The 113,615-nt window shown below is 73.2% G+C and carries 105 protein-coding genes (2 of these 105 running past the window's edge); 65 read left to right on the top strand and 40 right to left on the bottom strand.

Going from position 1 to position 113,615, the window contains the following annotated elements:
* Window positions 1–464, top strand: the 3' portion of a protein-coding gene (locus tag J4557_RS13235; RefSeq protein WP_208266791.1) for a helix-turn-helix transcriptional regulator. 379 nt of this gene lie to the left of the window's left edge; only the last 464 of its 843 coding nucleotides appear in the window; its start codon lies off the left edge, out of view; the stop codon is at window positions 462–464.
* A gap of 65 nt (window positions 465–529) precedes the next feature.
* On the opposite strand, the gene J4557_RS13230 is transcribed toward J4557_RS13235, so the two are convergent.
* Window positions 530–2,074 carry a long-chain-fatty-acid--CoA ligase gene (locus J4557_RS13230; protein WP_208266790.1) on the bottom strand — a complete coding sequence of 515 codons (1,545 nt, stop codon included), beginning with the start codon at window positions 2,072–2,074 and terminating at the stop codon, window positions 530–532.
* A 179-nt stretch (window positions 2,075–2,253) separates the two neighbouring features.
* Window positions 2,254–2,859, bottom strand: a complete 606-nt coding sequence (locus J4557_RS13225; RefSeq protein ID WP_208266789.1) for a lytic polysaccharide monooxygenase auxiliary activity family 9 protein — start codon at window positions 2,857–2,859, stop codon at window positions 2,254–2,256.
* Between the two features lie 364 nt (window positions 2,860–3,223).
* Here J4557_RS13225 and leuS point away from each other — a divergent pair, with 364 nt between their 5' ends.
* Window positions 3,224–5,692, top strand: a complete 2,469-nt coding sequence (gene leuS, locus J4557_RS13220) for a leucine--tRNA ligase (protein WP_208266788.1) — start codon at window positions 3,224–3,226, stop codon at window positions 5,690–5,692.
* A 110-nt stretch (window positions 5,693–5,802) separates the two neighbouring features.
* On the opposite strand, the gene lexA is transcribed toward leuS, so the two are convergent.
* Window positions 5,803–6,501, bottom strand: coding sequence for a transcriptional repressor LexA (lexA, locus tag J4557_RS13215; RefSeq protein ID WP_208266787.1), 699 nt, complete (start codon window positions 6,499–6,501; stop codon window positions 5,803–5,805).
* Between the two features lie 175 nt (window positions 6,502–6,676).
* Here lexA and J4557_RS13210 point away from each other — a divergent pair, with 175 nt between their 5' ends.
* The 3 genes from J4557_RS13210 to J4557_RS13200 all read left to right on the top strand — a co-directional run bounded on the left by J4557_RS13210 (window position 6,677) and on the right by J4557_RS13200 (window position 10,670).
* Window positions 6,677–7,009 carry a LysM peptidoglycan-binding domain-containing protein gene (locus J4557_RS13210; RefSeq protein ID WP_208266786.1) on the top strand — a complete coding sequence of 111 codons (333 nt, stop codon included), beginning with the start codon at window positions 6,677–6,679 and terminating at the stop codon, window positions 7,007–7,009.
* A 248-nt stretch (window positions 7,010–7,257) separates the two neighbouring features.
* Window positions 7,258–7,731 (top strand): transcriptional regulator NrdR, encoded by a 474-nt coding sequence (nrdR, locus tag J4557_RS13205; RefSeq protein ID WP_208266785.1) that lies wholly within the window; start codon window positions 7,258–7,260, stop codon window positions 7,729–7,731.
* A 119-nt stretch (window positions 7,732–7,850) separates the two neighbouring features.
* A complete protein-coding gene (locus J4557_RS13200; protein WP_208266784.1) occupies window positions 7,851–10,670 on the top strand; it encodes a vitamin B12-dependent ribonucleotide reductase in 2,820 nt (939 codons plus the stop codon).
* Between the two features lie 124 nt (window positions 10,671–10,794).
* Here the strand turns inward: J4557_RS13200 and J4557_RS13195 are convergent, their stop codons facing one another.
* Entirely contained in the window at window positions 10,795–12,114 is a 1,320-nt protein-coding gene (locus J4557_RS13195; protein ID WP_208266783.1) for a cation:proton antiporter, read from the bottom strand.
* A gap of 196 nt (window positions 12,115–12,310) precedes the next feature.
* Entirely contained in the window at window positions 12,311–12,799 is a 489-nt protein-coding gene (locus tag J4557_RS13190) for a MarR family winged helix-turn-helix transcriptional regulator (protein WP_208266782.1), read from the bottom strand.
* Between the two features lie 80 nt (window positions 12,800–12,879).
* Between J4557_RS13190 and J4557_RS13185 the strand changes: the two genes are divergently transcribed.
* On the top strand, window positions 12,880–13,590 hold the full coding sequence (locus J4557_RS13185; protein WP_208266781.1) for a PIN domain-containing protein: 711 nt from the start codon (window positions 12,880–12,882) through the stop codon (window positions 13,588–13,590).
* A gap of 83 nt (window positions 13,591–13,673) precedes the next feature.
* Here the strand turns inward: J4557_RS13185 and J4557_RS13180 are convergent, their stop codons facing one another.
* Window positions 13,674–14,036: a hypothetical protein gene (locus J4557_RS13180; protein WP_208266780.1), complete on the bottom strand. Its 363-nt coding sequence runs from the start codon at window positions 14,034–14,036 to the stop codon at window positions 13,674–13,676.
* Between the two features lie 296 nt (window positions 14,037–14,332).
* Here J4557_RS13180 and J4557_RS13175 point away from each other — a divergent pair, with 296 nt between their 5' ends.
* The 21 genes from J4557_RS13175 (at window position 14,333) to J4557_RS13075 (ending at window position 36,536) form a co-directional block, all read left to right on the top strand.
* A complete protein-coding gene (locus tag J4557_RS13175) occupies window positions 14,333–15,337 on the top strand; it encodes a Gfo/Idh/MocA family oxidoreductase (protein ID WP_243775653.1) in 1,005 nt (334 codons plus the stop codon).
* Complete coding sequence (locus tag J4557_RS13170) at window positions 15,318–16,196, top strand: sugar phosphate isomerase/epimerase family protein (protein ID WP_208266778.1); 879 nt, start codon at window positions 15,318–15,320, stop codon at window positions 16,194–16,196. The genes J4557_RS13175 and J4557_RS13170 overlap by 20 nt, the downstream gene beginning before the upstream one ends.
* The gene (locus J4557_RS13165; RefSeq protein ID WP_208266777.1) at window positions 16,193–17,491 is read left to right on the top strand and encodes a M20/M25/M40 family metallo-hydrolase; all 1,299 of its coding nucleotides are present in this window, start codon (window positions 16,193–16,195) and stop codon (window positions 17,489–17,491) included. Before J4557_RS13170 ends, J4557_RS13165 begins: the two co-directional genes overlap by 4 nt.
* A complete protein-coding gene (locus J4557_RS13160) occupies window positions 17,488–18,663 on the top strand; it encodes an Ldh family oxidoreductase (protein ID WP_208266776.1) in 1,176 nt (391 codons plus the stop codon). The genes J4557_RS13165 and J4557_RS13160 overlap by 4 nt, the downstream gene beginning before the upstream one ends.
* Entirely contained in the window at window positions 18,660–19,658 is a 999-nt protein-coding gene (locus J4557_RS13155) for a Gfo/Idh/MocA family protein (protein ID WP_208266775.1), read from the top strand. Before J4557_RS13160 ends, J4557_RS13155 begins: the two co-directional genes overlap by 4 nt.
* Window positions 19,655–20,071, top strand: coding sequence for a DUF6917 domain-containing protein (locus J4557_RS13150; RefSeq protein ID WP_208266774.1), 417 nt, complete (start codon window positions 19,655–19,657; stop codon window positions 20,069–20,071). The genes J4557_RS13155 and J4557_RS13150 overlap by 4 nt, the downstream gene beginning before the upstream one ends.
* 249 nt (window positions 20,072–20,320) lie before the next feature.
* Window positions 20,321–20,848 carry an EF-hand domain-containing protein gene (locus J4557_RS13145; RefSeq protein ID WP_208266773.1) on the top strand — a complete coding sequence of 176 codons (528 nt, stop codon included), beginning with the start codon at window positions 20,321–20,323 and terminating at the stop codon, window positions 20,846–20,848.
* A gap of 125 nt (window positions 20,849–20,973) precedes the next feature.
* Window positions 20,974–22,170: a DegT/DnrJ/EryC1/StrS family aminotransferase gene (locus J4557_RS13140; protein WP_307799725.1), complete on the top strand. Its 1,197-nt coding sequence runs from the start codon at window positions 20,974–20,976 to the stop codon at window positions 22,168–22,170.
* Complete coding sequence (locus J4557_RS13135; RefSeq protein ID WP_208266772.1) at window positions 22,167–23,318, top strand: DegT/DnrJ/EryC1/StrS family aminotransferase; 1,152 nt, start codon at window positions 22,167–22,169, stop codon at window positions 23,316–23,318. Before J4557_RS13140 ends, J4557_RS13135 begins: the two co-directional genes overlap by 4 nt.
* On the top strand, window positions 23,315–24,289 hold the full coding sequence (locus J4557_RS13130) for a UbiA family prenyltransferase (protein WP_208266771.1): 975 nt from the start codon (window positions 23,315–23,317) through the stop codon (window positions 24,287–24,289). Before J4557_RS13135 ends, J4557_RS13130 begins: the two co-directional genes overlap by 4 nt.
* Window positions 24,286–25,761, top strand: coding sequence for a protoporphyrinogen/coproporphyrinogen oxidase (locus J4557_RS13125; protein WP_208266770.1), 1,476 nt, complete (start codon window positions 24,286–24,288; stop codon window positions 25,759–25,761). Before J4557_RS13130 ends, J4557_RS13125 begins: the two co-directional genes overlap by 4 nt.
* A 4-nt stretch (window positions 25,762–25,765) precedes the next feature.
* Window positions 25,766–27,391: a class I adenylate-forming enzyme family protein gene (locus J4557_RS13120; protein ID WP_208266769.1), complete on the top strand. Its 1,626-nt coding sequence runs from the start codon at window positions 25,766–25,768 to the stop codon at window positions 27,389–27,391.
* Window positions 27,382–29,103 (top strand): CoA transferase, encoded by a 1,722-nt coding sequence (locus J4557_RS13115; protein WP_208266768.1) that lies wholly within the window; start codon window positions 27,382–27,384, stop codon window positions 29,101–29,103. The genes J4557_RS13120 and J4557_RS13115 overlap by 10 nt, the downstream gene beginning before the upstream one ends.
* The gene (locus J4557_RS13110; RefSeq protein WP_208266767.1) at window positions 29,100–30,776 is read left to right on the top strand and encodes a class I adenylate-forming enzyme family protein; all 1,677 of its coding nucleotides are present in this window, start codon (window positions 29,100–29,102) and stop codon (window positions 30,774–30,776) included. The genes J4557_RS13115 and J4557_RS13110 overlap by 4 nt, the downstream gene beginning before the upstream one ends.
* The gene (locus J4557_RS13105) at window positions 30,773–31,585 is read left to right on the top strand and encodes a class I SAM-dependent methyltransferase (protein WP_208266766.1); all 813 of its coding nucleotides are present in this window, start codon (window positions 30,773–30,775) and stop codon (window positions 31,583–31,585) included. Before J4557_RS13110 ends, J4557_RS13105 begins: the two co-directional genes overlap by 4 nt.
* Window positions 31,582–32,016, top strand: coding sequence for a carboxymuconolactone decarboxylase family protein (locus J4557_RS13100; protein ID WP_208266765.1), 435 nt, complete (start codon window positions 31,582–31,584; stop codon window positions 32,014–32,016). Before J4557_RS13105 ends, J4557_RS13100 begins: the two co-directional genes overlap by 4 nt.
* 54 nt (window positions 32,017–32,070) lie before the next feature.
* Complete coding sequence (locus tag J4557_RS13095; protein WP_208266764.1) at window positions 32,071–32,700, top strand: GntR family transcriptional regulator; 630 nt, start codon at window positions 32,071–32,073, stop codon at window positions 32,698–32,700.
* A gap of 45 nt (window positions 32,701–32,745) precedes the next feature.
* A complete protein-coding gene (locus J4557_RS13090; RefSeq protein ID WP_208266763.1) occupies window positions 32,746–33,216 on the top strand; it encodes an OsmC family protein in 471 nt (156 codons plus the stop codon).
* A 28-nt stretch (window positions 33,217–33,244) separates the two neighbouring features.
* Window positions 33,245–34,147 (top strand): LysR family transcriptional regulator, encoded by a 903-nt coding sequence (locus J4557_RS13085; RefSeq protein WP_208266762.1) that lies wholly within the window; start codon window positions 33,245–33,247, stop codon window positions 34,145–34,147.
* A 112-nt stretch (window positions 34,148–34,259) separates the two neighbouring features.
* Window positions 34,260–35,423: an alpha/beta hydrolase gene (locus J4557_RS13080; protein WP_208266761.1), complete on the top strand. Its 1,164-nt coding sequence runs from the start codon at window positions 34,260–34,262 to the stop codon at window positions 35,421–35,423.
* Window positions 35,424–35,564: 141 nt separating this feature from the next.
* On the top strand, window positions 35,565–36,536 hold the full coding sequence (locus J4557_RS13075; RefSeq protein WP_208266760.1) for a hypothetical protein: 972 nt from the start codon (window positions 35,565–35,567) through the stop codon (window positions 36,534–36,536).
* Between the two features lie 257 nt (window positions 36,537–36,793).
* Here the strand turns inward: J4557_RS13075 and J4557_RS13070 are convergent, their stop codons facing one another.
* Both J4557_RS13070 and J4557_RS13065 read right to left on the bottom strand, forming a co-directional pair.
* The gene (locus J4557_RS13070; RefSeq protein ID WP_208266759.1) at window positions 36,794–37,375 is read right to left on the bottom strand and encodes a TetR/AcrR family transcriptional regulator; all 582 of its coding nucleotides are present in this window, start codon (window positions 37,373–37,375) and stop codon (window positions 36,794–36,796) included.
* An 84-nt stretch (window positions 37,376–37,459) separates the two neighbouring features.
* Window positions 37,460–38,425: a pirin family protein gene (locus tag J4557_RS13065; protein WP_208266758.1), complete on the bottom strand. Its 966-nt coding sequence runs from the start codon at window positions 38,423–38,425 to the stop codon at window positions 37,460–37,462.
* A 237-nt stretch (window positions 38,426–38,662) separates the two neighbouring features.
* Between J4557_RS13065 and lplAB the strand changes: the two genes are divergently transcribed.
* Window positions 38,663–39,712, top strand: coding sequence for a lipoate-protein ligase LplAB (lplAB, locus tag J4557_RS13060; RefSeq protein WP_208266757.1), 1,050 nt, complete (start codon window positions 38,663–38,665; stop codon window positions 39,710–39,712).
* 62 nt (window positions 39,713–39,774) lie between these two features.
* On the opposite strand, the gene J4557_RS13055 is transcribed toward lplAB, so the two are convergent.
* Window positions 39,775–40,902, bottom strand: a complete 1,128-nt coding sequence (locus J4557_RS13055; protein ID WP_208266756.1) for a Gfo/Idh/MocA family protein — start codon at window positions 40,900–40,902, stop codon at window positions 39,775–39,777.
* A gap of 232 nt (window positions 40,903–41,134) precedes the next feature.
* Between J4557_RS13055 and J4557_RS49550 the strand changes: the two genes are divergently transcribed.
* Window positions 41,135–42,643 (top strand): TerD family protein, encoded by a 1,509-nt coding sequence (locus tag J4557_RS49550; protein ID WP_243775652.1) that lies wholly within the window; start codon window positions 41,135–41,137, stop codon window positions 42,641–42,643.
* Window positions 42,644–42,743: 100 nt separating this feature from the next.
* Here the strand turns inward: J4557_RS49550 and J4557_RS13045 are convergent, their stop codons facing one another.
* The 6 genes from J4557_RS13045 to J4557_RS13020 form a co-directional block, all read right to left on the bottom strand.
* Window positions 42,744–43,373 (bottom strand): HhH-GDP family DNA glycosylase, encoded by a 630-nt coding sequence (locus J4557_RS13045; protein ID WP_208266755.1) that lies wholly within the window; start codon window positions 43,371–43,373, stop codon window positions 42,744–42,746.
* Window positions 43,374–43,444: 71 nt separating this feature from the next.
* On the bottom strand, window positions 43,445–44,203 hold the full coding sequence (gene rnhB / locus J4557_RS13040; protein WP_208266845.1) for a ribonuclease HII: 759 nt from the start codon (window positions 44,201–44,203) through the stop codon (window positions 43,445–43,447).
* Window positions 44,204–44,253: 50 nt separating this feature from the next.
* Entirely contained in the window at window positions 44,254–44,859 is a 606-nt protein-coding gene (locus J4557_RS13035) for a response regulator (RefSeq protein ID WP_190858039.1), read from the bottom strand.
* A 96-nt stretch (window positions 44,860–44,955) separates the two neighbouring features.
* Window positions 44,956–46,215, bottom strand: a complete 1,260-nt coding sequence (locus J4557_RS51640) for a sensor histidine kinase (protein ID WP_208266754.1) — start codon at window positions 46,213–46,215, stop codon at window positions 44,956–44,958.
* A gap of 47 nt (window positions 46,216–46,262) precedes the next feature.
* Entirely contained in the window at window positions 46,263–46,991 is a 729-nt protein-coding gene (locus J4557_RS13025; protein WP_208266753.1) for an ABC transporter permease, read from the bottom strand.
* Window positions 46,988–47,944: an ABC transporter ATP-binding protein gene (locus J4557_RS13020; RefSeq protein WP_208266752.1), complete on the bottom strand. Its 957-nt coding sequence runs from the start codon at window positions 47,942–47,944 to the stop codon at window positions 46,988–46,990. Before J4557_RS13020 ends, J4557_RS13025 begins: the two co-directional genes overlap by 4 nt.
* A 185-nt stretch (window positions 47,945–48,129) precedes the next feature.
* Here J4557_RS13020 and J4557_RS13015 point away from each other — a divergent pair, with 185 nt between their 5' ends.
* The 3 genes from J4557_RS13015 (at window position 48,130) to J4557_RS13005 (ending at window position 52,636) form a co-directional block, all read left to right on the top strand.
* Complete coding sequence (locus J4557_RS13015) at window positions 48,130–50,724, top strand: AAA family ATPase (RefSeq protein ID WP_208266751.1); 2,595 nt, start codon at window positions 48,130–48,132, stop codon at window positions 50,722–50,724.
* Between the two features lie 45 nt (window positions 50,725–50,769).
* Window positions 50,770–51,858 (top strand): winged helix DNA-binding domain-containing protein, encoded by a 1,089-nt coding sequence (locus J4557_RS13010; RefSeq protein WP_208266750.1) that lies wholly within the window; start codon window positions 50,770–50,772, stop codon window positions 51,856–51,858.
* 82 nt (window positions 51,859–51,940) lie between these two features.
* On the top strand, window positions 51,941–52,636 hold the full coding sequence (locus tag J4557_RS13005; RefSeq protein WP_208266749.1) for a histidine phosphatase family protein: 696 nt from the start codon (window positions 51,941–51,943) through the stop codon (window positions 52,634–52,636).
* 46 nt (window positions 52,637–52,682) lie between these two features.
* On the opposite strand, the gene J4557_RS13000 is transcribed toward J4557_RS13005, so the two are convergent.
* The 10 genes from J4557_RS13000 to J4557_RS12955 all read right to left on the bottom strand — a co-directional run bounded on the left by J4557_RS13000 (window position 52,683) and on the right by J4557_RS12955 (window position 63,081).
* Entirely contained in the window at window positions 52,683–53,531 is an 849-nt protein-coding gene (locus J4557_RS13000; protein WP_208266748.1) for a 5-oxoprolinase subunit C family protein, read from the bottom strand.
* The gene (pxpB, locus tag J4557_RS12995; protein ID WP_208266747.1) at window positions 53,528–54,142 is read right to left on the bottom strand and encodes a 5-oxoprolinase subunit PxpB; all 615 of its coding nucleotides are present in this window, start codon (window positions 54,140–54,142) and stop codon (window positions 53,528–53,530) included. The genes J4557_RS13000 and pxpB overlap by 4 nt, the downstream gene beginning before the upstream one ends.
* Complete coding sequence (locus tag J4557_RS12990) at window positions 54,139–54,891, bottom strand: LamB/YcsF family protein (protein WP_208266746.1); 753 nt, start codon at window positions 54,889–54,891, stop codon at window positions 54,139–54,141. The genes pxpB and J4557_RS12990 overlap by 4 nt, the downstream gene beginning before the upstream one ends.
* Before the next feature lie 48 nt (window positions 54,892–54,939).
* Entirely contained in the window at window positions 54,940–55,308 is a 369-nt protein-coding gene (locus tag J4557_RS12985) for a UCP033725 family protein (protein WP_208266745.1), read from the bottom strand.
* Entirely contained in the window at window positions 55,305–57,488 is a 2,184-nt protein-coding gene (locus tag J4557_RS12980) for a TY-Chap domain-containing protein (protein WP_208266744.1), read from the bottom strand. Before J4557_RS12980 ends, J4557_RS12985 begins: the two co-directional genes overlap by 4 nt.
* Window positions 57,489–57,551: 63 nt before the next feature.
* The gene (locus J4557_RS12975; protein ID WP_208266743.1) at window positions 57,552–59,528 is read right to left on the bottom strand and encodes a TY-Chap domain-containing protein; all 1,977 of its coding nucleotides are present in this window, start codon (window positions 59,526–59,528) and stop codon (window positions 57,552–57,554) included.
* Window positions 59,529–59,625: 97 nt separating this feature from the next.
* Window positions 59,626–61,176 carry a hypothetical protein gene (locus J4557_RS12970; RefSeq protein ID WP_208266844.1) on the bottom strand — a complete coding sequence of 517 codons (1,551 nt, stop codon included), beginning with the start codon at window positions 61,174–61,176 and terminating at the stop codon, window positions 59,626–59,628.
* Window positions 61,177–61,377: 201 nt separating this feature from the next.
* Window positions 61,378–61,626, bottom strand: a complete 249-nt coding sequence (locus J4557_RS12965; protein WP_208266742.1) for a hypothetical protein — start codon at window positions 61,624–61,626, stop codon at window positions 61,378–61,380.
* Window positions 61,627–61,760: 134 nt separating this feature from the next.
* Entirely contained in the window at window positions 61,761–62,522 is a 762-nt protein-coding gene (locus J4557_RS12960) for a cytochrome b/b6 domain-containing protein (RefSeq protein ID WP_208266741.1), read from the bottom strand.
* Window positions 62,509–63,081 (bottom strand): molybdopterin-dependent oxidoreductase, encoded by a 573-nt coding sequence (locus tag J4557_RS12955; protein WP_307799738.1) that lies wholly within the window; start codon window positions 63,079–63,081, stop codon window positions 62,509–62,511. The genes J4557_RS12960 and J4557_RS12955 overlap by 14 nt, the downstream gene beginning before the upstream one ends.
* A gap of 280 nt (window positions 63,082–63,361) precedes the next feature.
* On the opposite strand from J4557_RS12955, the gene J4557_RS12950 reads away from it, so the two are divergent.
* The 3 genes from J4557_RS12950 to J4557_RS12940 all read left to right on the top strand — a co-directional run bounded on the left by J4557_RS12950 (window position 63,362) and on the right by J4557_RS12940 (window position 68,393).
* Window positions 63,362–63,943, top strand: a complete 582-nt coding sequence (locus tag J4557_RS12950) for an HhH-GPD-type base excision DNA repair protein (protein WP_208266739.1) — start codon at window positions 63,362–63,364, stop codon at window positions 63,941–63,943.
* Window positions 63,944–64,401: 458 nt separating this feature from the next.
* The gene (locus tag J4557_RS12945; RefSeq protein ID WP_372442469.1) at window positions 64,402–66,480 is read left to right on the top strand and encodes a SpoIIE family protein phosphatase; all 2,079 of its coding nucleotides are present in this window, start codon (window positions 64,402–64,404) and stop codon (window positions 66,478–66,480) included.
* A gap of 260 nt (window positions 66,481–66,740) precedes the next feature.
* Complete coding sequence (locus tag J4557_RS12940) at window positions 66,741–68,393, top strand: RNA polymerase sigma factor (protein WP_208266737.1); 1,653 nt, start codon at window positions 66,741–66,743, stop codon at window positions 68,391–68,393.
* Window positions 68,394–68,477: 84 nt separating this feature from the next.
* Here the strand turns inward: J4557_RS12940 and J4557_RS12935 are convergent, their stop codons facing one another.
* Window positions 68,478–69,218: a YaaA family protein gene (locus J4557_RS12935; protein ID WP_208266843.1), complete on the bottom strand. Its 741-nt coding sequence runs from the start codon at window positions 69,216–69,218 to the stop codon at window positions 68,478–68,480.
* 38 nt (window positions 69,219–69,256) lie between these two features.
* On the opposite strand from J4557_RS12935, the gene J4557_RS12930 reads away from it, so the two are divergent.
* Complete coding sequence (locus J4557_RS12930; RefSeq protein WP_307799721.1) at window positions 69,257–69,988, top strand: GNAT family N-acetyltransferase; 732 nt, start codon at window positions 69,257–69,259, stop codon at window positions 69,986–69,988.
* A 188-nt stretch (window positions 69,989–70,176) separates the two neighbouring features.
* Here the strand turns inward: J4557_RS12930 and J4557_RS49540 are convergent, their stop codons facing one another.
* The 3 genes from J4557_RS49540 to J4557_RS12920 all read right to left on the bottom strand — a co-directional run bounded on the left by J4557_RS49540 (window position 70,177) and on the right by J4557_RS12920 (window position 72,520).
* Window positions 70,177–70,407: a DUF7455 domain-containing protein gene (locus tag J4557_RS49540; protein WP_307799718.1), complete on the bottom strand. Its 231-nt coding sequence runs from the start codon at window positions 70,405–70,407 to the stop codon at window positions 70,177–70,179.
* 140 nt (window positions 70,408–70,547) lie between these two features.
* Window positions 70,548–71,621: an ABC transporter permease gene (locus J4557_RS12925; RefSeq protein WP_208266735.1), complete on the bottom strand. Its 1,074-nt coding sequence runs from the start codon at window positions 71,619–71,621 to the stop codon at window positions 70,548–70,550.
* Entirely contained in the window at window positions 71,618–72,520 is a 903-nt protein-coding gene (locus tag J4557_RS12920) for an ABC transporter ATP-binding protein (RefSeq protein WP_208266734.1), read from the bottom strand. The genes J4557_RS12925 and J4557_RS12920 overlap by 4 nt, the downstream gene beginning before the upstream one ends.
* A gap of 226 nt (window positions 72,521–72,746) precedes the next feature.
* Here J4557_RS12920 and J4557_RS12915 point away from each other — a divergent pair, with 226 nt between their 5' ends.
* The gene (locus J4557_RS12915; RefSeq protein WP_372442468.1) at window positions 72,747–74,837 is read left to right on the top strand and encodes a DNA gyrase/topoisomerase IV subunit B; all 2,091 of its coding nucleotides are present in this window, start codon (window positions 72,747–72,749) and stop codon (window positions 74,835–74,837) included.
* 109 nt (window positions 74,838–74,946) lie between these two features.
* On the opposite strand, the gene J4557_RS12910 is transcribed toward J4557_RS12915, so the two are convergent.
* A complete protein-coding gene (locus tag J4557_RS12910; protein WP_208266733.1) occupies window positions 74,947–75,819 on the bottom strand; it encodes a hypothetical protein in 873 nt (290 codons plus the stop codon).
* A gap of 254 nt (window positions 75,820–76,073) precedes the next feature.
* On the opposite strand from J4557_RS12910, the gene J4557_RS12905 reads away from it, so the two are divergent.
* The 9 genes from J4557_RS12905 to J4557_RS12865 all read left to right on the top strand — a co-directional run bounded on the left by J4557_RS12905 (window position 76,074) and on the right by J4557_RS12865 (window position 83,007).
* Window positions 76,074–76,556, top strand: a complete 483-nt coding sequence (locus tag J4557_RS12905; RefSeq protein ID WP_208266732.1) for a hypothetical protein — start codon at window positions 76,074–76,076, stop codon at window positions 76,554–76,556.
* Entirely contained in the window at window positions 76,553–77,689 is a 1,137-nt protein-coding gene (locus J4557_RS12900; protein WP_208266731.1) for a sensor histidine kinase, read from the top strand. The genes J4557_RS12905 and J4557_RS12900 overlap by 4 nt, the downstream gene beginning before the upstream one ends.
* 27 nt (window positions 77,690–77,716) lie before the next feature.
* Window positions 77,717–78,379, top strand: coding sequence for a response regulator (locus tag J4557_RS12895; protein WP_208266730.1), 663 nt, complete (start codon window positions 77,717–77,719; stop codon window positions 78,377–78,379).
* Between the two features lie 121 nt (window positions 78,380–78,500).
* A complete protein-coding gene (locus tag J4557_RS12890) occupies window positions 78,501–78,860 on the top strand; it encodes a hypothetical protein (protein WP_208266729.1) in 360 nt (119 codons plus the stop codon).
* A gap of 150 nt (window positions 78,861–79,010) precedes the next feature.
* Window positions 79,011–79,373 carry a nuclear transport factor 2 family protein gene (locus tag J4557_RS12885; RefSeq protein ID WP_208266728.1) on the top strand — a complete coding sequence of 121 codons (363 nt, stop codon included), beginning with the start codon at window positions 79,011–79,013 and terminating at the stop codon, window positions 79,371–79,373.
* An 86-nt stretch (window positions 79,374–79,459) separates the two neighbouring features.
* The gene (locus tag J4557_RS12880; protein WP_208266727.1) at window positions 79,460–79,855 is read left to right on the top strand and encodes a hypothetical protein; all 396 of its coding nucleotides are present in this window, start codon (window positions 79,460–79,462) and stop codon (window positions 79,853–79,855) included.
* Between the two features lie 132 nt (window positions 79,856–79,987).
* A complete protein-coding gene (locus J4557_RS12875) occupies window positions 79,988–80,539 on the top strand; it encodes a flavoprotein (RefSeq protein ID WP_208266726.1) in 552 nt (183 codons plus the stop codon).
* A 195-nt stretch (window positions 80,540–80,734) separates the two neighbouring features.
* On the top strand, window positions 80,735–82,414 hold the full coding sequence (locus tag J4557_RS12870; RefSeq protein ID WP_208266725.1) for a purine-cytosine permease family protein: 1,680 nt from the start codon (window positions 80,735–80,737) through the stop codon (window positions 82,412–82,414).
* Entirely contained in the window at window positions 82,411–83,007 is a 597-nt protein-coding gene (locus tag J4557_RS12865) for a cysteine hydrolase family protein (RefSeq protein WP_208266724.1), read from the top strand. The genes J4557_RS12870 and J4557_RS12865 overlap by 4 nt, the downstream gene beginning before the upstream one ends.
* 52 nt (window positions 83,008–83,059) lie before the next feature.
* Here J4557_RS12865 and J4557_RS12860 read toward each other — a convergent pair whose 3' ends face one another.
* On the bottom strand, window positions 83,060–85,585 hold the full coding sequence (locus tag J4557_RS12860; protein WP_208266723.1) for a DNA gyrase/topoisomerase IV subunit A: 2,526 nt from the start codon (window positions 85,583–85,585) through the stop codon (window positions 83,060–83,062).
* Window positions 85,586–85,760: 175 nt separating this feature from the next.
* On the opposite strand from J4557_RS12860, the gene J4557_RS12855 reads away from it, so the two are divergent.
* Window positions 85,761–86,927, top strand: a complete 1,167-nt coding sequence (locus tag J4557_RS12855; protein WP_208266722.1) for a lactate 2-monooxygenase — start codon at window positions 85,761–85,763, stop codon at window positions 86,925–86,927.
* On the opposite strand, the gene J4557_RS12850 is transcribed toward J4557_RS12855, so the two are convergent.
* The gene (locus J4557_RS12850) at window positions 86,881–88,344 is read right to left on the bottom strand and encodes an FUSC family protein (RefSeq protein ID WP_208266721.1); all 1,464 of its coding nucleotides are present in this window, start codon (window positions 88,342–88,344) and stop codon (window positions 86,881–86,883) included. The two genes, J4557_RS12855 and J4557_RS12850, sit on opposite strands and share 47 nt — an antisense overlap.
* 40 nt (window positions 88,345–88,384) lie before the next feature.
* On the opposite strand from J4557_RS12850, the gene J4557_RS12845 reads away from it, so the two are divergent.
* The 5 genes from J4557_RS12845 (at window position 88,385) to J4557_RS12825 (ending at window position 92,789) form a co-directional block, all read left to right on the top strand.
* Window positions 88,385–88,819, top strand: coding sequence for a MarR family winged helix-turn-helix transcriptional regulator (locus tag J4557_RS12845; protein WP_208266720.1), 435 nt, complete (start codon window positions 88,385–88,387; stop codon window positions 88,817–88,819).
* A gap of 53 nt (window positions 88,820–88,872) precedes the next feature.
* On the top strand, window positions 88,873–90,165 hold the full coding sequence (locus J4557_RS12840; protein ID WP_208266719.1) for an alpha-amylase family protein: 1,293 nt from the start codon (window positions 88,873–88,875) through the stop codon (window positions 90,163–90,165).
* A 91-nt stretch (window positions 90,166–90,256) separates the two neighbouring features.
* On the top strand, window positions 90,257–90,928 hold the full coding sequence (locus J4557_RS12835; RefSeq protein WP_208266718.1) for an ATP-binding cassette domain-containing protein: 672 nt from the start codon (window positions 90,257–90,259) through the stop codon (window positions 90,926–90,928).
* A 122-nt stretch (window positions 90,929–91,050) separates the two neighbouring features.
* Window positions 91,051–92,187 carry a sensor histidine kinase gene (locus J4557_RS12830; protein ID WP_208266717.1) on the top strand — a complete coding sequence of 379 codons (1,137 nt, stop codon included), beginning with the start codon at window positions 91,051–91,053 and terminating at the stop codon, window positions 92,185–92,187.
* Window positions 92,184–92,789 (top strand): response regulator, encoded by a 606-nt coding sequence (locus tag J4557_RS12825; RefSeq protein ID WP_208266716.1) that lies wholly within the window; start codon window positions 92,184–92,186, stop codon window positions 92,787–92,789. The genes J4557_RS12830 and J4557_RS12825 overlap by 4 nt, the downstream gene beginning before the upstream one ends.
* A 126-nt stretch (window positions 92,790–92,915) precedes the next feature.
* Here the strand turns inward: J4557_RS12825 and J4557_RS12820 are convergent, their stop codons facing one another.
* The 5 genes from J4557_RS12820 to J4557_RS12800 all read right to left on the bottom strand — a co-directional run bounded on the left by J4557_RS12820 (window position 92,916) and on the right by J4557_RS12800 (window position 97,383).
* On the bottom strand, window positions 92,916–93,605 hold the full coding sequence (locus J4557_RS12820; RefSeq protein ID WP_208266715.1) for a class I SAM-dependent methyltransferase: 690 nt from the start codon (window positions 93,603–93,605) through the stop codon (window positions 92,916–92,918).
* Window positions 93,606–93,643: 38 nt separating this feature from the next.
* Window positions 93,644–94,405, bottom strand: a complete 762-nt coding sequence (locus J4557_RS12815; RefSeq protein WP_208266714.1) for an SDR family NAD(P)-dependent oxidoreductase — start codon at window positions 94,403–94,405, stop codon at window positions 93,644–93,646.
* Between the two features lie 178 nt (window positions 94,406–94,583).
* Complete coding sequence (locus J4557_RS12810; RefSeq protein ID WP_208266713.1) at window positions 94,584–95,165, bottom strand: TetR/AcrR family transcriptional regulator; 582 nt, start codon at window positions 95,163–95,165, stop codon at window positions 94,584–94,586.
* Between the two features lie 39 nt (window positions 95,166–95,204).
* Window positions 95,205–95,777: a hypothetical protein gene (locus tag J4557_RS12805; protein WP_208266712.1), complete on the bottom strand. Its 573-nt coding sequence runs from the start codon at window positions 95,775–95,777 to the stop codon at window positions 95,205–95,207.
* Window positions 95,778–96,204: 427 nt separating this feature from the next.
* Window positions 96,205–97,383: a hypothetical protein gene (locus J4557_RS12800; RefSeq protein WP_208266711.1), complete on the bottom strand. Its 1,179-nt coding sequence runs from the start codon at window positions 97,381–97,383 to the stop codon at window positions 96,205–96,207.
* Window positions 97,384–97,556: 173 nt separating this feature from the next.
* Here J4557_RS12800 and J4557_RS12795 point away from each other — a divergent pair, with 173 nt between their 5' ends.
* The 12 genes from J4557_RS12795 to J4557_RS12740 all read left to right on the top strand — a co-directional run bounded on the left by J4557_RS12795 (window position 97,557) and on the right by J4557_RS12740 (window position 109,351).
* A complete protein-coding gene (locus J4557_RS12795; protein ID WP_208266710.1) occupies window positions 97,557–98,828 on the top strand; it encodes a sensor histidine kinase in 1,272 nt (423 codons plus the stop codon).
* On the top strand, window positions 98,816–99,463 hold the full coding sequence (locus tag J4557_RS12790; RefSeq protein ID WP_208266709.1) for a response regulator: 648 nt from the start codon (window positions 98,816–98,818) through the stop codon (window positions 99,461–99,463). The genes J4557_RS12795 and J4557_RS12790 overlap by 13 nt, the downstream gene beginning before the upstream one ends.
* A complete protein-coding gene (locus J4557_RS12785) occupies window positions 99,460–100,320 on the top strand; it encodes a DUF4097 family beta strand repeat-containing protein (protein ID WP_208266708.1) in 861 nt (286 codons plus the stop codon). Before J4557_RS12790 ends, J4557_RS12785 begins: the two co-directional genes overlap by 4 nt.
* A gap of 668 nt (window positions 100,321–100,988) precedes the next feature.
* Window positions 100,989–102,077: a methionine ABC transporter ATP-binding protein gene (locus tag J4557_RS12780; protein ID WP_208266707.1), complete on the top strand. Its 1,089-nt coding sequence runs from the start codon at window positions 100,989–100,991 to the stop codon at window positions 102,075–102,077.
* Complete coding sequence (locus J4557_RS12775; protein WP_208266706.1) at window positions 102,074–102,730, top strand: methionine ABC transporter permease; 657 nt, start codon at window positions 102,074–102,076, stop codon at window positions 102,728–102,730. The genes J4557_RS12780 and J4557_RS12775 overlap by 4 nt, the downstream gene beginning before the upstream one ends.
* Window positions 102,731–102,762: 32 nt before the next feature.
* Window positions 102,763–103,578 carry a MetQ/NlpA family ABC transporter substrate-binding protein gene (locus J4557_RS12770; RefSeq protein ID WP_208266705.1) on the top strand — a complete coding sequence of 272 codons (816 nt, stop codon included), beginning with the start codon at window positions 102,763–102,765 and terminating at the stop codon, window positions 103,576–103,578.
* Between the two features lie 102 nt (window positions 103,579–103,680).
* Window positions 103,681–104,655, top strand: a complete 975-nt coding sequence (locus J4557_RS12765) for an STM4015 family protein (protein WP_208266704.1) — start codon at window positions 103,681–103,683, stop codon at window positions 104,653–104,655.
* Between the two features lie 22 nt (window positions 104,656–104,677).
* Window positions 104,678–105,763, top strand: coding sequence for an STM4014 family protein (locus J4557_RS12760; protein WP_208266703.1), 1,086 nt, complete (start codon window positions 104,678–104,680; stop codon window positions 105,761–105,763).
* Complete coding sequence (locus tag J4557_RS12755; RefSeq protein WP_208266702.1) at window positions 105,751–106,551, top strand: STM4013/SEN3800 family hydrolase; 801 nt, start codon at window positions 105,751–105,753, stop codon at window positions 106,549–106,551. The genes J4557_RS12760 and J4557_RS12755 overlap by 13 nt, the downstream gene beginning before the upstream one ends.
* Window positions 106,548–107,840, top strand: coding sequence for an STM4012 family radical SAM protein (locus J4557_RS12750; RefSeq protein ID WP_307799716.1), 1,293 nt, complete (start codon window positions 106,548–106,550; stop codon window positions 107,838–107,840). The genes J4557_RS12755 and J4557_RS12750 overlap by 4 nt, the downstream gene beginning before the upstream one ends.
* Complete coding sequence (locus J4557_RS12745) at window positions 107,840–108,694, top strand: STM4011 family radical SAM protein (RefSeq protein WP_208266700.1); 855 nt, start codon at window positions 107,840–107,842, stop codon at window positions 108,692–108,694. The genes J4557_RS12750 and J4557_RS12745 overlap by 1 nt, the downstream gene beginning before the upstream one ends.
* 270 nt (window positions 108,695–108,964) lie before the next feature.
* Window positions 108,965–109,351 (top strand): ATP-binding protein, encoded by a 387-nt coding sequence (locus tag J4557_RS12740; protein WP_208266699.1) that lies wholly within the window; start codon window positions 108,965–108,967, stop codon window positions 109,349–109,351.
* 120 nt (window positions 109,352–109,471) lie between these two features.
* Here J4557_RS12740 and J4557_RS12735 read toward each other — a convergent pair whose 3' ends face one another.
* The 3 genes from J4557_RS12735 to J4557_RS12725 are packed head-to-tail and all read right to left on the bottom strand — an operon-like array spanning window position 109,472 to window position 112,412.
* Complete coding sequence (locus J4557_RS12735) at window positions 109,472–110,623, bottom strand: DUF6745 domain-containing protein (RefSeq protein ID WP_208266698.1); 1,152 nt, start codon at window positions 110,621–110,623, stop codon at window positions 109,472–109,474.
* 12 nt (window positions 110,624–110,635) lie between these two features.
* Window positions 110,636–110,962 carry a DUF8820 family protein gene (locus tag J4557_RS12730; protein ID WP_208266697.1) on the bottom strand — a complete coding sequence of 109 codons (327 nt, stop codon included), beginning with the start codon at window positions 110,960–110,962 and terminating at the stop codon, window positions 110,636–110,638.
* 55 nt (window positions 110,963–111,017) lie between these two features.
* The gene (locus J4557_RS12725; RefSeq protein WP_243775648.1) at window positions 111,018–112,412 is read right to left on the bottom strand and encodes a threonine/serine exporter family protein; all 1,395 of its coding nucleotides are present in this window, start codon (window positions 112,410–112,412) and stop codon (window positions 111,018–111,020) included.
* Window positions 112,413–112,536: 124 nt separating this feature from the next.
* Between J4557_RS12725 and J4557_RS12720 the strand changes: the two genes are divergently transcribed.
* A protein-coding gene (locus tag J4557_RS12720; protein ID WP_208266696.1) for a RecQ family ATP-dependent DNA helicase crosses the window boundary here: on the top strand, window positions 112,537–113,615 show its 5' portion. The gene runs 1,015 nt beyond the window's last position; only the first 1,079 of its 2,094 coding nucleotides appear in the window; the start codon lies at window positions 112,537–112,539; the stop codon falls past the right edge of the window.

Below are 113,615 nucleotides of genomic sequence, written 5' to 3'. Positions count from 1 at the left end.
TCCTCGCCTGGAACGACATGGCGGCGGCGCTCATCGTCGACTTCTCGAAGATCGCGCCGGGCGAACGCAACCTCGTGCGGGCGTTCTTCCTCCACCCCGACGCCTGCCTCATCGAGGACGACGGCGAATACGGGAGGTTCGCCCAGCAGAGCGTCGCCGATCTGCGGGCGGCGTCCGGGCGCTATCCGCACAACCCAGGGATCAAGGCGCTCGTCGGCGAGCTGATGGACGAGAGCGAACTGTTCCGCCGGCTATGGGACCGGCACCAGATCGAGGTGCGGCGCGGCAGCACGAAACGCATGCGGCACCCGGTCGTCGGCGACCTCGAAGTGTTCTGCGACGTCCTCGTCGTCCCGGACCGGGACCAGAAGGTCGTCCTCTACACCGCCGCGCCCGGCACCCCGTCGCACGAGGCGCTGAAACTGCTCCGCGTCATCGGCACCCAGGACCTCACCCCCCGCTGACGTGCGGCGAGTCGCGGTCATGAGCCGCCTCATGACCGCGGCCCGCCGCACGCCGGCGCGTCCGGCTAGCGGAGCTCGCGCTTGAGGATCTTGCCGGTGGCGGTCATCGGGAGCTCGTCGCGGAACTCCACGATCCGGGGGTACTTGTAGTTGGCGAACTGCTCCCTGCCCCACGCGACCAGCTCGTCCTCGGTGACCGTGGCGCCCGGCTTGCGGATCACGTACGCCTTGACCTCCTCGCCGTGGCTCGGGTGCGGGACGCCCACCACGGCGGCCAGCGAGACGTCCGGATGGGCCATCAGGACCTCCTCCAGCTCCCGCGGGTACACGTTGTAACCGCCCCGGATGATCATGTCCTTGGAGCGGTCGATGATGTAGTAGTAGCCGTCCTCGTCGCGGCGGGCGACGTCACCGGTGCGGAACCAGCCGTCCCTGATCGCCTCGGCGGTCGCGTCGGGCCGGTTGTAGTAGCCCTTCATGATGTTGTGGCCGCGCACGGCGATCTCGCCCGGCCCCTCGCCCTCGACGTCCTTCCACTCGTCGTTGACGAGCTTCATCTCCACGCCCCAGACCGGCAGCCCGATCGAGCCCGGCCTGGTCGGCCGGTCCGGCCGGTTGAACGAGCAGACCGGGGAGGTCTCCGACAGCCCGTAGCCCTCCAGGACGTTCATCCCGAACTTCTCCCGGACGCCCTTGATGACCTCCATGGGCAGCGCCGCGCCGCCCGACACCGCGACCCGCAGGTTCTCCCGGATCGTCGCGATGTCCTCGGCGGAGGTGTCGTCGCTCAGCAGCGCCCAGTACATGGTCGGGACGCCGGCGAAGATGTTCACCTTCTCCTTCACCATCAGCGCGACCGCCTCCTTGGCGTCGAACCGCGGCTGCATGACGAGCGTCCCGCGCCGGTAGAGCCCGACGTTCATCACGCACGTCTGCCCGAAGATGTGGAACAGCGGCAGCGTCACCAGCGACGTGTCGTGCAGCGTCCGCGCGAACAGCGTGTCGTCGACCATCGCGTTCATCAGCAGGTTGCCGTGCGTGAGCTCGGCGCCCTTCGGCTGCCCGGTCGTCCCGCTGGTGTAGATGATCACCGCGGTGTCGGTGCCCTCGGTCCGCTCGGTGTCGAACGCGTCCGGCTGCCCGGCGAGCGCCGCCCAGAACAGCTCGGCGCCCTCGATCGGCGACTCGGTCGCGGCGGGGTTCGCCGGCAGCAGGAAGAAGTGCTCGCAGCCCTCGGCCTGCTCGAACCCGGCGTGGCCGGTCTCGCCGAGCGGCAGCTGCGGCGTCCCCTCGAAGCAGAAGAACGCCTTCGCCTCGGAGTCGGTCAGGTGGTAGGCGATCTCGCGCGGCTTGAGCAGCACGTTCAGCGGGACGACCACCGCGCCGGCCTTGAGCGCCCCGAAGTACACCATCGGGAAGTACGGCAGGTTCGGGCTGGACAGCGCCACCTTGTCGCCGGGGCGGACGCCGCGCGACCGCAGCAGGTTCGCGACCTGGTTCGCGACCGCGTCGACGAAGGAGTACGAGAGCCGCAGGTCGCCGAAGACCACGGCGTCGCGGTCGGGGGTCTCCCTGGCGGCGTCCTCCAGCAGCACGGACAGGTTGAGCATGGCACTCCTCGCGCGGAACGGTGACCGGCCGGTTGGTTACCGAGGAGTCTATGACCAGGTGGCCAGGTGGCCAGGTGGGGCGCGGGGGTCTCCCCACCCGGCCGCCTGGGGCGGGCGCCTGGAGCGGGGGCGGCCCGCCGGGGGGGTGGTCGGTCACGGCCGTCCGGCCGCCGCAGAGATCAGCCGAAGTCCACGTCCGAGCACTGATAGAAGGCGTTGCCGGTGTCGGCGATGTCCCACACGGCGAGGATCATGTGCCGGCCGCGCTTGGCGGGCAGCGTGCCGCTGTGGGCGACGTCGTACGGCGGCCGCGTCCCGCCGTAGTCCACCTGGAGGAAGGGCGCCGGGTCGAGCTGCGCCCGGGTGAGCGGCCGGGCGGGGTCCCAGCCGTCCCTGGTGATGAAGTAGCGGAACGAGGTGGTGGCGTGGGCGGCGGTCAGGTGCCAGGTGAAGGTGTACGGCCCGCTGGACACCCTCGTGGCGGGCCAGGTGCCGCCGCGCGGGTCGTCGAGCGGGGCCCAGCGGCTGTCGCCGGCCGCGCAGATCGTCCCGTCGGCGGGACCGGACTGGGGGAAGCCCTTGGGGCCCTCCGTGCTCTGCGGCTCCCACTGGATGGGGCCGCAGTTCGTCACCGCGCCCTGCTTGCACAGCAGCGCCCGGCTGGGCGGGTCGCTGGTGTAGCCGTGGGCGAGCGCGGGGGCCGCGACCAGGACCGAGGCGCCGACGCCCGCGGCGGCGGCGACGGCGAGGCTGGTCCTGCGGGGCGTGCGGAATCGGCGGGGCATACGCGATCCTCCTTGGCGGGGGCGGGTCGGAGTCGGCAGCCGCTCACGAGGCGGGCGGGTGGGAGCGCCCGTCCGTCTTCTAATAGGAAACTTTCCTTTTTGGAGGATCGGTGATCCCGCGCCGCGCGTCAAGCCCCTCCCGCGCGCCGGATCCGGGCCCGCCGCCCGGCCGCCCGCGCCCGCCGACCCCCCGCGTGAAGGCTTGCGGTTGCGCTACTCTTGATGTATGTCGGCCAGGCTGCTCCTTCAACGACCACGTTGACGCATCGACGTCGACGTGGCGGCCCCTCCTTCGCGAGGGGTCGTTTCATGTGACGGACGGCCCGTTGGCCCTGTGACCCCAGATGGAGACCGGAGCGGAAGCGTGAGCAGCGACGAGCAGTACGACCCACGGGCGGTTCAGGACAAGTGGCAGGCCCGCTGGGCGGAGCTCGACCCCTTCACGGCCGAGGACAAGGACGACGGCCGCGAGCGGCGCTACGCGCTGGACATGTTCCCCTACCCCAGCGGTGACCTGCACATGGGCCACGCCGAGGCGTTCGCCATCGGCGACGTCGTGGCCCGTTACTGGTTCCAGCGCGGCCACAACGTCCTGCACCCCATCGGCTGGGACTCCTTCGGCCTGCCCGCCGAGAACGCCGCGATCAAGCGCGACTCGCACCCCGCCGAGTGGACCTACGCCAACATCGAGACGCAGGCCGCCTCGTTCCACCGGTACGCACCGTCCTTCGACTGGACGCGCCGCCTGCACACCTCCGACCCCGAGTACTACAAGTGGACGCAGTGGCTGTTCCTGCGCTTCTACGAGCGGGGCCTGGCCTACCGCAAGGGCGGCCACGTCAACTGGTGCCCGAAGGACCAGACCGTCCTGGCCAACGAGCAGGTCGTCGGCGGGCACTGCGAGCGGTGCGGCGCGCTGGTCGAGAAGCGCGTGCTGACCCAGTGGTACTTCAAGATCACCGACTACGCGGACCGGCTGCTGGACGACATGGCGCAGCTGGAGGGCAAGTGGCCCGAGCGCGTCCTGCTGATGCAGCGCAACTGGATCGGCCGCTCGACCGGCGCCGACGTCGACTTCGTGATCGAGGGCCGGGACGAGCCCGTCACCGTCTACACCACCCGTCCCGACACCCTGTTCGGCGCCACCTTCATGGTCGTCGCCGCCGACGCCGCGCTGGCCGAGGAGATCTGCCACCCCGACCAGCGGGCCGCGTTCGAGGCCTACCGCGAGGAGGTCTCCCGGGAGAGCGAGATCGAGCGGCTGTCCACCGAGCGCGAGAAGACCGGCGTGTTCCTGGGCCGCTACGCGGTCAACCCGGTCAACGGCGAGCGGCTGCCGGTCTGGGCGTCGGACTACGTGCTGGCCGAGTACGGGCACGGCGCGATCATGGCGGTCCCCGCGCACGACCAGCGCGACCTGGACTTCGCGCTGAAGTTCGGGCTGCCCGTCCGCGTCGTCGTGGAGACCGGGCTGCCCGACCCCGCCGAGACCGGCATGGCCACCCCCGGCGACGGCCGGCTGGTCAACTCCGGCCCGATCGACGGGCTGGCCAAGGGCGACGCCATCCCCCGCATCATCGAGGTGCTGGACGAGCGCGGAACCGGACGCGCCTCCGTCAACTTCCGGCTGCGCGACTGGCTGGTGTCCCGGCAGCGGTTCTGGGGCTGCCCGATCCCGATCGTGCACTGCGCGGCGTGCGGCGAGGTCCCCGTCCCCGACGAGCAGCTGCCCGTCCGGCTGCCGGACAACCTGCGCGGCGCCGACCTGGCGCCCAAGGGCACCTCGCCGCTGGCAGCCGCGTCCGACTGGGTCAACGTCGAGTGCCCCAAGTGCGGCGGCGCGGCCAAGCGCGACACCGACACCATGGACACCTTCGTCGACTCGTCCTGGTACTACTTCCGGTACTGCTCGCCGGGCTACGAGGGCGGCCCGTTCGACGTCGAGCAGGTCCGCCGGTGGATGCCGGTCGACCAGTACACCGGCGGCGTCGAGCACGCCATCCTGCACCTGCTGTACAGCCGGTTCTTCACCAAGGTCCTGTACGACATGGGCATGGTCGACTTCACCGAGCCGTTCACCCGGCTGCTGAACCAGGGCCAGGTGATCCTGAACGGCAGCGGGATGTCGAAGTCGACCGGCAACCTGGTCGACCTGGGCGACCAGATCGCCGAGTTCGGCGTGGACGTCGTCCGGCTGGCGATGCTGTTCTCCGGCCCGCCCGAGGACGACATCGACTGGGCCGACGTGTCCCCGCACGGCATGTCGAAGTTCCTGACCCGGGTGCACCGCATCGCCGCCGAGGTCTCCTCCGCGCCCGGCGCGGACCCGGCGTCCGGCGACACCGAGTTGCGCCGCGCCACCGCCCGCACCGTCGACGAGGCCACGAAGATGGTCGAGACGCAGCGGTTCAACGTGGCGATCGCGCGGATCATGGAGCTGGTCACCGCGACCCGCCGGGCGATCGACTCCGGACCCGGCGCCGCCGACCCGGCCGTCCGCGAGGCCGCCGAGGCGATCGCGGTCCTGCTGTCGCTGTTCGCCCCCTACACCGCCGACGAGGCGTGGGAGCTGCTGGGACGCACCGCGCCGGTGATCCGCGCGGGCTGGCCGCAGGCCGACCCGGCGCTGCTGGTGGAGGAGTCGGTGACCTGCGTCGTGCAGATCGCCGGCAAGGTCCGCGACCGGCTGGAGGTGCCGCCCGGCATCGCCGGCGAGGAGCTGGAGCGGCTGGCGCTGGCCTCCGCCAAGGTCCAGGACGCGCTGGGCGGCGCGGAGATCGCCAAGATCATCGTCCGCGCCCCCAAGATCGTGAACATCGTCCCGAAGCGCTAGCGGACGGGGCGGCACGCAGAGGCGGCCGCGGGGATCGTCTCCCGCGGCCGCCTCTCAGCGTCGCCACCGCGCCCGCGCGGGGCCGCGTTCGCCCCCGTGGGGGCGGCGCGCTACATCTTGCGCAGGACCGCCACGACGCGCCCGAGGACGGACGCCTCGTCGCCGGGGATCGGCTCGTAGGCGGAGTTCTGCGGCATCAGCCAGATGTGGCCGTCCTTGCGCTTGAACGTCTTCACCGTCGCCTCGCCGTCGATCATGGCGGCGACGATGTCGCCCTGCTCGGCGACCGGCTGCTGGCGGACCACGACCCAGTCACCGTCCGCGATCGCCGCCTCGATCATCGAGTCGCCGGTGACCTTCAGCAGGAAGTGGGTGCCCTCGCCGACGAGCTGCTTGGGCAGCGTGAAGACGTCCTCCACGGCCTCCTCGGCCAGGATCGGGCCGCCGGCGGCGATCCGGCCGACGAGCGGGACGTAGGCCGGCGCGGGCCGCGTCGCGGTCTGCTGGCCGCCCACCGCCTCGTAGGAGTCGGGCTCGGTGCGGACCGGCGTCGCGCCGGGGACCCGCACCTCGACCGCGCGCGGGCGGTTCGGGTCGCGCCGCAGGTACCCCTTGCGCTGCAGGGCCCGGAGCTGGTGCGACACGCTGGAGGTGCTGGTCAGGCCGACCGCCTCGCCGATCTCGCGCATCGAGGGCGGGTACCCCCGGCGCTGGACGGAGTCGCGGATCACCTCCAGCACCATGCGCTGCCGCTGGGTCAGGCCCGTCTCGTCCTTGGGCCCGTCGGGCAGCTCCCGGACCTTGCTCATCGCTCGTCGCCTCCCGGGCGCCTCGATCCGTCACTCCTTGTCATGAACGCTATCGCGTCCGGACGAAATGATCAAACAATTGTTCGAAGATGTGCTCGCGTTTCGCCGGTGTGCTGCGATACAACATCGTACAGGCGTTCGATCGAAAATTCATTCGAAGTCGAGGAGGGTGGAGATGCCCGATTCGCCGTCCGGTGAACGCGTCCCGCTGCGACTCACCCGCCGCGGGCGCGCGGTGCTGGTCGCCTTCGCCGCCGCCGTCACGCTCGCCGCCCTCTGGCTGGACGGCGGCACCGGCGCCTTCGCGGGCGGCCGCGCCGACCACCACGGGCGTTCCGGGCGCGTCCGGACCGCCGTCGTCGAGCCCGGCGACACCCTCTGGGGCATCGCCGCCGCCGCCGACCCCGGTGCCGACCCGCGCGTGACCGTGCAGCGGATCATCGACCTCAACGGGATGGGCGGCGACCCCACCGTACAGCCGGGCCAGCGGCTCGTCCTGCCCGGCTGACCCCTTCCGGCCGGCCTCCCCGGACGCTCCGCGGCGACACGCCCGGGGCCGGAATCCGATCGTCCGACGTGAGCTGGATCTACGCGGCGGATGTGACGCGGGTCTACTCCCGAGGCCCCGGATCAGGTTGCGTAGCCCTGCGCCGAGCCGTACGGTTGACCACAACATCTAGTAGTCACACCGATGTAAGTCACCTATATATGGCGGGTCGTCGGTGTGACTCGTTTCCGTCAGGGGAGGGATAGCGCGTGCACTGCCCGTTCTGCCGCAACCCTGACACCAAAGTGATCGACAGCCGCGCCACCGATGACGGCAGCGCCATTCGGCGCCGCCGCGCGTGTGCGGAATGCGGCAAGCGATTCACCACGCAGGAGAATGTGCTCGTGATGGTGGCCAAGCGCAGCGGGGTCACCGAGCCGTTCTCCCGGGAAAAGATCATCGCCGGGGTGCGCAGGGCCTGCCAGGGCCGCCCGGTGGACGAGGATGCGCTCGCGAAGCTGGGGCAGCGGGTCGAAGAGGCGATCAGATCGTCCGGATCCGCGGAAATCCCCTCGCACGAGGTCGGCCTCGCGATCCTGGGGCCCCTTCGTGAACTCGACGAGGTCGCCTATCTGCGATTCGCCTCGGTCTACCGGAGCTTCGAGTCGCTGGACGACTTCGCCAAGGAGATCGAGGCACTGCGGAAGGCCGGTTCCTCGGGGGAGCCCGGCCCGCCCCGGTAGGGGCGGTTCCGGATATACGAGAAGCACATTGTTAAGGAGCCTCCGCACGGGCATGGCCCGGGCGGCGGCGGAGTTGTTCCTGTACAGGGCCCGGCGGGAGGGCCCGGGAGGGGGAAGGCATGACGGAGACGGTCAGCGGCCCGGCACGGCGCGGCAAGGGGGGCCGCAAGGGGCTGAAGGTGGAGCGGATCTTCACCACGCCCGGCGTCCACCCCTACGACGAGCTGCGCTGGGAACGCCGCGACGTCGTCATGACCAACTGGCGCGACGGCTCGGTCAACTTCGAGCAGCGCGGTGTGGAGTTCCCCGACTTCTGGTCGCTGAACGCGGTCAACATCGTCACGTCCAAGTACTTCCGCGGCGCCGTCGGCACCCCGCAGCGCGAGTGGAGCCTCAAGCAGCTCGTCGACCGCGTCGTCGGCGTGTACGTCCGGACCGGCCTCGAGAACGGCTACTTCGCCTCCGAGCAGGACGCCGAGGTCTTCGAGCACGAGCTGAAGTACGCGCTGGTCCACCAGCTGTTCAGCTTCAACTCGCCGGTCTGGTTCAACGTCGGCACGAGGTCGCCGCAGCAGGTGTCGGCCTGCTTCATCCTGTCCGTGGACGACACGATGGAGTCGATCCTGGACTGGTACAAGGAAGAGGGCGTGATCTTCAAGGGCGGCTCGGGGGCCGGCCTGAACCTGTCCCGCATCCGCTCCAGCAAGGAGCTGCTGTCCTCCGGCGGCACCGCCAGCGGCCCCGTGTCGTTCATGCGCGGCGCCGACGCGTCCGCCGGGACGATCAAGTCGGGCGGCGCCACCCGCCGCGCCGCCAAGATGGTCGTGCTGGACGTCGACCACCCCGACGTCGCCGAGTTCATCGAGACCAAGGCGCGCGAGGAGAACAAGATCCGCGCGCTGCGGGACGCCGGGTTCGACATGGACCTCGGCGGCAAGGACATCGGCAGCGTCCAGTACCAGAACGCCAACAACTCCGTCCGCGTCTCCGACGAGTTCATGCACGCCGTCGAGTCCGACGGCGAGTTCGGGCTGCGCGCCCGGATGACCGGCGAGATCGTCGAGACGGTCAAGGCCAAGGAGCTGTTCCGGCTCATGGCCCAGGCCGCCTGGGAGTGCGCCGACCCCGGCATCCAGTACGACGACACGATCAACGACTGGCACACCAACCCCGAGTCGGGCCGGATCACCGCGTCCAACCCGTGCTCGGAGTACATGTCGCTGGACAACTCGTCCTGCAACCTCGCCAGCATCAACCTGCTGAAGTTCCTCACCGACGAGGGGACCTTCGACGTCGCGAAGTTCGTCAAGCTCACCGAGCTGATCATCACGGCGATGGACATCTCCATCACCTTCGCCGACTTCCCGACCGAGAAGATCGCGCAGACCACCCGCGACTACCGGCAGCTCGGCATCGGCTACGCCAACCTGGGCGCGCTGCTGATGGCGACCGGCCACGCCTACGACTCCGAGGGCGGCCGGTCCCTCGCCGCGGCCATCACCTCGCTGATGACCGGCGTCGCCTACCGCCGCTCCGCCGAGATCGCCGGCGTCGTCGGCCCGTACGAGGGCTACGCCCGCAACGCCGAGGGCCACAAGCGGGTCATGCGCAAGCACGCCGCCGCCAACGACGACATCCGCACCCTCGACGACATGGACAAGGCGATCCACGCCGCCGCCGCCAAGCAGTGGCAGGAGTGCCTGAAGGCGGGCGAGAAGCACGGCTACCGCAACGCGCAGGCGTCGCTGCTGGCCCCGACCGGCACCATCGGCCTGATGATGGACTGCGACACCACCGGCATCGAGCCGGACCTCGCGCTGATGAAGTTCAAGAAGCTCGTCGGCGGCGGCTCGATGCAGATCGTCAACCAGACGGTGCCGCGCGCCCTGCGCAAGCTCGGCTACCAGCAGGAGCAGATCGAGGCGATCGTCGAGTACATCGGCGAGAACGGCCACGTCGTGGACGCGCCCGGCCTGCGCCCCGAGCACTACGAGGTGTTCGACTGCGCGATGGGCGAGCGGGCGATCAGCCCGATGGGGCACGTCCGGATGATGGCGGCGACGCAGCCGTTCCTGTCCGGGGCGATCTCCAAGACCGTCAACATGCCGGAGCAGGCCACCGTCGAGGACATCGAGAAGGTGTACTTCGAGGGCTGGCGGCTCGGCCTGAAGGCCCTGGCGATCTACCGCGACAACTGCAAGGTCGGCCAGCCGCTGTCGGCCGCCGGCAAGAAGGAGGAGCCCAAGGCCGAGGGCGCCCCGGTCGACGCCGGGTCGGCGGCGCCGCGCCCCGTCCGCAAGCGGCTGCCGAAGCAGCGGCCCGCCACCGTCACCCGCTTCTCCGTCGCGGGCGCCGAGGGCTACATGACGGCCTCGTCCTACCCGGACGACGGTCTCGGCGAGGTGTTCCTCAAGCTCGGCAAGCAGGGCTCCACCCTCGCCGGCGTGATGGACGCGTTCTCCATGGCGATCTCCATCAGCCTCCAGTACGGCGTGCCGCTGGAGACCTGGGTGGAGAAGTTCACCAACATGCGGTTCGAGCCCGCCGGGATGACCGACGACCCCGACATCCGCATGGCCACCTCGGTGATGGACTACATCTTCCGCCGCCTGGCGCTGGACCACCTGCCCTACGAGGAGCGCGCGGGCCTCGGCATCTTCACCGCCGAGGAGCGCGCGATGCAGGCCAACGGCGAGGACCCGGCCACCCTCCACGCCGAGGACGAGATCGAGCACGAGACGCTCGCCCAGTCGGCGGAGATCACCCGTCCGGCGGCCCCGGCGCCCGCGCCCGAGGCGCGCTCGTCGATGGAGGTCATCGAAAGCCGGCAGGGCCGCACCGCCGACGCGCCGCTCTGCCTCACCTGCGGCACGAAGATGCGCCCGGCGGGCAGCTGCTACGTCTGCGAAGGCTGCGGCTCCACCAGCGGCTGCAGCTGATCCGGGATAGAGCCGCAGGGCACGCGGCGTCCGGCGCTCGGATGCCTTAGGCGCTGGTCACGGGCGGTGGCGGGACATGTCGTCCCGCCACCGCCCGACCTGTGTGCCCGGACCGCCCGGCGGCTCAGCCCGTGGCCCGGACCCGGCGGACGTCGTCGTCCGGGCGGTCCCCGTCGAGCCGCGCCACGAGCCGCAGCTCCTCCTCGGCGGTGCTCTCGATGTGCCGCATCGCCACCCGCAGCAGCCACGGGGCCATGACCGAGGTCACGATCGCGATGAGCACCACCACGGTGTACGCGGCGGTGTTGAGCACGCCGAGCCGGAGCCCGACCATCGCGACGATGACCTCGACGACCCCGCGCGCGTTCATCCCCGCGCCGAGGGCGAGCGCCTCCCAGCGGTTCAGCCGGCCCATCCGGGCGCCCAGGTAGGCCCCGGCGAACTTGCCGAAGACCGCGATGAGGAGCAGCGCCGCCGCCGACCCCAGGACCACCGGGCGGGCGAGCGCCCCCAGGTCGATCCGCAGGCCGGCCGTCGCGAAGTAGACCGGTGCCAGGAACGCCAGCGTGAACGTGCGCAGCGGGGCGATCCGCCGCAGGTCGACGGCCCCGCTGGAGCCGATGACGATGCCCGCGACGAAGGCACCGAAGACCGACTCCAGGCCCATGGCCTGCGTTGCCGCCGCCCCGAGCAGGACCAGCACCGCCGTCCCGGCGATGACCGGCATGGGGTCGGAGAGCCGGGCGAGCGGCCGCAGCGTCAGCCGGGCCAGCGGCATGCCCGGCAGCGCCGCGAAGAGCACCACCACCAGCAGCCAGCCGGCGGAGCGGGCGATGGTCCCGGTGGTGACGCCGGACGCCGCCATCGCGGAGACCACCGAGAGCATGAACCAGCCGAAGGCGTCGTCGATCGTGCCCGAGGCCAGCGTGAGCTGGCCGACGTTGCGGTGCAGCAGGTCCATGTCCGCCAGCGTCTTGGCGATCACGGGGATGGCGCTGACGCACATCGCCACCCCCACGAACAGCGGGAACACCGCGGAGTCGCCGTGCTCGGCGCGCAGCGCGCCGGGCAGCAGCAGCCCCGCCGCGATGCCGAGGCCGAAGGGGACGGCCAGTCCGGTCCCGCTGACCCACAGCGCGGTCCGGCGCTGCCGGCGCAGGAACCGGAAGTCCAGCTCGGTTCCGGTGACGCCGACGAGCAGGAGGACCCCCACCTGCCCGACGGCGTCCAGCATGTGCGTCGGTTCCGGCCGGTGCGGCAGCAGCCAGGCCGAGAGGTCCGGCGCGACCCGCTGGAGGACCGAGGGGCCGAGGAGCACGCCCGCGCACAGTTCGCCGACGATCGCCGGCATGCCGAGCCGCCTCGCCAGCAGGCCGAGCAGGAGGGCGAGCAGGCCGAGCGTCCCGACCTGGAGGAGGAGGACCAGCAGGGAGTGGGCGGGCATCGGGGGGACGGGCGCCGCGAGCACGCGAGCCTCCAGGGTGCGGGGACCGGGCGGGGACAGTCAGGCGTTCCGCTTCGGCTCGTGCACCCGGCCGTCCTGGCCAGAAGGTAAGGCGGTTCTTCGGACCCGCTCTAATGAGTCGCTGGTGAACGGGTAAACGCGCACCTTCCAGGCCCCCTTCTCCTGGCCCGCGGTGTCAGGCGCCGGGCCTGGGACGCAGGTTGCGGTAGCCGGGGTGCACGTCGGGGCGCAGGCCCTGCTGGTCGGCCATGCGGCGGAGGAGGACGAGGAGCCGGTCGTGCTCCTCGTCCGTGAGGGCCTCGCAGAGCAGCCGCTCGTGCTCCATCCCCGCCTGGGCGAGTTCGCCGAGCAGGGTCTCGCCCTTCCCGGTGAGGTGCAACGCGTAGACGCGGCGGTCGGCCGGGTTCCTGCGGCGTTCGATGAGGCCGCGTTCCTCCAGCTCGTCGGCGAACGGGACGAACCGGCTCGGTGGCATGCCGAGGTCGTCGGCGAGCTCGCGCTGGCTGCGGCCGGGGCGGGCGGCCAGCATGCGCAGCAGCCCGGCCTGCGCGGGGGTCAGGTCGAGGCCGGTGATCCGTTCGGCGAACAGCCCGGCCGCGTGCGCCCCGAGCTGGGCCAGCAGGAAGGCGACGCCGGGCCGGGGCATGGGTGCGCTCGCGGTCATGGCGACATCGTAGCCGCTTGACGATCGTTCCATTTTGTAATCATTATCAGACGTATACGGTTCGTTGAGAGGAGAGACCCATGAACACGCAGACCACACCGCGGCCCGCTGGATCCGGGCGCCGCCCGCAGGCGGGCCCGCCGCTGCTGCTGCCCGTCCTCGCCTTCACCGCGCTGACCGTCGCCTACGTGGTGGCGAACCGGGCGACGCCGCATCCGGACGCGTCCGGCGCCGAGGTGCTGCGGTACGCCCGGGACCACGGGACCGCCGTCAAGGCCGGGACCTTCCTGCTGCTCGGGTCGGCGTTCCCGCTCACGGTCGCCGCCGCCGCGTTCTACCGGCGGCTGCGCGCGCTGGGCATCACGGCGCCGGGCTCGGCGATCACCCTGGCCGGCGGGGTCCTCGCGTCCGGCATGCTCGCGCTCAGCGCCATGTTCGGCTGGGCCGGAGGGCGGCTCCCCGCGGACGCGAGCCCGGCGCTCGCGCGGGCGCTGGCCGACCTGTCGTTCCTGTCCGGCGGCCCCGCCTACGCCGCGACGTTCGCCCTGCTCGTCGCGGGCCTGTCGGTGACGGGCCTGCTCGCCGGGCTGCTGCCGCGGCCGGTGGCCTGGATCGGGCTGGCGATCGCCCTCACCGGCATGGTCGGGACGCTGACCCTGGTCGGCTCCGGCTTCGCCTTCCTCGTCCCGGTCGTCCGCTTCGGCGGGCTGCTGTGGCTGATCGCCGCCACCGCGCTGATGCCCCGCACCCGCCACGAGGTGCGGGCCCGCGACGGGGTCGCGGCGGCGTGAACGTGCGATTCCCGCGTCCGGCGCGGGATCGAGCCGGGAAACCGGCGGCGGACGAGTCCGCCGCCGGTTTTCCATTGGTGCCGTCAGCCGGTCCGGAAACTGCCGGTCGGGGACACGTGCGCGCCGTACCCAGGGGAAATGAAGGTGAACGGCGGCGGGACGGGGACGGCGCAGAACGGGTCCGAGTAGAACAGCAGCCGGGCCGTGCCGTAGTTGGCGACCACGTGCGCCCCCGGCGGGAAGGATTGGCAGCTCGACGAGGCCGGATATTCCTTCAGCCGGGTGCCGGCCCAGGAGACCTGCCCGCCCTCGGTGACGAAGACGATGATCCTGCCTTCCGGCTGCGCGGCCCGATCCCGCGCCTCGGCGGCGGGGGCCGCCGACGCGGCCAGGACCGCGGCCGTGAGCGCGGTGGCGACGGTGGCGATGCGTGAGGGGAGGGGCATACCGCTCCTTGCGAGTCGGGTGGGGAACGCCGCGATGATGCCCGGCCCTTGCCGCCGCATAACGATGAGCAAGTTCCTTGTCACCGTTCGTGGTCAATGTCGGCGAGCCATTGGCCTCTGACGTGCGGTTACCTTGTGATCGACAATTTCGGTCACGGATCGTCATTGACCGGTGACGATAAGTCAATTAGCTTGACTCGCTGTCAGGAAGGCCGGTCCCCGGCCGCCTGAACCGCCTCCCGCGTGTGCACTGGAAAGGGCTCTGACCTGCAATGTTGCATACTCTCATCGTCGGGATGGGCAGGGCGGGTCAGGGCCTGCACCTGCCCTCGCTGGCCAAGGTGCGCGCCGCCGCGCCCGGGCTGCTGGCCCGGGGGCCGGTCGTCGCCTTCGACCCGCTCCGCCCGCCGGGCGACGTCCCCGGCATGATGCGGGCGGAGTCGCTGGAGGAGGCGGCCCGGTGCCGCCCGCCCGCGCGGACCGTGGCGCACCTGTGCACGCCGCCGCAGGCCCGCGGCGCGCTGCTGGACCGGCTGGCCCGGCTCGGCTACCGCAAGATCATCGTGGAGAAGCCGCTAGCCCTGGACCTGCCCGGGCTGGCGGAGGTGGCCCGGATCCGGCGCCGCTGGGAGCTGGACGTCACGGTCGCCACGCACTGGATCGACAGCGCCCTCACCCGGCGGCTCCGGGCGGCGGTGGCGTCCGGCGAGTTCGGCGCGCTGCGGCGGATCCGCGTGGTCCAGAACAAGCCGCGGTTCACCCGCAGCATCGCGGCCCGCGACCATCCGACCGCGTTCGACGTCGAACTGCCGCACGCGCTCGCCGTCGTGCTCAGCCTCGCCGGGGGCGCGCGGATCGCCGACGCGTCCTGGGACGACCTGGTCCTCGGACGGACACGGGTGCCGCGCCTCGGCCGCGCCCGGCTGCGGCTGGAGCACGCCTCCGGCGTCCGCACCGAGATCGACTCGGACCTGACCTCCCCGGTCCGCGAGCGCAGCATCACCCTGCACTTCGACCAGGCCGTCCTCGTCGGCCACTACCCGTGCAGCGACGCCGACCACACCGCCCAGCTGCGCACCGTCCGCCCCGGCGAGGAGGCGACCCGGACAGTGTTCACCGACGACGCGTTCCCGGCGTTCCTGCGCGGCGCGTACGTCCGCTACGCGCGGCCGGCGACCTCGATGCACCGGACGCTCCCGGTGCAGGTCGACGCGGTCCGGCTGCTCACCGAGGCCAAGCGGCTGTGCGCCGAGTCCGGCGGCCTGCAGGAGGGGGCCCGCGATGCCGGCGCGATCCGCTGAGGGCCCGCCGGACGGGATCCGGCTCGCCGGCATCGGCGACGAGGCCGCGCCCGCCCTCGCGGACCAGATCGGCGCCGTGGCGGAGCTCGGCTGGAACCGGCTGGAGCTGCGCACGATCGGCGGCACGCCCGTCGCGCGGCTGGACGAGCGGGCGTTCCGCCGGGCGGCCGAGCGGCTCGCGGCGGCGGGGACGGACGTGGCGGCGGTCGCGTCCAAGATCGGCGACTGGTCGCGGCCGGTCACCGGCGACTTCGCGCTCGACCTCGACGAGCTGGAGATCCTCGCCCGCCGCTGCACCGTCCTCGGCACCCGGCTGGTGCGGATCATGTCGTACCCGTCCGGCGGCCTGGACGACGCGGAGTGGGGCCGCCGCGCCCGCGAGCGGCTGCGCGAGCTGGCCCGGCGCGCCGAGGACCACGGGCTCGTCCTGGCGCACGAGAACTGCGCCGGATGGGCGGGCGGCCGCGCCGACCGGATGCTGGACCTGGTCACCGGCATCGGCGGCCCGGCGCTGCGGCTGCTGTTCGACATCGGCAACGGCGTCGCCCACGGGTACCCGCCGCTGCCGATGCTGCGCGAGATCCTCCCGTACGTGGTGCACGTCCACGTCAAGGACGCGCGCGTCGGGAAGGACGGCGAGGTCGCCTTCGTGCCGCCCGGGGCCGGGCAGGCGGACGTCGCCGAGTGCCTGCGGTCGCTGCTGCGGAACGGGTACGGCGGTGTGCTGTCGATCGAGCCGCATCTCGCGCTGCGCCCCCACCTCGGCTCGGGCTCGGGCGACCCGGCCGCGTTCGTCGCCTACGGGCGGGCCCTCGAGGGCCTGATCGCCGGGCTCGGCGTCGCCGGAGGCGGGCGGTGACCGCGGCCGTCCTCCCCGCACCGCTCGGTCCCGGCGACCGCGACCTCCTCCTCCGGCTCCTCCGCCTGCCCACCGCCGGGCCGCTGGAGCCGGACGCGCCGCCGCCGAGGCTGGCCGAGGCCCAGGTCGCCTACCGGCGACACGCGGCCCGGATCGGGCTGCGGGTCGTCCGGCACGCCCCGGCCGGGCCCGCCGACCTGGACGGCGGCCCGGTTCCTGCGGCGGTCCGCGCGGCCGCGGCACGTCCCGGGTTCCTCGCCTGCCAGCCCAGCCTCGTGCTCCGCCTCGGGCCGGACGACCTCCCCGCCGACCGCACGGTGATGTTCAACGTGCACCTGGACACCGTCGCGGGGCGGCAGCCGGTCGCGTTCGACGGCGACCGCTTCCACGGGCGCGGCGCGATCGACGCCAAGGGCCCCGCCGTGGCGCTGCTCGCCGGGATCCGCGCCGCGCGCGCGGAACGTCCGGCCCTGGGCCGCGACGTCGGCGTGCTCGTGCAGGCCGTCGCGGGGGAGGAGGGCGGGGCGATGGGCGTCTTCGGCACCCGGCCCCTCGTCCGGCGCGGCTACACCGGACGCCTGAACGTCTTCTGCGAACCGACCGGCGGTCGGTACCTGACCCGCAGCACCGCCGCGATGACCGCGCGCATCGTCGTGGACGGAGACGACGCCGTCGACGACCGGCCGGGCCACGGCCACAACGCCAGCGTCCTGCTGGGCTTCCTGGCGCAGCATCTCGGCAACGCGCTAGGTTCCTCGGTGCCGGACGCGACCGTGTGCGTCGCCGGCCTGCACACCGGCACCCGGCACAACAAGGTGTACGGCGGCGGCTCCCTGCTGCTCAACCTCGCCTACGGCTCCCCGGAGGCCGCGCGCCGCCTGGAACGGCGCCTGCGGGACGCGCTGAGCGAGGGGCTGACGGAGTTCGCGTTCGCCTTCGCGGGCACGCCGCTGTTCGGCCGGACCGCCGCCGACGCCCGCGCCGTCACCCGGCTCGAATGGCTCAAGCGCGGGCTGCCCGTGCTCGACGACCGCGACGCCTGGGGCCACGCGCTGCTGCGCGACCGCGCCGGCGTCGCGCCCTGGCCGTCCGGCGAACCCGCCTTCACCTGCGACGCGATCTGGATGTCGCAGGTCCCGGGTGCCTGCACCGTCGTGCTCGGCCCCGGGGATCTCGCCGCCAACAACGCCCACGCCGACGGGGAGTTCGCCGGCGCGGGCCAGCTCGCGGACTTCGCCGCCACCGTCTCCCGCGTCCTCACCGCCTTCACCGACGACCTGAATGGATCACCGTGACCACGACCTCGCCGTTCCGGCGCCCCTCGCCCGTCCCCGACCGGCCGGACGATCCCGGCACCGCCCGGCGGACGGCCGCCCCGTCCGTCCGGGCGGCCTATACCGACCTGCTCGACTTCGCCGTGGCGGTGTTCCGGCGCCAGGGACTGCCGTCCGCGCGGGCGGACGCGGCGGCGCGCGCGCTGTGCTACGGCGACCTCACCGGCATGACGTCCCACGGCCTGACCAACCTCACCCGCCTCTACCTGCCGCTGTTCGAGGACGGACGGGTCGACCCCGGCGCCGAACCGCGGCCGGTCGCCGACCGCGGGGCGTCGGTGCTGCTGGACGCCCGGCGCGCGCTGGGCCTGTGGGCGGCGGAGGCCGCCATGGACCTCGCCGTCGAGCGCGCCGCCACCTTCGGGATCGGCATGGTGGCGGTGCGCGGGGCCACCCACTTCGGCTGCGCCGGGCACCACGCGCTGCGCGCGGTGCAGCACGCCATGATCGGCCTGGTCGCCGCCAACTGCGGCGGGCAGCGGATCGCGCGGCCGCCCGGCGGCGCGGTGGCGATGCTGGGCACGAACCCGCTGAGCGTCGCCGCGCCCGCCGGCCCGCATCCGCCGTTCGTGCTGGACATGAGCACGACCGCCGCCCCCACGGGCCGGGTCCGGCAGGCCGCCCGCGAAGGGCGGCCGCTCCCCGCCGGGGTGCTGCGCGACGACGGCGGCACCCCGGTCACCGACCCGTCCGCCTTCGACGAGGGGCGGGCGCACCTGATGTGGCTCGGCGGCGAGGCCGGGCAGTACAAGGGGTTCGGGCTCGGCATCGCGGTGGAGGTCCTCGCCGCGGTCGTGTCCGGCGCCGCGCTGGGCGCGCATCCGGACGCGCTCGACGGCGACGGCGGCCCCACCGGCCGCGACGACGGCATCGGGTTCCTCACCGCCGCGATCGCCCCGGACGCGCTCCGCACAGGCGCCGCCCTCGACGCGGGCACGCTGTTCGGCGCCCTGCTCGGCTGCCCGCCCTCCGACCCCTCCGAACCCGTCCGGTATCCCGGCTGGCACGAGCACCGCCGCGCCCAGGAGCGCCTGCGCACCGGCGTCCCGCTGAGCGAGGACCTCTACCGGGAACTGCGCCGCACCGCGGCGCGCCTCGACGTCCCCGCCCCCGCGGCGCTGGAGCGGGCATGACCGCGCCGCTGCGGGTCGCCGTCATCGGCCTCGGCGTCATCTCCCGCTTCTACCTCGCGGCGCTGCGCGACTCGCCCTCCATGCGGCTGGCCGCCGTCTGCGACAGCGACCCCGCCAAACCGGCCGCCTGCCCCGTGCCCGGCTACACCGACCATGTCCGGCTGCTCGACGAGGAGCGTCCAGACGCCGTGGTGGTCACCGTGCCGAACGACGTGCACCTGCGGGTGTGCGCCGACGCGCTGGAGCGGGACGTCGCCGTCTGCGTGGAGAAGCCCCTGGCGCTGGACGTCGCGCAGGGGGACGCGTTGCGGCGGCTGGCCGACCGGCGGAACGTCCCGCTGTTCACCGCCTTCCACCGTCGCTACAACGCGGCGGTCGCGCGGCTGCGGGAGCAGTGCGCCGGCTCCCGGATCACCGAGGTGACCGTCCGCTACCTGGAGCGCATCGAGGAGCACGCCGGCGACGACGGCTGGTATCTCGACCCGGGCCGCTGCGGCGGCGGATGCGTCGCCGACAACGGCCCCAACGCGTTCGACCTGCTGCGCCTGCTGCTCGGGCCCGCCGACACGGCGCCCGAGGTGGTGGCCGCCCGGATCGAGCGGGACGCCCGCGGTACCGACCGGCGCGCCGACGTCCGGCTGCGGAGCCGGACGGCCGCCGCGCGGATCCTGCTCGACTGGTCGTATTCCGGCGAGCGCAAGGACGTCGAGGTGCGCCTCGCCGACGGGCGCACGCTCCACGCCGACATGCTCGACGGCCATCCCGGCTTCAAGGGCTCCCTGTGGCACGAGTACGTGGGCGTGCTGCGGGACTTCGACCGGCGCGTCCGGGCGCCCCGGACGCCCGACGGCGGCCTCGCGGCGCTCCGGTTCGTCCGGGCCGCCTACCACCTCGCGGAGACCCGGATCGCCGAGTGCCGCGCGCCCGCCGCGGCCGCTCCGCCGCAGGCCGGGACGGGGACGGGGAGCGGTGCGCGGACCGGAGGCGACGGATGAACCCGCTCGAGGACGGGCCGAAGAGCGCGGTCGCCGCGACGCTCGTCAAGGTCCTGGCGCACCGCCGGACGGACCGGGGCATGCGGCTGGAGCCGTTCGCCAGCCGCTGCGTCCGCGCCGGTGAGGTGCACGAGCTGGTGGCCACCGACCACGGTGAGACCGCGGCCGGCGCGCGCATCGACCGCGTCGCGTTCCTCGGGTTCGCCGAGATCAGCGCGGGGGGCGTGCTCGACCGCGGCGACGAACTGTGGATCGCCGGGCGGCGCATCGGCGTCCTGCTCGGCTTCGACGGCTGCCACCTGCCCAACCACTACAACGTGCTGGTCCGCGCCGAGCCGGCGCGCAGCGGGACCGAGCTCGGCCTGGCGCCGGGCGAGCGGCTGGCGTTCTGCCAGGGCGCCGCGCCCCACTGAGAATCGGCCGAAAAAACAGCCGGCGCCCGAAATGGAAGGGCCGGGCAATTCGGCGTGCCCGGAAGGCGGTCCATTCCCGTGACGCGACATTCGTCGGGAAGACATCAATCCCTTACCTGCGGCGCATGTTCCGGCGGCAATGGGCGCGGGCAGGGTTAACGACGCGAAGCGGAATCCGGCCCACCACGGCGGATACGCGGAGTTTCGCTCGTCCACCCGGTTCACCGAATGGTGCAGGAGGAGAACGAAATGGTCATGGCCACCACCCAGTCCAATCGGCTCGAAGAGCGGTTCCGGCTGTGGGACCGCAACGGCAACGGCGTCATCGAGCGGTCCGACTTCGAGCGCGAGGCCGACGACATCATCGCCCGGCTCGGCGCCCAGGGCACCCCGGAGGCCGACGAGCTCCGGCGGACCTACCTCGGCATGTTCGACAAGCTGTCGGAGGCGGCCGGCTCCCCGCGGATGACCCGCGGGGAGTTCCTGAGCGCCGCGGAACAGGAGATCATCAGCAAGGGCGACGCCGGGTTCTCCGCCGTGGTGCGGCCGACCATCGAGGCCATCGTCGGCATCCTGGACCGCGACGGCGACGGCGAGGTGTCGCCGCCGGAGATGCACGGCTGGTTCGCCGCCATCGGCCTGGACGGAGAGGTCGCCGACCGCGCCTTCCGCGAGCTGGACACCGACAACAGCGGACGGCTGTCGGTGGACGAGCTGGTCGACGCGGTCCGCGACTACCACCTCGGCCGCAACGACATCCCGCTGCTCGGCCGCTGACCCGGATCACCAGGAAAGAGCGCCGTCCGGGAGGTTCCGCCGCCATTCGGCCCGCGGGGCCGGACCGCGGGCCGGCAATTCCTCCCGGACGGCCCCGCCGCCCTCTCACCTCCGTGTAGGAAATCGTGCAGACAACACCGCCGGCAGCCCCTTGTGCCGTCCCGTCGGCCTCCATTCCCTTCTTCGACCAGGCCGCGAGTTTCCAGAAGCACTGGGAAGGGATCAGAAAGCACCTCGATGACGTCCTGGACAACGGCAAGTTCTCGCACGGCGCGAAGGTCGCCGAACTGGAGGTCCGGCTCGCGGCGTGGACCGGGGCGGGCCATGTCGTGGCCGTCAACTCCGGCACGGACGCGCTGATCCTGCTGCTGCGCGCCGCGGGGCTGGAGCCGGGCGACGAGGTGATCGTCCCCGCCTACTCGTTCATCGCCACGGCCAGTGCCGTGGTCCTCGCCGGCGGCGTCCCGGTCTTCGCCGACATCGAGGAGCACGGCACCGGCCTCGACCCGGGCGCCGCGGACGCCGCGGTCACCGCCCGCACCTCGATGATCATGCCGGTGCACCTGTTCGACCGCATGGCGGACCTGCGCGGGCTGGGCGCGGTGGCGCGGCGCCGCGGCCTGGCGATCGTGGAGGACAGTGCCGAGGCGATCGGCATGCGGATGGACGGCGTCCACGCCGGGCTGCACGGCGCCGGCGGGGTGCTGTCGTTCTTCCCCGCGAAGACGCTCGGCGGCATCGGGGACGGCGGCGCGGTGCTCACCGACGAGGAGTCCGTCGCCGAGACCGCCCGGATGCTCCGCCACCACGGGCGCGGCGGCCGCACGATCGACAACTTCCCCGGCATCTCCAACGCCACGGTCGTCCCGGGACGCAACAGCAAGATGGACGACGTCCAGGCGGCCGTCCTGCAGGCCAAGCTCACCACCCTCGACGCCGACATCGCGCGCCGCGCGGAGCTGGCCGGACGCTACGACGCGCGGCTGCGCGGGGTGCCCGGCGTCCGCGGCGTTCCCGGCTCGCTCCCACCGCGCCCGGGAAGCGACCGCGTCCCGTACGTCCACCTCCTGCAGGTCGAGGACCGCGACGCCCTCGCCGCGCACCTGGCCGGCCGGGGGATCGGGACGGAGATCTACTATCCGGTCCCGCTGCACCTCCAGCCGTGCTTCGCGCATCTCGGCCACCGGCCCGGCGACTTCCCGCGCGCGGAGGCCGCGTGCGCGGGCGCCATCGCCGTCCCGCTCTATCCCGACCTGTCCGACGAGCAGGTGGACCGCGTCTGCGACGAGATCGAGCGCTTCTACGCGGGGAGGCCGCGATGACCGCCCCGCCCGTCGCGACGATCCCGTTCTTCTCGCCGGACCTGTTCGAGGAGGACCGCGACGCGCTGCTCCGCATCGTCCACGCCGTCGGGACCGGCCGGGACCAGAGGTTCATCCTCGGCGAGCGGACCGCGCGGCTCGAACGCGCGCTCGCCGCCCGGATCGGCGCCGGCGGCGTCGTCGCCTGCTCCAGCGGCACGTCCGCGCTCACCCTGGTGCTGGCCGCGATGGACGTCGGTCCCGGCGACGAGGTCGTCGTCCCGGCGTTCGGGTGCGCGCCGCTGGCCGCCACCGTCATCGACGCCGGCGCCCGGCCCGTGTTCGCCGACATCGACCCGGTCCGGCTCACCGTCGACCCGGCCGCCGCGGAGCCGCTGATCACGCCGCGCACCCGGGTGCTGCTGGCCGCCCACATGTTCTCGGTGATGGCGGACATGCCCGCGTTCCGGGCGCTGGCCGACCGGCGCGGGGTCCGCCTGATCGAGGACTCGGCGCTCGCCCAGGGCGGGAGGCTGCGGGGCCGCCCGGCGGGCCGCTGGGGGGACGCGGGGCTCTACTCCTTCGTGCAGGTGAAGACGTTCGGCATGCCCGGGGAGGGCGGCGTGGTCATCACCGACGACGCCGGCCTCGCCGCGGACGTGCGGATGCTCCGCAACCACGGCCAGGACGGCGTCCATCGCTTCGTCCACCACCGGATCGGCCACAACAGCCGCTTCGACGAGGTGATGGCCGCGTTCCAGCTGCACCGGCTGGCCGGCCTGGACGACCGGCTCGCCCGCCGCGCGGAGATCTCCGCCTACTACTCGCGCCGCTTCGCGCCGCTCGCGGAGCGCGGCCTGACCGCGCCGCCGGAGGGCGGGGACGGCCGCTTCCCCTACGTGTACACCGTCCTCACCGACGACAGGGACGCGCTGGACGCCCATCTGGCCGCGCACGGCGTCACCGCGCACGTCTACTACCCGCGCCCGCTGCCGGCCCAGCCCGCGTTCGCGCCCTACGCGCGGCCGGGCGGGTCGTGGCCGAACGCCGAGTCCGCCGCGCGGCGCACCCTCTCGCTGCCGCTGTATCCGAACCTGACCGACGCGCAGGTGGAGCACATCGCCGACACCGTCTGCGCGTTCACCGACGTCCACAGGGGGACGAGATGAGCACGGCGGGCCAGACGAACCAGCGGACCGCACTCCGGCGACCCGTCGCCACCGGGCACGGCGACCTCGCCGCCTACGCCCGCCTGGCCAAGCTCGACATCTACGACTACTACCTGGGACTCCTGGTCGTGTGGACGCTGCTGGCGTCCGGCGTCCGCTGGAAGCCGCAGACGTTCGGGCTGCTCGCGCTGGTCCTCCTCGCGGAGGTGGTCGTGGTGGCCGCCATGGTGGGGTTCGACGACGTCACCGGGTACCGCGACGGCAGCGACGCGGCCAACTACGGGTCCGACGCCGCGCGGCGCCGGCTGGCCCGCAAGCCCCTCGTCGCCGGGACGCTCACCGAGGCGCAGGCGCTGCGGTTCTCGTGGGCGGCCACCGCGATCGGTTCGGCCCTCTGGGCCGCGGTGGTCGCCGCCGCGCCGCACCGTCCGGTGTGGGCGGTCGTGCTGGCGGCCCTGTGCGTGGCGGCGTCCGTGCAGTACTCGTGGGGGCTGAAGATCAGCTACCGCGGGTTCCAGGAGCTGTTCCTCATCGGCCTCGGCGTCGGCTGGACGCTGGTGCCGTACGCGCTGCTGACCGGCGGGGCGAGCGGCTTCGTCGTCGTGCAGGCGGTGCTGTTCGGGTCCGGGCCGATGCTGTTCGGGCTGTACTCCAACACCAACGACGCCGACGGCGACCGCGCCGCCGGGCGCATCACCGTCGCCACCCTCGTCTCCGCGCCGGCGCACCGGGTGTTCGTCGCCGCGATGACCGGAGCGCAACTCGCGCTCATCGCCGGATCGGCGGCGGCGGGCGCCGCACCGTGGTGGTTCCCCGTCGCCATGCTCCCGCTCGTCGGGATGCGGCTGGCGCACCTGGTGATCGGCTTCCGCGGCGACATCCTGCGCGCGCGCCGGATCGCCATCCACGCCCACCGCGTCACGGTGGTCCTGCTGGTCGTCGCCGACCTGACCGCCGGGGCACTGGCATGACGGCCGGGCGGCCCGCGCTGGACGTCGCCGTGGTGGGCGCGGGCCCCGCCGGGCTCGCGACCGCGTACGCGCTCGCGGAGGCCGGGTGCACCGTCCGGGTCCTGGAGGCCGCCGGCGCCGTCGGCGGGCGGACGCGGACGGTCCGCGAGCACGGCTGCCTGATCGACACCGGCGCCGAGATGTTCCCGGGCCGCGCCGGCTACCCCGCGACCTGGCGGCTCATCACCGCGCTCGGCCTGGACCGCGATCCCGCGGCCGTGCCGAACGTCCGCGACGCCCTGGCGGTGTGGCGGGACGGCCGCCCTCGCCCGCACGCCGGCCGGCCCCTGGGCCTGCTGACCGGAGCGGGCCTCGGGCCGCGGGCACGGGTCGACCTGCTCCGGCTCCGGTCGCGGCTGGCCCGGCTGGTGCGGCTCGGCGACCTCGACCCCACCCGTCCCGAGGTCTCCTCGCTCGGCGCGGACACCGTCGCGGACCTCGTCCGCCCCTACCACCGGGACGTGTCCGAGCACCTCATCGGCCCGCTCGTCAGCGGCTTCTTCGGCTGGGACCCCGGACGCTCGGCCGCCGCGCCGCTCGCCGCCCATCTGGCCACGTGCGGCAGCTCCGCGTCCTGGCACACCTACCGCGACGGCATGGACACCCTGGCCCGCGCCCTCGCCGACCGCCTGGACGTCAGCACCGGCCATCCCGTCACCCGCGTGACCCAGCAGGGCGACGTGGTCCGGCTGGAATCCCCGCGCGGTGACGTCGCCGCGCGCGCGGCGGTGCTGGCCGTGCCCGCTCCCGTCGCGGCGCGCCTGTACGCCGACGAGCGCCCCGCCGTACGGGCCTTCCTGGACGACTGCGGTTACACGGCGATGCTGCGCGTCAGCCTCGTCCTGGACGCGCCGCTGGCGCCCGGCGGTCCGCGGTCCGGCTTCGCCACGCTGATCCCCGCCGCCGACGACCCGCTGCTCGGCGTCGTCACCGCCGACCACCACAAGCATCCCGGGCGGGCGCCCGCCGGCGGCGGGCTGGTGTCGCTCATCGCCTCGCCGCTCGGCTGCGCCGACCTCTTCGGGCTGCCGGACGGGACGGTCGCGGAGCGGCTGGTCGCGCGAGGCGAGCGCTTCGTCCCCGGCCTGGCGGCGCACGTCGTCCACGCCCGCGTGCACCGGTTCGAGCACGGGCTGCCCGAGGCGACGCCGCGCGCGCTGGGGCTGCGCGGCGCGTTCGCCCGGCGCCCGGTCTCGGCGGTCGAGTACGCGGGCGACTGGGTGATGCTGCGCCCGTGCAGCGAGGGCGCCGTCGCGTCCGCCGCGCTCGCCGCCGAACGGGTCCTGGCCTGCCTCGCGGCGCGCTCGGGTCCGCCGAGGGCGGATCCCGGCGGCGGGCCCGCCCGCCCGGCGGCCCTGAGCCGGACCGCGCGGCCCCGCACCGCGGCCGAGTTCCGGACCGCGGGCGATTCCCGTCCCGACGACCAGAGGTGAGGCGATGGCGCCCTTCAGCAGACGGATCGAGCTGGGCACGCTGTTCGAGGACGTGGCCGAGCGCGGCCGCGCCACGACCGTGCACCTCAGCCGGCCCCTGGACATCGCCCCCGGGCTGGGCACCGCCCTCGACCCTCCGGCGGCGGCGCGGCTCGTCCTGGACGCCGCGGGATGGTTCGCCGCGGCCGGAGCCGTGCCCGGCGACCGCGTCGCGATCGTCAAGCGCAACCACTGGGACCTGGTGCTGCTGTGCTGCGCCGCGTCCCGGATCGGCGCGGTGCCCGTGCCGCTGTCGGCGCACCTCGACCCGGACGTCCTGGAGATCCTGCTCAAACGGCTGGATCCGGCGCTGCTCGTCGCCGACTCCGCGCGGGCCGCGGACGGCGCGCTGACCTGCCTGGCCTCCCGGACGCTGCTGCTCGACGGCGATACGGGAGGCGCGGGGGGAGGCGGGACCGTGCTGTCGCTCGACGACGTCCGCGGCCACACCGCCCCGGCGGCCCGGCGCCCGCTGGTCGACGACCCGCTCGTCATCCTGCACACGTCCGGGACCACCGGGGTGCCCAAGCTCGTCGTGCACTCCACGCACACCCTGCTGAGGCGCCTGGCCGGCTTCGAGGCGCACCGCTGGCCCGTGCTCGCCAGCCGTCCCGGCGACGTGGTGGCGGGCGCCTTCTCCTTCGCCCACGGCCGCGCGCTGGCCTGGACCGCGAGCGTGATGGCGCTCGGCCCCGAGAAGCTGCTGGTGGTGTCCGGCTCCGGCTGGGACGAGGCCCGGCCCCTCCTGGAGCGGTACCGGCCGACCACCGTGGAGGCCCAGCCGTCGACGTACGTGCGTTGGCGCCCCCATGTCCGGGCGCAGGACGGGCTGGCGCGGACCGGCGCGTTCGACCGCGTCCGCCTGTACATCAGCACCTTCGACGCCGTCCACCCGCCGACGGTGCGGACGTTCCTCAACGCCACCCGCCGTCCGCGGCCGATCTGGCTGCAGGGCTGGGGGCAGAGTGAGACGGGCCCGCTCACCTTCCGCTTCCTCACCCGCCGCGCCCTGCGGGCCGAGCGCGAGCGGCACCCGACGACCCGCGACCTCGGCCGTCCCGTTCCGGGGCGCAGCCGGCTGCGCGTCGTCGACCGGGACACCCTGCGCCCGGTGCCGCGCGGCACCCCCGGCCTGCTGGTGTGCGCCACGAAGGCCCTGTGCCTGGACTACGTCGGCGAGCCGCAGCGGTACCGGCGCAAGCTCGCGGGCAAGTGGTTCGTGACCGGGGACGTCGGCGTCCTCACCCGTGGAGGGCGCCTGCTGCTCCTGGACCGTGAGGCCGACGTCCTGCCGGAGGGCAGCTGCGTCGAGCTGGAGGACGTGCTCGAAGACCGGTTGCCCGGCGTCGCGGAATGCGTCGTCCTGGGTGTGCCCGGCGGCCGCTGCGTGCCCGTCCTCGTCACCGAGGACGGGCGGCTGGACCCGGCCCTGTGGCGGGAGGCGACCGCCGACCTGCCCGAATTCGCCGACCCGGTCGTCGTGCCGTGGGACCGGATACCGCGGACCGGGACCGGCAAGGTCCGGCGCGCGGCCCTGCGCGAGCGTCTCGGCGTGACCCCCGAGACCTACGGGACGGGGAAATGGACGTGAGAGCTGCCGCGTGCCGCGTCGAGGCGCCTGCGTCCCGTCCGCTGGACGGGACGGTCGTGCGCGCGTCCGGCGACTCGGTCGCGGTGCGCGTCGCCGCGTCCCGGCTGCGGGCGCTCGGCTGCGCGATCAGGACCGGTGGCGCGCCGCTCCCGCCGGACGCACCCGCCGGCCTGCTGCGCGTCGAGCGCGCACCGTGGATCTCCGGCGGCCACGCGCTGCCCGAGTGCCGCATCGGCTGGTCCGGGCCCGTGGCGGTGCCGATGGCCGGTGAGCGCGACGTGCAGGCCGCCTGCGGCATCATGCACGTGCACGGGCGCGCCACGGGCGGACCGCGCGCCCTGCGCGTCGACTACGCCTCGGTGTGCGCGGGCGTCCTCGCGGCCCAGGCCGTCACGGCGGGGATGCTGGCCCTGCTGCGGGGCGGGACGGCCGTGCGCGCGGCGACGTCCGTCGCCCAGGCGGCGGCGCTCGCCCTCACCCAGTACGTCGCCGTCGCCACCACCGACCCCGGCTCCGGCTCCTCCCGGCCGGAGCCGGGCGCGGAGCGGACGCCGCCGTTCCGCTCGGCCGGCGGCGTCCGCTTCGAGATCGAGACCTTCCGGGCCGAGAGCTGGCTGCGCTTCTGGACCGGCCTGGGCGCCGAACGCTCCGCGATCGCCGCGGGCTGGCCGCCGTTCCAGCAGCGCTTCGCCACCGCGACCTGCACACTCCCCCCTGGGTTGCAGGCCGTTGCGGCGGCGTGGGACTACCCGGCGGTGCGCCGCGCCGCCCAGGCCGCCGGCGTCGGCATCGTGGCGGTGAGCGACGCCGGGACCCCGCTCCCGCCGCCGCCCGCCTCCCCATGGCGGCTCCGCCCCCTCCCCACCGCGCAGGCCACCGAGGAGGCACCCGCACCGGACGGACGGCCGCGGACCGGGGACGGCCCGCTCGCCGGGATCCGGGTCGTCGAGTCCGCCAACCGGGTCCAAGGACCGCTCTCCGGGCACGTGCTCGGCCTTCTCGGCGCCGACGTCGTCCGCCTCGAACCGCCCGGCGGCGACCCGATGCGCGGCGTCCCGCCGATGGCGGGCGAGGTCTCCGCCCGGTTCCTCGCGCTCAACCGCGGCAAGGGCGCCGTCGAGGCGGACCTGAAGTCGCGGGCGGGCCGCGAGACGGCGCTGCGGCTCGCCGCCTCGTCGGACGTGTTCCTGCAGAACTGGGCGCCGGGCCGCGCCGCCCGGTTCGCACTGGACGCCGCGGACCTGGTCGCCGTGCAGCCCCGTCTCGTCTACGCGTACGCGGGCGGCTGGGCCGAGGTCCTTCCCGCGCCGCAGCCGATGGGAACCGACTACCTGGTCCAGGCGCACACCGGCGTCGCGGCGCTGCTGTCGCCGCCGGGCCGCCCTCCCGCGCCGACGCTGATGACGATCACCGACGTGCTCGGTGCGCTCATCAGCGCGGAAGGCGTCGTCGCGGGCCTCCTCGGCGCCGGCCGGACCGGTGCGGGCGTGCGGGTCGAGACCGCCCTGGCGGACGCCGGCCGCCTGCTGCGCGACACGCACGAGGTCGGCGACCGTACCGCCGACGCGACGGCACCGGTCGTGTCCGACCTCGCCGCGATGGCCGCCGACCCCGCGTACGCCGCCCTCTTCGAGACCGATGGAGCCGCCGTCTACAGCCGCGCCCCGTGGACGTTCACGCGGCCTTCCGACCACCGCAGGGAGGAACCATGAGAACCGCCGCATCTCCGGTCTGGACGTCGGCCAACGGCGTCACGCTGACCGACCGGGTGCCCGCCGCGACGCGAGCCGCCTGGACCGCGGCCGGGGCGTGCCCCGGCCGGGACCTGTACACCCTGTTCCGCGAGCACGTCCGGGCCTCGCCCGAAGCCGAGGCCGTCGTCGACGACGCGGGCGCGCTCACCTACGCCGCGCTCGACGCCCGCGTCCGCCGCGCCGCGGCCGCACTGCACGCCGCGGGCCGCGGCAGCACCGACATCATCGCCGTCCTGCAGCCCAACGGACGCGACGCGGTCGTCGCCGAACTGGCCGTCGCGGCGATCGGCGCCGTCGCCCTGCCGATCCCTCACACGCACGGGCCGGGCGGCGTCGCCGGCCTGATCCGGCGGTCCCGCGCCGCCGCGCTCATCGCGGCGGCGGACGCGATGCCGCCGATCGAGACCGCGTCCGGCCTGCAACTCTGGGCTCCGGGCACCCCGCCGCGCGCGGACGTCCGTTCGCTGGACGAAGCCGATGCCGGGCAGACCGGCGCGTGGCGGCCCGCCCGTGTCCACGCGGAGGCACCGGCCCGCATCCTCGTCTCCTCCGGGTCGGAGTCGGAGCCGAAGATGGTGGCCTACTCCCACAACGCCATGGCGGGCGGCCGGGGCAACTACGTCGGGGCCCTGCGGCGCGGCGCCGAACGGATGCGCGCGCTGGTCCTGGTGTCCCTGGCCTCGTCGTACGGGTCGCTCGGGACGTCGGCGATCCTCGCCCGCCACGGCGGCACCCTGGTGCTGCTGCCGCGCTTCGACGCCGCCGCCGCGCTCCGGGCCGTCGAGCGGCACCGCCCCACCCACCTGTTCGGCGTCCCCACGATGCTCTGGCGCATGGCCGAACACGAGGCCGGCGCGGACGTCTCGTCGCTGCGCGCCGTCGTCTCCAGCGCCGGGCCCGTGCACCAGCACGTCAGGGACGCGTGCGTCCGCCGGTTCGGCATGCCGCCCATCAACATCTACGGCTCCAGCGACGGCGTGAACTGCCACACCGGCCGCGACCCGCACCGCTGGGAACCCGGGCTGGCCGGCGTGCCCGACCCCGCCGTGGCCCGGATCGGCATCCGCGATCCGCGAGGACGGCCGCTGCGGCCCGGCGAGGCGGGGGAGATCTGGGCGCTCGGCCCGATGACCCCGCTCTGCTACGTCGCGGCGCCGGACCTCGACGACCGGTACCGCGCCCCCGGCGGCTGGGTCCGCACCGGCGACCTCGGCAGCCTGGACGCCGACGGGACGCTGCGGGTGCTCGACCGCCTCAAGCGCACCGTGATCCGCGGCGGCGTCAGCCTCTTCCCGGCGCAGGTCGAACGCGCGCTCATCTCCCACCCCGACATCACCGACGCGCACTGCGTGCCCGTGGACGACCTGGACCTGGGCGAACGCCTGTGCGCCTGCGTGGCCCCGCGCGCGGGGGCCCGGCCGCCGTCCCCCGCCGCCATGCTCGCCTACCTGGCCGAACGCGGCGTCGACCGGCGCCAGCTGCCCGAACGCTTCCTGGTCCTCCCGGAGCTGCCGGTCGGCCCCACCGGCAAGGTGAGCGTCAGCGCCCTCACCCGCATCGCCGCCGAATCGGCCGTCCCCGCGGACGCCGCGCAGGCGCCGGCGCGCCCGGACGGGAGGGCCGGCCGGTGAGCCGGGTCGCGGCTCCACCGCCGTCCCGCGTCTTCGGCGACCGCGACGACCACAACAGCGAGCAGCACCGCCTGCTGAGCCTCGCCTACGACCCCTTCACGTTCGAACGGCTCGCCCGGACGGGCGTCGGGCCGGGATGGCGATGCCTGGAGGCCGGCGCGGGCAACGGCACCGTGGCGGTGTGGCTGGCGCGGCGGGTGGCCCCGACCGGCGCGGTCACGGCCACCGACGTCCGTCCTTCCGGTGTTCCGGCCGCTCCGGGGCTCGACGTCGTCCGGCACGACATCGTCCGCGACCCGCTTCCGGAAGGCGAGTTCGACCTCGTCCACGCCCGGCTCCTGCTGAGGCTGCTGCCCGAACGCCGCGCGGTGCTGGACCGGCTCGTCCGCGCGCTCAAACCCGGCGGTGTCCTGCAGATCGACGAGTTCGACGCCACCTGCGCCCCGTCCCTGCGGGCCCCCGACCTCGCCGGACACGAGCTGTACCGGACGCTCATGACGACCAAGAACCGGCTGATGGCCGGGCGGGGCGTCGACATCGCCTGGGGACGCGAAGCGGCCGGCGCCATGCGCCGCGCCGGGCTCGTCGACATCTCGTCCCGGCGCCGCCTGGAGCTCTGGACCGCGCGGTCGCCGGGGCTGCGGCTGCTCGCCCACCACACCCGCCACCTGCGCGACGAGTTCGTCCGCGCGGGGATGACCGACCGGCAGCTGGCCGACGTGCGCGCGCTTCTGTCCCACCCCGATTTCCGCGCCGGCTCGTACGCGTTCCATTCGGTGCAGGGCCGCCGGCCCGGGGAGGCGGCATGACCGCGCCGCGTCTCGACGTCCACGCGGCCGCTCCGGACGTCCACGCCGCGATGGCCGGGGTCGACGCCGCCGCGAGCGGGCCGCTCGGACCGGCGCTGGCCGAACTCGTCCGCATCCGCGTCTCGCAGATCAACGGCTGCGCCCTGTGCCTGTCCATCCACACGCGGGCGGCGGAGGCGGCGGGGGAGGGCCCCGACCGCCTCCAGGCCCTGGCGTCCTGGCGTGGGAGCTCCCTGTTCACCGGCCCCGAACGCGCGGCCTTCGGTCTCGCCGAGGCCATGACGTTGATCAGCGACGCCGGAGTGCCCGACGGGGTCCTCGCCGCCGCCCGCGAGCACTTCGACGAGACGCGGCTGACGCACCTGGTCTGGACGATCGCCGCCATCAACGCCTGGAACCGCGTCGGCATCGCCGCGTCCCCGCCGGCCTGACCGCCGCCGGGATCCCGGGTTGCATGCACTGCATCCATTGCATACATTGCATGCGTGCAGCAGACCGATGTGGTGTACCGGCGGCTCCGCGACCTGATCGTCGCGGGGCGGTACATGCCGGGCGAGCGGCTCACCGAGCTGTCGGTGAGCGCCGCGCTGGAGGTGAGCCGGACGCCGGTCCGGGAGGCCCTCCGCCGGCTGGAGGGCGACGGGCTCGTCGAGGGGACGGGGCGTGGCGTGGTGGTCAACGCGCTGACCCCCGAGCGGCTCGGCCACGCCTACGAGGTGCGCGCGGCGCTGGAGGCGCTCACCGCCGAGCTCGCCGCCGACCGGCAGCGGGCGGGGCGGGTCCCGCCCGCCGACCTGGACGACCTCGAGCGGCACGCGGTGCTGCTCGAGGAGGTCACGGCGGCCGGCGACCTCGACCGGGCGATCGGCCTGAACCGGGGGTTCCACCGGGGGATCGCGGAGATGGCCGGCAACCCGATCGCGCTGGAGACCCTCGACCGGCTGTGGGACCAGATCATCGTCTCGACGCGCGACTCGCTCGCCGCCCCGGACCGCCCGGACACGGTGGCGGACGAGCACCGCCGGCTGCTGCGCGCGATCGCCCAGGGCGACCGGGAGCTCGCCGGCCGCATCGCGGGCGACCACGCCCGCGCCACCAGGGCGACGCTCACCTGAGACGCCTGCCAGGCGGACGTCCGGACGACCAGAGGAGGACCTGCGATGCCGAAGACCCATCACTACGAGGTGACGGTGACCTGGACGGGCGACACCGGATCCGGGACCAGCTCCTACCGCTCCTACGAGCGGGCCCACGACGTGGAGGCCGAGGGGAAGGCGCCGATCGCGGGCAGTTCGGACCCCTCGTTCCGCGGCGACCCGTCCCGCTGGAACCCGGAGGAGCTGCTCGTCGCGGCGCTCTCGCAGTGCCACATGCTGTCGTTCCTCGGGCTCTGCGCGGGCGCGGGGATCGCCGTCACCGGCTACGTCGACCGCCCCCACGGGACGATGATCGAGACGCCGGACGGCGGCGGCCGGTTCGAGGAGGTCGTCCTGCGCCCCGAGGTGACCCTCGCGGACCCGGCGCGGGCCGACGAGGCCGCCCGGTTGCACGCCCGGGCCCACGAGGTGTGCTTCATCGCGAGCTCGGTGAACTTCCCGGTCCGGCACGAAGCCGAGATGACGGCGGTCTGACCGCGCCTTAGGGTGAGATGCTGGCGTGATGATGGGATCACGCCAGCTCGAGTACTTCAGGGCGGTCGCGCGGGAACTGCACTTCACCCGCGCCGCGGAGACGCTGCGGGTGGCGCAGCCGGCGCTGTCCCAGCAGATCCGCAAGCTCGAACGGCACCTCGGCGTCGACCTGTTCGACCGCAACAACCACCGCGTGGAGCTCACTCCGGCCGGGGCGGCGCTCCTCGAACACGCGGAACGCATCCTCTCCGACATCGCGGCGGTGGAGGAGGAGATGCAGGGCTGGGCCGCAGGGACGCGAGGCCGCATCCGGCTGGGCGTCGCGCGCGGGCTGACGGCGCGGCTGGCCCGCCTGCTGGCCGCGTTCTCCGCCGAGTTCCCCATGGTCGACGTCGAACTGCGGGAGACCAACACCGAGGAGATGGTCGCCGGCCTGCACGGCGGGCGGCTCGACGCGGCGACCGTCGTCCGGCTGCCTCCGCAGGAGGCGGGCCGCCGGGTCGCCTCGCTGCCGCTGGGCGAGGAGCCGCTCGTCCTCATCACGGCGGAGTCGGCGCCGCTGGCCGGCCGCTACCGGGTGCCCGTGTCGGCGCTGGACGGCATCGATCTCGCCTGCTTCTCGCCGGGGTCGACGATCCGGGAGATCGTGCTGTCGGCCCTCGCCGAGGCGGGGGCGGCGGCGCGGATCCGGCTCGAGACCCGCGAGTACAGCACGGCCCGCGCCATGGCGAGCGTGGGCCTCGCCGCGGCCGTCGTCCCCCGCTCGGTCGCGGAGGAGCCGGGGCTCCCGGTCGCCGTCGTCCGGCTGGATCCGGAGCCGACCTGGGCGCCGTCGCTGGCGTGGCCGGCGGGCCGCAGGCCGGGCCCGGCGCTGTCGGCGCTCATCGCCTTCATGCGGGACCACCCGGAGCTCGCGTCCGTCGGTTCATAAGTCAGATGTCTCACCAGCAGCTGATTCATGTCTTGGACATCTGACCCGCCGCCGCGCGACGATCAACGTGTTCCCGCACAGCGCGGGGGTTACCGGGAAGTGGAGCGGAACGATGGACCGTGACGAGCGTGGGCGCAGGGCGTACGAGGGCCTAATGGGCGTACGGGCCGAGGAGGCCTTCGACGACGTGCGCCGGATTTCTTCGCAGATGTACGAGACCGTGCTCGACGGGGCGTTCGGCGGGCCGCTGGCGCGGGCCGAGCTGAGCCGCCGGGACCGGGAGATCGCGAGCACGGCGATCGTGGCGTCCATCGGCGGCGCCGACCGGCGCCTGGCCAGCCACGTGCGCGCCGCGCTGCACCAGGGCGTCGCCCCCCACGAACTGCTCGCACTTGCAGAGCACATTGCGGTCTACGCGGGCTTCCCGCGCGCGCTGAACGCGTTGGACGTGGTGCAAGAGGTGCTGCAGGAGGCGGGCGTCCCGAACCAGCCGGAGCTCCACCGCGTCAAGCTGGCCGACCACGAGACCGTGGTCGCGCAGAAGGGCGACCACGGCCCCGCAGTGATCCTGTCGCATTCCCTCGGCGTGGACTGGCGGATGTGGGAGCCCGTCATGGAACGCCTGTCGCGGGGCCGCCGCGTCTTCGCCTACGACTTCCGCGGCCACGGCGCGGCGGCCGGCGCGCCCCGCCCGTTCTCCATGGACGACCTCGCCCGCGACATGGGCGGCGTCCTCGACGCGTTCGGCGTGGACCGCGCGAGCGTGGTCGGGCTGTCCATGGGAGGCGGCATCGCGCAGACGTTCGCGGTCCACTCGCCCGAGCGGATCGAGTCCCTGGCGCTCCTCGCCACCACCGACCACCCGTTCCCCTCATTCGAGGGGCGGGCGCGCTCCGGAGAGGTCGACGGCATGGAGGCGCAGATCGTCCCGACGCTGACGCGCTGGTTCACCGCCCCGGCCCTCGCCACGAACGAATGGGGCGTGCAGTACGCCCGGGAGCTCATCCGGCGCTTCGACCCCGCCGACTGGGCCGCCGCCTGGCGCGCCTTCAAGGACGTCGACGTCCAGGGCAAGCTCGCCGCGCTCGACGCGCCGACCCTGGTCTTGGTGGGGGAGGAGGACTACTCCACCACGCCGGAGATCATGTCGGGCGTCGCCGAGCGCATCCCCGGCTCGACGTACCAGGTGCTGCCGGGGACGCCGCACATGCAGACGCTGGAGAAGCCCGACCTGGTCGCCGACGCCCTCGACCGCTTCCTCCCGGCCGACCGCTAGGGCCCACGCGCGGAGCCGCCCCGGAGGGGCGGCTTCTCGCATGCTCACCCGCGCGGGTGAGGCGAATGGTCCTCGCGGGGGAGGCGGCGGCCGGGCGCCCGCCGGAAGGCTCGCCACCATGGACACGGGTTGGACGCACAGGTGAGCGGCACTGCGGCACCGGTCGAGACGGAACGGATCGGCGCCGGATGGTCGGCGATGCGCGTGGCGGGCGGCTACGGGGCCGCCCTGTCGCTGTCGCTCTACCTCCTGGTGAAGGTCGTGTGGGTGGTGGCGGCGCTGCTCGGGCACACGCCGTCATCCTTCAGCGACGGCGACTGGATCGTGCTGAACGCGGTCACCGTCGCCATGTCGGTGGTGGGCGTCGTTCTGGGACTGGTCCTCGCGCAGCGCTGGGGGCGCCGCGTCCCGGCACCGCCACTGGTCTTCTTCGCCTGGACCGCTGCGGGTTTCCTCATCCCGATGATCCCCTACATGATCGCGAGCGCGTTCCTGGGAGGGGATTCGGACGGCGGCTCCGGCGGCTCCGACGGTGGGGACGCCATGCCGTCATGGGAGGTGGTCTTCATCACCATCGGATTCGCGGGCATGGCCCTCGGGCTGGCCCTGGCGCTCCCCGTCTACCTGCGCGAGAGGTGGCCGGCCGCCTTCCTCGGGCGGGTCGGCGACCGCGCGCCCGCGCGGCTCGGCCGGACCCGTCTGCGAGCCTTGTACCTCCTGGTCGCGGTACCGGTCCTCCTGTGGACGTACTGGACGGCGGGCGGCACGCTCGGTCTCGCGCACCGCGACGTGATGGACGTCAACGGGCGGCTGCTCCTCGGCAACTCCGCGCTCTGGGCGGTCATGGGCACCGTGGCGATCCGCGTCGCCGCCACGGGCCGCCCGAGAATGCCCCTGTGGATCCCCATGGCGGTGGCCTTCACGTCGTCGGGATCGCTGTTCGCATGGGCGGCGTGGAAGCTCCCGTGGGCGCTCATCAGGCCCGGCGGTTACACGGCCGCCGAGTATCCGGCCGTCTCCGTCGTCGAGTACGGGCTGAGCATCGCCGCCGGATGCGTCATGCTGGCCGCCCTGCTCAAGGCCGTAAGGTCGCGCGAGGGTGAACTCCGATGACCCCCCGCGGCACGGACCCCGGCAACCAACCCCCTGCGCCCCGACCCCAACCAGCCCCTGTGCCCCGGCCCCCACCAGCCCCCTGCGCCCTTGCCCCGACCGGCCCCTGCGCCCCGGCGCCAATCGGCCCGAGGTGCTCGGCCCGCGGTGCCCGGCTGCCGCGACGCTGCGGTGCGGGACTCCCGGCAGGTCCCGGCTCCCGTGAGCCGTCAGCGGCCGGCTCTCACCGGCCCGCGGTGCCAGGCTCCTGCGAGCCGTCAACGGCCGGCCTGGATGATCGGTGTCAGCAGGAGATCGAGGCGGTCATCGGTGCGGCCAGGGCGCAGCCGGTGCCCGTGTGCGAGGGTGGCGAGGCCGTGCAGCGCCCCCCAGGTCACCTCCGCGAGCGTCTCTACGTCCCGCTCGCCCGCGAGCGGCTCCAGCGCGGCCACGAACTCCCCGAAGGCGTCCCGCAGCGGCTCGGGCGACTCGCCGGTGCCGAACGTCACGTCGATCCGCTGGACGAACATCGCGTCGTACAGGGCAGGCCGCTCCCGGGCGAACTCCAGGTACGCCGCGGCCACCGCGCGCAGGGCGCTCTCCGGGGCCGATCTCGCCGTCCGCGCCTCCCGCAGGAGGTCGGCCAGCTCGCCGAACCCGTCCAGCGCCACCGCCGCGACGATGGCGTCCTTGCCCTTGAAATGGCTGTAGAGGACGGGCTGGCTGTACTCGACGCGCTCGGCCAGCCGCCGGGTGGTCACCGACTCCCAGCCCTCGGCTTCGGCCATCTCCCGGGCCGCCCTGATGATCAGCCGGTGACGTTCTGCTCGCTCGCGCTCTCGGCGTTCCTGTACGGACACGGCTCGAATCCTAGCATCGCTAGACTAGCGAGCAGTACTAAAGCTAGCTGGAATCGGAAGCCTAGCGATGCTAGGAGCCGGTGGTCATCGCACGCGGCCCCGCGGCTTGAGGGGCACGTCCGGAAGCGCCGGCGCCGGGATCGGGGGCCCGTGGTAGCCGTGCACCACGCCGAACCCGTCTCCGGACGTCCAGTCCTCGCGCGCCCGGCGGATCTCGTCGCCGGACCGTGCGACGAAGTTCCACCACATGACGAGCTTCTCCGCGAACGGCTCGCCGCCCAGCAGCACGAGCCCGCTCGCCCCGTCGGCGCGCAGCCGCAGCTCCCGGCGGCCGGACCCGAGGTACACCATCGAGCCCGGCTCGGTCAGCACCCCGTCCACCTCGGTGACGCCCGACATCGTCAGCGCCGCGTACTCGAAGTCCGGCTGAACGGGCAGGCGGACGTCCGCCCCGTCCGCCAAGGCGATGTCCGCACCGACGATGGGAGTGAAGACCGTCCCGGGTGAGGCGGCCCCGTCGAACTCGCCGAGGATCACCGTCCCGCTGAACCCGGGCCCGGTCACCACGGGCAGGTCGCCGTGATGTTCGAACGCCGGGTCGGTGCGGCGGTGCGCGTCCGGCAGGGCCACCCACAGTTGCGCCCCGTGCAGGAGGCGCGCGTGCTCGCGCGGGGACTCCTCCGAGTGCGCGATGGCCCGCCCCGCCGTCATCAGCCCCAGCTCTCGCGGCCGGACCGTCTGCAGGCTCCCCAGGCTGTCGCGGTGCAGCACCTCGCCCTCGTGCAGCCAGCTCACCGTCTGCAGCCCGATGTGCGGATGCGGCGGCACCTGCATGCCGGGCTGGTCGGCGATGTCGTCGGGGCCGTAGTGGTCGACGAAGCACCAGGCGCCCACCATCCGCCGCCCCAGGCTCGGCAGCAGCCGCCGGACGAACGTGCTCTCGCCCAGCGGTACCCTCCGCGGCGGCAACACCTCGTGCACCGGGCCCCCGGGAACGTCCTCCCGGCCCCCGCACGCGACGGCCTTGGGCTGAACATCAAGATTGCTCACGGCACCGACCCCCTCCTCCGGGACACCGTATGCAACGCCCCAGGCGAGCCCCCGACCGGGATCGCTAAAGGCCGCTCCCCATCCGCCGGTGGCCGCGCTCGCCGGTCGGCGGTGGCGGTGGTCTCGGGGGCGCTGGAAGTGGTGCCCCCCGTCCGCCCGTGGTGGTTCTCGGGGTTGCTGGAGGTGATGCTGCGGGCGCGGAATCGGCGGCGGCGCGCCGGGGTTGGAATCAACGTGATGCACGGTGAGTACAAGGTCCCCGGCGGCAAACTCGTGGTCGCCGACCTCGACGTGGTGGACGGCCTGCTGCGCCGTCCCAGGATCAGCGGCGACTTCTTCATGGAGCCCGACGAGGCGCTCGAGGCCATCAACGCCGCACTGGACGGGCTGCCCGCAGGGCTGGAGGCCAGGGAGATCGGCGCCCGCGTCCAAGGGGGGCTGCCGGCCGGGACCGTGATGCTGGGCGTCACCGCCGAGGCCGTGGGGATCGCGGTGCGGCGGGCCATCACCCACGCGTCGGACTGGCGCGACCACGAGTGGCGGCTGATCCACGAGCCCCCGCAGGAGCCCGCGCTGCACATGGCGCTCGACCAGGTCCTCGCGGAGGAGGTCGGCGCGGGCCGCCGCCCGCCGACGCTGCGGGTGTGGGAATGGGCGTCGCCGGCCGTCGTGATCGGCAGCTTCCAGTCGCTCCGCAACGAGGTCGACGCCGAGGAGGCCGGGCGGTACGGGGTCGAGGTGGTGCGGCGCATCAGCGGCGGCGGTGCCATGTTCGTCGAGCCCGGCAACACGATCACCTACTCGCTGTACGCGCCGGGGTCCCTCGTGGCGGGCATGTCGTTCGCGGAGAGCTACGCGTTCCTCGACGACTGGGTGCTGGGCGCCCTCGCCGAACTCGGGATCCGCGCCTGGTACCAGCCGCTCAACGACATCACCTCCGACGAGGGCAAGATCGCGGGCGCGGCGCAGAAGCGCCTGGCCGGCGGCGCCGTGCTGCACCACGTCACGATGTCCTACGACATCGACGCGGCGAAGATGCTGCGGGTGCTGCGGATCGGCCGGGAGAAGCTGTCCGACAAGGGCATCGCCAGCGCGGCCAAGCGCGTCGACCCGCTCCGGCGGCAGACCGGCCTGCCCCGCGAGCAGATCATCGACCGGATGATCGCGCACTTCCGGAGCAGGTACGGCCTGGTCGCGGACGGGCTGACCGACGACGAGCTGCGCCTCGCGGACAAGTACGCCGCCGACAAGTTCACCACTCCCGAGTGGACCGCGCGCGTCCCCTGACGGTGGTGCACGGTCTGGCGTTCGCGGTATGAGGGCGCCGGTGCGGCGGGGCGGGCGGGCGTTCAGGGCTGCGGCACCTCCTGCCGCGTCCCGGTCTCGGCGGACAGGCGGACGGCGTCGAGGAGCCGGTGCACGTGCAGTCCCGTGTCGAAGTCGGGGACGGTCCGGCCGCCCGTCCGGAGGTCGTCGGCGAAGCGGGCATAGAACTGCGCCACGTTGAGGACCTCGACGTCGCGCGCCGGCTCCGGGACCCACAGGTACTCGTCCGGGACGGGCAGGTCCTCCCGAGGTGATCCGTGCCCTCGGGAGCCGCGGAGCGCCAGGGCGCCGATCTGGACGCCGGCCGCGGCGCCGGGACCGGGGGAGACGAGCGCGAGGTCGCCGTCCGTGCCCGCGAATTCGATCCGGGTGCGGGCCGCGGTGACCTTGGCGTCGTGGACGTGCACGGAGGCGGTGGCGCCGCCGGCGAGGACGGCGGCGACGGCGATCTGGTCGGGGCTGGTGACCGCGACGGTGTCGCGCGTGCCGGCCACCCGGTACTCCGTCCGCTGCACGGCCAGCTCCGCCGAGAGGGCCGTGATGTTCCCGGCCATGTACTCCAGGGCGTCGAGGGTGTGGCCCGCGCCGACCTCGAGCGTCCCGGCCCCGTTGGACGGGTCGAGCGTGTAGGCGGCGAAGCCCGGGATCTCACCCGCGGCGCCCTTGCCGCGCGCCGCGTACACGTTCACGGAGGTCACCCGGCCCACGTATCCGTCGGCCACGAGGTCCCGCGCGTACCGGACGGCCGGGGAGAAGCGCGCCTGGAGGCCGACCGCATGCCGTACGCCGGTGCTGTTCGCGAGGCCGACGAGGTTCTCGGCCTCCGCGGTGGTGAGCGCCAGGGGCCATTCGCAGTAGACGTGCTTGCCCGCGCCGAGGGCCGCGCGGACCAGTGCGTCGTGGGCCGGCACCTTGACGGTGATCGCCACCAGGTCGACGTCGGGGTGCGCGGCGAGTTCGGCGGCGTCGGTGAAGGCGTGCGGGACGCCGAACCGGTCGGCCGCCGCACGGGCGCTGGCGGTCCGGGTGGTGCCGACGGCCGTGATCTCGTAGTCCGGCAGGGCGCGGAGCGCGGGGATGTGCGCCCGCGCGGCCCAGCCCCAGTCGGGGTTCGCCCCGACGATTCCCACCCGGATCCTGCCGTCCGCCATGTCGCATTCCTCCCGATAACCGGACCATCGCCGTCCGCTTGCCGGGAAGCGTAGCGCAACCGGACGGGCTTCGTCCACTTAAATGGAGGGATGAAGTCCGGTTGCCGAGGGCGGGTGTTCTGGCCGGGGCGGCGGAACTCCGCGGTCGTGTCGTGCGTCCACCTCACATGCAGGTCGCCGTGCCGTGCGTCTGCCCGTAGGTTGTCGACGTCGGTTGAGGACGAGGAGCGTTATGTCCATGCAGAAGGGCGCCAACACCGCGGTGCCGGTCTCCGCGGTGCGCGTCGAGGTCGGTTGGCAGGGCGGCCCGGGGGTGCCGGACGCCGACGCGTCCGCGCTGCTGCTGACCGAGTCCGGCCGGGTGCGCTCGGACGGCGACTTCGTCTTCTACAACCAGCCGGCGCACGCGTCCGGCGCGGTGCGGTACGAGGGGAAGCGGCCCGGGGCCGTCGTCGTGGACGCCTTGACGGCCGACCTCGACCGGGTCGAGCCGGGCGTGGAGAAGATCGTGATCGCGGCGTCCGCCGACGGGGGGACGTTCGGCCAGTTCCAGGGGCTGTACGTGCGGGTCGTGGACGCGTCGGGCGGCGCCGAGATCGCGCGCTTCGACAGTCAGGGCGCCACGAGCGAGACCGCGTTCGTGCTCGGCGAGCTGTACCGGCGCCAGGGCGCGTGGAAGTTCCGCGCGGTCGGGCAGGGATACGACACCGGGCTCGCGGGCCTGGCCACCGACTTCGGGATCAGCGTCGACGACCCCGGCCAAGGGGCCGCCCCGCCGCCTCCTCAGGCGTCCGCTCCGCCGCAGGCCCCGCCGCCTCCGCAGGCACCTCCCGCCCCGCAGGCGCCACCGGAGCAGTACGCGCCGCCCGGCGGCCAGTACATGCCGCCTCCGCCCGGCCAGTACGCACCGCCGCCTCCCGGACCAGGCCAGTACGCCCCGCCTCCAGCGCCCGGCCAGTACGCGCCGCCGCCCCCCGGCGGCCAGTACATGCCGCCGCCACCCGGGCAGTACGCGCCTCCGCCCGGCCCTGGATACGCGCCTCCCCAGGGGCCGCCTCCGCAGGGACCGCCTCCCCAGGCGCCGCCTCCGCAGGCGCCCGCGCCGGAGGGCGGGAAGATCTCCCTGACCAAGAACAAGCCGACGGTGTCGCTCACCAAGCACGGCGCCACCTCCGGCAACATGCGGGTCAACCTCAACTGGACCGCGCGCGAGGGCGTCGCCAAGGGACGGCTCGGGAAGCGCCGCCGCGGCGTCGACCTGGACCTCGACCTGTGCTGCCTCTGGGAACTGCAGAGCGGCCGCAGGGGGATCATCCACGCGCTCGGCGACATGGGCGCGCTGGACCGCCCGCCGTTCATCAAGCTCGACGCCGACGACCGCACCGGCGCGATAGAGACCGGCGAGAACCTCACCATCAACCTGGACCACACCGCCGACTTCAAGCGGATCCTGGTGTTCGCCGAGATCTACGACGGCGCGGACGACTTCCGCGGCCTGGACGCGATCGCCACACTGTTCCCGGTGAACGCGCCGCCGATCGAGATGCGCATGGACGACTGCGTGGACGGCTCCCGCGACGCCGTGCTCGCGCTCATCGAGAACATCGGCGGGGAACTGGTCGTGCGGCGCGAGGGCCGGTTCGTGCCGCCGCCGCCGGGCCGTCCCCGCTGGGGCAAGATGTCGGTCGACGAGGCCTACGGCTGGAACCTGGAATGGGTGGCCGCACGCGGCAAGGACTGAAGCCCGGCAGCGGCGCGGCGAGGGCCGCGCCGCTCGCGGTCCGCCGGTGAACCGCCGGGGCCGGCCTGCGGCCGTTGGCGGTTCGCGGTGGTCACACGTGTCAGGTCTTGAGGGCGTCGGCGAGCTTCTTGTCGCGGGCGACCCGTACCAGCGCGGCGCTCAGCCGCGCCAGGTCCTTCTCCGGGACCTTGGAGGCGAGCTTGCCGGCGTCGGTGGGCAGCCCCACCCGCTCCGCGCCCTTCTTGACCTGCGAGTCGACATAGGGGCGCAGCCAGGGCCACATCGCCTGGGCCTCCCGGCAGAAGATGTCGACTCCCGTGGGCCCGATGCCGGGGAACTCCCGGAGCAGCTCGGCGGCCTTGTGCGGATCGCGTCCCGCCTCTATGGCGAGCTTGCGCAGGTCCCCCTTGTACTTGTCCTGGACTATCTCCGCCATGTTCCCGAGCCGCGTCGCGGTGCTCTCGTCATAGCGGACGTAGTGGCCGCGCCCCAGCGCGTCCACGCGTTCCTGCCAGGTCAGTTTCGCCATGCCGCGCGGCGTCCCGCCGCCCGCCTCGAACAGCTCCCGCGCGGCCGCGAGCGCGATGTCCGACGAGATGCGGGCGCTCAGCAGGTTCGCCATGACGAGCAGCTTGAACAGCGCCGCGGGCTGGTCCTTCAGCGGGATCCCGGCCTCCTCCGCGAACGTCTCGCCGGACTCGCGCAGCAGCTTCTTGATGACGGCGTCCATGGCTTGCACCTCCCGTAGACCGACGCGTACCCGGGCTGAGGGGGATGACTCATGCGCCCGCGGAAGCGCCCTCACAGGAGGCTGAGCTGCCCCTCCCCGGCCAGCGGGTCGCGGTGCTTCTTCAGGTGCCGCCACCGGGGCAGGTCGTCGAGGTAGGACCAGGAGAGCCGGTGGTGCGGGGTGGGCCCGGACTCCTCCAGGGCCCGCTGGTGGACGGGCGAGGGGTATCCGGCGCTGTCGGCGAACCCGTAGCCCGGGTGCTCGTGCTCCAGGTCCGCCATCAGGCCGTCCCGGTGGACCTTCGCCAGGACGGACGCCGCCGCGACCGTCACCGACCGCTGGTCCGCCTTGATCTCGCAGCGCACGCGCCAGGGGCGGCGCAGGAAGTCGTGCTTGCCGTCCAGGATCACCACGTCCGGCGGGTGCGGCAGCGCCTCCAGGGCGCGGACGGCGGCGCGCCGCAGCGCCTCGGTCATGCCGACCTCGTCGATCTCCTCCGGTGCGGACGCGCCGATGGCGTGCCCGGCGAGCCACCCCGGCAGCACCTCGGCGAACGACGCGCGGTGCGCGGCCGTGAGCAGCTTGGAGTCGGTCAGCGCGACGGTCCGGTCACCGCGCCCGCGCAGCACCGGCGGCGCGGTGAGGTCGGTCATCGCGGCGCACACCACGACGGGGCCCGCCCAGGCGCCGCGGCCGACCTCGTCCACGCCCGCGATCCTGACCGGTCGGTCGCCGCCGGCGAGCGCGTCCCGCAGCTCCCGCTCGATCTCGTAGCCCGCGGCGCGCGAGGCGTCCCCGTGCGCCGGGGGAGCGGGATCGAGGCCGGGCAGCGCGTCGGCCGTGCCGGTGGAAGGGGCGTCCTCAGGGACGTGTTCGGTGGTCACAGCCAGCCATTGTGGCGGGCCGTCCCCACCGCCTCGATGCGATTGCGCGCACCCGTCTTGCCGATCGCCGAGGACAGGTAGTTGCGGACGGTGCTCTCCGACAGGTGCAGGCGCCCGGCGATGTCGGCGATGGTCGCGCCGTCGGACGCGGCGGTCAGCACGTCCCGCTCCCGCTCGGTCAGCGGGTTCGGCCCGACCGACAGCGCGGCGGTCGCCAGGGCGGGGTCGACGACCTGCTCCCCGGCCAGGACGCGCCGCAGCGCGGCGACGAGGTCCTCGATCGGGCCGTCCTTCACCAGGAAGCCGCTCGCGCCCGCCTCCATCGCCCGCCGCAGGTAGCCGGGACGGCCGAACGTGGTGACGATGAGGACCTTGCAGCCCGGCAGTTCGCGGCGCAGGTCGGCCGCCACGTCGAGACCGCTGCGGCCCGGCATCTCGATGTCGAGCACCGCCACGTCCGGGCGCGTCCGCAGGGCCTCCTCGAGCACCCGCGCGCCGTCGCCGACCTGTGCGACGACCTCCAGGTCCTCTTCGAGTCCCAGCAGCAGCGCGAGCGCGCCGCGCATCATGCCCTGGTCCTCGGCGAGCAGAACTTTGATCACGGGCTTCCTCCCGGCCTCATTCTCCACCGGCGCCGCGGCCCGCCGTCCGGCTTGCGGGGCGGCCCCTGATCCGCTGGTCCGCATCGGCGGTGTCCCTCAGATCGGCACGGTCGCCGTCAGCAGGAACCCGCCGCCGGGCGCCGCTCCCGTGCGGAGGGTGCCGCCGGCGGCCTCCATCCGTTCCGCCAGGCCCCGCAGGCCGTGCCCGCCGGGGCCCAGCGAGAGCGCCGGGGCCTCCGGGCGGGACCGCGGGCCGTCACCGCCGTCATGGCCGGTGGTCGCGTGCGCGGCGCCGACCGCTTCGGCTGCGGCGTGCCGGCCAGGGCCGGCTCCGTCGTCGCTGATCTCCACGGTCGCATTGCCGCCGTCATTGCGGATCGTGATGGCGCAGCTCCGGGCGCCGCTGTGCCGGATCACGTTCGTGACGCCCTCCCGCACCGCCCAGCCGAGCAGCGCGTCCGGTTCCGGCGGCAGCGGCGGCCCGGCCCGGCGGACGGCGGCGTCCACGCCGGAGTCAGCCAGCGCGGTGACCGCCGCGTCGAGCTCCTCGGCGAGGCCGCGGCCGCGGTAGCCGGAGACCGCCTGGCGCACCTCGCCGAGGGCCTGCCGCCCGACCTTCTCGATGTCGGCGGCCTGCTCGGCGGCCACCGCGGGATCGCGCTCGGCGACCAGCCGGACGGCCTGCGCCTTCACGACCATGACCGACAGCGTGTGGCCGAGCAGGTCGTGCAGGTCCCTGGAGAAGCGCAGCCGTTCCTGCTCGACGGCCGCTTCCGCCAGTTCCTCGCGCGCCGCGCGGAGCATGCCGATGACGGTGAACAGGCGCAGCACGACCGCCGTCACCAGCGCGGCGGTGACCACGCCGTACCAGCTGCCGAGGATGGTCTGCGCGTCCTCCCCGGCGGCCGCGGAGACGAGGATGCACAGCGCCGAGACGCCTCCGATGCCGATGAGCATCGGCAGTTCGGGGCCCTTCGTCTGGCGCGGCATGTGCCCGACGACGATGCCGGTGGCCAGCCCCAGCAGCGGCCACATCGTGAACCACCGGTGATGGAAGCCGGCGGTGGCGGCGGACGCCAGACCCGCCTCCACGAGCAGCAGGCCCACCGGCACCTTGATCGGCACCCGCCCGTCGAACGCGGTGCGGGCCACGGCGACGTGCACGGCCGCGAACGCGAGCAGCGCGAGGACGGCCAGCCACACGGGGTGCGACCGGCCCTCGACGATGTCGCGCAGCGGCCACAGCAGGATGATCAGCCAGAAGACGAACGCGCCGCCCTCGGGGCCGTTGCGGTCCAGCTTGTCCAGGTCCAGGTCGGGCGTCCGCCGGGGCGGGGCGTCCTTCCAGAGCCTCACCCGGTGCTCTCCTCGCTCACGCGCAAACGGTACGCGGGTGGGGACGCTCACGCCGAACGCGCCGAGCGCCTGTAGCCGTACACGGCGACCGCGGCGAACAGGACCGCCCATCCGGCGAGCACCAGTACCCCCGTAAGGGACGGGGCGGCGCCGTCGGTCACGCGCCAGGACAGCTCCCCATAGCGGTTGATGGGAGTGGCGGTGGCGAGGCGCTCCAACCAGCCGGGGAACGTCGAGATGGGGACCCACAGGCCGCCGAGCAGGGACAGGCCCATGTAGCAGACGAGCCCCGCCATCTGCGCCTGCTGGCCCGTGAGCAGATAGCCGAGGCCGATGGCGAGCACGGCGATCGGCGCGATGCCCGCCCACAGCAGCATCAGTACGGCGGCCCACTGCCCGGCGCCGAGCGACACCCCGTTGACCAGGGCTCCGGCCAGGCACACCGACAGGATCGGCGGGAGGGTGACGACCATGGCGCACAGCGTCCGGCCGACGACGACGTCCAGCGGCCGTAGCGGCAGGAGGCGGAGCTGCCGGATCCAGCCGATCGGCTTGTCCTCGGCTATGGCGACGCCACTGCCCATGACCGCGCCGATGGCGCCGAAGCCGGCCATGCCCACCATCGAGTACACAGCACCGCCCTTCCCGGACTCACCGGTCAGGTCCAGCGAGGTGAACACCAGGTACATGGTCAGCGGCGAGATCAGGCTCATCACCAGGTAGCCGGGATCGCGCAGGAGACGCACCATCTCCAGCCGGACATAGTGCACGATCACCGTGAGCCTCCTTCGGCGCGCGCGCCGTGTGCATGGGTCAGGGTGAGGAACGCCTCCTCCAGCCTGGCGCCCGTCACCTCCAGGTTCCGGACGAGGCCGGCCTCGGCGAGCGCCAGGACGGTCGCGTCGGAGTCGGTGGTGTGGAGCCTGGCCCGGCCGCCGCCGACCTCGCTGCTGAGGACGCCCGGCAGGACGTCCAGGGACGGTGCGCGGCCCGGCAGGTCGAAGCTGACCGTGCGGCCCGGCACGCGCCGCTTGATGCCCTCGCTCGTGCCGTCGGCGACGACCCGTCCGCGGTCCATGACGACGATGCGGTCCGCATGGTCGTCGACCTCCTCCAGGTAGTGCGTGGAGAACAGCACCGTGCCGCCCCCGTCCGCGTACCCCCGGATGGCCGCCCACAGTTCCCGCCGTGCCTCGATGTCGAGACCTGTGGTGGGCTCATCCAGCACGACGAGGTCGGGCGCGCCCGCCATCGCGATCGCGAACCTCACCCGCTGCGCCTGCCCGCCCGACAACCGGTCGGCCTTCCGCCCGGCCAGTTCCGTGATCCGCGCCGTCTCCATCAACTCGCTCAGGGCGGGCACTGCGGCGGCGCGCCCGACCGCCCTGGCCTTCCTGGCATAGGCGAGCCGGACGAAACCGAGCAGTTCCCGCACGGTGACCCCGCCGATCAGCCTGCCGCTCTGCGGCATCGCTCCGACGCGGCCGGCCCGCACGGCCTGCTCAGGGGTCGTGCCCAGGAGCGCGACCGTCCCGGAGTCCGGTTGCAGCAGGCCGAGGAGCATGCCGATGGCGGTCGACTTGCCGGCGCCGTTCGGCCCGAGGAGCGCCACGGACGTCGCCCGGTCGATCCGCAGGTCGAGGCCGTCCACCGCCCGCACGGTCCCGTAGCTCCTGGTGACGCCGGCGAACACCACCGCGCTCGCCGCTTCCGTCGTCTGGACTGTCATGTCCGTGACGCTACGGACCGCGCCATGGCCGGCCGCAGAGCCGAACCTCTGGTTCTTCGCAGGACAAATGTCCTGGTCTCGCGGCGGCGCGAACAGGACCTCCGACCGGGCGGCCTCCGCCGGAGTCAATGAACGCGGCGCGGGGAGTCCCGTTCGAGCCTGTCCTGCGCTTTACTCGCTTATTGATGGCTTTGTTTGGCAGGTCCCGCTCCCGCCCGGCGAAGGACGCCGCGGCGCGGGATCTCTTCGAGCGCCTGCGGTGGCGCTACTTCCAGATCCCTGCGGGGCTGCGCTTCCTCGGCGGGGTCCTGCTGGTCGCGCTCGTGCTGTCGGCCGTGGTCGTCGCGGGCGGGCCGGTCCTCGGCACGGCGGCGTTCGCGGTCATCCTCCTCATCGTCGTCCACCTGACGCTCCGCTCGCCCACCGGGATGGCGGTGGTCGCGGTCGTCGCGTCATGGCTGGCGCTGTCGGTGCCGCTGGGCCGGCTGTACCCGGACGGCGGGCACCCGCCCTACCTGGTCCCGGAACTGCTGCTCGCGCTGCTGGCCCTGCCGGTGGCGTTCATGGCCTTCCGCCTGCGCGGCTACGCGCCCTGGCGGACGGCGCTTCTCGCGCTCGGCGCGGCGGGGGTGGCGACCGCGGCGAGCGCGCATCCGCTTCCGCAGGCGAGCGTCCTGCCGGGATGGGCCGCGGCCTTCGCGGTGCTCGCCTACCGCTGGGACCAGGCGCGGCGGGCGGTTCCGGCCGAGGCGTACGAGACCGGCTGGGTGCAGGAACAGGCAACCCCGAAGGGGGACGCGACGGTGGGATCTCGGCGGAACCCCTCCGGCCCGGAGAAGCGCGACCGGCCCGACCGGCGTGATACCGGCGGGTCCGCACGCCCCTCATCCGGCGCCTCGCGCGACGACGCGGCCGGTTCGTCCTCCGGAGCCCCGGCGGCCATGCAAGCGGCCCAGCGGCCGCGTGCGGCGGCTCAGGCGGCCGAAGCCGCCGGTGCCGGGGAGGCCGCGGCGACCGGTGGCGCCGGCGGGACAGACGAACCGGGCATCTCCGTCGCGGACGCCCTCGCCGAGCTCGAGGCCATGATCGGGCTGGAGCCGGTCAAGCGGCAGGTGCGCTCCATCGCCGCGTCCATCGAGGCCGCGCACATGCGCGCCGCCGCCGGCGTCCCCACGGAGAAGCCCATGCGGCACTTCGTGTTCGTGGGGCCGCCCGGCACCGGCAAGACCACCGTCGCGCGCGTCCTCGCGAAGATCTTCTACGCGTTCGGGCTGCTGCCCCGGCAGACGGTGGTGGAGGCCCACCGCGCCGACCTCGTCGGGGAGTTCCTCGGCGCCACCGCCATCAAGACCAACCGGCTCATCGACTCCGCCCTGGGCGGGCTGCTCTTCATCGACGAGGCGTACGCGCTCGTCAACTCCGCCGAGGGACAGCCCGACCGGTTCGGCGACGAGGCCGTGCAGGCTCTCCTCAAGCGGGCCGAGGACGACCGCGACAACCTGGTGATAATCCTCGCTGGATACGACGCGCAGATGGAGGAGTTCCTCGGCTCCAACCCCGGTCTCGCGTCCCGCTTCGGCACCCGCGTGCACTTCCCGTCGTACCGGCCCGCCGAACTCCTCCGGATCGCCGAGTACCACACGGGCCTCCGCGAGGACCGGCTCTCGCCCGGCGCACGCGACCGGCTGGCCGCCCGGTTCGAGGAGGTCGAGCGCCGCGGCATCGTCGACGAACTGGGGAACGGACGGTTCGTCCGCACGCTCACCGAGGCGGCGGCGCGCGCGCGTGACGTACGGGTCGTCGACGCCGTCGCGTCGTCCGGCGAACCGGCCGCGCCGAGCGCGGACGACCTCGTCACCCTGCTCGAAGAGGACGTCGAGACGGCCTTCGCCGAGGTGACCGAGCGGTACCGCGGCTACGCCGAGACGCCGACGCTGGACGAGGCGCTCGGCTCGCTGGACGCGATGATCGGGCTCGAACCGGTGAAGCGGCAGGTCCGGGAGATCGCCGCACAGCTGCAAGTGGCGCGGATGCGCCGCGAGCAGGGGCTCGTCGCCCGGCCGCCGACGCGGCACTTCGTGTTCACCGGCCCGCCGGGGACGGGCAAGACGACGGTCGCGCGGGTCCTCGGCCGGATCTTCGCGGCGTTCGGGCTGCTCGTGCGGCCGGAGGTGGTCGAGGCGCAGCGGGCCGACCTCGTGGGCGAGCACCTCGGCGCGACCGCCCTGAAGACGAACAAGGTCGTCGACTCGGCGCTCGGCGGCGTGCTGTTCGTCGACGAGGCGTACGCGCTGACCAACCCGGGCTACTCGGGCGGTGACGCGTTCGGCGCCGAGGCGGTGCAGGTCCTGCTGAAGCGCGCCGAGGACGACAGGGACCGCCTCGTGGTCGTCCTCGCCGGATACGAGGCCGACATGGACCGCTTCCTCGCATCCAACCCGGGGCTTGCGTCGCGCTTCGACGTCCGCGTGGAGTTCCCCTCCTACGGTCCCGACGAGCTGCTGCGCATAGCCCAGCTCATAGCCGAGCAGGGCGGCGACCAGTGGGAGGAGCGCGCCCTCGACGACCTCGCGCTGGTCTTCCAGCACGTCTGCGGGACGGGCCGCATCGACGAGCTCGGCAACGGGCGTTTCGCGCGGTCCCTGTACGAGAAGGCGTGCGCGTGCCGGGCGCTGCGGGCGGCCGGGCTCGGATCCGCAGCGACCGCCGCCGACCTGACCCTGCTGACGGCCGACGACGTGCGCGACGCTTTCGCCGACCTCAGCCACCGCCTGGCCTGAGCCGCTCCGGGCGATGATGTCGGTGGGCCGGTGTCTAATCGGGTGATGACCTCGGTTACGTGGGCGCAGGTGCTGGCCTGGCGGATGCGGCGGCAGTTCATCGATGTTCCCGGCGACGTCTCCACCGTCGACATCGCGCGGCGCCTGGCGGGCGTGCAGGCGCAGGTCCCCTCCGCCGCCGAGCTCGCCGTGGCGGTCCGTCAGGCGACGCTCAGGCGCGGTGAGGTGGCGAGCGCGGTCCTGGACGACAGGACGCTCGTCAAGACGTGGGCCATGCGCGGCACGCTGCACCTGCTTCCGGCGGACGAGGTCGCCGCCTACCTCGTGCTGTGCGCGGCCGTCCGCAACTGGGAGAAGGCCACCTGGCAACGGAACTTCGGCGCGACCCCCGCCGATCTGGAGGCGATCGCCGGAGCCGCCGCCGAAGCGCTCGCGGGCGGGGGCGCGCTCACGCGCGAGGAGCTGACCACCGCGGTGGTGGAGGAGACGGGCTCGCGGCACCTCGCGGAGGTGCTGGGCTCCGGGTGGGGCACGCTCCTCAAGCCGCTGGCCTGGTGGGGCGTCCTCTGTTACGGGCCGCCGCAGGGAACGCGGGTCACGTTCACGGCACCGGAGCATTGGCTGCCCGCCTGGAAGGGGCTGCCAATGCTCCGGGACGAGGCGGCCCGTACTGTCGTCCACTCCTACCTCGGTGCGCACGGCCCCGCCACACCTGAGATGTTCGACAACTGGCTCATGCGCAAGGGCAACCGGAAGAAGGACGTGAAGGGCTGGTTCGACGCCGCAGCGGACGGGCTTTCCACGATCGAGGTCGAGGGCGTGCCCATGCGCGTGCTGGAGGAGCACCGCGACGAACTGGTGGACACCGCACCGGCCACGTCGGTACGGCTCCTGGGCGCGTTCGACCAGTACGTCCTGGGCGCGGGAACCAGCGCCCTCTACCTGATCCCGGCGGAGCGGCGCGCCGAGGTGAGCCGTACGGGCGGCTGGATCTCGCCGGTCGTCCTGCACGAGGGACGCGTCGCCGGAGTGTGGGAGGCCAAGGACGGGAACCCGGCCGTGACGGCGTTCGAAGACCTCCCGGCCGGGCCTCTCGAAGCCGAGCGAGACCGCCTGGGGCGGCTCCTGGCCTGACCTCCGGCGGCATGCCGGCCGCGCGGAACGCGGGACACCCCGGCGTGACGCGGCCACCGGCCGCCCGCATAAGGTGCCTTCCGTGGACGAGCGGGACCAGCCGGTCGAATACCGGCAGAAGCGTTACCAGCCGCCGGAAGGCGCGACCGAGCTGCTGCTGATCCGGCACGGCGCCTCCGCACCGGCCCGCCCGGACGCGCCGTTCCCGCTGGTGGACGGTCAGGGCGATCCCGAGCTGGCGCCGGAGGGCCGCGAGCAGGCCGACCGGGTCGCCGAGCGGCTCGCGTCGACCCGGCTGGACGCCCTCTACGTGACTCCGCTGCGCAGGACCGCGCAGACCGCGGCGCCGCTGGCGCGCAAGCTCGGCATCGAGCCGCGCGTCGAGCCCGCCCTGCGCGAGGTGCATCTCGGCGAGTGGGAGGGCGGCCTGTTCCGCAAGATGGTCGCCGAGAACGACCCGATCGCCCAGCGCATGGTCGCGGAGGAGCGCTGGGACGTCATCCCCGGCGCGGAGTCCGACGAGGCGTTCGCCGCCCGCGTGCGGGAGGGCCTCGGCCGGGTCGCCGCCGCTCATCCCGGCGGGCGCGTGGCGGTGTTCACCCATGGCGGCGTCATCGGGCAGGCGCTCGCGGCCGCCACCGGGTCCCGGCCGTTCGCGTTCCTCACCCCCGACAACGGGTCGATCTCCGTGCTGGTGTGGAGGGACGGCCTGTCGTCGATCCGCGGGTTCAACGACGTTTCGCATCTGGACTGGTCCGCGCCCGCGCCGCTGTCCTGACCGGAAGCGCCCGTCCTGACCGGGGCGGCCGTCCTGAGGGGCGGCGTCAGGCCCGGAACCGGACGCGCTGCCCCGGACGCAGCTGCGCCGCGTACGGCACCGACGCCGCGGCGAGCACCGCGACGACCGGGTAGCCGCCGGTCGTCGGATGGTCGGCCAGGAAGATAATGGGCAGGCCGCTGGGCGGCACCTGGACCGAGCCGGTGGCCATGCCCTCGCTGCCCAGTTCCCCGCCGCGCGACCGCGCCAGCGGCGGCCCGTCGAGCCGGACGCCCACCCGGTTGCTGTCCGGTGACACCTGGTAAGGCGCCGACGTCAGCGTCGCGATCGCGTCCTCGGTGAACCAGTCGGCGCGCGGGCCGGGCAGGACGCGCAGGACCGGCGTCTCCGGCATGCGCGGGGCCGGAGCCACGTCGACGGTGATGGCGTCCAGGTTCGCCCCCGGCCCTACAGGAAGCCGGGCGCCGGGCGGCAGCGGCGCGGGCCCGAGACCGGACAGCAGGTCGGTCGACCTGCTGCCGAGCACGCTGTCGACCGTTATGCCGCCGCGCACGGCGAGGTAACTGCGCAGGCCGTGCGCGGGCGTGCCCAGTTCCAGTACGCCTCCCCGCCGTACATGGCACGGCGCGTTCGTCCCGTGCGCGCGGCCGTCGATGCCCACCGGCAAGGGTGCGCCCGTGACGGCGACCCAGGCGCCCTCGTGGAAGCGCACGGAGCCGCCGCCGAAGGTGAACTCCACGCACGCCGCGCCCTCCGGGTTGCCGACGAGCCGGTTCGCGAGGCGCAGGGCGCGCTCGTCGGCCGCGCCCGAACGCGGCACGCCGAGGTGGGCGAGGCCGGGCCTGCCGAGATCCTGGACGGTCGCCAGCGGGCCGGGCCGGACGACCTCGATCAAGAAGGCTCCTCCGGGACGAACCGGACGCGCGTCCCCGGCCGCAGCAGGGACGGCGGTTCGCGCGTCACGTCCCACAACGGCAGCCCGCTCCTGCCGAGGAGCCGCCAGCCGCCCGGCGACCGGGACGGGTAGACGGCCGCGTACCGTCCCGCGATCGCCACCGATCCCGCCGGGACCGCGGTGCGCGGCGACGCCCGGCGCGCCACGTGCAGCGCCGGGTCCAGGCCCGTCAGGTAGCCGAAGCCGGGCGAGAAGCCCAGGTAGGCGACCGTGTACGCGCCGGACGCGTGCCTGCGGACGACCTCCTCGCGCGAGAGCCCGGTGAGGTGCGCCACCTCGTCGAGGTCCTCCCCGTCGTAGACGACGGGGATCTCGACCGGCTCTGCGTCGCCCTCCGCGTCGGCGGGCAGCGGCAGGTGCGGCAGGCGGGCCGCGAGGCGGTCGAGATCGGCGGACGGGTCGGCCACCACCAGGACGGTCTGCTCGCCGGGGACGACGTCCACGACACCGGGCCAGGACGCCTCGCGCAGCGCCGCGTTCAGCCGGTGGGCCGTCGCCAGGTCGCCGGTCTCCACGAGCAGGGCCGCGTCACCGGCCCGCAGGACCCTCACGCGAACGGCTCCAGCGCGACGCCCGCGCCGGACAGCGCGGACCGGACCGACTGCGCGAGCGCCACCGCGCCCGGTGTGTCACCGTGCACGCAGATGGAACGCGCCTTGAGCGAGACCTCGGTGCCGTCCACCGCGACGACCGTTCCCTCCACCGCCATCCGCACCGCCCTCTGCACGACGGCGTCCGCGTCGTGCACCACGGCGCCGGGCTCACGGCGCGACACCAGCCCGCCGGACGGCGTGTAGGCGCGATCGGCGAAGCATTCGGCCACCACCGTCAGCCCTTGGGCGACCTCGTGCACGGCCGACCCGGGAAGCGTCAGCAGCGGCAGCGTCGCGTCGTAGGCGCGCACCGCCTCCGCGACCGCAGCGGCCTGCACGGCATCGCGGGAGATGCGGTTGTACAGCGCGCCATGGGGCTTCACATAGCTCACACGGCCGCCCTCCGCGCGCGCGATGCCGTCCAGAGCGGCGATCTGGTAGAGGACCTCGGCGGTGAGCTCCGGCGGCGCCACGTCCATCTCGCGGCGGCCGAACCCCGCGAGGTCCCGGTAGGAGACCTGGGCTCCGATGGCCACGCCGCGCTCCGCCGCCGCGGCGCACACCCGCCGCATGATGAGCGGATCGCCGGCATGGAACCCGCACGCCACGTTCGCGCTCGTGATGACGTCGAGCAACGCGAGGTCGTCGCCCAGCTCCCAGATGCCGAACCCCTCGCCGAGATCGGCGTTGATGTCGATGACCGCCATGCCCAAGACCTACCACCGATCACCAGGCCTGCCAGGGCCGGGCCGACCTCAGACCGACTCCTCGCGCACGTCCTCGACCTCGTGCTTGGACGCCCACGCCTGGTAGACGCCGCGGTCGAACAGTTCCAGCCCGAGGCTCTCGGCCACCGGCGCCTTGCCGCCGGTGTACTCCACCCGCAGCCACCCCTGGTGCTCGCCGAGCACCACGAACGGTTCGCCGCGCCACGTGCAGTACGTGCTGACGTACCGGACGTCCTCGACCTCCGAGGCCGGCACCACCTGGACGAACCGGCCCGGGCCGATCTGCCGGAACCCGTCGGCGTGCTCGCCCATGTAGAGCCGCACCTCGTCGCCGTCCGGGCTGGCCTCGTACTCGGTGCCGCGCCAGCGCGCGAAGAAGCCGTGCCGGATCCTCATCCCCGCCCTCCCGGGAGCCTGACGAGCCAGCGGCGCAGGTCGGCGTCGTACGCCGCGACCAGCGACTCCCGCCCGGCCGCGTCGAGCCGGTACAGCTCGGCGCCGTGCGGCAGGCGCTGGCTCTCGATCTTGAACTCGGGGACGGCGGGGCCGTCGCCGGGCGCGTACCCCGAGCCGGGGAACGGCGCCTTCTCGATCACCCAGCCGCCCGGGATGATCCCCATGCTCCACTCGTCGATGCCGCCCAGCGGCCGCCGGAACAGCGACGGCTTCACCGCGGGCCACCGCACCACGAAGATCTCCTCGTCGCCGGGCGAGAACGGCGACCCCTCGTACACGAGGCCGAGGCCGCGGATCAGGGCGGCGGGCGTGTTCAGCTCCGCCACGTCCTGGAGCCGGTGCACGTACCCCGCGACGAGGTCGTAACCGCCCTCCAGGTAGTGCTGCACATGCTCGCGGCGGAGGACCTTCTGCATGACCACGGTCTCGGCCGCGGCGTCCATGGAGTCGGCGCTTTCCGGAGCCGCGTCGCCGTTCGGGACGGTCTCGCGTGGAACATCGCCCACCGACGGTGGCGCGTCCTGGGGCGTGGCGGTGGGACGCGTCGGTCCTGGTGGATCCAGCGGGACCTGGTTCGGCGTCGTCTCGCGCGGGGCCATGGGCTCTACGCGGTCGAACGCCGGGGCCTGCGGCGGCGGGCCTTGGACGAGGGGCTCCTCGCGCGTGCGCGCGGAGGCGGCAGGCGGCTGGAACCGGGACGCGGTCGGCGTCTCCCCGGGCGGAACGGCGGCGCCACGGGGACCGGAGGGCCGGGGGATGTCCCGCGCCGTGCGCTGCGGACCGGGGGACACGCCTTGCGGACCGAAGGGCGCGGGCTGCGGGGTGGTGAGGCGGGCCGCATGCGATCCGTGCGGGACGTTCGGCTCCTGCGAGGCGGCCGCGGGCGCAGGGGCCGTGTGCGGGGCGCCGTGCAGCGGTGGAACCGGAAGCCCCTGAGGATCGGCCGGCGTCTCCCGCGCGGCCGCAGCCGCGGGACGCGGCGCGGGCTCGGGCCGCGGGGCCGCCTCAGGACGTTCGCGCCGGCGGGGGAGCGGGGCAGGATCGGCGCCCGGCTGTGAGGGCGCCTGTGCGGCCGCGGGAGGGCTCTGGGGTGCAGTGGGCTCGGCGTGCGGGCGAGCGGGCGCCTGCGGCGTCCTGGCGGCGGTCCGGGAGGCTCCCGCGTCCGGTTGCCGGCGTCGCCGCGCCGCCGTCCGGGGCGCCCGCGTCGATCGTCCGGCCACCCGGACGTCGGACGGGTCCGGGGGCGCCGGGCGGGTGCGAGGTTCCTCCGGGACGGGCTCGAACAGGGCGTTCGCGTCCAGGTACGAGGCGCTGGGCAGCCCCGGGTCGATCGCGAGCTGCCAGTCCGGGTGCGGCCAGTTCCGGGACAGCTCCGACAGTGTCGCCTCACGGTGGTGGACGGCCTGCCCCTGCAGCGACCGGTCCATCGCCTCGGGCGAGGTGAACGCCAGGACGAACGTCCCGTCGCCGAACTGCGCCGTGGCGAACCGGTGCTCGGCGGTGGGGTCGCCGGCCGCGGGCAGGTACAGGGTGGCGCGCGCGAGCAGGCGCAGGTACGCCTGCTGGTCGCCGCGCTCGCGCGCCTCGGCGAGCGCGATCTCCAGGGCGGTGCCGGACGGGCGCTCCGCGCGGGGCGCGTCCTGCGCGGCGGGACGGCTCTCGGACTCTGGTACGGCCAGCGGGATGCCCAGGCCGGGAAGGGCCAGCGGCCCGCCCTCCGGCCCCGTCTTGCTCGCCTGGTAGACGAGCCTCAGCGGGGAGTCGATCCGGTAGACGTCGCGGAAGGCGCCGACCATCTGGCCCGCGAGCATCGCGGCGCACTCCAGCAGTTCGGCGGACGCGCGGCTGCCGCGCTCACGCCAGGTGTAGCGGTTCCACCAGTTCCGCCGCTCCTCGCCGTCGGGCGGCTCCCAACCGAGGGTGGTGAGGCGCCGCTCCTGACGGGGCGCGAGCGGACGGGGCAGGAACGCGCTGCCGACCGCCTCGGCGTCCAGCCCGCCTTCGATCCGCATGGCCTGCACGTACGGCAGTCCACTGGGCCCCTGCACGATGAGGAACGACCTGACGGGGAGCCGTGACAGCTCGAGGGTCAGCCGCTTGTCGAAGTCGTTCCAGTCCACTCGGGGGTCCACTCTCGCGTCCGGGGGTGGGATTGCCGTACTCGACGGTAGCCGAACCCTCCGTCACTCGGCCCGGGGAGCCGGTACGGCGTCGGCCCGCGCCGGGCTCCAGACGCCGCCGACGGCGTCGTAGACCGCGACGGGGAACTCATCGTGGTCTCCGGCGGAGCGCCACAGGCGGGTGCCGTGGGGCGGCTGCATCGGAATGCCTGAGGGCGGTTGCACCATGAGGGGTTGCGCCACGGGGGGCGGCGTCACGGGCTGCCCCCCGGCCGGCTGGACGTCGGGCTGCTGCACCTCGGGCTGCTGCTGCGTCGCGGACGGCTGCTGCGTCTCGTGCTGCACGTGGGGCCGCATGTCGGGCTGCGGCGTTCCGACCTGCTGCGTCTCAGGCTGCGGTGCTCCAGATGGCGTTGCCGGAGGCCGTGGCGCCAGAGGCCGCGGTGCCTCAGGCAGCACTGGTTCAGGCAGCACTGCTTCCGGCTGCACTGGTTCGGGCTGCACTGCCGCAGGTCGAACTGCTTCAGGTCGAACTGCTTCAGGCTGCGGTGCTTCATGTTGGGGTGCGCTGGGCTGGTGCGCGTCGGGTTGCGGCGTCGCGGGCTGCTGCGTTTCGGCGGGCCGGTGCGTTCCGGTGGTCTCGCCGTCGGCGGGCGTCCCGTCCGTGGGGGCGCCCAGGGGCGCGGCCACGGACGGCTCGGGCGCGTGCTCCGGGGCCGGGGTCTCCGGCTTGGCCCTGCCCAGGTCCGGTGTACCGGCTTCCAGCGCCGCCCTCAACTCCTCCGCCGTGTAGGGGTCGATCGCGGTACCGGAGTCGTCGTGGAAGTCGTCGGTTCCCGCCAGTCCGTTGACGCCGTGGATCCCGTTGAGGGAGGGCAGCCCGTTCTGCAGGGGCGAGCCGTTGGCGGCGGGCGATCCGTTGACGCCTTGGGACGGCCCCGGGACGCCGGGGAACCCGGGCATGCCCGACCCGTTGACCGCGGGGGGAGGGCCGCCCGCGACGGCGCCGGGCCCGGACAGCGCGCCGGGATCGACCGTTCCGTACGGGTTGGGGGCCTCCGGTGCGCCCGACGGCGTCTCCCGCTGGGCGGCCTCCAGGCGGCCGAGCGCGGACGCGTCGAGCAGGACCTCGCTCGGCAGGCCGGGGTTGACGGCGAGCTGCCAGGACGGGTCCGGCCAGCCGGCCGCCAGGAGGGCGAACGACGTGCGCCGGTAGAGCGGATGCTGGTCGCCCGTGCGGGCCAGCGCGCCGGGGGACGTGTACAGCGTGACGTAGGTGCCGGTGCCGATCGTGATGGTCGGCAGCTCGGCGCGGTCGGGATTCTCCACCGCGTGCGCCGTGGCGGGGAGCACCAGGTCGGCGCCCGCCAGCAGGGTGAAGTAGGTGGCGTGGTCGCCGCGCTCCTTGGCCTCGGCCAGGCGCGGTTCGAGGAGGTCGGCGTCGCTGCCGGGGACCCCGGGCGGAGGCAGCGGCATGGGCGGGCCGGCGGGCGGCGGGCCGGGCGCGGGGCGCGCGCTCTCCGGCGCGGGCTCCGGCGGGGGGATCGCGGCCGACGAGCGGCGCTTGCTGACGCGCGACGGGTCGGCGGTCTCGATGCCGAAGTCGAGCAGCTCGATCAGGCCGTTGCCGTGCCGGTGGAAGGACTCGTACACCAGGTCGGAGGGGCGCCGGACGCCCTGGACGTCGCGCAGCGCGGTGACCATCACGTCGGCCAGCCGCGAGTAGTCGCCGCCGGCGACCGACCGCATCCCGCCGGGCGTGCCGGCCTCGGGCAGCTCGGTCCACCAGTTGCGGGGCGCGGGGTCGGCGGGCGGGCGCCAGCCCGCCTCGCTCATGACCTCCTCGTCGGCCGGCGTGAGCAGCAGCGGGCCGTCGAGGAAGTTGTTGCTGACCGCCTCCGCGTAGAGCCGGTCGGGCTCGCGCATCGCCTGGACGTAGTGCCGGCTCTCGTCGCGTTCGCGCACGATGAGGATGGTGTCCCGGTCGAGACCCGCCAGTTCACGGCCCAGCCGGCGGGCGAACTCGGACCACTCCAACAAGATCACTCCCTACGACCGGGGGCGGCCCCGGGCCCCCGCGAGACCATGCCCGGGATCCGATGATTGTCGCCGGGGACGCCGCGCGCAAACCAGGAGTTCACTCGGGCGGAGGTTCGTGACGCAGCACACGCAGCGCCTCCCGGAGGGCGTCCGCGTCGTCGCCGCAGCGATCGAGGACGCCGATGAGTCTGTGCAGGATCTCGTGGCGTTCGTAGCCGATGTCGAGCAGTGCCTGCGCGGTCTCCCACAGCTGCGGCGGATCGCCCCGCCACAGCCGGTCGCTGAGCCTCTCGTGCGCGTCGAGGTGCTCCTCGTCCGCGCCCGGGTGCTCGAATTCGAGGATCACGCGCCGGTCGTCGGGGTCGGACGGGTCGAGCGTCGACAGGTCGACGGAGCCGTGCCGCCCGGAGCGCCGGTGGGTGCCGGACAGGAACGGCAGCGCGAACGCCCGCCGGGGGAGCGCCTCCAGCTCCCCGTCCGGGAGGAGGCGGGCGACGAGGTCCCGGTCGAGGCCGAAGGCGGACGGGTCGCGGTACGCCTCGGCGAACTTCGCCGTGGCGTCCCATACCGCGTCCAGCGTCGCCCTGACGCCCTCGTCGGGGAGGCCGGTGCGCTTGCCGGCCCATCGCACCCAGGCGGCCAGCACGTGCGGTACGGCCTCCTGTTCCGCGGGGGACAGGAGCACCTTGCGCGGCAGCCAGTCGAGCAGGAACATCTCGCATTTGATCGGGCTGACCCGCAGCGGCCGCCCGAAATCGTGCGTGCAGCCGTAGGCGATGATGCGGTCCACGCAGCGGCTGGCGGCCGACAGGTCCGAGAGCCCTTCCGCCTCGTCCGACGCGAGGAACCGCGCGGCGATCGTGGCGCGGCGGTCGCGCCCGTACACCGGCGGCTGCGGCAGGCGCCCTCCCGGCGGGAGGATCCCTATGCGCGCGCGCACGAAGGCGTGGTACGAGCCGAAGTTGTCGTTGATCGGCGGGTCGACCGTGTCGTTGGTGAGGGCGAGGGCGCTCTGCAGGAGCGCCTTGGTGTCGCGCGGGTCCAGTTGCTCGAACCGCATCAGGGCGTTGTCGCGGCCCTCGCGGCGGCAGTGGTCGAGGAGCTTGTCGACCTGGGACGACACCCACGCGTCCCGGACCATCCCGCAGGCCGGGGGGCGCGCGGCGCGCGGCGCCGGCGGCGCCGCCGAGGGGAACGGCGCGTCGGCGTACTGGACGGCCCCGGCCTTATTCCGGTCCACTAGGACGACCAGGGCGTGCCGTTCGGCTCCCCCGTAGGTGTACGTGCAGACGATGGAGTCCTGGTCGCCGTACACGTCGCGCGACACGAAGCACTCGTCCGGCGTGACCATGCCCACGCGGTCGGCCCATCCGGGACGGGCGACGCCCCGCTCCATCAACTCCAGCGCGGCGCGTTCGGCCTTGGCGGCCTGCCGCGGAGTGCCCAGGTAGGCCATCCCGGTGAGCAGCGCCAGCGCCGCCGGGGTCGCGGCGCGCGCCGCGTGGTCGACCAGCGCCTCGCCGATGACCACCTCGACGTCTCCGGCGGACACCCGGTGTCCCCACCAGGACCCCAGGATCTCGCTGACGATCAGCTCCGCGTCCAGCGGGCTGCGCACGGCCAGCAGCTCGCGGGCGTGCCGCAGCATCCCGTCGAAGATCTCGGAGACCTCGCCGGGCGGGGCCGTGCCGTCCCGCGCCGGATCCCCGGAGGAGGGGCGGCGGCTGCGAGGACTCACGCGCCTAGTTTCTCAGATCCCGCGGTGTCGCGTGTGCGTATGGCGCGGTACCGGCGGGAGGTTCGGGCGCGTGAGCGGGCGGAGTCGGGAACGGGGCCCGTGGGAGGCTGCTCAGCCGTCCACCCCGGTCCCCTGCGTCCGCCCTGAGGGCGGCTCGGATTTCAGCATGCCGACGAGGTGTTCGCGCGCCATGCGCTCCACGCGCGCGGGCGTCGGGTCGAGCCCCAGGTGGGCCATGCACGCCTGGACGTCGGCGACGCACTGGTGCACCGCGTCCGGGGAGAAGTGCGAGAACTCGTCGGTGAGGCGCCGCGTGAGCGCGTCGCGGGTCTCGCTCCGGTGATCGGCCAGTGCAGGCATCTGCGTACACCTCCGCGCACAGGGTTCCGGCGGGCGGGGACGCCGCCGGTCGAGACGAAGTGCGCGGCCCCGGTTTAGGGATGTCCGCCCGAACCTCGCCTCGATGTCTCATTCCAGCGCGTTCGCCGGGAGAGTCAAGACATGCCGGGCGGTCGTTTCGTAAATTCCGGATCACCTTTTCCGCACGCGCCGGTGGCCGCCTCTCCGGATCCGCCGCCGGATGGGCCGTCCGGCGGCCGGGCGGCGATCCGTTGGACGGCGTCCACCCAGCCCGGATGGTGCCTCGCGGCCCAGCCGCGGTCGACCCGGCCGGTGAGCATCCCGCCGAGCGCCCCCGGGTCGCGGAGCGCCTCCCAGAGGTGCCCGACCACGACGATGAGGATGATGACGAAGAGCCAGTCGTGCACGAAGGTGGCGCCGGTGCGCCAGCGGTCGGGCCACGGGCCGGGGAACGTCAGCACCTCGCCGGTGCCGAGCATGACGAGGATCGCGCCCGCCGTGAACGCCGCGTTCAGCTTCTGGCCGGCGTTGAACTTGCCCACCGGCAGGATGCCCCTGCCTCGCCGTACGGCTCTGCGGTCGCCGCGCTTGAGCCACTCCCAGTCATGCGGTGCGAACCTGTTGAGGTGGCCTAGGTCGGTCCTGAACGCTCTGGAGGCGAGTCCTAGGACGATGGGGGCCGGCAGCGCGAAACCGCACCACACGTGGACGGTCTTGACCAGCTCGCGGTGCCCCACCAGCGTGGACAGTGCGGGCAGGTAGAGCATCCCCGCGGTGGCCAGGCACACCAGCATCAACAGCGCGGTCACATGATGGATCGACCGTTCGGCCCGCGTGAACCGGAGCAGCCTGGTGGACGCCGCTGGCTCGTGGCGGACCACGTCATGTGGGTGCATCGTCACGTCCGTTCGACCGGCCGACCCAGGCGTCCACGTCGTAGCCGAGGTCCTCCCAGTAGCCCTGCTTGACCTTGTCGGTGAGCTCGATGCCGCCGAGCCACTTCAGTGACTTGTAGCCGTACATGGGGGCGACATAGAGCCGGGTGGGGCCGCCGTGGTCGTGGGAGACCGGCTTCCCGTCCATCTGGGTCGCGACCATGACGTCGCGGCGCCGCGCCTGGTCCAGCGTCAGCGACTCGGTGTAGACGCCGTCGAACGACGTGAATCTGACGGCTCTGGCCCGCGGCGACACCCCCACCGCGTCCAGGAGGTCGGGGAGGGCGACGCCCGCCCAGCGGACGTTCGGCACCCGCCACCCGGTCACACACTGGAAATCCTTGTCGAGCATGGTCTGCGGCAGGCGCGCCAGGTCGGCCATGGTGAACGCCTGGGGCTTGTCCACCAGCCCGCCTACGGTCACCCGGTGGGTGGCGATGCTGTGCCGCTTCACGCTTCCGGTGACGGAGTAGTAGCGGAAGCCTCCGGCGGCCGGAAGAACGTCCTGGATGCCGCCCACCGGCGCCAAGGCTCGGTTCACCTTCTGTTGCAGGGATGCACCTACGGCGACCCCAGCGGCGCCAAGGCCGAGCATCCCGAGCACGACCCGCCGTCCTACGGGGGTGCCCTCTGCCGGATCCTCGTTCACGCCTCCATTCGAGCACCGTGACCTGCGGGCCGCCAGGGTTCCGCCGGTGCTCGTAAGACTTCCGACAGATTCGCCGCGCCGGTCCGTGACCGCTGCGGCGGGTTCCGGCGCCCGGCGGGCTCGCCCTTGGCGGCGGTCCTAAGCTGACCCCATGGCCACGAAGGTTCAACTGGCGCAGCGGCCCGAGGCGGACGAACTGCTGGGCCGCAGCCCCCTCGCCGCATTGGTCGGGATGCTGCTCGACCAGCAGATCCCGATGGAATGGGCGTTCTCGGGTCCTTACACGATCGCTCAGCGACTCGGAACGGACGATCTCGACGCGCACGAGATCGCCGCCTGCGATCCGGAGCGGTTCGCCGCGCTGTTGTCGGAGAAGCCGGCCGTGCACCGCTATCCCGGCTCGATGGCCAAGAGGGTGCAGCAGTTGTGTCGGTACCTCGTGGAGAACTACGACGGGGACGCCGAGAACGTGTGGAAGGACGCGGACGGCGGCAAGGAGCTGTTCAAGCGACTGAACGGGCTGCCCGGCTTCGGCAAGCAGAAGGCGCAGATCTTCCTCGCGCTGCTGGGCAAGCAGTACGGGGTCCGGCCGGAGGGCTGGCGGGAGGCGGCCGGCGCGTACGGCGAGGAGGGCTCCCACCGGTCGGTCGCCGACATCACCGGCCCGGAGTCGCTGGCGAAGGTCCGCGCCTTCAAGCAGGAGATGAAGGCGGCCGCCAAGGCCGGAAAGTAGGGCCTCCGGGTAAGGAGGCGCCGATCTCTAAAATAGTCTTTACCGTATTTTTGTAGGCTAAATCGGACGGAAGGTGCGCGAGGCGGTCCCGGGCCGGAACTCGCCGAACCGGCGGGGTTGGCCGCCCATGAAGCTCCGGGCGCCGTAACATCGCCTACTCGCCCTCCTCATGGGCCGCCACCGGCGGCTCGTGGAGAAGGCGTCCGAATCCCGCGCCATCGCATGGAAGCGCAGACGACGTTGTCCATCAGGGCTTCCGTACGCGGCGAACCATCGGGATGATGAATACCTGACTCCGACGGTGTTGTGATGGAGGCGGGAGCGCTAGCCTGCTCCCATTCACTCATAGTGATGAAAACTTGCCGCGCGGTACGGGACCCTCTGGGGCGGAGGTGTTGTCCATGAGCACCGAGACGTCCGTTCCCCAACCCCGCGTCTCAGGGGTGGAGGGGCAGCCCATGGATGCGTCCGACTCCGCGCTGTACGCGACCCTGCTGAAGGAAGCCCCTGGCGGGCTGGCGTTCTTCGACGGCGACCTGTGCTGCCGGAAGGCCAACGACGCGCTCGCGGCCCTGCTCCGCGTGCCCGTCCGCGACCTGCAGCAGCGGCGCCCCGCGGAGGTGCTGCCCGAGGCCCTGGCGAGCGCGTTCGAGTCGGCGCTGCGCACGGTGCTCGCCGAGGACCGCCCGCTGAGCGACCTCGACCTCGTCGTCCCTCCCGCGCCGTCCGGACGGGCCGACGACTCCCGGGCGGTCGCCACGGCGACCGAGGAGCGCATCCTGGCCTGCACGTGGCTGCCCGCCCGCGGACCCGGCGGCGAGCGCCTCGGCGCCGTCCTGACCGCCCTGGACGTGACCGAGCGGCGCCGCGCCGAGGAGGTCATCCGGCGCAAGGAGCAGCGCTACCGCTCGCTCGTGGAGGCCAGCGCCCAGGTCGTGTGGGTGGCCGCGCCCGACGGCGCCGTCATCGACGACGCGCCGGAATGGCGCGCGATCACCGGCCAGGCGCCCGACGACTACGCCGCCGGCGGCTGGATGGCCGTGGTGCACCCGGAGGACCGCCCGCGCATCGAGGCGGCGTGGCGCGAGTGCGTCGCGGAGAACCAGGTCTTCGAGACCAACTACCGGATCCGCACCAAGAGCGGCACCTACCGGCACTTCGACGTGCGGGCCGTGCCGATCCGGCAGGGCGACGCGGTCATCGAGTGGGTCGGCGCCAACACCGACGTCACGGGCCAGCGCGAGGCCGAGGAGATGCGCGGCCGGCTGACCGAGCAGCTGTCCGCGGCGGCGCTGCGCACCGCGCGGCTCCAGCAGGCCACCTCCATGCTCGCCGAGGCTCTGACCGTCTCCCAGGTCGTCCAGGTCATCACCGAGGTCGGACGGTCCGCCATCGGCGCCGACTACTCGGCCGTGGCGCTGCTGGACGACGACAAGCTGCGGCTGAGCATCGTCGCCCCGTCCCAGCCCGGCGCCGAGACCGAGGGGCGGCCGCCCGCCCGCGACGACATCAAGGTCGCCGACCAGACCGTCATGTCGGTGGCGGTGCGCGAGAGCCGGCCGTTCCTGGCCGAGCATCCCGACAGCCTCCGCCTCCAGCTCGGCCGCGACGAGAAGGAGCTGTTCGCCCAGCACCCCGAGGAGCGTGCCTGGGTCGGGCTGCCGCTGCTGGCGGCGGGCGCCCCGATCGGCGCGCTGCGCTTCTCCTTCACCCGTCCCAGGGAGATCACCGAGGAGGAGCGGGTCTTCCTGGAGGCCCTCGCCGGGCAGTGCGCCCTGGCGGTGGAGCGCGCGCTGCTGTTCGAGCGCGAGCACAGGACCGCCGAGGAACTCCAGCGCAGCCTGCTGCCCAGCGACCTCCCCCAGCTCCCCGGGATGGTGCTGGCGGCCCGGTACAACCCGGCCACCCGCCACGTCCAGGTCGGCGGCGACTGGTACGACGTGTTCCGCCTCCCCGACGACCGGCTCGCGGTCGCGGTGGGCGACGTCATGGGCAAGGGCGTGCTCGCCGCGGCCGGAATGGGACGCGTCCGCAACGCGCTGCGCGCGCTCGCGCTGAACGACCCGCGGCCCGCGGCGGTGCTCGCCGGCCTCGACCGGCTGTTCAGCGCCACCGAGGACGAGGAGCAGTTCACCACGGTCGCCTACGCGGTCATCGACCCGGAGACCGGACGCGGCGCCTTCAGCAACGCCGGGCACCCGCCACCCCTGCTGATCTCCCCGGACACCCCCGCGCGCCTGAGCACGCAGGAGCCCGGCACGCCGCTCGGCTGGCCGAGCCAGCGGCAGCAGACAAGTTTTTCCATCGAGACCGGCAACACTGTGGTCTTCTATTCCGATGGACTTGTGGAGAACCGTAGGCGTGGGGTGGACGCCGGGCTGGAGGAACTCGTGGCGACGGCCGCGGACGCCCCACCTGAAGTGGTAGGAGATCCTGAAAGACTCGTCGACTTCCTGGTCGATCGGATGCTTGCCGGGTACGAGCAGGTAGACGATGTGACCGTGCTTGCGCTGCACGTCCCGCCCAAGTCCAGGTGAAACCGGGGTGAAGCCCGCCGGAGACGGAGAGAAGTCGGTCCCGTCCGTACGAAGGACCGTCCGTCGCCCTCTAAGGTGGAGTGTTACCGGGTAGGACATCAGGGTGGAATGCGCAGCAGTGCCAGAATGCTTGACCCAGTCAGAGCGGGTACGCTGCGGTCCGCACCGGAGGTCCGCCGTGTGTGGTCCCACCCAGTGTGAGGCCGGGCCCGTCAGGGCACTTGGGTCAACCAAGCCACACGTTCGTTCGAGAGGTATTTGTGTCGCCTGCTAGCTCGACCTCGAAAGCGTCAGATCTGCACGATCACGTCATCGCGCAACTGATCGAGCGTGGACGGTCCCAGGGTTACCTCGAAGCCGACGACGTACGCCGTACGTTCGAGGAGGCCGACATCCCCGTGTCGAAGGCCTCCAGCATTCTGCGGAGCCTCAGCAAGGAGGGTGTGACCGTCGTGGTGAGCGCTGCCGATTCCGCGGCGCCCAAGCGTTCGCGCAAGCGCGCGGCGCCGCCGGCGCGTAGGCCCAGGACCGCTGCTGCCGCGAAGGAGCAGCCCGACACGGTGACCGCGGTCGTCGCCGACGACGCGGCGCCCGAGGAGCCCGCGCCGCGCCGGGAGGCCCCGCGGCCCGCGGCGCCCAAGCCCGCTCCGCCGAAGTCGGCCAAGGCCAAGCCGAAGAAGGCCGCGCCCGCCAAGAAGGCCGCCGCGCAGCCCGCCGCCAAGGCGGCCGCCCCGGCCAAGAAGGCCGCCGACGACCCCGAGCTCGAGGACGACGTGGACGTCGACCTCGACGAGGACCTGAACGACCTCGAGGTCGACCTCGAAGAGGACGCGCCCGAGGTCGAGGAGGCGCCGGAGACCGACGAGGAGGAGGCCCCGGCCGTCTCCGCGGAGAAGGCTCCGGCCGGCAAGAAGCCCGGTGACGCCCCCACCGAGGAGGAGGGCTTCACCCTCGGCGACGACGACGAGGACGCGCCCGCCCAGCAGATCGCCGCGGCCGGCGCCACCGCCGACCCGGTCAAGGACTACCTCAAGCAGATCGGCAAGGTCCCGCTGCTCAACGCCGAGCAGGAGGTCGAGCTCGCCAAGCGGATCGAGGCCGGCCTGTTCGCCGAGGAGCGGCTCGCCTCCGACGGCCCCGCGCTGTCGGAGGAGGACCTCGAGGACTTCGAGTGGATCGCCGAGGACGGCCGCCGCGCCAAGAACCACCTGCTGGAGGCCAACCTCCGGCTGGTGGTCTCGCTGGCCAAGCGCTACACCGGCCGCGGCATGCTGTTCCTGGACCTGATCCAGGAGGGCAACCTCGGCCTGATCCGCGCGGTCGAGAAGTTCGACTACACCAAGGGCTACAAGTTCTCCACGTACGCCACCTGGTGGATCCGGCAGGCGATCACCCGCGCGATGGCCGACCAGGCCCGCACCATCCGCATCCCGGTGCACATGGTCGAGGTCATCAACAAGCTGGCCCGCGTGCAGCGCCAGATGCTCCAGGACCTGGGCCGCGAGCCCACCCCGGAGGAGCTGGCCAAGGAGCTCGACATGACCCCGGAGAAGGTCGTCGAGGTGCAGAAGTACGGCCGCGAGCCGATCTCGCTGCACACTCCGCTCGGTGAGGACGGCGACAGCGAGTTCGGCGACCTGATCGAGGACTCCGAGGCGATCGTCCCGGCCGACGCGGTCAGCTTCACGCTGCTGCAGGAGCAGCTCCACTCGGTGCTCGACACGCTCAGCGAGCGCGAGGCGGGCGTGGTGTCGATGCGGTTCGGGCTGACCGACGGCCAGCCGAAGACGCTGGACGAGATCGGCAAGGTGTACGGGGTGACCCGGGAGCGCATCCGGCAGATCGAGTCCAAGACCATGTCGAAGCTGCGCCACCCGTCCCGCTCGCAGGTGCTGCGGGACTACCTCGACTGACACATTTCGCTTACCCGAAGGCCCCCGCCCGCTGGGCGGGGGCCTTCGGGTACGTGCCGTGGCCGGCGCCCTTCCGGGGTCCGGTCAGGACGTGAGGATCACGTCGAGGTCGGTGCCGTTCAGCTCTGCGGTGTAGCCGAGCCCGGCGACGGCCTTCAGCAGCTCCTCGGGCGTGGCGGGGTCGGCGCCGGCCTCCAGCAGGTCGTGGGCGATCGCCCCGCGGGTCGCCTTCGCCATGTGGCTGACGACCGTCCGCTTGGGGACCCCGTCGGTGACCGTCTCGCGGAACACGCGGACCGCCACGGCCGGCTGAGGGGCCTTCCAGGCCGCCGCGTACGGCCCGGAGCGCATGTCGACGATCAGCCCGGACGGCCGGAGGGCCTTCGTCATCGCAGGCTTCCAGAACGTCCCCAGACGGCCGAGGGGCGGGAGCGACACCGACATGGACAACCGGTACGGCGGGACGCGGTCGGTGAGCCGCAGCGCGCCCCACAGGCCCGAGAAGACCACGACGCGCTCGGCGGCGGCCTCCGGGTCCAGGCTCGGCAGGTCGAGGTTGTCGTAGAGGACGCCGGTGTAGAGCCGCGCCGCGGGCAGCGCGGGCGCCTCGTTCAGCGCCTTGTTGCGCGCCAGGGCCTCGTCGACCTGCCCCGCCGGCAGGCCGAGCGCCTCGGGCGCGTCCCTGCGGCGGCACGCCCTGGTCAGGGCGGTGATGACCCGCTTGCGCGCCGCGGTGAGCTCCGGGAAGCTCAGCGAGGCCAGGTCGAGGGGCGGTCCGTCGCCCTCGGTAGCCTTCTTCTCCGACGGCGGCAGCAGGATGTGCACGATCCCCCCGAAAGCGGTGTTCTTCAATGACTCGGTCTGTGACGGTCCCCGGGCCGCAAGACCTGGACGGACTCGTGGCCGCGGCGTGGCCGGCGCGGTCCGTCCAGGATATTGGCGGGTGGCTGCTGCGCCACGCCGACGGCGTCACCAAGCGCGCCAACTCCGTCCTGCCCTTGGACGCTCCCCAGGACCTGGACGCCGCGCTCGCGCGCGCGGAGCTCTTCTACGGGGAGCGCGGGCTGCCGGCGGTGTTCTCGCTGAGTGAGAGAGCGCGGCCCGAGGGCCTCGACGCGGTCCTGGAGGCGCGGGGCTACGAGATCGTCGACCCCACGCTCGCCATGGCGGCGCCCATCGCGGGCCCGTACGAGCGGGACGGCGTGGAGATCGCGAGCGAGCCGTCCCCCGGCTGGCTGGACGTGTGGTGGGCCGTGGACGGCCGGTACGACCACCAGCTGCCCGTCGCGACGGAGATCCTCACCGGCGTACCGGCCGGATACGCGTCCCTGGACGGCGTCGCCGTCGGACGGGGCGTGCCGCAGGGGGAGTGGCTCGGGATCTACGCGATGGCGGTGGCGCCGGAGGCGCGCCGGCGCGGGCTGGGACGGCGGGTCCTGCGCGCGCTGCTCGGCTGGGGCCGGGAGCAGGGGTGCGAGCGGGCGTACCTGGTGGTGGTCGAGCGGAACGCCGCGGCGCGCGCGATGTACGCGGCCGAGGGGTTCACCGAATCCGGCGGATACCACTATCGCGTGAAGACGATCAGCACCGGCTGAGAAGAACGGCGAACGCGTCCGCCCGGATCACCGGACGCTCGACGATCCGGCACTCAACGTGATGAATTGATCACTCTCTGAATCCATTTCGCCATGCCCCGTGATGGGGGCCGATGGGGGTGGCGACTGAAATGCGAACGGCGGCCACCGTCTCCGGTGGCCGCCGCCGCGGGTGTGCTATTCGATCCCTACCGCTCATCTTCCGAAGCGGCAGCCGGGGTTTCGGTCAGCCTGTCGGTCTCATCCTGAATGTCGGCCCCGTTGGCGCGCAGGGCCTCCGCGTACTTACGCCCGTGGTGGGCGCAGAACAGAAGGTCGCCGCCGCCTACAAGGACCGCACGGACGTAGGCCTGGGCGCCGCAGCGGTCGCACCGGTCGGCGACGGTCAGCGGCTTGGTCGGGGCAAGGGCTCCAGTCACGGCACCTTCCTCATGCTCGGGGTCGGTACTTAGGACAACATCTAACCCGACGTGGACGTTCCCAACCTGTTTCTTCGTACGCCCACAGCGGAATGGCTCGATTAGTGACCGAGGTCACACCCTTCCGCCATGGCGGATTGTCACGCGCTGTCCCAGCGGAACAGGCGCATGGCGACGAGCCCGCCCACCACCGCGAAACCGAGCAGGATTCCCATCTGCGGCAGCGCGGACATCGGGCCCAGTCCGCGGCCCATCACGTTCAGCATCCCGGTGTTCAGGTACCGCAGCGGGAAGATGTACGCCAGCGTCCGCATCCACGTGGGCGAGGCGTCCAGCGGGAAGAACGAGCCGCCCAGGAACGCCATCGGCAGCACCACCAGCTGCGTCACGGCCTGCGCCGTCTCCTGGGTCTTCGCCCAGGCGCCGATCACCATCCCGATCGCCAGGAAGGCCAGCACCCCCGACATCACCATCGGGACGGCCATCCACCAGTAGTGGCCGAGTTTCAGGCCGAAGAACGGCAGCTGCGCGACCGCCACGAACAGGGCGAACTGCACCAGCGCCACGGCCAGGCTCACGGCGACGCGCGCGGCGAACACCGTGGGGATCGGCGCCGGCGACAGCTGGAGGCGGCGCAGGATGCCCTTCGTGCGCCACGTCACGAGCGTCTGGGAGGCCCCGAACACGCCGGCCGACGCCAGCGCCCAGCCCAGCAGGCTCGGCGTGAAGAACTGGATGGCCTTCAGCGAATCGTCCTCGACCTGCTGCGAGGCCACCTGGTAGGCGGGCGGCTTGCCGGTCGCCGCCTGGTTCGCGCCCTGGACGATCGAGTTCATCAGGCCCTGCACGGTCCCCGACTTCACCTGGTCGGCCGCCGAGTAGTGCACGACCAGCCGGTTCCCCTGCTGCTCCACCGCCGCGTCGGCATCGCCCTTGGTGACCTTGTGCAGCGCGTCGTGCCGGTCCGAGGTCCTGGTCACCTTCATGGTCTTGCCGAGGTCGGCCGACCTGTCCGCCAGCGCCTGGTCCAGGATCGGCACCCGGCCGATCTCCTGCACCTTCACCTTGGAGGTGCTCTGGTGGCCGAACACGCCGCCGAAGATCACCAGGAACATCAGCGGGAACAGCACGGTGAAGAACAGCGCGCCCCGGTCCCGCCGGAAGCCCAGGAACATCGCCCGGGACAGGCTCTTGAAACTCTCGAGTGTGCTCACGCCCTGTACTCCCGTCCGGTGAGCTCCAGAAAGACGTCCTCGAGGGTCGCGCCGCGGATCTGCACCCCGTCCAGCGCGTCCTTCGCGGCCATGGCCGCCACCACCGCCGAGGGGTCCCGGGTGGAGATGATCAGCGAGACGCCGTCGTCCTCGACGTCGTCGGCGCCCGGCAGGGCGCGGGCGTCCGCCGCGTCCAGCAGGCCGCTGGCGATGCTGATCCGGGCGGGCGCGTCCAGGCCGCGCACCAGCACCGCGGGCGGGCCGAGCTCGAGGATCCGGCCCGCGTCCATGATCGCGACGCGGTCGCAGAGCGCCTCCGCCTCGTCCATGTAGTGGGTGGTGAGGACGATGGTGCGGCCCTCGGTGTTGATGGTGCTCAGCACGTCCCAGAGGTTGCGCCTGGCCTGCGGGTCCAGCGCGGCGGTCGGCTCGTCCAGGAAGACCAGCTCCGGGTCGTGCACGAGCGCGCAGGCGATCGACAGGCGCTGGGCCTGCCCGCCCGACAGCTTCTCCACCCGCACGTCCGCCTTGTCGGCGAGGCCCACGGTCTCCAGCATCGCGTCGGCCTTCCGCGCCGGGACGCCGTAGAGCGACCCGAACGTCTGGAGCTGCTCGCGCGCGGTGAGCCGCTCGAAGAACGACGACGCCTGCAGTTGCACGCCGATCCGGGGCAGCAGCCGGGGGTTGCGCGGCCACGGGGGGAGGCCGAGGACGGAGACCGCGCCCTCGTCGGCCTCGCGGAGCCCCTCGACGATCTCCAGGGTCGTCGTCTTGCCGGCCCCGTTGGGCCCGAGGATCCCGAAGAACTCGCCCTCGGCGACGGAGAACGTCACCCCGTCGACGGCGTTGACGTCCCCGTAGCGCTTGCGGAGCCCGCTGACCTCGATCGTTTCTGCCATGACCAGGACATTAGGGAAACCGTGCGACGCCGTGCACCCACCTATAGGTGGACGTTGCGGTACTCCACCCTGGGTTGGGCGGGAACCGCCCGGACGGGACGGGAACGCCCGCGGGACCGCTGCCGAGGAGGCGCCCGGACGCACGCGGCGGCGAGCCTTTCGAACGTTTGTCGGTGCCCGGGGGTACCCTCGTGCCGAATGTCCTACCCCCGAGGAGCACACGCAGTTGACCGCCGCGACCGCCGAAGCGATGACCGATGACCCGCACGGCTACTCCGCCCGGCACCTCTCGGTGCTGGAGGGGCTGGAGGCCGTGCGGAAGCGACCCGGAATGTACATCGGGTCGACCGACAGCCGTGGCCTGGCGCACTGCCTGTGGGAGATCGTCGACAACAGCGTCGACGAGGCCCTGGCCGGGTACTGCACGCACATCAGCGTGACGCTGCACGCCGACGGGTCGTTCGAGGTGGGCGACAACGGTCGCGGCATCCCGGTCGACCTGGAGCCCAAGACGGGCCTGCCCGGCGTCGAGCTGGTGATGACCCGGCTGCACGCGGGCGGCAAGTTCGGCGGGGTGTCCTACACCGCCTCCGGCGGCCTGCACGGCGTCGGCGCGTCCGTGGTGAACGCCCTGTCGGCCCGGATGGACGTGGAGGTCGACCGCGAGGGCCACACCCACGCGATCAGCTTCCGGCGCGGGCTGCCGGGCGAGTTCGCCGACGAGGGCCGCCCGAACGCGCGGTTCAAGAAGAAGTCGGGCCTGCGGCAGATCCGCAAGGTCGCCAGGAAGGTCACGGGCTGCCGCGTCCGGTTCTGGCCCGACATGCAGATCTTCCTCGCGGACGCGACGGTCGAGCAGTCCCTCGTGCTGGACCGGATGCGCCAGACCGCGTTCCTCATCCCGGGCCTGACCATCGACGTCCGCGACGAGCGCGGCGAGGAGGTCGTCGAGGAGACGTTCCGCTTCGACGGCGGCATCAGCGAGTACTGCACCTACCTGGCCAAGGACGCCGCCCTCATCGAGGTGCTGCGGCTGCAGGGCCGCGGGCACTTCACCGAGACCGTCCCGGTGCTGGACGAGCAGGGCCACCTGACCCCCACCGACGTCGAGCGCGACCTGGAGGTCGACGTCGCGCTGCGCTGGGGCACCGGCTACGACACCACCACCCGGTCGTTCGTGAACGTGATCGCCACCCCGAAGGGCGGCACCCACGTGCGCGGGTTCGACCGGGCGGTGCTCAAGGTCGTCAACGAGCAGCTGCGCGCCACGAAGCTGCTGAAGAACGGCGACGAGGACGTCATCAAGGAGGACGTCCTGGAGGGCCTGACCGCCGTGGTGACGGTCCGGCTGCCCGAGCCGCAGTTCGAGGGGCAGACCAAGGAGATCCTCGGCACCTCGGCGGCCACCCGGATCGTCTCGCAGGTGGTCACGCGGGAGCTGAAGGCGGTCTTCGAGAACCCGCCGCGCGGCCAGAAGCAGCCGCTGCGCGCCGTGCTGGAGAAGGTCGCGGGGGCGGCCAAGACCCGGATCGCGGCCCGCACGCAGCGCGACAACCAGCGCCGCAAGAACGCGCTGGAGAACTCGGCGCTGCCGGCGAAGCTGGTCGACTGCCGCAACGCCGACGACCGCAGCGAGCTGTTCATCGTCGAGGGCGACTCGGCGCTCGGCACCGCGAAGCTGGCCCGCGACTCCGAGTTCCAGGCGCTGCTGCCGATCCGCGGCAAGATCCTCAACGTGCAGAAGGCGTCCGTCGCGGACATGCTGAAGAACGCCGAGTGCGCGGCGATCATCCAGGTGATCGGGGCCGGGTCGGGCCGCACGTTCGACATCGACGCCGCCCGCTACGGGCGGATCATCCTGATGGCGGACGCCGACGTCGACGGCTCGCACATCCGCACCCTGCTGCTGACGCTGCTGTTCCGCTACATGCGGCCGATGCTGGAGGCGGGCCGGGTGTTCACGGCGGTCCCGCCGCTGCACCGGATCGAGCTGGTCAAGCCCAAGAAGGGCCAGGACAAGTACGTCTACTGCTACAGCGACGGCGAGCTGACCCGCAAGCTGGTGGAGTTCGAGCGCAAGGGGCAGCGCTGGAAGGAGCCCGTCCAGCGCTACAAGGGCCTCGGCGAGATGGACGCCGACCAGCTGGCCGAGACGACGATGGACCCGCGCCACCGGATCCTGCGCCGGATCCGGGTTGAGGACGCCGACGAGGCGGCGAAGATCTTCGATCTGCTGATGGGCAGCGAGGTGGCGCCGCGCCGCGAGTTCATCACGGCCGGCGCGTCCGAGCTGGACACCGAGCGCATCGACATGTAGCCGTGCCACCGGGGGTGGTGCGGGTGCCACCCCCGGCCGGGGCGCGCTGCGGCGCGCCGTGCGCGGGGCCGGGGCCGCCAGGTCGTGCACGGCCCCGGGGAGGGGCGCGTCAGCCGCTGATGTGCAGGTTGCGCAGCTGCTGGATCGGGTCCTGCGCCGCCTTGCGCTGCACGGAGGCCGTGGGCCACGGGGCGTACGGCGCGAGCGCGAGGTAGGTGTCGAAGGACGCGGCGTTGTTGCCCGACGCGGAGGGCAGCCCGGCCTTCCAGTCGATCACCGGTCCGAACAGCCCGCAGCCGTCGGTCTTCGGCACCGCGAAGGTGTTGTCGGCCGCCGGGGTGTGCAGGATCGGCGGGTGGCTGAACGGGTCGGCCGGGTCGCCCTCGTCGACCACGCTGATCTGGCCGAGGTCGACGCCGAGGTTGAGCTTGAGCGGGTCCTTTCTTGAGCCGATCGAGCAGCCCTTCCCGACCGCGTCGTTGATGATCTTGATCTTCATCTCCAGGCCCGCGTTCGGGAGGTTGAAGCTGAAGCCGCCGGTGTACTTCGGCTGCACCTGCACCTTGTTGAACGGCAGGTCGTCGAGGCCGGGGACGTTCAGGCCGAGCAGCCCGAGCACGCCGCCGGGGACGGTCATCGGCTTGCCGGTCAGCGTGACGCTGGTGAACTCCGAATTGGACGAGCTGTCGGCCTGGACCGACTGGACGGTGATCCGCATCGGCTGGGTGATGGTCTGGCTGAGCCCGCCGAGCTTCATGGAGCCGCCGGTGACCACCATCTGCATGCACAGGCCGAGCGTCGGGTCGATGCCGGCGGGCAGCGGCGGGCAGTCCTTGGCGAAGTCGAACGTCGGGACGCCGGGGGCCGGCGCCTCGGTGGCCGTCGCGGGGGCCTGGGGGGACGCCTGGGCCGGTGCGGCGACCGCGCCGAGCGCCAGGGTGAGGGGCGCCGCCACAGCGGCGGCGCGGAGGAAGGATTTCACGGGTTCTGGACGCGCCTTTCGTTGGTGCGCGCGGACGCTGTTGGAGCGATCCACGCACGGGTGGTACCCGATTCAAAAACGTGAACGTTTCTCGAAGCAAGATCGCACAGCTGACCGGATTCGGCCAGCTTCCACTGGCGGTGTTCGCCCGGTGAGCCGCCGCTCACGGAGGGTTCTCCACCCGCCGGTGGAGACCCCGAAGTCCAGCCGCGCGCCGATCCCCGGTTCGGCCGCCCCGCCCTACCGTCGAACCCATGAACACCGCCGACAACGTGCTCATCGCGCTCGCCGTCCTCGGGCTGGTCCTCTACCGGCAACTGCGCGCCCGGCCGGTCGGCGAGCGGCAGCTCTACACCGTCCCGGCCGTCCTCGCCGTGATCGGCCTGGCGCAGGGCGGCCTGCTCGACGCCGCGCATCCCGCGCTCAGCGCCGCGCTCCTCGCCGGGGAGGCCGTCGCCGCCGTCGCGTTCGGCGCGCTGCGGGCCGTGACCGTCCGGCTGTGGCGCGAGAGCGACGGCGGGCTGTGGCGGCGCGGCACCGGCTGGACCGTCGCGGCCTGGCTCGTGTCGATCCTGAGCCGGGTCGGGTTCATCGCCGCCGGGCACGCGCTCGGCCTCAAGCTCGGCTCGAATCTCTTCCTGCTCTTCCTCGCGCTGACCCTGATCGTCCAGAACCTGCTGGTGGTGTGGCGTGGACGGCGGGTCACCGGGACCGCACCGGCTAGCGTCGCATCGTGAGGTTCGGACCCTTCACCCTCGAGGACCGGCTCCTCCGGACGGTCGCGATCACGATCGCGCTGATCTGGGGAGCCGTGGCCTACCTCCGCGGGCTCCTGCACTCCACCCCGGCACCGGCCCTGCAGGGCACGGGCCTCGCGGTGATCCTCCTCAACACCGCGACGTTCGTCCTCCTGGGCGTCGGCCTGTGGATGGGGCGCGCGAAGCGCTCCCGCCTCCGCTGGGCCGGGAACGCGCTCCTCCTGACCGCGATGGGGACCTCGCTCTCGCTGTACGCCATCGCCCCGCACGGCGGCGGCGGGTACTTCTTCTCGCTGGCCGCCATGTGGGCCCTGATGATGCGGACGAAGGTGCGCTGGGGCCTCGCCCTCGGCGGTGCCACCGTGATCGTCGTGGCCGCGCTGGGGGAGGCCTACGGCCGCGGCCCGGACTACGGGCTGCTGGCCGCGTTCATCGGCCTGACCCTCGGCGCCCTCGCGAGCCGGCAGAACGTCCTCGCGCAGGAGGCCACCCGCCGCGCCGAGGCGGCCAACGCGGTGCTGGCCGAGCGGTCGCACATCGCGCGCGAGATCCACGACATCCTCGCCCACTCGCTGTCGGCGCAGATCGTGCACCTGGAGGGGGCGCGCCTGCTGCTGTCGCGGGACGGCGACCGGGTCCAGGCACTCGACCGGGTCGAGCGCGCGCGCAACCTCGCCAAGTCCGGCCTGGAGGAGACCAGGCGCGCGCTGGCGACGCTGCGCGGCGAGATCCCCGAGCCGAAGGAGGTCATCGCGGAGCTGGCGGAGGAGTTCTACGCCAGCACGGGCCGCCCCTGCGACGTCCAGGTGACCGGTGTTCCGCGCGAGCTGCCCCCGCAGGCGGGACTCGCCGTCGTGCGGACCGCCCAGGAGGCGCTCACCAACGTCCGCAAGCACGCGCCCGGCGCCCGCGCGCGCATCACGCTGCGCTATCTCGGTGACGCCGTCGGGCTGGAGGTGGCCGACACCGGCGCGACCGAGCCGGTCCTGGAGATCGAGGGCGGCGGCTACGGGCTGGTCGGCATGCGGGAGCGCGCGGAGCTGATCGGTGGGACCCTGGAGACCGGGCCGGAGGGCAGGGGATTCCGCGTCGCCCTCCGGGTGCCGGCGTGACGCGGGACGGGCACGGGACGAGGCACGGTGAGCGACGAGACGAGGATCCTGGTCGTCGACGACCAGACGGTGGTGCGGGAGGGCCTGGTCCTGCTGCTGGAACTGCTGCCGGGCATCGATGTGGCCGGGTCGGCGGGCGACGGCGAGCAGGCCGTCGCCATGGTCGCCGAACTGCGGCCCGACGTGGTGCTCATGGACCTGCGGATGCCGCGGGTGGACGGGGTGGAGGCGACCCGGCGGATCAAGCAGGCGCACCCGGAGGTCGAGGTCGTCGTGCTGACCACCTACGCCGACGACGAGTCGATCTTCGCGGCGCTGCGCGCCGGCGCCCGCGGGTACCTCACCAAGGACGCCGGCGCCGACGAGATCGCCCGCGCGGTCGCCGCGGTGCGCGGCGGCGCGGCGCAGCTCGACCCGGCGATCCAGCGCCGGCTGGTCGAGGCGGTCGCCGCCGACCAGCGGCCCGTCCGCACCGCCCGCGGCGAGCTGCCCGACGGGCTGACCCGGCGCGAGGCGGAGGTGCTCGCGCTGATCGCGCAGGGCCGGTCGAACACCGAGATCGCCGGCGACCTGTTCATCAGCGAGGCGACGGTGAAGACCCACATCAACAACCTGTTCGCCAAGGCCGGGCTGCGGGACCGCGCGCAGGCCGTCACCTACGCCTTCCGGCACGGCCTGGCCGGGTCCTAGGCACCGCCGCCGGCCCGGGACGATCAATCGGTCAGCGGGCGGCAAGACCTCGGTCAAGGCGCCCGCCCGCCGGCGGCGCCGTCCGCAGCATGGGAGGTCCCGGACACCGGAAGGACCTCGCGTGCACCGAACCGTGATGATCGCGGAGTACCTGCGCCCGTACGCGCAGTGGCGGATCGCCCGCCCCGACCCCGCCGACGACTGCCGCAACGCCCGCGCCGCGATCGGCCTCATCGACGCGGCCGCCTACGTGGCCCAGCTGGACGACTGCGACCGCGTGATCGTCCGGATGGCCGTCGCCGGCTGCTTCGCCAAGGGGCGCTTCGACCCCGGCCCCGAGGGCGAGGCGCTCGTCCGCCACTGGCACTACGACGAGGCCGTCGGCGGCGCCGCCGACCTCCTCGAGGGCCTGGCCGCGTGCGCCGAGCGCGCCGCGTCCGACGAGCACGCCGGGCGCGCGGCCGCCTTCAGCCTGCACTAGCCTTCGCCCCGCACCGGGGCCCCGGCGAGCGGGGGCCGCAGCACCGGGCCCGGCGAGCGGGGCGCCGCCGCACCGAGGCCCCGGAGGGCGGGGCGCCGCCGCAGCGGGCGCGCGGCGAAGGCCAAGCAGGCGCTTGGTAGCCTCGGTCGCATGCCGACCCAGGAACAGATGAAGAGCGCGCTCCAGGCCTACGTCGACGGCTTCAACTCCGGCGACCCCGCTGCCGTCACCGCCCTGTTCGCCGACGGCGCCGTCGTGGTCGACCCGGTCGGCGACCCGCCGATGGAGGGCCGCGCCGCGATCGAGGAGTTCTACGGCAACGCCGTGGCCGCCGGTGCGAAGCTCTCGCTCGACGGCCCCGTCCGCGGCTCGCATGGCGACCGCGCCGCGATGGCCTTCACCGTGCACGTCACCGGCATGCGCATTCGCGTCATCGACGTCATGACCTTCGGCGCCGACGGCAAGATCGTCCGCATGGAGGCGCACTGGGGGCCCGACGACATCGAGCATTGATCATTTCGCCCGTGCGATGGTCCGGGATCTGACAGGATCCGGGGCGACGTTCATGATCCAATTGAACGCCTCCCGAAAGGATCCCCATGGTCGCCATCACGTCCGTGCCGCGCGTCGCCGCCGCCGTGGCCCTGACCGTGGCCGCGCCGTTGGCCGCCGTCGTCGCCGCGGGCTCCCCGGCCTCCGCCGACCCGAGCCACTGCCCGATCACCTACCACTGGAAGGGGCACGGGAACATCTCCAGCACGCTCTGGGTCGACTCCAACCCGTGCTCCCGCCCGTCCCGCATCAGGATCTCCTGCCAGACGATGGTCTACGCCCACACCGTGCGAGGCAAGACCGTGACGAAGGGCGCCAGCAAGGCCGTCTGCAACGTGGCCACGCTCGAGTCGCCCGCGGGCCCGGCCTTCTTCGAGTACAAGGTCGGCGGGAAGTGGTGGTCCCGCAAGGTCTCCAAGGGCTCGACGACCTTCTACAGCTGACCGGGAACTCGCCGGCCGCCTGTCCGCGCAGACGAGCGCGGCCGTCGTCGGCGTGGCGGTCACGTCGCCGATGCCGCGCTCGATGCGCCGGACGTAGGGCAGAGTGGTCGGAGGGGGAACCGAGGAGGCCGGATGTCCGCACGTCCCGTGCTGTACGTGATCGCCTGCGGCGGGCGCCCCGCCGCGGAGCTGCCGGCGTTCGTCGAGCGGCTCCTCGGCGACGGCTGGACGGTGTGCGTCGTCGCGACGCCGTCCGGCACGAAGTTCGTCGACGCCGCGCGGCTGTCCGAGATGACGGGCCTCCCCGTCCGCTCGGACTACAAGCGGCCCGAGGAGCCCGACGTCCTGCCGCCCGCCGACGCGTTCGCCGTCGTCCCGGCGACGTTCAACACCGTCAACAAGTGGGTGCACGGCATCAGCGACACGCTGGCGCTCGGCCTGCTCAACGAGGCCCTCGGGCTGGGCCGCCCGATCGTCGCCGCGCCGTGGCCCAACGCGGCGCTCGCCCGCCATCCGGCCTTCCCACGCAGCATCGCCGAGCTCCGCGCCTGGGGCGTCACCGTCCTCATCGACCCGGACCGCCTCCCGAACCCCGACTCGGACGAACCGAGCGGCGCGACGTTCCCCTGGACGGACCTGCACGACCACCTGCGCTCGCTCCACGCCGGTCTGACAAAGGGATGACCCGGGCGACGGGTCCGGCCGAAACCCGTCCCGACCCGGCGCATGCCCCGCCCGCCGGTACGAACCAGCAGGCCAGAGGCCCTTCGTTGCGGGACGGCCCGGCGTAACGGGGCGCAACCGGTCCCGACACCCCGGAGAAACATCCCGTTCCTAGCTTCTGCGGTGCCCGCCGCCCCGCTAGGAAAGGAGCCGGGTTTGGACCTGGCCGAGAACCCGCAGATGGAGGACTACTCCCTGCGGTACACGCCCAGTGCGTTCCGCACGTGGTCGCCGTGGATGGTGTTCCTGAGCTGCCTGGTGGGGTTGTCCGCCATGGCGGGATACGCGCTGGACGCCGCGTTCGTCAACGAGTTCGGCTTCGGCAGCTCGCTGCTGGGGTTCGCCGTCGCGAGCGTGGTCACGCTGCCGCTGACCATCGTCATCGCGTTCGCCATCACCCGCAGGCACATCGACATCGACCTGCTCACCCGCGGCTCCGGGTTCGGCTACCTGGGCTCCACGGTGACCTCGCTGGTCTACGCGACCTACACGCTGATCTTCCTCGCCTACGAGGGCGCGATCATGGCGCAGGCGGTGACCGCGCTGACCCACGTCGACGTTCACGTCTCGTACGTGATCGTCTCCGTCGTCATGGTGCCGCTGACGCTCTACGGGATGACCTTCAGCTCGAAGTTCCAGGCGTGGACGTGGCCGCTGTGGATCCTGCTGATCGGCTTCGCCCTGGCCATCGCGGCGACCTCCCCGTCCGCCGGCCACCACATGGTCCACCCGGTCACCGCGCACGGCGCGGCGGCCGTCGGCGGCCTCACCCTGACCGCCGTGTTCACCATCGCCGCCGCGCAGCTGTCGTTCGCGGTGCAGATCGGTGAACAGGGTGACTACCTGCGGCTGATGCCCGACCCAAAGGGCGCGGCGGGGCGCCGCAGATGGCGGCTGGCGGTGCTGATGGGCGGCCCGGGCCTGTCCCTGTTCGCCGTCGTCATCTTCTTCGCGTCCACGCTGCTCGTCGGCTACGCCGGCACCGAGACGACGCCCGACCACGTCGCGGTCCCCGTCGACCTGTTCACGGTCGTGTACGAGCGCGCGGTCGGCGACCACACGGTGGCGCTCGTCCTCGCGGGCCTCCTGGTGCTGCTCTCGCAAATCAAGATCAACATCATGAACACCTACTCGGGCTCGCTGTCGTGGTCGAACTTCTTCTCCCGGCTGCTGCACCGGCACCCCGGCCGCGCGGTGTGGGTGATCCTCCAGGTCGCGCTCGCGCTGGTCCTCATGGAGATCGACATCTTCGCCCACATCGTCACCGTGCTGGCCTGGTACGCCAACATCGGCATCGCCTGGATCGCCGCCATGGCGTCCGACCTGGTGATCAACAAGCGGTGGCTGAAGCTCAGCCCGTCCGAGGTGGAGTTCCGCCGCGCCCACCTGTACAACGTGAACCCGGTCGGCTTCGGCTCGATGGTCGCCGCCGCGGCCGTCTCGATCGTCGCCTACTACGGCGCGTTCGGCTCCACGGCCGCCGACCTGTCGCCCTTCATCGCCTTCGTCCTCGCACTGGCGCTGCCGCCCCTCGTCGCGGTGCTCACCCGGGGCCGCTGGTACATCGCGCGGACGAGCGTCTTCCCCGACGGCGCCACCGAACTGCCCTGCGCGGTGTGCAGCGGGTCCTATGACGTCGCGGACATGGCCACCTGCCCGTTCCACCAGGGGCACATCTGCTCGCTGTGCTGCTCCACCGAGGGCTCCTGCCGGGACGCCTGCAAGCCCAGCGCGTGGCGCCCGCCCAAGGGGCCCGTCCTGCTCGGCATGCCCGGCACGGCGCCGGCCCCGTCCGTCCCCACGTCCCTCGAACAGGCCCCGGAGGCACTCCGATGACCGACGTCCTCATCGTCGTCGACATGCAGAACGGGTTCGTCCACCCCGACGGATCGCTCCCCACCCTCGGCATGGCCCTCGCCGACACGGACCGGGCCGTACGGCAGTGCGCCGCCGCGGTGGCCGCCGCCCGCGACGCGGGGACACCGGTGGTCTTCACCCGCCACGTCTACCGGCCCGGCCGCGCCGACGAGGGCGCCAACCTGGGCGGCGCCCACCCGGCGCTGGCCGAGATCTCCGCGCTGGCCCTGGGCAGCTGGGACGCGGAGGTCGCCGACGAACTGGGCTGCGGCCCCGACGACCTGGTGGTGGACAAGGCCCGCTTCGACGCCTTCCTGTGGACGTCCCTCGACCCGCTCCTGCGCGGGCTCGACGCCGATCGCCTTCTCGTCTGCGGCGTCGTCACCAACGTCTGCGTGGAGTCCACCGTCCGGGCCGCCTACATGCGCGACTACCGCGTCACGGTGCTCGGCGACGCCTGCGCGGCCCTCACCCCGCGCCTCCACGAGATCGGCCTGGAGGTGATGCGCGACTGCGGCTTCGCCACCGTCACCACCGTGACCGAAGCCCTCGCCCCCGTCCCAGCCGCCTGACCACCGCACGTCGACGTGAGCCGGGCCCGCGGTCTGCAGGCCCGGCTCGCCGTCAGGTCTCGTCGGTGTCCGTGTCCGTGTCGGCGTCGGCGTCCGTGTCGGCTTCGGTGTCCGGCGGAACGGGGCCGATGGGGCCGCTGATCGACACGAGGCGGGTGCTCAGCCTCTCGCCCGACCCGTCGCGGCGGCCGAGCGTCACGTTCAGCGTCGCGGGCTTGCCGTTCGCACCGGCGGCGCGCAGCGGCGTCGGCGCCGCCCACGCCTGGAGCAGCACGTCCTCGCCCTTCAGGAACCGGTGCGCCCGGACACCGCCGGTCGCGCGGCCCTTGGCGGGGAAGTCCGCGAAGTCGGCCAGCTTGATCGCGCCCGTCTGGGTGCCGGGCAGCGCCGACGACGACCCGGAGACCGTGATCACCCGGGCCTCGCGGCCGGGGTCGAGCGCGCCGAACCACAGCACCTGGGCGCCGGCGCCCAGCTTGATGCCGGCCATGCCGCCGGCGGCGCGGCCCTGCGGCCGCACGTTGGACGCGGCGAAGTGCAGTAGCTGCGCGTCGGTGGTGATGAAGACGAGGTGCTGGTCCTCCGACAGCAGCTGGACGGCGCCGACGACCCGGTCGCCCTCCTTGAGCCCGATGACCTCGAACTCGTCGCGGTTGGCGGGGAAGTCGGGGACGACCCGCTTGACCACGCCCTGGGCCGTGCCGAGAGCGAGCCCGCCGCCCTCCTCCGACAGCGCCGCCACGCCCACGACCGTCTCGTCCGGTTCCAGGTCGACGTACTCGGTCACCGGCGCGCCGCCCGCCAGGGACGGCGGCGTCGCCGACGGCGGCAGCGTCGGCAGGTCGAGGACGTCGACGCGGATCATCCGCCCGAGCGAGGTCACCGCGCCGACCTGGCCGCGGGCCGTCGCCGGAACGACCGAGATCAGCACGTCGTGGGGGGCGCGCGGGCCGCTGTCCGGCAGCGGCTCGGGGCCGTGCGTGCGCGCCATCAGCCCGGTGGACGACAGCAGGACCGTGCACGGGTCGTCCGCGACCTCCAGCGGCACGGCCGCCGCGGCGGTGTGGCCGGAGGACTCCAGCAGGATCGTCCGGCGCGGGGTGGTGTACTCGGAGGCGACCTCGCCGAGCTCCTTCGACACCAGGCCGCGCAGCTTCCGCTCCGACTCCAGGATCGCGGTCAGCTTCGCGATCTCCTTGGCGAGCTGCTCCTTCTCCTTCTCCAGCTCGAGCCGGTCGTAGCGGGTGAGGCGGCGCAGCGGGGTGTCCAGGATGTACTGGGCCTGGATCTCCGACAGCTCGAAGATCTGCATCAGCCGCTGCTTGGCCTGCCCGGCGTCGTCGCTCTGCCGGATGACCTGGATGACCTCGTCGATGTTGAGCAGCGCGACCAGCAGGCCGTCGACGAGGTGGAGGCGGTCCTCGCGCTTCTTGCGGCGGAACATCGACCGGCGCCGCACGACCTCGATGCGGTGGTCGACGTACACCTGGAGCAGTTCGCGCAGGCCGAGCGTGCGCGGCCGGCCGTCGACGAGCGCGACGTTGTTGATGCCGAAGGTCTCCTCCATCGGCGTGAGCCGGTAGAGGTCCTGCAGGACGGCCTCGGGGTTGAAGCCGTTCTTGATCTCGATGACCAGGCGCAGGCCGACGTTGCGGTCGGTGAGGTCCTTCAGGTCGGCGATGCCCTGGATCTTCTTGGCGTTGACCAGTTCCTTGATCTTGGCCTTGACGCGCTCCGGGCCCACCGCGTACGGCAGCTCGCTGACCACGATTCCCTTGCGGCGGGGCGTGACGTTCTCGATGGTCGTGGTGGCGCGGGTGCGGAACGTCCCGCGGCCCTTCTCGTAGGCGTCGCGGATGCCGTCCAAGCCGACGATCATGCCCCCGGTGGGCAGGTCGGGACCGGGGACGAAGCGCATCAGGTCGTCGAGCGTGGCGTCGGGGTGGTCGATGAGGTGCCGGGCCGCCGCGACCACCTCGCCGAGGTTGTGCGGGGCCATGTTGGTGGCCATCCCGACGGCGATCCCGGACGCGCCGTTCACCAGCAGGTTCGGGAACGCGGCGGGCAGCACCTCCGGCTCCTGCTCCTGGCCGTCGTAGTTCGGCCGGAAGTCGACGGTGTCCTCGTCGATGGAGGCGACCATCATCAGCGCCTCGCGGGACATGCGGGCCTCGGTGTACCGCATGGCGGCGGGCAGGTCGTCGCCGCCGAGCGAGCCGAAGTTGCCGTGCCCGTCGACCAGCGGCATCCGCATCGCCCAGGGCTGGGCCATCCGCACCATCGCGTCGTAGATCGCGCTGTCGCCGTGCGGGTGCAGCTTGCCCATGACCTCGCCGACGACGCGCGCGCACTTGACGTGCCCGCGGTCGGGGCGCAGCCCCATCTCGTTCATCGAGTACAGGATCCGCCGCTGGACGGGCTTCAGCCCGTCGCGGGCGTCAGGGAGCGCCCGCTGGTAGATCACCGAGTAGGCGTACTCGAGGTAGCTGCCGCGCATCTCCTCGGAGACGTCGACGTCGACGATGTTCTCCTCGAAGTCCGGCGGCGGGGGAGGGGCTTGGGATCCGCGTCGTGCCATGCCCCACATTGTGGCCGGTCCCGCCGACATCTTTCGCCCGCCCCACCGGATGGGCCGCGGATCTGATCCCGGCGCCGGCGCGGCGCGCGATCCGGTCAGCGGTCGTGGCAGATTGGTCCCGGACGGTTTCTCGCCCGCGGCCGGGCCCCGGCCGCGTCCCCCGCGGAGGTATCCGATGAGCGCGCTGGCCGACTTTCAGAACTCGATCTACCTGCAGGGACTCGGTGACGTGCGGCCGTCGCTGCCGACCGACCTGACGAGGCTGGAGGGGCTCGCCGAGGGCGTCCTGTCGGCGCAGGCGTTCGGGTACGTGGCGGGATCGGCGGGCAGCGAGGCGACCGCGCGGGCCAACCGGGACGCGTTCGACCGGTGGCGGATCGTCCCGAGGTTCCTGCGGGACGTGGCGCACCGCGACCTGTCGGTGGAGGTCCTCGGCACCGCGATGCCCTCGCCGGTCCTGCTTGCGCCGATCGGCGTGCAGTCGATCTTCCACCCGGACGGGGAGCTCGCCACCGCGCGCGCGGCGGGGGCCGAGGGGCTCACCATGGTGCTCAGCACCGCGTCGTCCCACTCCATCGAGGAGGTCGCGGAGGCCAACGGCGAGGGGGCGCCGCGCTGGTACCAGCTCTACTGGCCGAAGGACCGGGAGCTGGCCGTCAGCTTCCTGGAGCGGGCCAGGGCGGCGGGCTACACGGCGCTCGTCGTCACGCTCGACACGTTCACGCTGGCGTGGCGGCCCCGCGACCTGGACCAGGCGTACCTGCCGTTCCTGCGCGGCATCGGGGTCGCCAACTACTTCAGCGACCCCGTCTTCCAGAAGGCGGTCGGCGGGCCCGTCACCGAGGCCAACCGCGACACCGCGCTCCTGCACTGGGTCGCCAACTTCGGCAACCCGTCGCTGACCTGGGACGACCTGGTCTTCCTGCGGGACCACTGGGACGGGCCGATCGCGCTGAAGGGCGTCCAGCACCCCGACGACGCCCGCCGCGCGGTGGACGCGGGGATGGACGGCGTGATCGTGTCGAACCACGGCGGGCGGCAGGTCGACGGCGCCATCGCGTCGCTGGACGCGCTGCCCGGCGTGGTCGACGCCGTCCGCGACCAGGCCACCGTGCTGTTCGACAGCGGGATCCGCACCGGATCGGACGTCGCGAAGGCGCTCGCTCTGGGCGCCAAGGCGGTGCTGCTCGCGCGCCCCTACGCCTACGGGCTGGCGCTCGGCGGGCAGACGGGGGTGCAGCACGTCCTGCGCTGCATCCAGGCCGAGTTGGAGCTGACCATGGCGCTGTCCGGCGTCACCCGGCCGGACGAGCTCTCTCCGGAGACTCTGGTTCGCGCTTAGGGTCCGGTGGCGGCGGGGCGTAGATCGCGTGTATGCGGGCCAGTCCCGCGTCTATGGCATGCGCGGCGTCGCCTTCGTCCGCAGCGAGCGGCCGGTAGGGCGTGCCGTCGTCCCTTCCGGCCACTGCGCGCCGTACGGCGGCCACGTTGGTGCGCAGACCTTTGACGCCGTGCTCAAGGGCGCGGACGTGGGGCACGGTCTCGCGTAGGACGTCGATGACGTCGGCCGGGTGGGGCCGCGCGCGTGTGACGAACCGGTGGAGCCGGAGCGGTCCGTAGACGGTGTCCATGTCGGCGACGGAGTGTTCGAAACGGGCGCGGGCGTGTGGCTCGCCCTTCAGGACGTCGGTGAGGGCTGCCAAGGACTCGGATACGCGGCGGTGCAGAACGTCCCTGGTGCGGAACGGCAGGACGGACCACGCCGCGCCGGAGCCGATGGCGGCGCCGACGAGGATCGCTTCGAGGCGCGTATGCAGCAGGGGGACGGCGGACTGGCCGAGGTACCCGTACAGCAGCGACAGCGCGGCTGTGACCCCGCCGGCCCAGTACGCGTAGCTCCGCTGGCGCAGCCACGCCGCCAGGCCCAGAACGACGAAGATGAGCACGACCGCGTCGGGGTCCCGGGGCGCGAACAGGCCGGACACCAGGGCGGCCAAGGCCGTCCCCCCGGCTGCGCCGAGCGCGCGCAGGAGACCCTTGTGGAGGGCGTCGCCGCGTCCGCGCGCCCCATTGCACACGATGAACGCCGTGAGGACGACCCACGGCCAGTGATCCGGGAACAGCAGGTGCCCCGCGGCGAACGCGGCACAGAGGGCCACTCCCATCTGCGCCGCCATGCGGGTGCTGGCGGGCAGCCGCTTGCCGGCAGCCGCGGGAGCCGGAGCCTCCACGTGGCCGGCGCGCCAGGGGCGCTCCACGGCGACCTGGACGACCGTCACCCAGGAGTAGGCGATGAGCGCCACCACCGGCGCCCACAGCAGGGCCGTCGAAGGCGCGCCGGGCCCGCCGTGAGGGATGACGAGCAGCGCGATCGCTGGGAGCATCATCAGCGTGCCGGCCTTGGTGAAGCGCGGCCCGAAGCGGCGGATCCAGACCCCGGACGCGACGAGCGCGGCGAACGCGGCGTCCCCGGCGAGCGCGTCGTCGCGCATGAGGGTGCCGAGGCCGACCGACGCGAGCGCGACGGTGGGCAGGACGGCGAACCCGATCAGGCGGTCGGAGGGACGGGCCCCGCGATGCGCCCTGGAGAGGGTGACGGCCAGCACGACGGCCTGCATGACGACGTCGGCGTGCAGGTGCGCCGCGCGCTCCAGCAGCAGCGCCGACCCGAAGGACGCCAGGACGGCGGCCATCGTGGCGGCCGCGACGGCGACCGGCGCCCTCGCGGCGCCGAGTGTCCGGACCGTGCCCGCGGTCATGGCCCACCTCCCGAGAATTAGTAAGGGATAGCGTAGCATTATGGCGAGCGATCGGCCCGAGGTGCCGAGGGAAGCGGTGGTGGAGATCCGCCGCGGGGTGATGCGGATGGCGCGCCGGATGCGCGCCTCCCGCTCCCCGGACGCGCTGAGCAGCAACAAGCTGGTCGTGCTCGGGCACCTGGCCCGCAGCGGCCCCAGCTCGGCGGGCGAGGTGGCGGCCGCCGAGAAGCAGCGGCCGCAGTCGCTGACCAGGGTCTTCGCCGAGCTGGAGGAGTCGGGGCTGATCTTCCGTGCGCGCGACGAGCGGGACCGCAGGCAGGCCGTGCTGACCATCACCCCGGCCGGGATCGAAGCGCTCAGGCGCGATCTGGACGAGCGCGACGCCTGGCTCGCCGGGGCGCTCGGCGAGCTGGGCGAGACCGAGCTCGGGGTGCTGCGGCTGGCCGCCCGGCTGATGGACCGGCTGACCGAATAGTTCGTCGACGCTTACTATTTTGGGAGCGATGATTCCCGGGTAAGGAGACGCGCATGCGCTGGCCTGATCACGCCATCTGGTGGCACGTCTACCCGCTCGGCTTCACGGGCGCCGAACGCGCTGCCCTTCCGCCCGGCGCCCCGCCCGAGCACCGGCTGGAGCGGATCGCGGGATGGCTCGACCACCTGGTGGCGCTCGGCTGCAACGGACTCGCCCTTGGGCCCGTGTTCGCGTCCGAGACCCACGGCTACGACACCGTCGACCACTTCCGCGTCGACCCGCGCCTCGGCGACGAGGACGACCTGCTGCGGCTCGTCGAGGCGGCGTCGGGCCGGGGCGTCCGGGTCCTCCTCGACGGGGTGTTCAACCATGTCGGCCGGAGCTTCCCGCGCTTCGCCGACGTCCAGGCGCGGGGCGGGGCGTCGCCGTACGCGGGGTGGTTCGTCCCCGACGGCGACGGCGACTTCCGCACGTTCGAGGGCCACCACAAGCTCGTGGCCCTCCACCATGACGAGCCGGCGGTCGCCGACTACACCGTCGAGGTCATGAGCCATTGGCTGGAGCGCGGCGTCGACGGATGGCGGCTGGACGCCGCGTACGCCGTCCCGGCGGAGTTCTGGCGGACGGTGACCGACCGCGTCCGCGCGCGCTTCCCCGACGCATGGCTCCTGGGCGAGGTCATCCACGGCGACTATGCGGGCTTCGTGGAACGCAGCGGACTGGACTCCGTCACCCAGTACGAACTATGGAAGGCCATCTGGAGCTCGCTGAACGACCGCAACTTCTTCGAACTGGCCCATGCGCTCACCCGCCACGACGGGATGCTCGACACGTTCGTCCCGCAGACCTTCGTCGGCAACCACGACGTGACGCGCATCGCCAGCCGCCTCGACGACGAGCGCCACCTCGCCCACGCGCTCGTCGTCCTCCTCACCACCGCCGGTGTCCCGTCCATCTACGCCGGTGACGAGTTCGCCTTCCACGGCATCAAAGAGGAACGCGAAGGCGGCGACGACGCCATACGTCCCGCCTTCCCGGCGCGCCCTGACGAAACGCCCGGTCACGGTGCTCCCCACCATCGCCTCCACCAGGACCTCATCGGCGTGAGGCGCCGCCACCCCTGGCTCGTCCGTGCGCACACGAAGGTCGCCACCTTGACCAATACGGCGTTCTCCTACACAGTGGGGCAGGGCGATGAGCGTCTGGGCGTCGTCCTCAACCTGGCCGACGAGCCCGCCAAGGCCGACCTCCCCGCCGCCGGATGGACCCGCATTGCCGGAGACGCCGACTTCCACGGCGAAGGCGCCCTGATACCTCCGTACGGCTGGGCCATCGCCCACCCATGACAGATGTCATGGCCGGCCCCTGCGAACCTCATGGTCCCTACCTGACGTCCGTGACTGCACGCGGAGATCGTCCGTCGGCAGCATGGAACCCATGAAGGCACACGTGATCGAGGTACGCGACCTGCAGCTGAACGAGGCCGTGCGAGACGTCTCGTTCACCGTGGCGAAGGGCGAGGTGTACGCGCTGCTCGGCCGGTACGGATCGGGCAAGACCACCCTGCTGGAGATGCTCGCCGGCCTGCGGCGCCCGACCGGCGGGACGGTCCGCGTCCGCGGCGCCGACCCCTACACCGACCGCGACGCCGCCCGGTCCGGCACCGTCTGGCGCGACGGCGGCCTGTTCCCGGGGCTGACCGTGGCCGAGATCATCGACACCTGGCGGCGCTGGACCCTCGACCCGGTCACCCGCGACGAGGCGCTGCGCCTCGCCCGCCTCACCGGCCACGCCGACGTCCCGTTCGAGCGGCTCGACCCCGGCCGCCGGCGCCTGCTCGACCTCGCGCTCGCCCTCATCGGCCGCTCCGACGTGCTCTTCCTCGACGAGCCCACCGCCGGGCTCGACGAGGCCGCCGCCCGCGAGGTCTGGTCCGTCCTGCTCCTGCTGGCCGTACACGGCAGCACCGTCGTGATCACCACCCGCGACACCGGTGAGGCGTGCCGCGCCGACCGGGTCGGCGTTCTCGACGACGGCCGCCTCGTCACCGGACGCGCCTCCGCCCGGCTCGGCACCGCCGCCCGGCGGCACGCCCCGCACGCCGCCTGACCGGCGCCGGAAGCGTGGACGACGGCGGCCGGACCCCGCTCCTGCGCGCGCTCGGCGGGATCGTCCCCGCACACCGGTCCAGGCGGCGCCCTGCCCCCTTGACACCCGCATACTCTGGGCGCGTGCAGCCGAGGATCCCGCGCCCCACCGTCATCGCCGCGATCATCGTGGGGATGACGGCGGTCACCCTGGCCGGGTTCCTCCTGCCCGCGCTCTGGTACGAGGTCTTCGACCGCCACGACCCCGCACGCGTCGCGTTCTCCGCCGCCGGCGTCGCCACCGCTTTCGCGCTCTACGCCCGGATGCTGTGGCTCAACATGATGCGCCGCACCGCCCCAGGCCACCGCTTCGGGCTTGCGGCGATCGCCGCGATCTGCTGGACGCTGCCGCTGCTCGGCGTCGGCCATGGCTGGGGCAACGCCCTCCTCGTCCCCGCCGGGCTCATCGCCGTCGTCCTGCCGCTCCCCCAGGCGATCCCGGTGGCGGCGGCCGCGGCCGTCCTCACCCCCGTGTACGGCGTCGTCCTGGGCCTGCCCGCCTTGAGCGTCCTCTACGAGATGGTCGGCGTGCCGCTCGCCGCCTTCTCCGGATACGTACAGGTATGGCTGTTCCACGTCGTCCAGGAACTGCGGGAGGCACGCGCCGAGGTGGCCCGGTCCGCCGTGGGGGAGGAGCGCCTCCGCTTCGCCCGCGACCTGCACGACGTCCTCGGCCACAGCCTCCAGGCCGTGGCGCTCCGCGCGGAGGTCGCCGAACGCTACCTCGACCGCGACCCCGGCCGCGTCCGCAAGGAGCTCACCGAGATCCAGACGATGGCGCGCGACTCCGTCCGCGACGTCCGCGAGGTCGTCCGCGGCTACCGGGCCACGTCCCTGCGCACCGAGCTGGACGGGATGTCCGCCGTCCTGCGCGCCGCCGGCATCCGCTGCGACCGGCCCGAGGTGACCCCCGAGCTCCCCGCCCACGTCCACGAACCGCTCGGCTGGGTCGCCCGGGAGGCCGCCACCAACGTGCTCCGGCACTCCAGCGCCACCTGGTGCGAGATCACCGTGCGCGCCGACGGCGACCGCGTCCACGTCGAGATCGTCAACGACGGCGCGCCGCGGCGGGCCGCGGGCGACTCCGGCAGCGGCCTGACCGGCCTCGCCGAGCGGATCGCCGCCGCCGGCGGCCGCTTCAGCGCCGGACCGTCCGGCGACGGGACCTTCCGGGTGACCGCCGCGGTCCCGGCGGCCCCCGCACCGAGGGGAGAGGCATGATCCGCGTCCTGCTGGCCGACGACCACCTGCTGATCAGGGAGGCCCTCGTCCTGCTGCTGGAGACCGAGGACGGCATCGAGGTCGCCGCCGACGTCGGCCGCGGCGACGAGGCCGTCGACCGTGCCCTCGCCCTCCGGCCCGACGTCGCCGTCCTCGATATCGACATGCCGGGCCTCGACGGCCTCGCCGCCGCCGAACGCCTCTCCCGCGACCTGCCCGGCTGCCGCCTGGTGATCGTCACCGCGCACGGCCGGCCCGGCAACCTGCGCCGCGCGATGGCCGCCGGCGTCCGCGGCTTCCTCGGCAAGGACGCCCCGGGCGCCCAGCTCGCCGAGGTCATCCGCCAGGTCGCCGCCGGCGCCCGCTACATCGACCCGCAGCTCGCCGCCGACGCCCTCGCCGCCGAGGAGTGCCCCCTCACCCCCCGCGAGCTCGACACCCTGCGCGCCGCCGCCGACGGCGCCCCCGTCTCTCGGATCGCTCGCGCGCTCGGGCTGTCCGAGGGCACCGTCCGCAACTACCTGTCCGCCGCCGTCACCAAGCTCGGCGTCCACAACCGCCACGCCGCCGTCAACGCGGCCCGGGACCTCGGCTGGCTCTGACTCCCGCACAGCGATCCACGGGGGCAGGCGTTGGGTGGTAGGCGGCGACCTTGAGGGCCGGCGTTGGGGCCAGGCCGCGGGGTCGGCTCGGAGGCCGATCAGCTGTTCAGGACGCCGGGGACCGGGTCAGCGGCGGGCCAGGAGGAGGGAGCCCCGCTTGGTCACCGGGAGCGGGGTGGGGAGGTGCGACGCCGCCTCGGCGGCCTGGAGGCGGGGGACGCGCCGGGCGATCAGGTAGTCGCGGATCGCGGCCCGGTCGGGCAGCGTGATCAGCGGGGCGTCCCAGCGCTCCACCTCCACCTCGCCGAACACCTCGCAGACCCGCGCCGGCGCCTCCTCGGCGTCGAAGGCGGACGGCTCGGGACGCCAGATCGGCGCCAGCTCCGGGCTGTCGGTCCGGCAGATCGCCGAGACCAGCAGGGTCCCGCCCGGTGCCAGCACCCGCCGCGCCTCGCGCAGGGCGACGTGCGGTTCGTCCAGGTGGTACAGCAGGTTCACCGCCACGGCCGCGTCGAAGGCGCCGTCGCGGAACGGCAGGCGCAGCGCGTCCGCCCGCACGCGCGGCGCGGGATGGGCGCGCAGGAGCGCCGCGGACGCGTCCAGGCCCACGAACCGGAACCGCGGCGAGTCGGGGAGGACGCGGCGGAGCGCGCCCTCCCCGCAGCCGATGTCCAGCACCCGGGAGGCCCCCGCCGCCATCAGCTTGGCGGCGATGTGGTCGTGCAGGCTCCGCGCCCCGATCAGGTACTGCCGGGTGACCCGCGCGGCGAGGCGGAAACGCTCCGGGTCTTCGTCGTGATCGGGGGTCAGGGCCATATGGTGAGTCTGCCCACCGGGGCCTCGGGGATGCCTCGTCAGGCGGTGGTGCCGCCGTCGACGACCATGTCGTGGCCCACCAGGTAGGCCGACTCGTCGGAGGCCAGCCACAGGACGGCGTCGGCCACCTCCGACGGGTCGCTCGGCCGTCCCGCCGGGATGGCCGACTTCAGCCGCGCGTCGCGCTCCGCCCTGGTCTCGCCGGGACGCAGCGACATCGGGGTGTCGCTCGCGCCGGGGCTGACCGCGTTGACGCGCACCCCGTCGGCGATGTGGTCGATGGCCGCGGAGCGGGTCAGGATGCTGACGCCCGCCTTCGACGCGGCGTACGCGGCCATCCCCGGCCTGCGCCCGTGCACTCCGATGTTGGACGCGATGTTCACGATCGTGCCGCCGCCGTGCGCGCGCATGTGGGCGATCTCGTGCTTCATCGACAGGAACACGCCCGTCAGGTTCACGTCGATGACCGTGCGCCAGGCGTCGTCGTCGAGGTCGGCGACGGGACCGACGGGGCCGAGCGTTCCGGCGTTGTTGACCGCGACGTGCAGGCCGCCGTGGCGGCCGGTGACCGCGGCGACCATGGCCGCGGCGTCACCGGGGACGGTCAGGTCGGCGACCACGTGGTCGGCGCGCCCGCCGCCCGCCTGGATCTCCTCGACGGCCTGGACGAGGGCCTTCTCGTCGCGTCCGGACAGGACCACGGTGGCGCCCTCCTCGGCGAAGGCGCGGGCGGTGACCCGGCCGATCGCGCCGGCGCCGCCGGTGACCAGGACGACCCGGTCGGTGAAGCGGTTCCTCATGGCATCTCCAATTCCAGAATGATCGGTCTCGAATAAGGGCAGAGGCTCGGACGGGGCAGGGGTGTCGACCTGCACAGGCAGGTCGGTCGTGCGGGTCGGCGGCGTCAGCGCGCCCGCGTGCGGGGCGCCGGCTCCTGTGCGTGGCGGCGTCGAGATCGCCGAGGCGCCTGCGGGGCGATCAGGCGAAGAGGGCCTGGGCCTGGCGGGCGGCGTCGCGGATCCGGGCCTCCTCCGCCGGGGCCCGGCCCAGGACGCGCATGCCCTGGAAGATCACCAGCAGCAGCCGGGCGAGGCCGCGCGGATCGGCGCCGCCGGGCAGCTCGCCCTGCGCGCGGGCGCGGGTCAGCGCCGACGTCAGGGTCGCCTCGAGGAAGTTCCAGCTGGACTCCACCAGGCGCGCCGCCTCGGCGTCCCGGGCGGCCAGCTCGACCGCCGTGTTCACCACCAGGCAGCCGAGGCGCGGGCGATCCCGGCCCGCCTCATCGGCGTACCGGTCGATCAGCGCGCGGACGGCGGGCAGGACCGGGCCGGGCTGCGACAGCGCCTCGGCGATCTTCGGATCGGTCGTCTCGAGATAGCGCTCGAGCGCCCGCAGGAACAGCTCGTGCTTGCCGCCGAACGTCGCGTAGACGCTCGCGCGGGCGATGCCGAGATGCTCGACGAGGTCGGCCATGGAGGTCGCCTCGTACCCCCGCTCCCAGAACAGCTCCAGCGCGCGCCGCAGCGCCGCGTCCGGATCGAACTCCTTGGTCCGCGCCATGGGTCGACGGTACGGCTATCGAGAACGATCGGTCAAATATCAGGCGTCCGAGGGTGCCGGGACGGCGGGACGGTCGAGGTCCAGCGTGTCCAGCACCGAGCCGTCCGCCGCGAGCGCCTCGACCACGGGACCGCGCCGGGCGCCCCACACCACGACGATGTGCCCGTGCGGCGGGACGTGGAGGAACCGCTTGCCCACCCGGACCCGCGTCACCTCGGCCGAGGCCCGCAGCCGCGCCTCGTTCACCCACTTCGCGCCCCACGGCAGCAGCCGGTTGGCGTTCCGGACCGTCCGTCCCGTGCCGTACTTGTACAGGTAGCGGCCCATCTCACCGGACGAGCGGCGCACCAGGGGTTCGTAGGGCGCCGAACCGCCGCCCCCGCCGAGGCCCATCCACTCGCCGTCCCGCCGGTGGAACGTTCTGCCCTCGATGAACGGGTCGACGCCGCTCCCGCCCCACTGGTGGAGGAACGTGACAACGGCGACGTCGCCGTCCATGTCGAGGCCGAGCGGAAGGAAGTCCCGTTCCTCGTCGAAGGTGTCGGGGGCGGGATCGGGCATGCCGTCCCGAAGGAGCCGCAGGCACTCCTCATGCACCTCGTGGTCGTTCATGTTCGGGGACCTCTGATCGTGCAGGCAGGGGTAGGGGCCCTCCCGCGAGAGGGCCCCGACGTTCGACTCACTCTAGAGGTCCGGCTCGTCTGGTTTCACCCGTCTGGCGTACTCCCGTCGATGCTTTGCCATCTGTCCTTCATCGCCCTGTCGCCCGCATCTTCGGCGCCCGCTCCGTCCCCGTATCCACCGAGGTCGGAGCCCTTCGACCCGTTCGTCTCGGTACTCCCGCACATTCCGCGCACTCTCGAACACAGCCCCTTCTCTTTCGTGTCCAGCCGCACTGCCCCCACGCCCCATCCCTTCTCCGGGGCGCCGCCGCGTGGGTCTTGCCACAGCCCCGCTGCGCGTACCCGAACGCGCTCTCCCGGCCATACCTCAGCGCGCCTGCTCATCGCTCTTGCACACGCGAAGCGCTCTCGCAGCGTCACCCGTCCGCAGGCGCCGACCCTCGTCGCTTCCGACGGACTGGAGGGCCGTCGGCTGGCCGTCCTCGATCCCACTGGGCTGAAACGCTGCGGGCGGCCATCGACGGCCCCGCCGGCCAGGGCCGTCGGCCCCACTGGACTGGAAGGGCCCCGGATGGCCAACGTCCGTTCTTGCGGCCTGAACGGACACAGGGCGGTCTATGCCGGTTTCGCTCGGCTGACAGGCGCCGGGCGGTCGCTGTTGGTTGCGCCGGGCTCCAAGGCCACTGGTTGGCCGTCGACGGTTCCGCTGGTCTGAAAGGCCGCTGGGGGGCCACCGTCGTTCCTAGTGTCTGGACGGGCGTCGAGCGGTTCTCGTCGGTCCCAGCGGGCCGGACGACCGCCGGCTGATCGTCATCGATCCCGCTGGGCTCAAGCGCTACCGGGTGGTCGTCGATGGTCTCGCTGGGCTGGACGGCCGGGCGGTCGTCCCCGCGCTGAACGGCGGCCGGGTGCTCGCCGCCCATCGTTGCGGACTGAACGGGCGCCGGGCGGGCGTTGTCGGTTGCGGTGTGCTGGACGGGCGTCGGGCGGGCGTTGCCGGTTCCGCTCGGCGGGGCGGGCGTTGAGTGGTCCTGGTCGGTTCCTGCGGGCTGGACGGGCGTCGGATGGGCGTTGTCGGTTGCGGTGTGCTGGGCGTGTGCCGGGGCGGGGCGCAGAGAGCGGACGGCGAGGGCCGCGCAGGCGCATGCGAGCGGCAGTTCCAGCCCGGCGGCCAACGCCACGGCCAGGGCGCGATCTGCGCCGGGGGCGGAGGTCAGGACGTCGAACCACGCGTCCATGGCCAGGAGGGCGCCGGTGGCGGCGGCGGGCAGGCCGTGCCGGGGGTCGCGCCGCGCCAGCAGTACGCCGGTGCCGAGGAGCCCGGCGCCGATCAGCGCGTCCAGCCCGATCCAGGCCATCGGCCAGTTCGACACCTGGGTGGTGGACGGCAGAGTGCGGGCGAGGACGAACATCCACGGCACCATCACCGCGCCGCCGGCGGCGAGGCCCAGGCCGATCCAGCGCTCCCACGGGCCGAGCGTCCCGCGACGGGACGAGGCGGCACGGGAGGCGGTCCGCCGGAGCCGGGGCCGAGGACGGGGAAGGGGCCGGGGGCGGCGGCCGGGGACGGGGAACGGGACGGTGTTCGCGACCATGACTGGACTCCCTGGTGATCTCGCACCGCTGACCGGGTGCAAGATCAAGCCTGACCGCGGACGGGCTCACGATCAGTAGCGCGCATATCCGACCGGGGGTGGTACCAGGTTCACCTTCGTCCCGGATGCTCGTTTCATGGCGATGCCCCAACTGGGGCAATACGGTTGCGTCCATGGCATCCATCTCTCCGGCCCGGCGTGCCCTGGCGCACGCTCCGTGGTCGCCGGCGGCGTGGCGCGACACCACGTTCGTCGCCTCGGGGGTGCCGCTGCAGTTCGCCGGCTGGGTCGTCCTGTGCTCGGTCTGGCCGTTCTGGGCGCCGGTGAACCTGACGCAGATCCTCCTGGTGCTGGCCGCGTCGTGCGCGCTGACGCTGCTTGCGCTGCGGCCGCTGACGCGCTGGCAGCGGGAACGCTGCTGGGCGATGCTGGGGCTGCACATCCCGCCCATGCCGGGCTTCGACGAGGAGCGCGCATGGAGAGTGCTGCGCGGGCTCCGCAGGCCGGAGGTGTGGCGAGTGCTGCGGTACCACCTGGTCGTCGGGCCGATGCTGGCGTTCGGGGGGCTGGCCGCGATCGCCGCGTGGGCCGGCGGGGCGATCCTCGCGTCCTCCGGCGCGTACACCTGGGCGCTGCCCGGAACGAGCCCGCTGAGCTCGGTGGACAAGGCGCACGCCGTCCGCGTCGGGATCCTGTCGGTCGTCGGGGTCCTGCTGCTGATCGCGGCGCCGTGGGTCGCCGCCGGGGTCCGGAGCCTGGACGCGCGGGCGGCGGCCGCGCTGCTCGGGCCCGACCGGGCCGCCGAGCTGGAGCGCCAGGTCGAGGACCTGGCCGAGAAGCGCGCCAGCGTCGTGGACGCCGCCGACCTCGAACGCCGCCGCATCGAGCGCGACCTGCACGACGGCGCGCAGCAGCGGCTCGTCTCGCTCGCGCTGAACCTCGGACTGGCCCGCGAGACCCTCACCGGCGTGCCCGACGACGCCATGCGGGTGATCGTCGAGGCGCACGAGGAGGCCAAGGAGGCGCTGACCGAACTGCGCAACCTGATCCGCGGGCTGCACCCGGCGGTGCTGGAGGACCTGGGGCTGGACGCCGCGCTGTCCGGCGTCGCGGCACGGGTGCCGCTGGAGGTCCGGCTGCGCGTCCAGGTGGAGCCGCGGGCCTCGTCCACCGTGGAGGCGGTCGCGTACTTCGTCGTGTCCGAGGCGCTCACCAACGTCGTCAAGCACGCCAAGGCGACCGCGGTGGACGTCGCGGTGATCCGGGAGGGCGAGCGGCTGCGCGTGACCGTCGCCGACGACGGCGTGGGCGGCGCGGACCCGGCCGGGGGGACGGGCCTGACCGGGCTCGGGCGCCGGGTCAGGTCGGTGGACGGCACCTTCCGGATCACCAGCCCCGCCGGGGGGCCGACGACCATCACCGTGGAGTTGCCGTGCGCATTGTGATCGCCGAGGACTCGGTCCTGCTGCGAGCCGGGCTGATCAAGCTGCTGGAGACCTCCGGTTTCGAGGTGGCGGCGGCGGTCGGCGAGGCGGAGGGCCTGCTGGCGGCCGTGCGCGAGCACCGCCCGGACGCCGCGATCGTCGACGTGCGGATGCCGCCGGGCTTCACCGACGAGGGCGTGCGCGCCGCGCTGGTGATGCGGCGGGAGGCGCCGGAGGTCGCCGTCCTGCTGCTGTCGGCGTACGTCGAGGAGCGGTACGCGGCGGACCTGCTGTCGATCAGCACCAGCGGCATCGGGTACCTGCTGAAGGACCGGGTCGCGGACGTGTCGGTGTTCCTCGACGCGCTGCGCCGGGTGGCCGCCGGCGGCACCGCGCTGGACCCGGAGGTCGTCTCGCAGCTGCTCCTGCGCCGTCATCGCGACCCCCTCGACCGGCTGACTCCGCGCGAGAAGGAGGTCCTGGCGCTGATGGCGGAGGGCCGTTCGAACGCGGGGATCGCCGCCGCCCTCGTGGTGAGCGAGAGCGCCGTCGCCAAGCACATCAACAACATCTTCGCCAAGCTCGACCTCCCGCACGCCGAGGGCGACCACCGCCGCGTGCTGGCCGTGCTGCGCTTTCTGGACGGGGAGACATGACCGCCACCGGGACCGGCGCCGCCGCGCCGGACGCCGACTCGCCCCACGCGGGCCCGCCGCACGCCGCCGGGGACCGGCCGCGGCGCCGCGGCGTGTGGATCTTCCTCGCGGCCGCCACCGCCGCCGTCGTGGTCGTTCCCATCTGCCTGGCGATGGGCGGGCGGGCGATGCGGCGGAGCGCGGAGTACGTCACCCCGTACCATCACGCGATCAAGGAGCTCCGAGTCGAGGCCGGGAGCGCCGAGGTGTCGATCGGGACGGGCCCGGCGGGCCGGGCGCGCGTCTTCAAGCGGCTGAGGTGGGTGCTGCGGAAGCCGGTCGTGACGGAGTCGCTCCATGGCGACGTGCTGTCCATCGCCACGTGGTGTCCCGGCGACGTCGCGCTCTACGGCGGCTGGGAATGCGGCGTCGACCTCGACGTTCAGGTTCCGGCCGGCGTGCGCGTCTCGGCGGCGTCGGGCTCGGGGGAGATCACCGTGCGCGGCGTGAACGGCGACATGGACCTGCGCACCGGGTCGGGTGAGATCAGCGTGGTCGGCTCGCGGGGCGCGCTGCGGGCGCGGGCCGGTTCGGGGACGATCCGCGGCACCCGGCTGGCCTCGGCCGACACGGAGGCGATGGTGGGCTCGGGGGAAGTCGACCTGCGCTACGCCGAGCCGCCGCGGACCGTGGACCTGTCGGCCCATGCGGGCTCGGTGAAGGTCATCGTGCCGGTGGGCTCGCATTACCGGGTCCAGGGCTGGACCGGCTCGGGTGATACGCATCTCAACCGGGCGCTCGTCGACGACAGGTCGGACCGGTCGATCTCGATCCGCAGCGGCTCGGGCTCGTCGTATCTCGACTACTACGACGACTGACCCGGTTCCCGCGACGCCGCAGGATGAGCGCCTCTCCGGGCGTCCGGCGGACGGCGGACGGGTGCGCGGCGGCGGCCCGCCGCGCCCGGGTCCCCGGCCTGCCGTGAGCGCGTTGCGGGCCGCTGACCGGCGCGTTCGCGGCCCTGGCGCGATTTGCGTCATTTGTCGTTGGTTGGTTGACTGCCGGCATGAGCCTCGTACGCCCGTGCCGTGAGCGCGGCCCGCTGAACGCGCGGGCCATGCGGCGTACGTGCTGCCGGCGAATGTGTGACCGCTGAGGGCCCCCGCCTGAGCCTCGCGCCCCGAAGCGAGCGAACTCCGAGACCCGAGTCGCGCATGAACTTCCAACGCCATCTGCTGAGCCACGCCCCGTATCCCCCCGGTCGGACCTGACCGGCCGCGCGCCCGATCGAGCGCGAGGCCGCCTCCACCGGACCCGGCCTGCAGGGCCGGACCCGCTGAGGACATCGTCGGGCGGCCGTCCCGGACGTGGAAGTGAAACCGCGTTCTGTGGATAACCGCCGGCGCCGGCCGTCCGATCCCCGCCGGGCCCGGCTCCCGCACGACCGGACGCCGCGGCACCTGATCAGGTGCGTACCAGAGCTGCCCCGTCCACCCCCGCACCGCCCCCGACCAGGGGCGGCGCCCGTCCGCACGGATGATTCTCTGTGATTCAGATCGAAAAACTCAGGAAGGTGCACCGCGCCCGCGGGCGCGAGGTGACCGCCGTCGACGGCGTCGACCTGACCGTCCGCGAAGGCGAGGTCTTCGGCGTGCTCGGCCCGAGCGGCGCCGGCAAGAGCACCCTGCTGCGCTGCGTCAACCTGCTGGACCGCCCGGACGGGGGCCGCGTCGTGATCGGCGGGCGCGACCTGCTCGCGCTGCGGGGCGCCGAGCTGCGCCGCGCCCGGCAGGGCATCGGCATGATCCACCAGCACTTCGGCCTGCTCGGCAGCCGCACGGTGGCCGGCAACGTCGCGTTCCCGCTGGAGGTCATGGGCGTCCCCCGGCGCGAGCGCGCCGAGCGGGTCGCCGAGCTGCTCGACCTGGTCGGCCTCACCGGGCACGCGAAGGCCTACCCGGCGCAGATCTCCGGCGGGCAGAAGCAGCGCGTCGGCATCGCGCGGGCCCTCGCCGGGCGCCCGAAGGTGCTGCTGTCCGACGAGGCGACCTCCGCGCTCGACCCGGAGACCACCGCGTCGATCCTGGAGTTGCTGCGCGACCTGAACCGCCGCCTCGGCCTCACCGTCCTGCTGATCACGCACGAGATGGACGTCGTCAAGCGCATCTGCGACTCGGCCGCGGTGATGCGCGAGGGCCGGTTCACCGAGTCCGGGCCGGTGACCGAGCTGCTGGCGCGTCCCGGGTCCGAGCTGGCGCGCGGGCTGTTCCCGCTGCCGCCCGCCGAACCGCGCGACGGCACGACGCTCGTCGAGGTCACTTTCGTGGGCGGCGCGACGGACCAGCCGTTCGTTTCGGCGCTGGCCCGCAAGTACGCGCTGGACGTCAACATCCTCGGCGGCGCCGTCGAGACGGTCGGCGGCGAGCGGGTCGGCCGGCTGCAGCTCGAGCTGCCGGGCGACCCGTCGGTGAACGCCGCGCAACTGGCGTTCCTGCGCGAGTCCGGCCTCGCCGTCGAGGTACGGACGCGCACCACCACCACTGCGGCGCCGCCCGCAGGCCCGCAGGCGCCCGCCGGTCCGCCCGCGCCCGCCGCCCCGACCACCACCGCGCCCGCCGAGGAGGACGCCCGATGAGCTGGGACGAGGTCATGCCGCTGCTGTGGCCGGCCACCCGGGAGACCCTCTACATGACCGGGGTCGCGACGCTGTTCACCGCCGTTCTCGGGCTGCTGTTCGGCGTGCTGCTGGTGGTCACCGAGCGGGGCGGGCTGCTGCCCGCCCCGCCGGTCAACAGGGTCCTCGGCGTGGTCGTGAACATCGGCCGGTCGCTGCCGTTCCTGATCCTGATGGTGGCGATCATCCCGTTCACCCGGATCGTCGTCGGCACGAGCATCGGCAACGCCGCCGCGATCGTCCCGCTGACCGTCGGCGCCATCCCGTTCTACGCCCGGCTCGTCGAGATCGCACTGCGCGAGGTCGACCCCGGCGTGGTCGCCGCGGCGGACGCCATGGGCGCGACCCGCCGCGAGATCGTCGGCAAGGTGCTGCTGCGCGAGGCCCGGCCGGGCCTGGTGTCCGGGCTGACCGTGACCGTGATCGCGCTGATCGGCTACACCGCCATGGCCGGCACGGTCGGCGGCGGCGGGCTCGGCAACCTCGCCGTCACCTACGGCTACGAGCGCTTCGAGACGAAGGTCATGGTCGCGACCGTGCTGCTGCTCGTCGTCCTCGTCCTGATCATCCAGGCGGTCGGGGACCTCGTCGCCCGCCGCCTCTCCCACAAGTGACACCGCTCTCACCGCACAGAAAGGCACTCTTCGTGCTTCGCAAGTTCACCATCGCGCTCGCCTCCGTCGGCCTGGTCGCGGGCCTCGCGGCCTGCGGCTCCTCGGGCGCGTCCGACGATCCGGACGCCCCGCTGAAGGTCGCGGTCAACCCCGTCCCGCACGGCGACATTCTGAAGTACGTCAAGGACAACCTGGCGGCCAAGGCCGGGCTGAAGCTGGACATCGTGACCTTCGACGACTACCAGCAGCCCAACACCGCGCTGAAGGAGAAGCAGGTCACCGCCAACTACTTCCAGCACGTGCCCTTCATGGAGGAGTACGAGAAGAAGGCCGGGACCAAGCTGACGTTCGTCGCGCCCGTGCACCTGGAGCCGCTCGGCCTGTACTCCAGCAAGGTGAAGAGCCTGCAGGCGATCCCGCAGAACGCGACCGTGGCGGTGCCGAACGACCCGGCGAACGAGGGGCGCTCGCTGAAGCTGCTCGCCGACAACGGTCTGCTGACGCTGAAGGCGGGCGCGCCCACGAGCGCCACGGAGAAGGACGTCGCGAGCAACCCCAAGCACCTGAAGTTCAAGCCGCTGAAGGCCGCGCAGCTGCCGCGCTCGCTCGACGACGTGGACGCCGCGGTCATCAACGGCAACTACGCGCTGGAGGCGAACCTGTCGCCGGTCAAGGACGCCCTCGTCGCGGAGAAGCCGGAGGGCAACCCCTACGCCAACGGCATCGTCACGCTGCCGGAGAACGCGAACGACCCGCGCGTGAAGAAGCTCGTCCAGCTTCTGCGGGGCCCCGAGGTGCGCAAGTACGTGCAGGACAAGTACAAGGGCTCGGTGCTGATGGCGTCCTGAGCGGCTCCGGAGCGCCCGGGGGGCGGCGGTGCGCCGGAATCGCCGCGGTTTGTCCGTCGGTCCTGATAGGACATGGTGCCGACGATCTTCCGAAAGGGACCCATGGGCGTTCATCAGCATCTAGAGGAGTACGCCGGACTTCCGGTGGCCACCTTCGACTGCGAGACGGGGGTGGAGGACGAGGACGACGAGGACGGCGCGACCGGCGGGCAGGAGACCGACGAGGCTCTCCCGCCCGCCGGCGAGGCCGCCTGGTACGTCGGGACGATGTTCGACGAGGAGCCGTTCTCCGACACGTTCGCGCGGTTCCTGGAGGCGGTCGACACCACCGAGGTGACGGCCCTCATCGTCGGCTACTGGGGCGCGTCCTACGACGAGAGTAAGTCCGACCCGGTGGCGCTGCTGACCGAGAACGCCGCGGCCTTCCCGAGGCTGACGTCGCTCTTCCTCGGCGACATCACCGGTGAGGAGTCGGAGATCTCCTGGATCGAGCACGGCGACATCTCGCCGCTGTTCGCCGCGTTCCCGGAGCTGGAGCGCTTCGAGATCCGCGGCGCGCAGGGCCTCTCCCTGTCCCCGATCAAGAGCACGCACCTGCGCGTGCTGCGGTTCGAGTCGGGCGGCCTCCCGGCGCGGGTCGTCCAGGCCGTGGGGGCGAGCGAGCTGCCGAACCTGGAGCACCTCGACCTGTGGCTGGGGGAGGACGACTACGGCGGTGACGCGACCGTCGCGGACCTGGCGCCGCTGCTGTCGGGCGAGCGGCTGCCCGCCCTGCGGCACCTCGGCCTGGAGGACAGCCAGATCCAGGACGAGATCGCCGCGGCGGTTGCGGGCGCGCCCGTCGTGGCGCGGCTGGAGTCCCTGAGCCTGGCGATGGGCATCCTCACCGACCAGGGCGCGGAGGCGCTGCTTTCGGGGCAGCCCCTCACCCACCTGCGCAAGCTGGACCTGCACCACCACTTCCTGTCCGACGCCATGGTCGAGCGGGTCAAGGCCGCGTTCCCCGGGGTCAAGGTCGACCTGAGCGAGCAGGAGAAGCCGGACGGCGAGTGGCGCTACATCGCGGTGTCGGAGTGAACGTTCGCTCAGCGGTGGGCCGATGAGGTTCGTCGTGGTCGGGACGCCGGGCGACCGGCGTCCCGCGCTGTTCGCGCAGGCATGCCGGTCCTGCGGACTGCCCGAGCCGCGGCTCATCGCCTGGACGGACGTGCTGCGCGGCGCCGACGTCGTCCTCGCTCCGGGCGACGTACTGCGCATCGACTCCCCCGGGGAGGACCCGGCGGCGGACGCGCTCTTGCGCGGCCCCGGCGACCCGTCCCGTGTGGGTGGGGGCGCGCGCTGGTACTCGACCTTCGTTGCGGCGCTCGACCGTCTCCAGGACGCCGCCGCGCGCGCGGGCGCACGGCTTCTCGGCGACGTCGAGGAGATCGCGGTCATGTTCGACAAACGGCGGTCGCACGCGCGGATGGCGGAGGACGGCGTGCCGGTTCCACAGGCTCTCCCACCGGTGCGCTCCTACGAGGAGCTGCGCGCGCACATGGACGAGCTGGGGGAGCGGAGGGTCTTCGTCAAGCCGGCGCACGGTTCGTCGGCGGCGGGTGTGGTCGCCTTGCAGACGGCACCGGGCGGTCGCGTAAGGGCCGACACCTCGACCGCCATGAGCGGGGGCGGCCTGTTCAACTCGTTGCGGGTGCGCGCGTACGAGACGGAGAAGGATGTCGCGGCGCTCATCGACGCGCTCGCGCCCGACGGGCTGCATGTCGAGCGGTGGCTGCCCAAGGCGTCGCTCGGCGGGCGCGTGTTCGATCTGAGGGTCGTCGTCATCGGAGGCACGCCTACGCATGTCGTCGCACGGACCAGCCGCAACCCCATGACCAACCTGCATCTCGGTGGAACGAGGGGCGATGCGGTGGCGGTCCGGCGCGCGCTCGGGCCGGACGGATGGCGGCGGGCGCTCGACGTGTGCGCGCGGGCGGCCGCCTGCTTCCCGCGAAGTCCGATGGTGGGAGTGGACCTGCTCGTACTCCGGGGCATGAGGCGCTTCGCCGTGTGCGAGGTCAACGCCTTCGGCGATCTGATCCCCGGGCTCACGGGTCTGACCGGCGGCCCGGCCGAGGGACTGGACACCTACACTGCCCAGGTCAGAGCCGCTTTGCCGGAGATCGCCCCCGTATGTACGACATGAACGAGGTCATCGGCAGCCACGACGTGCTGCTGGTGACGCTCGACACGCTGCGCTACGACGTGGCAGCCGAACTGGCGGCCGCCGGCGAGACGCCCACCCTGGCCTCGTTGCTGCCCGGCGGCCGCTGGGAGCGCCGCCACACACCCGGCAGCTTCACCTACGCCGCCCACACCGCGATGCTGGCCGGATTCCTGCCCACGCCCGCGTCCCCGGGCCCCCACCCGCGGCTGTTCGCGGGGGCGTTCCCGGGCAGCGAGACGACCGGCACCGGAACATGGACGTTCGACGCCGCCGACCTGCCCACCGGGCTCGCGTCCGCCGGTTACCACACGGTGTGCGTCGGCGGCGTCGGTTTCTTCAACAAGCGCACACCGCTCGGCTCCGCGCTGCCGTCGCTCTTCGCCGAGAGCCATTGGGAACCCGGGTTCGGAGTGACGGATCCGGCCTCGCTGCCCAACCAGCTCGACCGGATCGCCGACGTCATGGCGAGGCTGCCTGCCGATCGTCGTCTGTTCCTGCTCTTGAACGTCGCGTCCTTGCACCAGCCCAACTGGTTCTACCTGGACGGCGGTACGCGCGCGCACGGGGACACCCGCGCCAGTCACGCCTCCGCCCTCCGCCATGTCGACGCTCATATAGGGCGCTTGTTCGACCTGATGCGCCGTCCGTGTTTCGTCATCGTCTGCTCCGACCACGGAACGGCGTACGGGGAGGACGGCCACACCGGTCACCGCATCGGCCACGAAGTCGTGTGGACCGTTCCGTACGGGGAGTTCGTTCTATCGTGACCACCACCGGGCCGTACCAGGCGTACGTATACGCCTACCCGCACAAGACCGCCTACCGCCCGCTGACGCCGCAACCCGCACTGCGAAAGGTGTGGGCGGGGGAACCGCTGGATGCGCTCTTCCTCTACATGCATGTGCCGTTCTGCGAGATGCGGTGCGGCTTCTGCAACCTCTTCACGCGGACGGGAGCCCCCGAAGAGCTGACCGGCGCCTACCTGGACGCCCTCGACCGTCAAGCGACCGCCGTACTGGAAGCGCTGGGGGGCGGTGCGTCGTTCGCCACCGCGGCCTTCGGCGGCGGAACGCCCACCTACTTCACCGCGGCGGAACTGGAACGGCTCTGCGGCATCGCCGGCAGGTTCCCCGGATTCGGCGAGATCCCGCTCGGCGTGGAGACGTCCCCGGCGACCGCGACCACCGACCGGCTGACCGTCCTCGCCGAACGCGGCACCACCCGGGTGTCCATCGGGGTGCAGAGCTTCATCGACGAGGAGGCCCGCGCCGCAGTCCGCCCGCAGAAGCGCGCGGAGGTCGAGGCGGCTCTCGACCGGATCCGCGCCGTGGGCTTCCCGACGCTCAACATCGACCTCATCTACGGCATCGACGGGCAGACGCCCGCCACATGGCTCCATTCCTTGAACGCCGCACTGGAATGGCGTCCCGAGGAGCTCTACCTCTACCCGCTCTATGTCCGCCCCCTGACCGGACTGGGGCGCCGCGCGCAGGACTGGGACGACCAGCGCCTCGCCCTTTACCGGCTCGGCCGTGACCATCTCCTGGGCGAAGGCTATGAGCAGGTCTCGATGCGCATGTTCCGGTTGCCGAACGGCGCGACCGGCGGCACCGAATACTGCTGCCAGACCGACGGGATGGTCGGCCTGGGATCAGGAGCGCGCTCGTACACAGCCGGCATGCACTACTCGTTCGAGTACGCGGTCGAGCAGCGGCACGTCCGTTCCATCATCGACGGCTACGTCCGTGAAGACGACTTCACCACCGCGCGCGTCGGATTCGAACTGGACGAGGGGGAGCGGCGCCGCCGCCATCTCCTCCAGTCGCTCCTTCAGGCCGGCGGGCTCGACCGGGACTCCTACAAGGCCCGCTTCGGCACCGACCCGTGCGCCGACTTCGCCGCGGAACTGGCGCCGTTCGACGACCTCGGCTGGCTGGAGACCACGGAGACGGTCCTGAGACTCACGCCCGAGGGGCTCGCCCATTCCGACGCGATCGGGCCAGGGCTCTTCTCCCGGCGCGTCACGGAACTGATGGCCTCCTATGAGGCGCGCTGATGCGGCACCTCACGATCCTCTATCGGGGCCCGCTCGCCAGCTGTGATTACGACTGCCCCTACTGCCCGTTCGCCAAGCGGCGCGATACGCCGGAACAGCTGCGTGCGGACCGTGCGGCCCTCGAACGCTTCACCGCGTGGGTGGCCGGGCAGGAGCACCGCGTGTCCGTCCTCTTCACGCCGTGGGGGGAGGGGCTCGTCAGGTCCTGGTACCGGCGGGCGCTGACGGAACTGAGCCACCTGCCGCACGTCGAGCGGGTCGCGATCCAGACGAACCTCAGCCACCGCGTGTCGTGGACGTCCGAGGCGGACTTGTCCAAGCTCGCCCTCTGGGCGACGTACCACCCCGGCCAGGTCTCCTACGACCGCTTCCTGGACAAGTGCCGAGAGCTGACCGACCGCGGCGTCCGCCACAGCGTCGGAATCGTCGGGGAGCCCGGCCACCTGGAGGCGGCGCGCCGCCTCCGCGCCGAACTTCCGCCCGGCACCTACCTCTGGGTCAACGCGGCCGAGGGGCGCGCCTACAGCGACGAGGAGGCCGCCGCGTGGACGGCGCTCGATCCGCTGTTCCCGGTCAGCCGGCACCCGCACGCCAGCCGCGGGCTCGCCTGCCGTACGGGTGAGACCGTCGTGTCGGTCGACGGCGAGGGGACGGTCCGCCGCTGCCACTTCGTGCCGGCCGTCCTGGGCAACCTCTACGACGGCTCGTTCCGCGACGCCCTCGTCCCGCGCCCTTGCCCGCTGGACACGTGCGACTGTCACATCGGTTACGTCCACCTCAAGCCGCTCGGTCTCTACGACACCTTCGCCGGCGGCGTCCTCGAACGCATCCCCGCCCTGCTCGGCGATATGTAGCCGCGAGGTGACCCACCCCTGCGACCTGCCCCGGCGCTGTCCGATCGCGGACGGGACGGGCGTTCGCGGACGCCTTGCAAATCTCCGTCCGTGCCGCCACTCTGTGGATGGTCCCGCATGGTCACTAAACGGAGCTGAATGACTGCGAACAGTGAACGACTCAGGCGGTGGTCGAGCCGCGCGGACGGTCATGACATGGGGAGCGGTTCCCGTGCACGACCGCCCTGGAGGGCGCATGCTGGCGATAGCAGGCGACCGTTAGGCGATGCCGTGGACTACTTCGAACGCCCCCACTTCCTCCTCGCGCTGAAGCCGGCGGACACGTCGGTGCGCACGGCGCGCGACGTCGTCCGCGCCGCGCTGGAGGGCTGGGACCGCCCGGACGCCACGGGCGACGTCGAACTCATCACCAGTGAACTCGTCACCAACGCGATCCGTCACGCCAGCACCGTCACCCTGGTGCTGTACCTGCCGGACGACAAGACGGCCATGGTGGAGGTGTGGGACGACAACCCCGAGGGACCCGTCGAGCCCGCGCACGACCTGCAGGCCGAAAGCGGCCGAGGGCTCTTCCTCGTCGGCGCCCTGTCCCGCTCCTGGGGCTGGCGGCCCACCGGTGAGGGCAAGGTGACCTGGGCCCAGGCCGCGACAACGTGATCGCTCGACGGACCGGGCGGGCGGGAGCGGGCGGGCGCCCCTTGGTGACAGGGGAAGTGCTACCAAGGGGCTCCCGCCACGAGGACGGACGGCGCGGGCCCGCCGGAGGCCGTCCAGAGGTCAGGTCTGCTTCTGCGGGCGGTAGTCGGCCTCGTCGACGCCGAACGTCCACGCGACCCCCGCGCGCGCGGTGCGCGTGGACGGCGGGACCCGCAGGTAGTAGGTGCGGTGCGTGCCGTCCGGTTCGGGCGTGGAGTTGACCACCTCGACCATGACGACGGGCTCGTCCCCGGGCAGGTCGATGGACCACAGCACGCCGGTCTCGTCCTGGTGCAGGGGCCGCGCGCCCGTCTCCGCCAGGTACCGGTCGTAGCCGAAGATCTCCAGCATCACCCGGCGCAGCTCCGCGTTCTCCTCGGCGGAGATGCGGTCGGCCGTGAGGCCGGTGAGGGAGGCCACGAAATCCGGCGGGATCGGCATGCCCCGCCAGGCGTGCAGCGAGAAGCCGTCGGGGTAGGCGAGGGCCGGGCCGTCTCCGCGGTGCAGCCGCCCCGGTTCGTCGCGGTGCAGCTCGCAGGGGCGCTCCGACATGATGGCCAGCCGTTCGTAGGGCCACCACCAGCCGGACGAGCGGGCCGCCTCCGCCAGGCCCGCCAAAGGCCCGTCCAACCGGCCCACCGACTCGAACAGCGCCAGCCACGGCGCGTCGTGCTGGCCGAGGACGGCGTCGAGCGTCGCGGCGCGCAGGATGCTCTCGGCCGCGTTCTCCTCTGGTGTCGGCATCGGGTCGCCCGCCCTGGCCGACCGGCTCCGCGCCTGCTCGCCGATGGCGCCCCGCACCCGGGTGACCAGCGACTGGACCTGGTTCCAGAGGAGCCCGCCGGTCTCGGCCCACGTCCGCGGCCACTGCTCCGGCCCCTGTTCGGAGCAGGCCGCCGTCCGCTCGGCCTCCCATGGACGGGTCCGCACGTCCGCCAGGACGCTCGCCCCCGCGGTGCCTTCGCCGAGGTCGGCGCGGGCCCGGTCGCACAGGTCGTCCAGCCCGGCCTTGCGCAACGCCGCCTCATGGCCGCCCAGTACGGCGGCCGCGACGGCCCCGCGCGCGGGGGAGGGCACCCACACGAACCGTTCGGGAGCGGCCAGGCCGGCGTCCGCGTAGGCGGCGGCCACGCCCGCCTCCGCTCGCGCCCGGTCGGCCGGATCGGCGCGGAAGGCGTCCGCCTGCCAGTCGCCGACCACGTAGTGCGGCTCGCGCCGCGTCTCGGTGACCATCGAAGCCGCCCCTCAGTCCGCCACGACCCGGACGGAGCCCGGCACGTACTCGCGTTGCCGGATCACCTTGTACCAGCCCTTGGGCAGGGTTATCGCCGCGTGCTCCTCGTGCACGAGCCGGCCGCCGGACGGCAGGTGCAGGTGGTCGGGCGCGAGCGGGTCGGGGACCCGCAGCAGCGAACCGGGCGCCGTGAGCGCGTGCGCGTGGCCGGTGGCCTCGCCCAGCGCCAGCACCATGCGCCCCCGGCCGTCCCTCGGGGACGGGGGCAGGTCCCGCACGGATTGCGGAACCTCCGCCTCCGGCACGGGCAGGATCAGGATGTCTCCCTGTCGGTACATGCCGCGAAGGTAACGTCCGCCACCGACAGTTTCGGGGGTCGGGAAGGCCGTGCTGTCAGAAGCCCCGCGTCCGGCGCGCCGCCGGACGCGTCCAGCGTCCCCCCGCGGTGAGCCCGACGTGCTGGAACGCGCGCACGAGTTCGCCACCGAGGTTGACGCCGGCGCCGAGCGCGAGGGCCACGGACAGGGCGCCGATGAGGCTCAGCACTCCGGACTGCGGGGAACCGGTGTTCAGCTCGACCATGCCGCGGTAGAGCGCCGTCCCCGGCAGCAGGGGCCCGATGGCCGGCACGACGTACGGCATCACGGGCGCGCCGTGGCGACGGGCCAGCCAGTTCGCCAGCACGCCCACGACGATCGCCGCCATCGCCGAGGCCAAGACAGGCGGAACGTTCCATCCCCGGAGCAGCACGTAGATCGTCCAGATCAGCGCGCCGCCGAGGGCGGACGCCAGGAGCACGTCCCGCGGCGCCGCCAGCGACACCGCGAACGTCACCGACACGGCGGCGGCCGCCATCAGCTGGACGGGCTTCAGCGTCACTGGGGCCGTGGGCAGGTGGCTCACGTCGATCGGCACGTTCACGTTCACCGCGACGTACACCACCGCGCCGAGACCCGCGACGATGGCCGCGATCATGAAGAAGACCTCCAGCCCGCGCGCGGCCGCGCTGACGAGGTCGCCGGTGATGCCGTCCTGGATGCTGGCCACGAGGGGCCGCCCGGGCAGCAGGGCGAGGATCGCGCCGGTGACGATGGTCGAGGCGTGCTGCGGGTTGCCCGCCGCGACCACGATGGCCGCGGCGGCGGCGCCGATGGCGGCGGCCACCGTCAGCTGGAAGAACTCCGCGATGCCGCGGCGGGCGAGGGCGGCGGCCGTCCGGTCGCCCAGCAGGGTGGCGACGAACGCCGTTCCCGCGACCAGGAAACCGCCGCCCGACAGGACACTGGCCGAGGCGGCGATCAGCCCCAGCGACGCCACGATGAGCCACGGCGGGTACGGGCCCCGCCCCCGCTTCATCTCCGCGAGCAGCTTGTGGGCCTCGTCCAGTTCCAGCATCCCGATGGACGCCTCCTGGACGAGGGCGTGCAGTTTGGTGAGGCGCCAGTAGGCGGGCGTGCGGCGCCGGATGGCCCGCGATCCCGTCACCGGAGGCGCGCCCTTACCGGGGTGGGACGACACCAGGATGCTGGTGAGCGTCACCTGGACCTCGCAGCGGGGGAGCTCGTAGGCGACCGCGAGGCCCAGCATGGCCTCGTTCACGCGCTCGGTGGTCTCGCCGCTGGCCAGGAGGAGCTCGCCGACGCGAAGGACGAGATCCACCGCGCGCGGGTCGACGACCTCGCTCGGCTCGTCCTCGAGGGGTTCCGGCGGTGACCCGTCCCACAGGACATGCCACGTCCGCCGCAAGCGTTCCGCCGCGCCCATCCCCCGCAGGTGTCCTTCCGCCATGAAACCGATCTTCAAGGCAGGCTACCCATGGCACCACCGACCGTCACCGCCGGGTCGGCGCACGGTTATCCACAGAACGAGGTTCTGGTGCGAGTGCTCGGCCGCCGCTGGTACCAAAGGGGGCATGAGCACTCCCGACGGACTCCGCGACGACGCCGAGCGGTGCCTGCGCGCCCTCGCCGGCGAGCACGCCAGGCTCCGCGACGACCAGTGGACGGCCATCCGCACCCTCGTCGTCGACCGGCGCCGCGCCCTCGTCGTGCAGCGCACCGGGTGGGGCAAGTCCGCCGTCTACTTCGTGGCGACGCGGCTGCTGCGCGAGCGCGGCGCCGGCCCCACCGTGATCGTCTCACCGCTGCTGGCGCTGATGCGCAACCAGATCGAGGCCGCCGACCGGGCCGGCATCCACGCCCGCACGATCAACTCCGCCAACACCGAGGACTGGCAGCGGATCTTCGCCGAGGTCGAGGCCGGCGAGGTCGACGTCCTGCTGGTCAGCCCCGAACGGCTCAACAACCCCGACTTCCGCGACCTGGTCCTGCCGCGGCTCGCCGCCGGCGCCGGGCTCGTCGTGGTCGACGAGGCGCACTGCATCTCCGACTGGGGGCACGACTTCCGTCCCGACTACCGCCGGCTGCGCACCCTGCTCGCCGAGCTCCCGCCGGGCATCCCCGTCCTCGCCACCACCGCCACCGCCAACGCCCGCGTCACCCAGGACGTCGCCGAGCAGCTCGCCGGCGACGACGCCCTCGTGCTGCGGGGGCCGCTGGAGCGCGACTCGCTCCGCCTCGCGGTCGTCTCCGTGCCCACCGCCGAGCAGCGCATCGCGTGGCTCGGCGAGCACCTGGCGTCGCTGCCGGGATCGGGCATCATCTACACCCTCACCATCGCCGCCGCCCACGAGATCACCGGCTACCTCCGCGACCGGGGCCACGAGGTCGCGGTCTACACCGGCCAGACCGAGCCGGCCGAGCGGCTCCAGGCCGAACAGGACCTCCAGGGCAACCGGCTGAAGGCCCTCGTCGCCACCAGCGCCCTCGGGATGGGCTTCGACAAGCCCGACCTCGGCTTCATCGTGCACGTCGGCGCGCCGCAGTCCCCGGTCGCCTACTACCAGCAGATCGGGCGCGCCGGGCGCGGCGTCGACCGCGCCGAGGTGATCCTGCTGCCCGGCCGCGAGGACCGCGAGATCTGGGCCTACTT

It is taken from the genome of Actinomadura nitritigenes (genome assembly GCF_017573545.1).
Classification (GTDB): domain Bacteria; phylum Actinomycetota; class Actinomycetes; order Streptosporangiales; family Streptosporangiaceae; genus Spirillospora; species Spirillospora nitritigenes.
The sequence above is the reverse complement of the archived record's forward strand: the minus strand, read 5'-3'. Positions and strand labels throughout refer to the sequence as shown.

Bases quoted from the DNA above. Each gene is read 5' to 3' on its own strand.
- J4557_RS12760 (WP_208266703.1), top strand. From the start codon at position 104,678: ATGAGGTTCGTCGTGGTCGGGACGCCGGGCGACCGGCGTCCCGCGCTG.
- J4557_RS12845 (WP_208266720.1), top strand. From the start codon at position 88,385: ATGGCGAGCGATCGGCCCGAGGTGCCGAGGGAAGCGGTGGTGGAGATC.
- J4557_RS13210 (WP_208266786.1), top strand. From the start codon at position 6,677: ATGCCCGATTCGCCGTCCGGTGAACGCGTCCCGCTGCGACTCACCCGC.
- J4557_RS12880 (WP_208266727.1), top strand. From the start codon at position 79,460: ATGGTCGCCATCACGTCCGTGCCGCGCGTCGCCGCCGCCGTGGCCCTG.
- J4557_RS12735 (WP_208266698.1), bottom strand. From the start codon at position 110,623: ATGGTCACCGAGACGCGGCGCGAGCCGCACTACGTGGTCGGCGACTGG.
- J4557_RS13055 (WP_208266756.1), bottom strand. From the start codon at position 40,902: ATGGCGGACGGCAGGATCCGGGTGGGAATCGTCGGGGCGAACCCCGAC.
- J4557_RS13155 (WP_208266775.1), top strand. From the start codon at position 18,660: ATGACCGCGCCGCTGCGGGTCGCCGTCATCGGCCTCGGCGTCATCTCC.
- J4557_RS12805 (WP_208266712.1), bottom strand. From the start codon at position 95,777: ATGAACGACCACGAGGTGCATGAGGAGTGCCTGCGGCTCCTTCGGGAC.
- J4557_RS12860 (WP_208266723.1), bottom strand. From the start codon at position 85,585: ATGGCACGACGCGGATCCCAAGCCCCTCCCCCGCCGCCGGACTTCGAG.
- J4557_RS13045 (WP_208266755.1), bottom strand. From the start codon at position 43,373: ATGGACGCCGTCATCAAGAAGCTGCTGCGCGAGTCCGGCGAGACGTTC.
- J4557_RS12765 (WP_208266704.1), top strand. From the start codon at position 103,681: ATGGGCGTTCATCAGCATCTAGAGGAGTACGCCGGACTTCCGGTGGCC.
- J4557_RS12885 (WP_208266728.1), top strand. From the start codon at position 79,011: ATGCCGACCCAGGAACAGATGAAGAGCGCGCTCCAGGCCTACGTCGAC.
- J4557_RS12795 (WP_208266710.1), top strand. From the start codon at position 97,557: ATGGCATCCATCTCTCCGGCCCGGCGTGCCCTGGCGCACGCTCCGTGG.
- J4557_RS13180 (WP_208266780.1), bottom strand. From the start codon at position 14,036: ATGCCCCTCCCCTCACGCATCGCCACCGTCGCCACCGCGCTCACGGCC.
- J4557_RS13110 (WP_208266767.1), top strand. From the start codon at position 29,100: ATGAGAACCGCCGCATCTCCGGTCTGGACGTCGGCCAACGGCGTCACG.
- J4557_RS12825 (WP_208266716.1), top strand. From the start codon at position 92,184: ATGATCCGCGTCCTGCTGGCCGACGACCACCTGCTGATCAGGGAGGCC.
- J4557_RS49550 (WP_243775652.1), top strand. From the start codon at position 41,135: ATGTCCATGCAGAAGGGCGCCAACACCGCGGTGCCGGTCTCCGCGGTG.
- J4557_RS13020 (WP_208266752.1), bottom strand. From the start codon at position 47,944: ATGACAGTCCAGACGACGGAAGCGGCGAGCGCGGTGGTGTTCGCCGGC.
- J4557_RS13225 (WP_208266789.1), bottom strand. From the start codon at position 2,859: ATGCCCCGCCGATTCCGCACGCCCCGCAGGACCAGCCTCGCCGTCGCC.
- J4557_RS12745 (WP_208266700.1), top strand. From the start codon at position 107,840: ATGCGGCACCTCACGATCCTCTATCGGGGCCCGCTCGCCAGCTGTGAT.
- J4557_RS12905 (WP_208266732.1), top strand. From the start codon at position 76,074: ATGAACACCGCCGACAACGTGCTCATCGCGCTCGCCGTCCTCGGGCTG.
- J4557_RS13190 (WP_208266782.1), bottom strand. From the start codon at position 12,799: ATGACCGCGAGCGCACCCATGCCCCGGCCCGGCGTCGCCTTCCTGCTG.
- J4557_RS13100 (WP_208266765.1), top strand. From the start codon at position 31,582: ATGACCGCGCCGCGTCTCGACGTCCACGCGGCCGCTCCGGACGTCCAC.
- J4557_RS13080 (WP_208266761.1), top strand. From the start codon at position 34,260: ATGGACCGTGACGAGCGTGGGCGCAGGGCGTACGAGGGCCTAATGGGC.
- J4557_RS12950 (WP_208266739.1), top strand. From the start codon at position 63,362: ATGGCCACGAAGGTTCAACTGGCGCAGCGGCCCGAGGCGGACGAACTG.
- J4557_RS12945 (WP_372442469.1), top strand. From the start codon at position 64,402: ATGGATGCGTCCGACTCCGCGCTGTACGCGACCCTGCTGAAGGAAGCC.
- J4557_RS13200 (WP_208266784.1), top strand. From the start codon at position 7,851: ATGACGGAGACGGTCAGCGGCCCGGCACGGCGCGGCAAGGGGGGCCGC.
- J4557_RS12865 (WP_208266724.1), top strand. From the start codon at position 82,411: ATGACCGACGTCCTCATCGTCGTCGACATGCAGAACGGGTTCGTCCAC.
- J4557_RS12985 (WP_208266745.1), bottom strand. From the start codon at position 55,308: ATGAGGATCCGGCACGGCTTCTTCGCGCGCTGGCGCGGCACCGAGTAC.
- J4557_RS13170 (WP_208266778.1), top strand. From the start codon at position 15,318: ATGCCGGCGCGATCCGCTGAGGGCCCGCCGGACGGGATCCGGCTCGCC.
- J4557_RS12730 (WP_208266697.1), bottom strand. From the start codon at position 110,962: ATGTACCGACAGGGAGACATCCTGATCCTGCCCGTGCCGGAGGCGGAG.
- J4557_RS12835 (WP_208266718.1), top strand. From the start codon at position 90,257: ATGAAGGCACACGTGATCGAGGTACGCGACCTGCAGCTGAACGAGGCC.
- J4557_RS12855 (WP_208266722.1), top strand. From the start codon at position 85,761: ATGAGCGCGCTGGCCGACTTTCAGAACTCGATCTACCTGCAGGGACTC.
- J4557_RS12800 (WP_208266711.1), bottom strand. From the start codon at position 97,383: ATGGTCGCGAACACCGTCCCGTTCCCCGTCCCCGGCCGCCGCCCCCGG.
- J4557_RS12965 (WP_208266742.1), bottom strand. From the start codon at position 61,626: ATGCCTGCACTGGCCGATCACCGGAGCGAGACCCGCGACGCGCTCACG.
- J4557_RS13195 (WP_208266783.1), bottom strand. From the start codon at position 12,114: ATGCCCGCCCACTCCCTGCTGGTCCTCCTCCTCCAGGTCGGGACGCTC.
- J4557_RS13010 (WP_208266750.1), top strand. From the start codon at position 50,770: ATGACCTCGGTTACGTGGGCGCAGGTGCTGGCCTGGCGGATGCGGCGG.
- J4557_RS12810 (WP_208266713.1), bottom strand. From the start codon at position 95,165: ATGGCGCGGACCAAGGAGTTCGATCCGGACGCGGCGCTGCGGCGCGCG.
- J4557_RS13115 (WP_208266768.1), top strand. From the start codon at position 27,382: ATGGACGTGAGAGCTGCCGCGTGCCGCGTCGAGGCGCCTGCGTCCCGT.
- J4557_RS13125 (WP_208266770.1), top strand. From the start codon at position 24,286: ATGACGGCCGGGCGGCCCGCGCTGGACGTCGCCGTGGTGGGCGCGGGC.
- J4557_RS13090 (WP_208266763.1), top strand. From the start codon at position 32,746: ATGCCGAAGACCCATCACTACGAGGTGACGGTGACCTGGACGGGCGAC.
- J4557_RS12875 (WP_208266726.1), top strand. From the start codon at position 79,988: ATGTCCGCACGTCCCGTGCTGTACGTGATCGCCTGCGGCGGGCGCCCC.
- J4557_RS12820 (WP_208266715.1), bottom strand. From the start codon at position 93,605: ATGGCCCTGACCCCCGATCACGACGAAGACCCGGAGCGTTTCCGCCTC.
- J4557_RS12725 (WP_243775648.1), bottom strand. From the start codon at position 112,412: ATGGCGGAAGGACACCTGCGGGGGATGGGCGCGGCGGAACGCTTGCGG.
- J4557_RS12815 (WP_208266714.1), bottom strand. From the start codon at position 94,405: ATGAGGAACCGCTTCACCGACCGGGTCGTCCTGGTCACCGGCGGCGCC.
- J4557_RS12840 (WP_208266719.1), top strand. From the start codon at position 88,873: ATGCGCTGGCCTGATCACGCCATCTGGTGGCACGTCTACCCGCTCGGC.
- J4557_RS12960 (WP_208266741.1), bottom strand. From the start codon at position 62,522: ATGCACCCACATGACGTGGTCCGCCACGAGCCAGCGGCGTCCACCAGG.
- J4557_RS13085 (WP_208266762.1), top strand. From the start codon at position 33,245: ATGATGGGATCACGCCAGCTCGAGTACTTCAGGGCGGTCGCGCGGGAA.
- J4557_RS13185 (WP_208266781.1), top strand. From the start codon at position 12,880: ATGAACACGCAGACCACACCGCGGCCCGCTGGATCCGGGCGCCGCCCG.
- J4557_RS13135 (WP_208266772.1), top strand. From the start codon at position 22,167: ATGACCGCCCCGCCCGTCGCGACGATCCCGTTCTTCTCGCCGGACCTG.
- J4557_RS12755 (WP_208266702.1), top strand. From the start codon at position 105,751: ATGTACGACATGAACGAGGTCATCGGCAGCCACGACGTGCTGCTGGTG.
- J4557_RS12785 (WP_208266708.1), top strand. From the start codon at position 99,460: ATGACCGCCACCGGGACCGGCGCCGCCGCGCCGGACGCCGACTCGCCC.
- J4557_RS13175 (WP_243775653.1), top strand. From the start codon at position 14,333: ATGGGCAGGGCGGGTCAGGGCCTGCACCTGCCCTCGCTGGCCAAGGTG.
- J4557_RS13015 (WP_208266751.1), top strand. From the start codon at position 48,130: ATGGCTTTGTTTGGCAGGTCCCGCTCCCGCCCGGCGAAGGACGCCGCG.
- J4557_RS13130 (WP_208266771.1), top strand. From the start codon at position 23,315: ATGAGCACGGCGGGCCAGACGAACCAGCGGACCGCACTCCGGCGACCC.
- J4557_RS12920 (WP_208266734.1), bottom strand. From the start codon at position 72,520: ATGGCAGAAACGATCGAGGTCAGCGGGCTCCGCAAGCGCTACGGGGAC.
- lplAB (WP_208266757.1), top strand. From the start codon at position 38,663: ATGCACGGTGAGTACAAGGTCCCCGGCGGCAAACTCGTGGTCGCCGAC.
- J4557_RS13120 (WP_208266769.1), top strand. From the start codon at position 25,766: ATGGCGCCCTTCAGCAGACGGATCGAGCTGGGCACGCTGTTCGAGGAC.
- J4557_RS12850 (WP_208266721.1), bottom strand. From the start codon at position 88,344: ATGACCGCGGGCACGGTCCGGACACTCGGCGCCGCGAGGGCGCCGGTC.
- lexA (WP_208266787.1), bottom strand. From the start codon at position 6,501: ATGAGCAAGGTCCGGGAGCTGCCCGACGGGCCCAAGGACGAGACGGGC.
- J4557_RS12970 (WP_208266844.1), bottom strand. From the start codon at position 61,176: ATGCTGCGGCACGCCCGCGAGCTGCTGGCCGTGCGCAGCCCGCTGGAC.
- J4557_RS13230 (WP_208266790.1), bottom strand. From the start codon at position 2,074: ATGCTCAACCTGTCCGTGCTGCTGGAGGACGCCGCCAGGGAGACCCCC.
- J4557_RS12775 (WP_208266706.1), top strand. From the start codon at position 102,074: ATGAGCTGGGACGAGGTCATGCCGCTGCTGTGGCCGGCCACCCGGGAG.
- J4557_RS12990 (WP_208266746.1), bottom strand. From the start codon at position 54,891: ATGGCGGTCATCGACATCAACGCCGATCTCGGCGAGGGGTTCGGCATC.
- J4557_RS13145 (WP_208266773.1), top strand. From the start codon at position 20,321: ATGGTCATGGCCACCACCCAGTCCAATCGGCTCGAAGAGCGGTTCCGG.
- J4557_RS13150 (WP_208266774.1), top strand. From the start codon at position 19,655: ATGAACCCGCTCGAGGACGGGCCGAAGAGCGCGGTCGCCGCGACGCTC.